This is a genomic window from Paenibacillus favisporus (assembly GCF_040545415.1).
Taxonomy (GTDB): domain Bacteria; phylum Bacillota; class Bacilli; order Paenibacillales; family Paenibacillaceae; genus Paenibacillus_AQ; species Paenibacillus_AQ favisporus.
The window spans coordinates 346,029-461,371 of sequence record NZ_JBEPLV010000007.1 but is presented as its reverse complement, the minus strand read 5'-3'; the positions used below and the strand labels follow the sequence as shown (position 1 = coordinate 461,371).

Below are 115,343 nucleotides of genomic sequence, written 5' to 3'. Positions count from 1 at the left end.
TAGTTACAGGATCGACGAAAGGGATCGGAAAGGCCATTGCTATCGAGCTGGCCAAAGAAGGCGTTCATGTACTCATTAACGGCCGAAACGATGCAGAGGTAGAACAAACGGTGAATGAAATCAAGGCGAACTTCCCGGCGACCTCTCCGCAGAAGGCGACGGCCGATCTTGTAGATAAAGGGCAAAGAGAAGCTTTATTTGACAAGTTCCCCGAGGTTGATATCTTGGTGAACAACATGGGAATCTATGAGATCATGCCATATGAGAACGTTGACGACGAAGTATGGGAAACCTACTTCCGCACGAATGTTCTTGCTGCCAATGGGCTGACCAAATTCTATCTGCCCAACATGCTGAAGCAGGATTATGGGCGGGTTCTCTTTATTGCGAGCGAGGAAGCGTTGATGCCTTCGGGACAAATGCCTCAGTATGCCGTGACCAAGTCGATGCTGTTATCTCTGTCGAAGAGCTTGTCCAAATTGACGAAAGGCACCGAAGTCACCATGAATACGATCATGCCGGGACCGACCCTCTCTGAAAATGTGCAGCAAATCATTGAGGGGATGTACGCTGACGAGGATTTGACCTTCTCGGAAAAAGAGAAAAGATTTATGGCGGCAGGCCTGCCCCAATCCGAAATTCAGCGGTTTATCCGGCCGTTTGAAATCGGCAGATTGGCTGCTTTTGTATGCAGCCCTTATGCATCTGCCTTCAAAGGCGCTCCGATCCGTATGGATGGGGGAATGGTGCCGACGATTTTTTAATCGATGCTGTTGTGAAAAAGAACCTTGGGCGGGAGCCCGAGGTTCTTTTGGTATTTCGCCGTAAAGAGCCATACAAGTTCCAAAATATGGTATGATGGGTCTGCCTTACGGCATCAAAGTTTAGCGCTGCCAGGATCAAATCCGTTCCAGACGATCGTCTGCTCCACCGGGAAGCGCGTGGTCGGCCTGGCTGGCTTGACGGCTTTCCCTATCGCGACGAGCAGGACCGGAATATAACGCGGCGGAACGTGAAACGCTTTGACGAATGCGTCGGCGTCGAAGCCGACCATCGGGCCGGAGTCCAGACCCATCGCTTTGGCGGCGAGCATCAGCTGCATGGCGGCCAGAGAAGCGTTGCGGATCGCTTCGTCACGCCGGTAGGGTGAGGAGGCGTCCACCGCATAGGCCTTATCGATTTGATCAAACAGGATTCGGGAAGAAGCATAGCCGGCGTAAGCATCTTCAGGCCCGTCTTCCATAACAGGTCCATAGACCGCTGCGGCATTCCGGTTAGCCTCGAGGTCGCCGAGTACGGCGACGGTCACGGATGCATCGACGACCTGCCGTTGGCCGTTCGCAGCGGGAAGGAGCTTGTGTTTGGCATCCATGTCGGTAAAGGCGACGAACTTCCAATGCTGCAGATTCCAGGACGAAGGAGCGCTGCCCGCAAGCTCCAGCAGCTGCTTGATTTCGTGCTCGCTGATACGGTGTGTGGGATCGAAATATCGCACGGAATGGCGCTCACGGATGACGGTGAGAAAATCGGATTGAACAGTTGATGACATGAACGGGTCAACTCCCTTAATCTATAGTCAGGATCTTGTTCGCGAACTTGCATCCTTTATACCGCCATGTTATGGCAACGGGCGGTCTGGAACAACCGCATTTTCAGCAAAGTGTATCGTAACAGTTGCGCCGTCTTCTATACATAACGCTATTAGAGTGAGGAAACAAAATGAAAAAATATTTGGATATCCTTGCCGATATCGAACGAAAAATCAGCGAAGGGCAGTTCGAGTCGGGTCAGAAGCTGCCTTCCGTCCGCAATGCGGCGAAGATGTATAGCTGCAGTGTCAGCACGGTTACACGGGCATACACGGAGCTTGAGAGCCGTCACATGATTTACTCAATCTCCCAAAGCGGCTACTATGTTGTGGAGAAACCCGGCAAAGGGCCCGACGCTGCGGATGGCGGGCAGATCGATTTCGCCTCGGCATCGCCCGATCCGTCGCTGTTTCCGTATTTGGATTTCCGGCACGCTTTGAACCAGGCCTTGGACACGTACCAGAGCCATCTGTTCACCTGCGGCGAAGCCGAAGGTCTGGAGAGGCTGCGTCATACGCTCGTTTCCCATTTCGCCGAAGACCAGGTGTTTGCCCGAGCGGAGAGGATCATCATCACGGCTGGTGCGAACCAAGCGCTCGAAATATTAGCAAAAATGCCGTTCCCGAATGGGAAGTCCATCATCTTGGTCGAACAGCCCAGTTACGACATCTATTTACGGTATCTTGAGGCGGAGGACATCCCGGTATGCGGTATTTCCCGGACGACCGCGGGGATTGATTTGCAGCAATTGGAGGAGAAGTTCAAACACGGCGGGATCAAATTCTTCTACACCATGCCCAGGTATCACTGCCCGCTAGGGACTTCATTCAGCCGGGAAGAAAGAAAGGCGATTGCCCGGCTGGCCGGCAAATACGACGTTTATGTTGTGGAGGACGATTACATGGCCGATCTGGGAGAAGAGCCGGGAACAGATCCCGTTTATGCCTACAGCGGCATGTCGCACGTCATTTATTTGAAAAGTTTCTCGAAAATCATATTCCCGGGGCTGCGGCTCGGGGCCGCCGTGCTGCCGGAGAAGCTGCTGAAGGCATTCTGCGAATACAAAAGATATGCCGACACATCGCAACTGTCCCAGGCAGCGCTTGAAGTGTATATCAAAAGCGGTATGTATGAGCGGCACAAGCGAAAGATACGCAGCCAATATGCTGACCGGATCCGCGAACTGAATAAGGCGGTTCTGCGGCATAACGGTTCAGGTCTGATCGATATCCCCACGGTGTCCTCGGGATTGTATGTTCCGTTCAAGCTGCCGAAAAAGGTCAATCTGGAACGCCTCGTTGAGCGGCTTGCCGCAAAGAAGATTCTCGTCGTATCGAGCAAGCGGTTTTATTTATCGGACTATAGGGAGCAGGAGAAGTTTTTAAGAATCAGCATTGCGAGGGCGCAGCCGGAACGGATTGAGGAGGGAGTCCGGGAGATCATTGGAGAAGTAAGCCGGGATCTCAAATGCCTGGTATGACGTTAAGAAGGAGTGCATTAAGACAGCATACGGCATTAAAAAGCAGCAGGGCCGCCGCACGGGCATCTGCTGCTTGATCGAGAGCCAAACCGTTCTACTTCCCTGCCCGCTCTGTTATTGCCCGATGGAAGGGGCATCCGGCCGGCGAGGTGTCGTCATCCCGCAGAAAATACTGCTTGTATTCAAGATTCCCCTGCGATCCGTAAGGCTTTAATTCCGGATGGGCCGGTGCGGTGTCGTATGCGGCAAGGCGTGCACGGATCCGGGGAGCGATCTCAGCCGCTTTTTCAGGATAGGCGTTCCACTGATCCAACACCCAGCGCGGCGTCAAAGCCAGCATGAAATAGGGGAAGCTTCGGCTCTGACGGGACGTATGTGCCGGGGTGCCGCAGTAGACGAAATACCGCTCGCCATCGTAACAGAACTCCCACAGCGCCTGCTCCGGGTCTTCCGGAATGTCCTCCGGCCACGGCGTACGATCTAAACGGCTGACCTGGTTCAGTAAGTTCCAGAATGCATCTTCATACGCCAGAACCTCTCTAACGTTCTCCTCCGCCTCGAAAAAAACAACCAAAGAGGAGTAATCCCCGAAAGACCGCGAAGCTCTGCCATACTCGGCAATGATCTCTGCGAGTTCCGGCCCTGCCGAACCATCCCAAGGACTGGGCGCAAAACCGAAACGGAGATGACCGAGCGCAAACGCCCGTGTGGCCGGAATGCAGGGGAACCGGGCTTCCCGGTCCGTCATCTTGGCCGCAAACCGTCGGCAGGCCTCTTTCTTCCAGGCTTCCAGAGGAAGCTCTTCATTTTCGATGTCCGTATACTGCAGCAAAAGCGGCATGAACAGCCCTCCTTTTACCTACAGCATACGCCCATGGGCAAAAGGGTGACTGTGCAGAAGCCCATGCTTTAGTCCTCTGCCCATCATATTGGTTCCGGTCATGGTTTGTTTTCGGGCCAAAATAAAGATTGAACGCCCTGCTGCAATCCAATTACAATGAAACTATCTTCCAGGCTAAAGGAACGATGCATAGATGACGACAACAACCTTGTGGAATCAAACGCTGCATCTGGTTTCTCATGCATATTTCGAGCGTAAGGAAAGGTTTGAAATGGATGTGGATTGTTACTCCGTCTGGGTGCTGTTTGCCGTGGAATCGGGCAAATTTTATTACCGGATCGGGGAGGAACGAGGGGAGGCGGGGGCCGGAGACCTGGTGTACTGCCCGCCGGGGTTCACCTTTGAACGGGAGATGGTGTCTCCGCTTGCGCTTCACTACATCGGCTTTGAAATGGTGGGGGAAGAGCGGACGGGGCCCGTCCCGCCGCTGCCGACGTTTTTGTCGCGCCCGCTTGACAACAAACGCCTCGTTTCCAATTTTTCCTATTTGCGAAAGCTGCATTTAGCGACAGAACCACGGCATGTGCTGCGCAAGGACATGATCATGAACGACATCTGGCAGCTCGCCTGCGAGGTGTGGGAAAGAGAGCATCTCCATGATGAGCAGCAGCTGCTGGCCGACTCGGACGATGTGCTGATGAACCGTGCGGCCGAATGGATCTACCAGAACGCGTACACCCCGTTCAGCATGAGGGAGCTGTCAGATTCGCTGAACCTCAGTCCCGTCCAGTTTACGCGCCGGTTCCGGAAGTCGTTCCGGATCGCTCCTTCGGACTTTGTCCGGTCTTTGCGCATCAGTAAAGTGGCCGAGCTGCTGCTGGATACCGATATGACGCTGGACCAGATTGCCACCTGCTGCGGATATGAGAACGGCCTGTATCTAAGCAGGGTGTTCTCCAAAAATATGGGCACGAGCCCATCCAGATACCGCGAACTGAACCGGCTGTAACCGGTCTCTGGTGTCCTTTGTGGGGAAGACAGAGCAAGGCGCCGGCGTCCGGGCGATTTCTTCGCATGCCGGTCATGACAGGCGCCCCGCTGTCCGCGTCCCGGTCTGCTAGCCCCCGGTCACTTCCAAATGCTTGATGCAGTCGTAGAGCGAATAGGTCCAGGCAGTGTCATTCAGAACGATGGTCGTCACGGAAGTGTTGCGCAGCTTGACGCCCGTCGACTCATCCTGCATCAGTTCTTTTAAGGTTTGCCCCAGAAAATAGCCGTGCGTGACGGCGAGAATTTTCTGTCCCGGAAATCTGGTAGCCATCTCTTCCACAAAGCTTCGGCCGCGGGCCCGCATCATCTCATCCGTTTCCTGCTCCATGTCCAGCTCGTGCCAACGGGGCCCCCAGCGCTGGACCCTTTCCGCTTCGGTCGTGTCGGCAATCTTGCCGCGGTCCATCTCGCGCAGGCGCACATCGTAGAAATCGACCGGCTTCTTGATTTCGGCCGCGATGATGTCGGCCGTCTCCCGGGCGCGCCGCAGGTCGCTGGAAATAAACAGATCCCACGGCTCCCCGGCCAGCCGCTTGGCCACCAGTGCAGCCTGCATTCTTCCGGTTTCGTTCAGCGGATTTTGCGTATGCCCCTGCGCCCTGTTCTCGATGTTATGATCGGTAATCCCATGCCTGACAAACGTAATTGATGTCACCGATTTGTCCTCCTAAGCTTTTCTCCGATTGTAATCCAGCCCTACCAGGAAAGAATCTGACGCTCACCGGTTTACACCGCTTGCCGCGGCTTCCAGAATGGAAGAGACCGGCACCGTTTCCCCTTTTACCGGAAAATACGGCTTTACGCCCCGGGTGTCTTGCGATTCTGGGAACCGGCTGTGCAGCGTAATAACGGTTTTCGGCGCAATGCTGCCGATCAGGCTGGCGAGCGCCTCGGGATGGGCGTGTCCGCCATTGGACAGGGAATGGCCGGTAATCGCGTAGGTGTTCAGAAACTTGGATACGGCAGCATGCTCGATTTTGACGCTGTAGTCCGATTGAATAAAATGCGATTGACCCTGCAGGCCTCCCAGCGTCTCCAATTCAATCATATGCGCAAGATCCGGAAATTTGAAGAAATATACGATCTCGTGCTTGCGCCCGGCCACTTCTTCCAAAGAGACGGCAGGGTACGGCACCTCAATGACTTCGGCCATGGTAGCATCGATGACTTGAACAGGGACGTCAAGTGCCGGATGTCCATGGAGCACCCGCACGCCTTCCCGGTTTGCCGTATGCCAGACGGCGGCAAGCGACGCCTCCATCACGATGCTTTTTCCTTGGTCTGCGGCGATCGCGATCATGTCGGCCATCCGCTCTAAATCCCGAGGCGACATCTGCAGATACACCAGCCCTTCCGCTTCGAGAAGAATCTCCGCGAACGAGGCAAGCAGCGCCTCCTCCGTGATCTGCAGCGGAACGGTGGAGGGGGCGGATGTAAGGCGCGTCCCTTCCGTAATGAGCACGTCGATCGGTTTGCTCTGGCACAGCCGGATGAAACGGTCGATCTTATCCGGATGCTTGCCCTGCCGGCGCCAGTCCCCCGTATACGCAATTCTATGGGTGCCGTCGTCGATGATGATGCCGGATGCTCCGGTCGCATTGTGATCCATCTCGACGACCTGCACCGTAAACTCACCGAAATCGACCACGGTCAGGTCGTCGCAGGTTGTTATCTTGGCCCCGGTATCCTTGCTGTGCCGGCCCGCCACCATGCCGCGGAACAAGGAATACGAATCATGGCTCATATATACGGGGAGATCCGGATGGGCAAAGGGAAGCAGCGCCATATGGTCCGTATGCATATGTCCAATATAGAGGTGAATCCGGTCGTAGTCCGGAAAATCCCGGTTTCCCCATACCCGCCGAACCGCGGCCCAATCCAGGCCTTCAATCTGCTGAGCATCGTACAGCTCCGGCAGCGGGGCGGTCATGCCGCCCAGCAAAAACTGGCGCAGCTCGCGCCCCGGCGTTGCATTCACCGGTTCAAACAGCGTTACTTGGGTCGGAAACAGCAGACTGCTGTGCTCGACGCCAAAGTCGAACAACAGCCCCTGTTTTCCTTTGCCGTACAGAACCTGCACGCCTCCTGATTTGCCTACTCCGCCAAAAAAAGTCAATTGTGCTTCCTGCAACGTGATCGCCTCCTGTGTGTATATCAGCTCACTACATCATAAACTTGTCGTCCCGCTTGCCTCGCCAACGTCTTCCAGCGAAAGGATGGCGCCATGCTCCCTGAGCTTTTTCCGGATGATCCGGACATCGACATCCTCCGGAGAGATTTGCTGCTTCGCAGCCAGAGCGGCGCCGATGCCCACACCTTCGCCGACGGCCATGCAGGTGGGCATGACCCGGGAAGAGCCGAAGACGACGGGGTCGACGCTGATGCAGCGGCCGCTGAGCATCAGCCGTTTCACGTCCTTGGCGATCGTCGCCCCGTATGTGATGCCGTAAGGGCCGGCCAGCGACCGGATAACGGTCGAGTCGCCTGAACCGCTGTGAATGTCGATAATATACGAGCCGAGCGCGATTGTGTCATCCGGAATGACGCCGTTCACGGCCGCCTCTTCGCGGATCATCTGCTTGCCCATGATCCGCCTCGTTTCACGGATGCCCAGAAACGGGGCAATCGAGGACAAGTAAATGTGCTCAAACCCTGTGATGTGCTCGCGCAGCATGTCGATCAGGGGAAGGATCTGCAGATGCGATTCGATCTCGCCGCGGCTTAGCTCCTCAACCTTTGTCCCATCAAAATTCAGGATGCGGATGCAGTTCAGGGCAATGTACCCCTCTCTGGGCAGATTGATATAGATGATCGTATCGCGGCTGATCGGGCATTTGCCTTCCTGCCTGAGCCTGGAAACCGTATTTTTCAAGCCGACGAACACGTGATTTTCGCTGGCCCGCAGAAACTCCGCCGTATAGCCGGGGCGGATCTTCATCGAAGATCCGTGCCGGAGCTCCTCCGGATGCTCCCCGAGGAAATCCATAAACCGTTCGAGATCAAAGCCGCCGACGGTAAACATCAGGGTAGGCGGCTGGGTTTCCCCGTTCGCGTACTGCCCTTTCTCAAACGAGGCGCCCGCCATATAAGCGACGTCGCCGTCCCCGGTCGCATCGATGAAGACATCGGCGAAGACCTCGATTTCCCGGCCTTTTCCTTTTAAGAGAACGGATTTCAGCTCACCATCCTCCACGTTTGTTCCGATGATTTCGCAGTGCAGCAGGGGCTGTACCCCATACTGTTTGATTTTTTCAAAAATGACGATTTTCATCAAGCTGGGATCGATGACCGTCGTCGAATTGTGCAGCGGGCATTCCCGGTGTCCGAAGGAACCGCCAAGCAGGGTCAAGCGGTCGACGATTTCCTGCGGAAGGCCGCGGGTAACCTGGCGTCCCTGGGCATCCAGGAAGGCCAGCAAAGGCAGTCCGATCGTCATGTTTCCGCCCAGGAAGCCCTGCCGATCCACGATCATGGTCTGCGCTCCCTCCCGTGCGGCTGCAATAGCTGCTCCGACGCCCCCGGCCCCGCCTCCAAGGACAAGCACTTGTGTTCTGATAACTTCGCGTGGCAACTGGCTTTCCATATAACCCCTACTTTCTCATTGAATCTTCGCGGATGAACACGGCCCTTTAAGCCATGCACCGCTTAAGAAGCGTGAATTGGTTTTCATTATACGAGGGGCGAAGATGCATGAACATGCAGTAATCCTTCATTGGGGATGCACTTTGTTTCAGGGATGGGAAGGAGAGGCGACAACATTCGGGATGCTTCTCCAAAACTTGACGTTCCGCCAACAAGGCCCTGACTTTGCTGAAACAAAATACATGTACAGTAAAAGAGCGTGCATGGACTCATCCGAGCGGAGGTTGCTAACATGTGGGTGAAAGCGATCCAACATGTTGTTCATGTCAAAACAAGCCTTGAGGAGGAATACGATCGTGAACATGCGTAACAAACGTGCAGGTTTCATGGCGGCCGTGTTAAGCGCCATCCTGCTGCTGGCGGGCTGTTCCGGGGGCGGCGATTCGAAGGGCGCGTCCGCGGGCTTTCATGAGACGGGGCTGCCGATTGTCGATAAGCCGATATCCCTGACCATTGCCGGTACTTACGATGAACGAACGGGAACGAATTGGAATGAGCTTGAGACGATTAAGGAAATCAACGAAGGGACAAATGTTCAGATTAAGTGGAACCTCAGCCCGGGCACCGATTGGGCGACAAAGCGCAACCTGATTATCGCCAGCGGCGATCTTCCCGACGTGCTGCTGGAGCTCAGCAGCTCGCAGGTCGTGACGGGAGGCGCAGACGGCATGTTTATTCCGCTGGAGAATCTCATCGAGAAATACGCGCCGAATTTGACGAATTTTCTGAACAAATACCCGGAAGTACGGCAGGCGATCACAGCTCCGGATGGTCATATTTACTCCCTGCCGATGGCCAACATGTCGGAGTATAAGCATGCCGACGGGAATACGCTGTGGATCAACAAGGAATGGTTGAAGAAGGCCGGCTTGGAAATGCCGAAGACGACGGAGGAGCTCACGAAGGCACTCGAGGCATTCAAAACGATGGACATGGACGGTGACGGCAATCCGAATAACGAAATTCCGCTGACCGGCGTCTTCGGCGATTCGCAGTATGGGTTCGGCTACCTGTTCGGATCCTTCAATACGATCGACGAAACTTTTATCGTGCAGGATGACAAGGTGGTATTCGTCAGAGCGACGGAGGAGTTCAAAAATACGGTCAAGTACCTGCACTCGCTGTATGAAAAAGGGCTGATCGATCCGGACAGCATGACGCAAAACTCCACTCAACTGATCGCCAAGGTATCCTCCGGCAAAAAGGCGTCTGTTGGAGCATTCTTCGCCTGGAGCGCCGACCAGATCACCAACGCGGACTACCGGTGGGATTACGGTTCGCCGATGATTCCGCTCGCCGGGCCGGACGGCTCGCAAATCACCCCGCGCAACAATCTGCAGATGACCCCGGGCATGTTCGTCATCACGAAAGTTAATCCGTACCCCGAGGCGACGATGAGATGGGTCGACCGGGCTTATGAGCCGGAGATGTCCATGAAGCTTCGCGAAGGCCCGAACCGTCTGAAGAAGCTGGCTGACGGCACGTATGACACCATCCCGAATCCGGACAACTATACGGCCGGCGAATGGAAGGTCAAAGAGACGCCTTACAATGACTTCGTCTACGGCTTCTCGCAGGAAATGCGCGACAAGCAGATTCTGCCGAAAGCGGAGCCCGGGCAGCTGGATCCCGATTTTGACGAGTGGTACGAAGCTCTGGTTCCGTACATGAAGCCTTGGGTGTACCCGAATATTATGTTCACGGACGCGCAGTACAAGAGCATCGAGCAGTATCAGACGGATATCAAAACGTACACGGACAAAATGGAAGCCCAATGGATCGCCAAAGGCGGCATCGACGAAGAGTGGAATACGTACCTGGAGACGCTGAACAAAATGGGGCTGAGCGATTATACGAAGGTGTACCAGGACGGTTATGATACGAATAAAGCGAACCTGGCCAAATAGAAAACTGCCCCCAACATCCGTTAGCGAGCTGGTTTCCGGCCCCGCGTAACGTAAAGGACGGTTGATAACGATGAACACCAAAATCGAAAGGACGGCGGTCGCACAGCTGGAGAAGCCCGCGAAACCGAAGGCTGCTTCGCTGTGGCAGCGGGTCATCCGCAACTGGCAGCTCTACGTTTTGCTGCTGCCGCTTTTGCTGCATTTCGCGATTTTTCAGTATGCGCCCATGTACGGTCTTCAGATCGCTTTTAAAAATTTTCGCGCCATTGACGGGATTTGGGGGAGCCCCTGGGTGGGGTTCGAGCATTTCGAGCGTTTCTTCCGGTCCTACCAATTCTGGAATACGCTCAAAAATACGCTGCTGATCAATCTGTACGACCTGGTCTTTGCCTTCCCAATCGCGGTCGTGTTCGCGCTCATGCTGAATCAGGTCGCCCGGCTCCGCTTCAAGAAATGGGTTCAGACCATTACTTACGCCCCGCACTTTATTTCGACCGTCGTACTGGTCGGCATGCTGTACATTTTCTTGAATCCGCGGACGGGGATGATCAACAACTGGATCGACCTCTTCGGCGGGGAACGGATCAATTTTTTTGGCGAAGCGGCCTGGTTCAAACCGATGTACGTCATCTCGGAGATTTGGCAAACGACGGGCTGGAGCGCGATTATCTATTTGGCCGCCCTGACGTCCGTCGATCCGCAGCTGCATGAAGCCGCGATTATGGACGGGGCCAATAAATTCCAGAGGGTGCGGCATATCGACGTGCCTACGATCATGCCTGTCATTATGATCATGCTCATTCTCAAAATGGGGCACTTTGCTTCCCTGGGCTTCTCGAAAGTGCTGCTGATGCAGAACTCCTTGAATATCGATTCATCGGAAGTGATTCAAACCTATGTGTACAAGACCGGCTTGGTCGGCGCGCAGTACAGCTACTCGGCGGCGATCGGCCTGTTCGACAACCTCATCAATTTCACCCTGCTGCTGACGATGAACCAGCTCGCCAAAAAATTGAAGCAGCAAAGCTTGTTCTAGGAGGGAGCGCTCATGGCTAAAACGGATGCATTCGACCATACCGCAAGGATTGCCCGTTCCCGCGCCGACAAAGTGTTTGACCTGTGCAACTATACGATATTGTCCGTTATTCTGCTGATCGTCCTGTATCCTTTGTATTTCATCGTCATTTCCTCGTTCAGCGAACCGACAGCCGTCAATTCCGGGAACGTCAGCCTTTGGCCCAAAGGGTTTACGCTGGAAGGCTACCGCATCATCCTGCAGAACCACGACGTATGGAGAGGTTATGCGAATACGTTCCTGTACACGGTGATGGACGTCGCTTTAAGCTTAGCGATCATGATCCCGGGCGGCTACGCCCTGTCGCGCAAGGAGCTGGACGGGCGGAATGTGTTCATGGTGCTGATCGTCTTTACGATGTTTTTCAGCGGGGGCATGATCCCGACCTATATGGTGGTCAAAAACTTGGGCATGGTCGACACGATCTGGGCGCTGTTTGTGCCCACAGCCGCATCGGCGTATTACGTCATCGTCGTGCGGACGTTTTTCCAAAACACGCTGCCGGAGGAAATGCTGGAATCGGCTAAGGTCGACGGCTGCTCAACCTTCCGCTTTTTCTTCAGCATGGTCATTCCGCTGTCGGCGCCCATCATTGCGGTCATGGCGCTGTTTACCGCGGTATCCCAGTGGAACTCCTTTTTCAGCGCGCTGATTTATCTGCACGACGCGGATCTGTATCCCCTGCAATTAATCCTGCGCAGCATCCTGATTTCGAGCCAGATGTCGGCCCACGGCTCTGACGCCGTTGTCGACCCGGAAACGATCGTGGAAGCCCAGCGGTACGCGGAACTCATCAAGTATGCTCTCATCATGGTCGCCAGCGTTCCGGTACTAGCACTCTATCCCTTCCTGCAGCGTTTCTTTGTGAAAGGGATGATGATCGGTTCGGTCAAAGGGTAAACATAACAACGAACTGCCGCGAAGTTGAGGAGCACCTCCAACGAGTAGCCGATGTCTAACCATTGGGGGTACCGTTCAAATGCGGCAGTTTTCGTGTTGGACGGGAAAAGATTAACGCGATCACGAGCGGGCTCTAGCTCTCCAACACCGCATGGGGGACCGGATTGCCTAACTTGTTATTTTCCAGAAATTGCTGAAGAAGGGAAATAAACGCCCGGGCCGCGTGGCTTAGGAATTTATCCTTATTCATAATGATGACGATCTGCCGGTATAAGGTCGGATTGACGATAGGGATTGCGGATATCGCACCGTCACGGTTCAGATCGATCAGCGATTTGGATAAGATGCTGACGCCGGCACCTGATTTAACCAAATTGAAGATGGTACTGATGGAATTAGTTTCGACGAAGGGGGTCATCTGTTTGCCGGTCATGCGGCAGGTCGCGTCCACTAGCTGGCGGCACTTGTGGTTCTCGGGAAGCAGGATCAGCGGCAGCCGGTCCACTTCGGTAAAGCTAATCTCTTTTCGCTGGGCAAGCTCATGGCTGGAGGAGACGGTTAAATAAAATTGTTCAAAGTATAAAGGGATTGTGTCCAGCCGGTCATCGTCGACGGGCAGAATGGTCACGGCCGCATCGAGTTCATTATTCAGTACCTTCTCCGTAACGTTTCCGGATTCAACGATTTTGACCGTAACGTTCGGATATTTCTGGTTGAAATCGACCAGAAGGGAGGACACCAAATGATTTAACTCCCCGGGGGGAGAGCCGATGGCGAGCGTTCCACGATTTCCGCTTTGCAGCTCGTTCATTTGGTCCTTTGCGCTTTGGAGTGCGTTGAAAATGACAGCCGTATGCGACTTCAGGATCTTCCCTGCCTCGGTCAACGCGATTTTCTTGCCGATTCGGTCAAAAAGAGGGGTGCCGATTTCGTCTTCAAGCGACTTGATCTGATGGCTCAGCGTAGGCTGGGTCACATTTAATTTATCTGCGGCCCGCGTGAAGTGAAGCTCCTCGCAAATCGCTTGGAAATATTCCAATTGCCGTATCTCCATGATTCGTTTCCTCCCGATGTGTAGGATGGCATGATGAGCGTATGAATGCTATGAGCGTCCAAATGATGTGGTTTATCTATTATTATTATAGAAATCATAACATTGATCTATCGTATACTGAATTTTACAATGAGGACATCAACAACACAATCCTTTTTTGCGAGGTGTATGACAATGTCCTTATCCATCGGTCATGTAAAAATCCCGGACAGCGCATTAGCCAGACAGGCTGCCGAGCTGCTTCGGGATCATGGGGATGATTTGCTGTGGAACCATTCTCATCGGGTGTATCTGTTTGGTGCCGTACAGGGGGAGCAGGCTGGAATAACGTATGATGCCGAGCTGCTGTATATTAGTGCTTTGTTCCATGACTTGGGATTAACCAAGCATTTCAGCAGTCCTGACAAGCGGTTTGAGGTTGACGGGGCCAATGCGGCAAGAAGGTTTTTGGAATCGCATCAGGTTCCGGAGGAGTCGATCCGGCGCGTCTGGGATGCCGTCGCCCTGCACACGACGATCGGCATTGCGCAGTATAAGGAGCCGGAAGTTGCGCTGATTTATTCAGGTGTCGGTTATGATGTCATGGGAGAAAATTTTGATGAGATCACGCCGGAGATTCGTGAACAAATTGTAAAGGCGTTCCCCCGGAATCAGTTTAAGAGCAAGATCCTGAACGCTTTTCTGGAAGGCTTCAAGCATAAGCCGGAAACGACATTCGGGAACATCAAATCGGATGTATGCGAGCGGCTGCTGCCAGGATACAAAAGCCCGAACTTCTGTGATTTGGTTCTTCACTCGCATTGGGACGAGTAAGAGGATACATTGTCTTTCTGAAAATAAACCGATGCCTTGCGGCATCGGTTTTTCATGCATTAGCCTTTTTCATTTTAATTGAAGGTTTACGCCAACAACTCAGATTTTATCGCGTTCTATGTATATATACTTCATTAGAATGGCGGGGAGGGATTCCAATCAAGAAGGTGCTCATTGGTTTATGTATCGTTACTTTTACGATGTTATCCGGATGTCTAAGTCATCCTTCCGTGATTCAATTTACTGGCGAAAGTAAAACCTGGTCTGCTAACTATACGATTACCAAACTGAATCGAGAAGACCATATCAGCCGGATCCAAATACGGTACAAAGGGAAAGACCCGGCTAACGTGGGGAGAGTGAAATATAAATACACGAGTACAGCGATGAACGGAAGCGGGGAACAAAAATTGTCAGGGAACAGAGACATCGTTACTGGATCTGGAGGCAATGGCGCTCTTCCGTTGGAGGATTCAACCATTCAGGTTACTGTCGAGTGGAAGGGCCACAAGGAAGAGATGGAGCTTTCGACCGGCGCTTCCCGTAAATAATAAGCCCCTATCCACAAGGGAAGGGGGCTGTTCCAGGGCGGAGAAACTTAAAGCTTCTTCCCTTTGCCGTGCAATATTTTCAATTCTCCGTTCTCATACCCGACCGAATAGCTCATCCGGTAACCTTGATAGACGGTGCCGCTCTTACGCCGCTCCTCGGCCGTAATATCAACGCTGACCAATGCGCCGTCGTCCTGCTCTTCAAGCGTCAGGGAGCCTAGCGTTATATCACCGGTATTCAGATATCCCGCCCGGAAATCCTCGTAACTGATCCCGCTTTGCCATTCGCTGCCAAGCAGGGAATACGCTGTGACGTAATCGCCGTTATTCAGGCTTTGATAGAAGTAAGCGACAATGTCCCGCTCGTCCGCGACCGTTCCGTCGCTGTCCGTACCGTACTCATCTCCGCCGTCCCCAGCCGGAAGCTCGGTCATCGGGGTCTTGGACCATTCCCTGGCCTGCTGAAGAATGCTGGAGATCGGAATGCTGAACCCGATTCCCGGTCCCTCGGACACAGCCGCCGAGTTGATACCCAGCACTTCACCCGTTTCTGCATTGACCAGCGGTCCGCCGCTGTTGCCGTGGGTAATCGGCGCAGAGATTTGGTACAGATTGCTGTAGGTGTACGGATCAATGTTGAAGCTGCGGCCGAGTCCGCTGATAATCCCCGTCGTTACCGTGTTTTCCAGACCCAAAGGGCTGCCGAGCGCGAGGATTTCGTCCCCGACCTCCGCCTTGTAGCCTTCGGCTACGGGAAGCGGGGCGAGTTTCTTAAGCTCAGGCACGCGAACGACCGCAACATCCGTATCGGTTCCGATCCCGATGACGGTTCCTTTATATTCTTCGTGATTCAGCGTCCGCACTGTTACCTGCTGTGACCCGGTTACGACATGGGCGTTGGTTAACAGGTCACCTTGATCGTTATACAGAAATCCGGAGCCGAGTCCGTCTCCGCTTTCGATCGTGACGACCCGTTTCTGGCTGTCCTCGATAATCTCCTTGCGCGTCTTTTTTTCTTTCGTCGCCGCCGCTGCAGTGGCTGCCTTGGCTGCCGTTTGCACCGCGAGCAGCGGCTGCCCACCAAGCTCGTTCTCGGCCGTCCTGTGAATGAAATACGTCCCGCCGCCACCCAAGCCGAGGATGATCAGGGAGGCAAGTGAGCTGATCCAAATGCCTTTACTCATATTCCGTGCCCCCTATTCCAAATACCAGGATGCGTTATCAACCGAGACTTCCGCTTGTTCGTAGACCCCATAGTAAGATGTCGAGAAGCTCCCTGATTCCCCTGGTTCCAGTCTGAACGGGGAAACGTTGGCATAAGCATCGCCTATGTAGGCACCGGAGGAGCTGCTGTATACATGGAGGTAAACGCTGACAGAATAGATCGGGCGGGTCGCGGTGTTCGTGACCGTCCCGGAAATGGTCAGATCGCCGTAATCGTCCAGCACGGCCGTAACGCCGGATACATCAACGGCGGCGGTCCGGTTGTTCAATTCTTCTTCGGCGGCCTTCTGCTGGGCCAGCTGAATACGCTTCGCTTCAGCCTCCTCAAACTCCCGCTTTGCTTCCGAAATCTGCTTCCGGTACGACGTCAGCTTCGGATTGTCGGCAGCGTAGGACAGCCCGTTGTCCACGGCTTCCAGCGCTCCGGCAAAATCCTTCTTCCGCAGCTTCTCTTCGGCTGACGAATAACTGATTCCGGCGATTTTGTTAATAATCTGCGCTTTGACGGCCGCCGCTTCCTGGCCGCTGAGGCCGCGGACGGTATCGAGCTTGTCAGCCAGCGCATCAACTGTGGTCAGCTTGTCCAGCTGGCCTTTGATGCGAAGCACCGTCAGCATGACCTGGTCCGCCGCCAGCGATTTCTGAAACGGCACGAACAGCGGCTCCTGCCGCTTGCCGATCATATCCGCGATTTGCTTCAGCGCTTTTTCCCCTGCATCCAGCTTCTTGGCTTTAAGCTGTGCTGAAGCGCCGTCGAGTTGATTCTTAAGCTGAGCGGCCTTGGCCGCAAGCTCCCGGTCCCGGATCAGTGCGGCAAAGCGCGGCCGTTGTTCTTCGGCCCGTCCCAGCAGCTGGACCGCCTCCGAATAACGTCCGGCCAACGCCTCTTTCTTGGCTTGCTGCTGAAGCGCCGTCACTTCCTGGTTTACGGACTGCTCATACTCGTAATAGAGCGTAAGACCTAGGGCAACCACTCCGGCAAGCAGAAAAGGGATGATCCACTGGAATACCCGGCCGCTTCCCCTCTTGGTGACGGCCGCCTGTGCCGGGCGCTGCTCATCTCCCGGCCTGCCTGACACAGCTTGAGGCAGCCGGATAGCCTCGGTGCCCGCGGCTACCTCAAGAACGGCCTGCCGTACTTCTTCCGTCAATAATCTTGCTCCGCACTTTCCGCATATTTTCTGTTCCGGAGCACACTTTGCCCCGCATTGATGACAATACACCCTGCTCCCCCTAGCGTTCTTGTATCGATCCGGCTGCGGTAATTGAAAGCCGGTTCCATCAAAATATCTAGGTCTTCAGCGAACCTTCTGGTTCCATAGACCTAGATTACTAGTTTTTACTATACCACAATATGGATTGATGCGAGAAGAGGATTTTAATAGCTTGGAGTCAGCCCATTTTTTAACGGCTGCCGGGTGTCCGATTGCTTTTTAAGCTGGACGGGATAAAAGCAATTCGCAAGAAATAACAACCTGATAGATATGCTACGATGACGTTAGTAAACAAGTGGGCTGATAGGATCCATTTTTGGGAAATTGGAGGTTGGATATCCATGACCAATCATTCGAGTAACAAGAGAATCGAGGTTACGATCGTATGCGAGAACGTGCCGGCAGGGATCCGGAAAGAAGATCACGACGTCGGTTTAAGGTCCACTTTAGAGAACCTGGCATTATATACGGAACAATAGTTCGTTTCGTTGAACGAGTCAAAATCGGTTTGTTAAAAAATTTATAGAAAAAAATCCATAAAAGATCGTGTATTTGTCGATTATGGTGAGCCGCATTCGTTGTATTGGTAGAGGACTAAATGATGCAAGGAGGCTTTGCCTTATGAGAACGGTGATTTCGAAAGACGGCACGAGCATTGCTTACGACAAGATTGGAAGCGGCCCGCCGCTCCTGCTGGTCGATGGCGCGCTGTGCAGCCGGGGGAATGGCCCGAGCAGTGCCTTGGCTGCTGCATTACAGCAGGATTTTACCGTGTATACCTATGACCGTAGAGGGCGTGGCGAAAGTGGAAATCATGCTATTTATGGAGTCGATCGCGAGATTGAGGACCTTTCTGCTGTGATAGAAGAAGCAGGAGAGGATGTATTTGTATACGGCGTATCCTCGGGGGCAGCGCTTGCCCTTGAAGCGGCAAATCAGCTTTCGTCGATAAAAAAACTGGCGTTATACGAAGCGCCTTTTATTACGGACGGTAGCCGTGAAGCTGTGCCGGATGAGTACGCTGCACAAATGGATGAACTGGTTCGAGCCAATCGCCGGGGTGCAGCAGTCAAGCTGTTTATGAGAAAAGGGGTCGGACTGCCGGCCCCGGTCGTGGCCATGATGCCGATGATGCCTGCCTGGTCCAAGCTTAAGTCGGTCGCCCATACGCTTCCTTATGACACCATACTGACGATCGGGCAGCAGAAAGGGAGTAAGGAGACGCTGAAAAAATGGTCGAGCGTCTCTGTCCCCACGCTTGTTGCCGTTGGCGGCAAGAGCCCGGAATGGATGCGCAATTCCATGAAGGAGCTTGCACAGGTTTTGCCGAATGCAACCCATCAAGTGCTTCCCGGTCAAACGCATATCGTGAAACCTGCCGCATTGGTCCCTGTATTGGTCGACTACTTGAAGGGATGAGAAAATATTGAGGAGGTTGCGATATGGTAACATTTACTGCCGAACTGCAGCTGCACGGAAAGACCGCAACAGGCATTGAGGTGCCGGAGGAAGTAGTCAGAAGCTTAGGCTCTGGAAAAAAGCCTGCGGTTCGTGTTACGATCCGGGGGTACGCGTACCGGACTACGATTGGAGTCATGGGCGGACGGTTTTTGATTCCGGTCAGCACGGAGCATCGGCAGAAAGCGAAGGTTGCCGCCGGCGACAAACTGGAGGTTCAGTTGGAGCTGGATACGGAACCGCGTGAACTAGCCGTGCCGGACGATTTCTTGTCCGCATTGTCGCATAACGGGGTGGCGAAGTCTGCTTTTGAGAGCATGTCTTATAGTAATCGACGGCGCCTTGTTCTGGGTATTGAGGATGCCAAGACACCCGAAACCAGACAGCGGCGAATAGAGAAAGCTTTAAACGAATTAAATAATTCCCAAAGTAAAAAGTGACTTAAGCAGCGGTAAAGGAGGAAATCATGCACTCTCGACACGATTATAAAGAATTGCGTCAAACCTTTGAGCAGGCGGCCGATCTGTACCAGCAGGCACGGCCGGAGTACCCGGAAGCTTTGCTGGACGATCTGGTTCAGGCGGCTGATTTGCATCCGGGGGATCGTCTGCTGGAAATCGGTTGTGCGACAGGAAAGGCGACCCTACCGTTAGCAAAACGTGGATTCAACATGACATGCGTGGAGCTTGGAGCGGATCTTGCGGAAGCAGCCCGCCGCAACCTCATCGGAATGGATGCCGAAATTATAACGGGGGGCTTCGAAGAGTGGCAGCCCGAGACCGGGAAAAGGTTCGATTTGGTATTTGCCGCCACCGCGTGGAACTGGATTGATCCGATGGTTCGGTATTCCAAGGCATGGCAGTTCCTGCGTCCCGGCGGACATTTGGCTTTTTGGAACGCCACTCACGTTTTTCCGGACGACGGGGATCCGTTCTTCCGTGAAATCCAAGACGTATACGATGAACTGGGCGAGGGCAAACCGAAAGACACCGACTGGCCAAGGCCGGGGGAACTGCAGGAGCAGCAAGAAGAGATCGGGCAAAGCGGCCTGTTCGAGGTCGTTCATGTTCGGCATTTCGACTGGGAACGCATCTATCATGCGGAAGAATACATTAACCTTCTGAAAACGTTCTCCGGCCATATTCTTATGGAGGAGCGGAAGCGTGAGAAGCTCTTCAGCGAAATACTGGTTCGCCTGAGCAGCCGTCCGGACTCGTCGGTCCGCCGCCATTGGGGCGCGGTTCTTCATGTCGCCCGACGTTTAGACTGAACGGAAAGATAAATCTAACAAACGGAATAATAGAAATGACAAAGCTCCGATCGGATACTGGGTTCAACAGGCCAATCGGAGCTTATTGTTTTTTTATTATGATTTTTCCTGGTCACAGCTGTTTGTTTTAAATCCGGATTCGCAAGGATCAGGTTTGAACTCCCCGAAAGCAGGACAGTTTGGTTATAGCCATTCAATACCTGAGGCGTATGGTAAAATTATCAAGTATGAATGCGAGCCGACGGAGGGAGCCCATGTGGAAATACAGGAAATTAAGTTTTGAGGACGCTGAACTCATTAACGGGATGAACCCATCTCAATATATTAAAAATGCATGGCGGGAAGTCGCCGGAAAACGGCAATTGGTCGAGATCAACTACCATGACAAGGATTGGCCGAACGGCTATGACTATCACTTGAGCCATTTAAGGGACACCATACGGTCTGGTGGTGAGGCCGTAGGAGCCTTTGATGGGGACAACAATCTCATAGGTTTTACTGCGGTCAATCGGGAGGTCTTTGGTGACAAGTACCGGTATGTATTATTGGATCAATTATTCATTACGCTGGAGCATAGAGGTAAAGGGATCGGTAAAAAACTGTTCGCGATCGCGGCTCATCAGGCGAGAGAGTGGGGAGCTGAGAAATTGTATATCTGCGCAGGTTCTGCCGAAGAGACGATTGCCTTTTATGGTGCAATGGGATGCCGGGAAGCGGCGGAGGTTAGCCGGAAGTTGCTGGAGAACGATCCAAGGGATGTACAGTTGGAGTTCGTTTTATAGTTTCCGAATACCCCCATAAGGAGCGTGCAAGCATGCATGAGAAATCGAGTATCTCTGAATTTCATAAATTGTGCCATGCGCTGAGGTTAGGCGAATTGCAATCGGCCCCTGTACCGGTTACCGGTGGGCTGCTTCACAAAATGTACGCGGTGGAAACTGCGACAGGCAAATATGCCGTAAAGGCATTAAATCCGCAGATTATGGCCAGACCAACTGCAGTGAACAACTACATCATGTCTGAGCGGATTGCGAATTGCGCGGCAAAATTCATTCCTGCGCTTCCCGCAAAGAAGTTTGACGGGGAGTCGCTGCAGCGATTAGAGGACAGGTATTATCTTGTTTTTGATTGGACCCGTGAGAACAGCCTGAAGCATGGTGAAATAGACACGACTCATTGCGAAAAAATGGGTGACGTTCTAGCAAAGCTGCATCGGATCGACTTTTCTGCTCTAGGCATCGAAACTCCGCGATTCTCCAATTCTGCTCTAACGGACTGGGGCTTTTATTTGGCGAAAGGAGAAGAAAACCATGCGGAGTGGACCGAACAGATGCTCGAAAGCATGGAACATTTACATCGATGGAATGCAGCTGCCATCGAATCGGTGAACGGGCTTTCTTCTGAATGGGTGATTACGCATGGGGACTTGGACCCGAAAAACGTACTGTGGTCAGGTCATGAACCCATACTGATTGACTGGGAATCCGCCGGTTATAAAAATCCGTCGCTGGACTTACTGGAAACCGCGGTTTATTGGTCCGAAAATGAGGCGGGTGAGATACAGAAGGAGAAATTTTCAGCCTTTATACAAGGATATAAAACAGCTCAGGGGCGCATTTCATCCGATTGGAGGCTGATTCTGGCTGGTGGGTTATTGTCCAAACTGGAATGGCTGGAATATAGTCTAAAACGGTCTTTGTGGATCGAATGTACGGATGAAGAAGAACAGAAGACCGGAACAGAGCAGGTCTCCATAACCATGGGTGCTATTAAGCATTATGCAGAATCCATCCCCAAGATGGAAGAATGGCTTGAATTGCAGAAGCTATAGAGAAGCACAGGATATGTTGATGCTGACTGGACAGCGGCTCGAGTTCGTTCCAATGGGCTTGCTGTCCAGTATTGGAGTCAAGTGATAAACGACATATACTGTTGTTTTACCTGGATGCTCCGAACTTTCCACCATGTTTCCGAACGGATCGATGACGGAGGTAATACCTCCAGATTGCAAGGCTTACGGACAGAAACAGGATCTGCATGAGGGTACGGGGGATCAGTTCGTCCTCAGGATGGGTATAGAGGCCGTTCAACGCTATGTATAGATTATTGGCAGCGAACATGACGATCAGCAAAAGCGACAGCCCGCCAGATGCCCAAAGGACAGTAGGGCACCACAGTAAACCTAGGGCTCCGGCCACTAAACACTGTTGTCAATGATGATAAGCGGCGATACATTGGGAATCCCAAGAAGCTGCATAATCAAAAGAATGAAAAGATTTATCAACGCGTTAACAAGGCAAATGCCGCACTCGGCGATTGCAGCTGCATTTCGCTGATGACGCAGGCAAGCATGATGGATTCCTGAAGGCGGCTTCGGCTGATATCCCCCAGATCAATAACCGTTGACCAGCCGAGGTCTTTCAACAGAGTCCTGACTTGCTCCTTGGACTCCAGGTTGTTGCCGGACATAAACATGACTGGTGAGCCTTCGCTAAAATGCGGGTGAACCATGATTTGATCGCTGACGATATTGAGCGTTTTAACGACAGAACTGTCAGGCAGCAGCTGTTGGACGATTTCCCCTGCAGATGTTTCGTTATGGAGCAAACGCGGCCCGCCGTCAAAGGATACGGCATTGCTGACGTCGATGACGGTTTTATTTTTAAAATTGGCAGGGTCGATGGATTCCAGTACGTATTTCAAACCGTCCCAGGGAAGGGCCAGAATCACCGTCTCTCCAAACCGGACGGCTTCGTCAAAAGTGACCACTCCGACCGAACTACCGATCTCCTTTTTCCAAGATGCGTGTTTCGGATGATCGGGTTCCCGGTTGCTCACGACAACGCGATGGCCCGACACCGCTAAACCTTTAGCTAACGCTTTACCTACATTTCCGGATCCCAAAATTCCGATTTTCATGTTCGATTCCCCCTCACGAGCCATTATAGAGCTGGGTCCATGACGGGAACAATAAGGCACTTTTTTGTATCCAGGCATGCGTACGCAGCTTGGTGTATAATGTTGGGAAAAAATAGGGAGGGAGTCCAATGCCTGTGCAGCTGAATGAGTGTCCGGTCGAGGTGGTCATATCCAGTCTAAGCGGGAGATGGAAGATACCGATATACCGGTATTTGTACAAAAACGACCAGCCCGTGCGTTACAGCGCATTGCAGCGCCATTTGCCGTCCATCTCCAAGAAGGTACTGACAGAACAGCTCCGCGAGCTGGAGCGTGACGGCATCATTGAACGGAAATCGTACCCGGAGCCCCGGCCCAGAGTGGAATATGCGCTGACTTCGGCGGGACGATCTATGATTGAATTTCTGGATCAGATCAGCGAGTGGGGACAGAAACATATGTATCTACAAAAGAAACTCTACAAAAGCGACCAGATATTTTAGTTGATAACTTGTATAGAATGATGCCGCCAAATACCAAGAAATCGCTATGCTAGTAGCAAAGCGATTTCTTGCGCATATATTACTAATAATCTTGGAGCCGCCGCTAGGTTGTTTAGGCCGACGCCAATTTTTCAATCACGATCGAAGCGCTAGTCACAGGCGTTCCGCCGCCTATGGTAGCCTGCAGTGTCAGAGCACCCATGTTATCGATGCGGTTCAAAGTCAAGGTGCCTCCCGCCGTTAACAGCGCGACGACCTGACCCTGATAAGGGTTGTTGCCTGCACTGGAGCCATAGTTGCTGCAAGGAACCAGCGTGGCAGGCAGCGGTCCGGCGGCATCCGGATCGAAGAACAGGCCGAATGCGCTGTTTCCGGGAGTCGGGAATACTTCCCAGCTGATGTTATAGAAGCCGGTTTCCAGGATATTGACGGTTGAAGGGCTGGTAAAGGAAGTGGCCGTTCCGATAATGTCAGAGTTATTAAAGGTGACGGCACCCCCTTGGCCACCGGGAGTGGGGGCAGCGGCTATGGTTTGATCGACCGTGCTGCACAGGAACGCAAACGAGGCGATGCCTCCGGCAGGACCAGCAGGGCCTTGCGGACCGGCAGGGCCTTGTGCTCCGGCAGGACCTTGTAATCCCGGAAGACCTTGTGCTCCAGGAAGACCTTGTGCTCCAGGGAGACCTTGAGGACCAGGGAGACCTTGAGGACCAGCAGGACCCTGCAGGCCTTGAGGACCGGCCGGAGCATTTACTTTAATTTTCGGGGGAGGACAGTTTACCTTTACGACTTTTTTAACAATGCGGTGTTTCTTGTTTCTATGATGGTGAACAATCAGTTTACCTTTACAGTGCTTTCTTGAACAGTGCAATGATATACACCTCCTGTCGATTTGTCTACAGAGTATGGGTTTGCTTCACATTTGGCATGGACTGATAACTATCATTTGCTAGACTAAAGGCTATATTTTGAGAAAACGGGCTCCTGCGGGATTTTCCTTGGGACAAGCGGTCTGCCTGCCAATACATAGGCATATAAATGATAGAGCGGGTTCCATAATCGATATTTTTGGAAGGTAATGCCATTCCATTATGCAAAAATGGAGAAAGATAGATAGTAAGGACCTTTAGTAAAGCAGCCGACTTCTCAGCAGTCGGCCGCTTTTTTTTATTTCTGAAATTTCATGGAAAAATTTGATGGTATCTGCTGTATTTGATTTCATGCTAAACTCAATCGGATTCAATATAGGATAGGGGAAGTTTAGGATGGAATGGTATTTAAAAGCATTGAAAAATTACGCGGGATTTCAGGGAAGGGCGTCCAAAAAAGAATATTGGATGTTTACGCTGTATGAAGGAGTGATCTACCTCGTGCTTTCCGTCGTCGAGGAAATCGTGGGGCTGTCTTACATATTATCCGCGATCTATTTTGCAGCTACCTTCTTGCCGTCTTTGGCGGTTGCATGCCGCAGACTCCACGATACGGGAAGAAGCGGTTGGTGGAACTTGATCGTCCTGATACCGATCGTAGGCATCATTATTTTTGTTGTGCAAACTTGTCAGGCAAGTCAGGAGACGGATAACCAATATGGCCCCCAGCCTGTGAAGTAATATTTGGGAAGGTCGGCGAGACATAAGGATAACATCACAAGAGGAAGGCTGCCGGCCGATTGAGCCGGGAGTCTTTTTTTGCTCGGCATTCTTCTTATAACTAAATCATGTGCAGCTTGGCGGAAAGGTTTGAATGGTCAGGTGCAGCAGACCGGAAGGATTGGGGAAAAGCTACTTGTTTGCATGGGGGTTGCATGGGCTTTGCCGCCCGGTTGGTCAATTTTGATATGCCGCCCATATCCCGCCGGATCACTCAAAAATGACACATTGTCCGCTTGTCCAAGCCGCTTGTCATCAGGCCGCAGGCACCTTGTTACCGGGGGTTAGGGGCAGCAGCTAAAATGACATATTTACGAGCACTGCTCCCTGGGCTATCGTAAAAATGTAAGCGTTAGCACACCTGACATACTGTGGTAACGATGGGTGGAGCAAAAACCATTTATCAGGAAGGGGTGATCCTATGCAGGAAACCAATACGGCGTTTGCCGGCCGCCCGGCGGCGGCCATGCCGACAAAGAGAAAAGGCAAAGGTTTATGGAAGCGCATCATTATGAACTGGGAGCTGTACCTGTTTATTGCGCCGGCCTTTTTGTACTTTCTTATTTTCTGTTACGGGCCGATGTACGGCATCCAGATCGCGTTCAAGAACTTCATTCCGACAAAAGGAATCACGGGAAGCCCGTGGGTCGGCTTCGACCACTTCGTCCGCTTCTTTCATTCCTACTACTTCTGGGACCTGCTCTGGAACACGCTGAGCATCAGCTTGTACTCGCTGGCCATCGGGTTTCCGATCCCGATCATTCTGGCGCTGGCCTTCAACGAAGTCCGAAACGGCTTCTTCAAGAAGCTGTCCCAGACGGTAACATACGCACCGCACTTTATTTCCATGGTCGTCATGGCGGGGATGATTATCACGTTCCTTTCGCCGTCGACGGGGATCGTCACCCACATGATCGAGGGGCTGGGCCTGAAAGCGCCGGACTTCCTTACCGACCCGCGCTGGTTTAAGACGATGTACGTCTTCTCGGACGTGTGGCAGAGCGCCGGCTGGGGCACGATCATCTATCTCGCCGCGCTCTCGGGCGTCGATCCGGGGCTGCATGAGGCGGCGATTATCGACGGGGCTTCGCGCTTCCAGCGCGTGCGGCACATCAACATCCCGGTGCTGATCCCGACGATGACCATCCTGCTCATCCTGAATATGGGCAGCCTGCTCGGGGTCGGTTTTGAGAAAATTCTGCTGCTGCAAAACCCGCTCAACATGAGCTCGTCGGACGTCATTTCCACCTTCGTCTACCGCTCGGGTCTGGTGGATGCGCAGTACAGCTTCTCGACCGCCATCGGCCTGTTCAACTCGGTCATCAATGCGGTATTGCTCATCGTCGTCAATCAGATCGTCCGCCGTACGAGCGAGAACAGTTTGTGGTAGAGAGGAGGGGCTTCGATGTTATCCGGAGTCAGAGAAACCCGGCGGGATAAAGTTTTTCTCGCCTTCAATTACCTGTATGTGTTTCTGGCGTTTCTAATCGTGTTCTACCCGCTGGTGTACATGGTCAGCGCCTCCATCAGCGACCCGAAAGCGGTCGGGTCCGGGGAGATGTGGCTGTGGCCGAAAGGCATTACATTTGACGGCTACAAGCGGGTGTTCGAGAACACAAGCATCTGGACGGGGTACGGCAACACGATTTTGTACACCGTGGTCGGGACCGCGATCAACCTGCTCGTGACGCTGCCGGCGGCGTATGCGCTGAGCCGCAAGGACTTTGTCGGCCGCAACTTCTTTATGGGTATGTTCATGGTCACGATGTTTTTCGGGGGCGGCCTGGTGCCGACGTACCTCCTGGTGAAGCAGCTGGGCATGGTCAACACGATGTGGGCGATCGTCATTCCGTCGGCCGCGTCGATATGGAACATCATCGTCTCGCGGACGTTCTTCCAGAGCTCGATTCCGAAGGAGCTGCAGGAAGCAGCGCAGATCGACGGGTGTACAAACATGCGGCTGTTCGTGAAGATCATCCTGCCGCTGTCGATGCCGATCATCGCGGTCATGGCCCTGTTCTACGGGGTGGGCAACTGGAACAGCTACTTCTCGGCGCTCATTTACCTGAACGACTCGGCGAAATACCCGCTGCAGCTGGTGCTGCGCCAGATTCTGGTGCTGCAGGAAATGGCCGCGCAGGGCGGAGGGGCGATTGACGCCTCCACGGCGGCCGCGATGAACAACAAGGCGGAAATCGCCGCCCTGGTGAAGTATGCGGTAATTATCGTTGCCACCATTCCGGTCATCGTCATTTATCCATTTCTCCAGCGTTACTTTGTGCAAGGTGTTATGATTGGTTCCGTAAAGGGCTGATCCTGCCTGCTTAGAATCGACATCAAGTCAAAAAGGGGAGTTTGTAAAACATGAAAAAGCTTCGCAAGGCGTCATCCATTCTGCTCTGCCTCACCGTATCCGCCAGCCTGCTGGCAGCCTGCGGTTCCAACGGCGACGGGGATTCCTCCTCGGCTGCCGGATCTGCGGCCGAAGGGGTTAAAAAAGAAGGCTTTCCGATCGTGGACAAGCCGCTCACGCTGAAAGTGATGTCCCAGGATGCGGGCGTGGCCGATTGGAACAAAATGCCCGTGCTGCAAGAGATGGAGAAATTGACGGGCATCCACCTGGAATACCAGCTTTCGCCGATCGACAGCTTTGAGACGAAAAAGAACCTCGTATTCGCGAGCGGCGACTTGCCGGATATATTCTATGCGGCGGATCTGAAACCGGCGGAGCAGGTGACCTACGGCAGTCAGGGCGTTCTGATCCCGCTCGAAAAATATATCGACGAAGGCTATGCGCCGAACATCAAGAAAATTTTCGACGAGCATCCGGATATCCGCAAGTCGTTTACGACGCCTGACGGGCATATCTACGCGCTCCCGAACATCGATCTGTCGGCGGTATGGTACCGCAGCCCGATGTGGTATAACGGCAAGTTCCTGAAGGCGCTGAACGTGACCGAGCTGCCGAAGACAACCGACGAGCTGTACACGCTGCTGAAACGCTTCAAGGACGAAGATCCGAACGGCAACGGCAAAAAGGACGAAATTCCGCTGACCTCGGTCAAGCTGGACGACCTGCGCATGTATTTCCTCGGCTTCTGGGGCATCTATGACGAAGTGATCTACGCCGACAAGGACGGAAAAGTGCACTATACGCCGCAAGAAGAGGGTTACAAGGGCTACCTGACCTTCATGAATAAACTGTGGAAGGAAGATCTTCTGGATCACGAGACGTTCTCGCAGACGCCGGATCAGAAGAAGGCCAAGGGGCAAAACAACCAGATCGGCGTGTTTAACGACTATTACCCTTACTTCACGCTGGGCGGCGAGCCAAGCTCGGACAACCCGCTCATGACGCCGGTCGCCAGCGAAATTCCGGGAACGCCGGTCTACGGCAAGCATCCGGGCATTTCGGCCAACGGCACGTTTGCGATTACGAGCAAAGACCCGAACCCGGAAGCGACGATGCGCTGGATCGACTACCAATACGGTTATGACGGAGCTACGCTGTTCAGTCAGGGACCGGAGAATACGCTGTGGAAATACAAAAACAAAGAAACCCATGAGAAAGAATGGCTGCCGGTACCGGGCGGCGGCGACCGTGAGGAATATCGCGGCACACTGACGCCGAACTACGGCATTCTTTCGCCGGGCATGAACTCTGCGGAATTGACCAAAGGACTGAAGAGCGACTTTGACCGCTTCATTGACAAAGAAAACGCAGAGAAGCTGACGCCGATCGGCAAAACGCCGTTCCCGAACGTCTATTTGACCAATGAAGAGCAGACGGAAGCAACGGCACTGTTGTCCGACCTGAACACCTATGTCCAGCAGATGGAAGCGAAGTTCGTGACCGGCCAGGAGCCGCTCTCGAACTGGGACAAATACGTCGCGCAAATCAAAAAAATGGGAGGCGACCGGATCGCCGAGCTGTACCAGGGCGCTTACGACCGCTGGAACTCGGGCAAGTAACCGGATCATCCGCACCATGCAAAAGCAAATAGCCAACATCGCCCTGCTGCGCAAGCGGCAGGGGAGTTGGCTATTGCTTTAAGAAGGAGCGGGAAGAGGCGCTGCCTCATTCCTCGTCCGGATCGGAAGAAGCGGGAGGCTGGCCGGTTTCGGAGAACAGCTTCCGGTACTGCCCCGGCGTGTAGCCGGTCTCCTTCTTGAACTTCCGCGTGAAGTTCGGGGTGTCCTGGTAGCCGACCCGCAGAATGATGTCCTTGAGCGGATCGCTGGTCGTCCGCAGCTGATGAATCACCTCTTCGAGGCGCTTCTGCCAGACGTACTGGATGAAGTTCAGCCCCATCTTTTCCTTGAACGACCGGCTGACGTGGGACGGCGAGATGTCGAATTCAAAAGCGACGCTCTCCAGACTCAGCGTATGGTCGGTGTAATGCCCGTCGATGTAAGCGACGATCCGGTCGATCATCGACTGCTCTTCCTTCTGGTTATTCCGCTCGACCTGGCTGCAGATCCGGGAAGCCAGGCTGAGCAGGCCGCGTTCGACTTCCTCGAGCGAGCTGCTGTACACCATGCCCGGAGGCACGTCCTGCAGCACGCTGTGAATACCGAGCTCGGATGCCGTCTTGAGGATCGTGTTGAGCAGGTCGAAGCAGACGCAGCGCATCAACATCGCCGATACCTCGGCCACCTGCAGGTCCTGCACCGACGAGGAGACAATTTGGGCGGCAACGTCGTAGCTGCCCTGCTTCAAGCTCTGGGACAGCTTCATCAGCGTGTTGTTCGGTACCCAGGCCGTATGGTCCGGCGTGTAGGACAGCTTCTCGAAATACGTGACGCTGCCTTGGCCGGTGGTCGCCCGCAGCTCGAAAGCCGAGCAGGCTTCGATGAAGGACTGGTTCAGCTGGTCCGGGCTCGGGTAGCTGGTGCCGACACCGATCATCGGAAAGACGTCGAAGGATTCGAGCAGACAGCCGCGGACCGCCTCGACGATCTGGTGCATCCGGTTGAACTCCTCGGCGCCTTCTTCCGGATCGTAGCAGATGATGAGCCCCAGCTGGTCCAGCTGCGGAAGCTCCACGCCATAGCCGAGAGCAGCCAGCTCAGGGAATTCGATCTGGGTCAGCAGCCGGATCATTTCGGTGCGGTCCTGCCGGTCGCTTTTCTCCTGCTCTGCCGGCTCCGACCCGATGACCATCACAAAGTACCGTGACCGGTCAAAATGAAGGTCGAACGCCTCCCGCAGCTCCGGCGACAGGCTCTGGGCGCTGCCGTACTTCAGCAGCATCGACAGGAAGTGGTTGCGGGCGAATGGCTCCTGCAAATCGATCCGCGAGCTGTATTCCTGCAGCGCGGTGCGGATCCGGTCCAGCTCGTTGCCGGACGGCGTCTTGCCGCTCTGCGGCCGCTTGGCCGGGGAGTTGGTGGAAGCAAACTCCACGAGCATCGAGATCGGCTGGTACTGCATGCGGGCAAGGAGCAGCGCGATGGCCGCGCCGACTAGGACGACAATGATGAACAGCATGATAATAAAGCTCCGCACGTGCAGAACGCTGCTGAAAAATTGCGAGCTCGGCATGGCGGTAACGTAGGTCCAGCCGTTATTGTCGGATTTGACCGAAACGATGGAATGCGCCTTGCCGTTAATGGTCCGTTCGTGAATGCCAGGGGACAGATTGATCAGCGACTTGGCCTCGCTTCCGGTGAGCGCTTCGCCTTGACGGTTGTCCACCAGAATGCGGCCTTCATTGTCGAGAATATACGTCAACCCCTGATAGCTGCCGAGAATGGAATCGATCAGGCTGGTAAGCTCGGATTCCCGGATCAAATACATCACCGTTCCGTGCGGCGTAGGACTGTTGGGCGTAATCGGAATCAGGTACGCGAGCATCGTTTCTTTTAAACCGGAAGCGTTGCTGACCGTATCGGCGGGACGCATCTCCGGATACTGGCCCTCATCGAGATCCTTGAACATCCGGCTCTTGTCCCAGCTCTGGAAGCTGAACTTTTTGGCGAATACATCAAGATTGTACAGGCCGTTGCTGGAATAGATTTTCTCATCTTTATGAAAATAGAGGAAAATTTCGCCGATGATCGAGCTGGTTGCCTTGTACTGATCCAATGCCTGAATGGCGTCTCCGCTCGTCAGCGGGTCATGGACCCGGTATTTCGTCAGTCTCTCGTCATAGGAGACACGGGAAGCGATTTCGCTGAGCTCCTTCATCCGCCCGTCAATGATCACTTTGGTCTGGGTCAGCTGATCCAGCCGGGAGTGCTCGATCTCGGACCGGAGGTTCGTCACAGCGTTTTCATAAATAAAGATCGTCATGAGGATCAAGGGAATCAACAAGATAAATAAATAGGACCAGATATATTTCAAAAACAGCTTGGACTTGAAGTAATTTTTCTTCAACAATTCTGCCTCCCGTTAACCGTAATGCGTCTGATCAAGTTCCATGATACCAATATTTCGGGCTTTTGGACATAGAGAGAAAAACGAACGAAGTCGAAATATGGAGAATTTTGTTGATAAGAAGGCGCGGTTTAGCGGCAGGCAGCTCAATCTATGATAAAAATCCGAATCAATGGAGGGTGTAAGATGAGCGAAATCAAGCAGGTCCAGGAAGAACAGGAGTCCGTCGTCGTGGAAGGCGTCCACAATTACAGCAGTGAAGAGCATTGGGTGAAACCCGAGGATCCGCTGCTGCTGGAGCGCCTGGAATGGTTCAAGGACCAGAAACTGGGCCTGATGATGCACTGGGGGCCTTATTCCCAGCTCGGATTGGTGGAATCCTGGGCGCTGAGCGACGTGGATGAGGAATGGTCCAGAAATGAAATCGACTGGGACATCGATGCGGAGGAACTGAAACGCGAGTATTTTGCCTTGAACAAAACGTTCAACCCGCTCCGTTTTCAGCCGGAGCTGTGGGCGGATCTCGCCGCCGAGAACGGCTTTAAATATTTAAACTTTACGACCAAGCACCATGACGGGTTCTGCATGTGGGATACTCAGACGACCGATTACCGTATCACCGGGCCGGACTGCCCGTTCCATACGCACAAATACGCGGATATCACCAAGCAGCTGTTTAACGCTTTCCGGGAAAAAGGGCTGGGCATCTCGGCCTACTTCTCCAAGGCGGACTGGCACACCCCGTATTACTGGGCTCCCGGGATGAAGCCGGGAACAACGACTTCCCGCGGGCCGACCTACGATCCGAAGGAATACCCGTGGCTGTGGGAGCAGTTCGTCCAGTTCACGCATGAACAGATCATGGAGCTCATGACGAATTACGGCCGGATCGACGTGCTGTGGCTGGATGCCGGCTGGGTCAACGACTATCGGGATCAGAACATCCGTCTCGGCGAAGTGGTTGAGCGGGCGCGGAAAATTCAGCCATGGCTGTTGTCGGCAGACCGCACGGTGGGAGGACCTTACGAAAACCTGATCACGCCGGAACAGACGCTGCCCGAACGCGCGCTGAGCGTGCCTTGGGAGAGCTGCATCACGATGGGGTCGGCCTTCTCCTTCCGTTATGAGGACGACTACAAGACGGTCCGCCAGCTGATCCATCTACTGGTTGAAATTGTTGCTAAGGGCGGCAATTTGGCGCTCAATGTGGGGCCGCAGCCGGACGGACGCATTTCCAAAACGGCCATCTCCCGTATCAAGGGCATGGGCGCGTGGCTGAAGGTTCACGGCGAAGCCATTTATGGCACGCGCATTTGCGAGCCGTATTCGGTCGGCCGGGCGCAGTTCACCCAAAAAGGCGACACGACCTATGCCTTTTACCTGTACCGGGACGAGCACGAAGAGGTTCCAGCGGAGCTGCATCTGCCGCTGCAGCAGTCGTTCAGCCGGATCGATCTCGTCGGCGGAGCGGACAACCTGGAATTCCGGCGCACGGATGACGGCGTTGCCATCCGCCTTCCGGAGAAGGAACGCGAAGGGCTGGCGCCGATCGCGCACGTGTTCCGTATCCGCTAAGACAGCGGGCATGCGCGGCATAAGAGTATAGATCCAAACACCGCCTATAAACAACCGAATACAACGCGAAAGGTGCGACCGATATGCAACCATGGTTTGAAAACGCAAAGCTGGGGATTTTTATCCACTACGGCATTTATGCCGTCGACGGAGTGGCTGAGTCCTGGTCCTTTTACAACGGACACATTCCCTATGAACAATACATGAAGCAGCTGGACGGATTTACGGCGTCGAAATTCGATGCCGAAGCGTGGGCCGACTTGATCGAAAAGTCCGGCGCCAAATATGCGGTGCTGACGACGAAGCACCATGACGGGGTAGCACTCTGGGATACGAAGTACAGCGATCTGAACGTCATTCAGAAAACGCCGGCCAAGCGGGATATCGTTAAGGAGTACGCGGAGGCCATCCAGAAGCGCGGGATCCATCTGGGCATGTATTATTCCTTGATCGACTGGTCTCATCCCGACTATCCGAGCGTCTATGAAGGGGGCAAGGTGCCGGAGGATTTGAGCACGGCCAACCGTTTCTCGAGCCCTCAGGACGGCGTGCAGGATGAAGAGCGCTGGCAGAAGTTCCTCGAGTTTAACAACAACCAGCTGCGGGAAATTTTGACGAATTACGGCAAGGTCGATCTGCTCTGGTTCGACGGGGACTGGGAGCGCAGCGCCGAGCAATGGAACCTGCCGGCCTTTAAGGAATATTTGCACACGCTGAATCCGGACATCATCATAAATTCCCGCCTGCAGGGCCACGGCGATTACAAAACGCCGGAGCAGGGCATTCCGATCACGAGACCGGAGGGGCCGTGGGAGTTCTGCACGACGATCAACACGTCCTGGGGCTACGTGCCGACGGATAACAAATACAAGTCGCTGAACCAGATTATCCGCATGTTCTGTGACTGCATATCGATGGGCGGCAACATGCTGCTCGATATCGGGCCGCGGGAAGACGGCACGATCGACAAGCGGCAGGAAGATATTTTGCTCGGATTGGGGGATTGGATCCGCACTCACGAAGAGGCTGTGTTCGGCACAGAGGAAGGCATCATGACCCGTTATTACCTCGGAGGCAGCACGGTGTCCAAGGACCGCAAGACGCTGTACCTGTTTGTCTATGACGATCCGAAGGAAAACGTCTGCCTCAAAGGGCTGTGCAACCCGATCAAAAAGATCACCGTGCTCCATTCGGGCAAAGAGCTCTCGCATGAAATTCACGGTGGGGTGCCGTGGTTCAACATTCCGGGAACGACATGGATTCACATGACCCCGGAGGACACCCATGAGCAGGTAACGGTACTGAAGCTGGAGTTCGACGAAGAGCTTGAAATGTACGGTGGATCCGGTGCCGTCGTGACCCATAACTGACGGATGGACCGGACGCTATAAGCGGACTAAGTGGACGAATCACGGGGAGGAACGCCTTGCACTTTTCACGGCGGGGCCTCCCCCTCTTTCGGGTAAACGGACAGGATTCGGGGGCCAAAGGTAATAATGGCTTAGCCGCATCGTCTTAGGATCAGCCCGGATCATATGACCATGTATACAAAAGGAGATCAAGAATGGAACAATTCAGATTGCCTCAAATCAACATGCCGCGGATGGAACTTCCGGCTTCCATTCAGAACGTGCTGACGGAAGCAGAAGAGAAGCTGGCGCACCGGCCTAAGCTGCTGCAGCTGTTCAAGAACTGTTTTCCGAACACACTGGAAACGACCACGAAGCTGATGGATGACGGAACCACCTTTGTCATTACCGGGGATATTCCCGCGTCCTGGCTCCGCGATTCCGTGGAGCAGGTCATGCATTACGTGCCTTTCGCCAAAGAGGATGCCGCGCTGCAGCGGATGATCGGCGGGCTGATCAAGCGGCACATTCAGTACATACATATCGATCCGTACGCGAACGCGTTTAACGAGTCGGCGAACGACTGGCACTGGAACAAGGCCGACGTGACCGATATGGGCCCTTGGGTGTGGGAGCGAAAGTTCGAGATCGACTCCCTGTGCTTCTCCATGCGGCTCGCCTATGCATACTGGAAGGAAACCGGGCTGACGGACATTTTCGACGCCGGATTCAAATCGGCGATGCGGATCATTTACGAGCTGTTCCGGACCGAGCAGCGTCATATGGAACAGTCGCCGTACCGTTTTATGCGTAATAACGGCATCCGGCAGGATACGCTGGCAAACGGAGGGCTCGGCATGCCGGTCAACTATACGGGCATGGTCTGGTCCGGCTTCCGCTCCAGCGACGATGCGTGCGACTTTCATTACAACATTCCGGGCAACATGTTCGCCGTGGTTGCGCTGCGCCACATGCAGGAGTTCGCCGAATGGGTGTTCCGTGATACGGGCTTCCTGCAGGAGCTGAAGGCGCTTGAGGAAGATATCCATCACGGCATCCAGCTCTACGGCATCTACCGCCATCCGGAATTCGGACCGATTTACGCGTACGAGACCGACGGGTTCGGCAACTACTGCCTGATGGACGACGCGGGTACTCCGGGTCTGCTGTCTATTCCTTATCTGGGCTACGTCACAGCCGATGATCCGATCTATCAAAACACGAGACGCTTTGCGCTGTCTAAAGCCAATCCGTTCTACTTCGAAGGCCGGGCGGCAAAGGGCATCGGCAGCCCGCATACGCCGGAAGGCTATGTGTGGCATATGGCTTTGTCCATGCAGGGACTGACAGCAGTCACGAAGGAAGAAAAGCTGGAGATGATCGCGACGCTGGAGGCGACGGACGCGGGAACGGGCTATATGCATGAGGGATTCCTTGCCGACGATCCAGCCGTATATACGAGATCGTGGTTTGCCTGGTCGAACAGCCTCTTCTCACAGCTGGTCTATCAAGCGATGAAAGAAGGGATTCTATGAGCAGGCCGGTCATCATTTTCTATGATTCGGCGTTTCCGGCGACATCGCTTCCACCAGCCGAGCAGCTTGAAGAGCTGCGGCAGATCGGTATAGTGGTCGGCGCCAAAGGTCTTGCCGAAGCGCTGCGTACTGCCGAGGAAGGATGCTTCGTGAACCTGCATGCGCCGTATTTTCCGAAAGACGCATGGGCGGACATTGCGGCGTTTCTAAGACGCGGCGGCGGGCTCGTCAGCGCCGGCGGGGCTCCGTTCCGCCGGCCGGTCCGGCTTGAGGATGGGGCATGGAAGGCGGAGGCGGAGCAGACCGCTTACCACCGGGAGCTGTACATTCATGAAATGCTGCATGTGGACGCCGAACCGGTAGCGAGCCTGCGAGCTTCAGAGCAGATCCCGCTTCTGGCCGGACAAGAGCAGCTGTTTGGCATCAGCGGCACGCTGAACCTGGTGCCGCACACGACCCGCAACGCCGATCTGCCGCACCAGATGGGCTCCGCGGGCACGATGAACACGCAGGTGCATGCGCTGCTGACAGGCGTATCCGCCGACGGCCGCGAGGTGGCCGCTCCGGTGGTGCTGTGGGAGAACTCGCGCGGTGATTTTGCCGGTTCACGCTGGCTGTTCGTGAACGTGCCGCTCACCTCCGCGTTCTGGAGTCAGGGCGGAGGAGAGGCGCTGGGTACCTGGGCAGAGTTTGCGTCGCGTCCGGTCACCGAGCTGTCGTTAAAGACCAATTACGCTGCCTATGAGCCGGGCGAGCACGCGGTCTTGACGCTGCAAACACAGCGGATCTTTCCGAAGCGGGCCGCGGTTCGCGATGCCGAGCGTTGGACGTTCGCCCTTACGGTAGAGGAGGACGAAGGGGACCGGAAGTGGGAGCACCAGTTTACGACGGGCGTTACGGGCGAGCTGGACTTCATCCGGATTTCCGTGCCGCTTGCGCTTCGCGCCGGGCTGTACCGGGTGGAATGCACTGCTACGTCGGAAGACGGCGAAGTACGGGTGCTGCGTCAAGGCTTCTGGGGGCATGACGCACAGCTGCTTCAGGAAGGAAGCCTCTTGACCCGCGGGCGGGACTATTTCGTCAAGGACGGCCGGCCGCTGCCGATTGTCGGCATGACGTATATGGCGTCCGATGTGGCCCGGAAGTTCCTGTTCCTTCCGAACAGCGACGTGTGGGACCGGGACATGGCCCAAATGGCGGCGGCCGGCATCAACTGGATCCGCACCGGGGTGTGGACCGCCTACCGCAATATCATGCAGGTCGACGGCCATGCCTCGGAGGAGGTGCTGCGGGCGATTGACGCCTTTATCCTGACGGCGAAGAAGCACGGACTTCACGTCACCTTCACCTTCTTTTCCTTCACGCCGGAGACGTGGGAAGGAGTGAATCCTTATCTGGATCCGCAGAGCGTGGAGGCCCAGAAGCGGTACGTCCGCTCCATCGTCTCCCGCCACCGTCACACGACGAATGTGGACTGGGACCTGATCAACGAGCCGTCGATGTTCGATCCGGCGCGTATTTTCTCGGCAGGGCCGCGCTCTTCGCATGATCGCTTTGAACGGGCGGCCTTTGCGGAGTGGCTGGAGCGGCGCCACGGCCAAATCGGGCAGCTGCAGGAGCGGTGGAATATGACGCCGGAGCAGCTGCCGAGCTTTGCGGCGGCCGCGATTCCGGAGCCGCAGGAGATCAACTTCGATGTGCAGGACATGCATTCAGGCAAGAAGGGGACACGCTGGCTGGATTACTGCTTGTTCTCGATGGACATGCACAACCGCTGGGCCCAGCAGCTGTATGACACGATCAAGGAGCTGTGTCCGGATCAGCTGGTCACTGTCGGCCAGGACGAGGCGCTCGGCTCGCAGCGTCCGTCGCCGTTTTTCTACCGCGAGGCAGCAGACTATACGACGGTGCATTCATGGTGGCAGAACGACGATCTTGTCTGGGACGGGATTTTTGCCAAGACGGCCGACAAGCCGAATGTCGTTCAGGAGACGGGGATCATGTACGTCGAGACGGCGGAAGGGCTGGCCAAGCGGAGCGAACGGGAGCTGCGCAGCATGCTGGAGCGAAAGTACGCTTATGCGTTCTCGACGGGCGGTGCGGGAGCGATCCACTGGATCTGGAACACGAACTTTTATATGGATAATGCAAACGAATCGCATATCGGTGCCCTGCGGGCCGACGGCACGGAGAAGCCGGAGGCGGACGTTTCGTACGAGTTCGGCCGGTTTATGGCCGGAATCCGCGACCTGTTCCGGGACCGTGAACTGGAGGATATCGCGGCGGTGTTCCCATACTCGAACGACTTCTCGAACCGGAAGTTTGCGAATGAGGCGACGCGCCTGATGACGCGCGTGCTGTCCTATCAGCTGAAGCTTCCGCTGCGGGCCGTGTCCGAATACGACCTGGAGCCGCTGGCGGAGCATCCGGCCAAGCTGATTTTGCTGCCAAGCCCGCACAATATCGAGGACGCGGCTTGGGCGAGGCTGCTTGAGATCGTCCGGAGCACGGGAGCGGTTCTGCTCGTGACCGGGCCGCTCTCGATCGACGCGTACTGGCGGCGGACAGAGCGGGCGGCGGAAATGCTAGGCACCACGGAGATCCGCAACGTACGGCGCGAGGAGACGCTGAGCCTTCAGGGTAAACGGCTGCCGGTCTCCTTCGGGAAGCGGCGCATCGCTGAGGTGAACAAAGAGGTGCTGGCGTCGGGCGACAGCCAGGCCGGATCGGGAACGCCTGCCGCCGACGCGGTGACCGAAATTCCGCTGGGCGCGGGCAGATTGATCTGGAGCCCGCTGCCGGTTGAGCTGAACGAACGGATTGACCCCACGGCCGAGCTGTACCGGTATGCGGTAGAGGCGGCCGGCTGCGCCAGCGGCCTGACTTGGCTGCAGGGCGGGGACAACCCGGGGCTTTACGGGCGCAGACTGCGGTTTTCCGAAGGCTTTTTATACATTTTCGTATCGGAATATGCGTGGAATACCCAGATTGAAGTGCAGGACGACGATACCGGAGCCGTCTATGCGTTCGAGCTGGAGCAGGAGCGGTCGGTGCTGTTTGCGGCCGATGCGGAAGGAAGAATACAGGCGGTGTACCGCCCGCACGAGGTACAGATTCAAGTCAAGGAAAGCTAGGAGGAAAAACATATGCCAAACCGCAAAACGGCTCATATCGTATCCCACACCCATTGGGACCGGGAATGGTATCTGCCCTATGAGAAACATCATGTCCGTCTGATAAAACTGATGGATGCGCTGCTGGACAAGCTGGATGAGGATCCGGAATACCGCAGCTTTTTCCTGGACGGCCAGACGATTATTCTGGAGGATTACCTGCAGGTCCGGCCGCAGCAGCAGGCGCGGCTTGAGAAGCATATTTCGGACGGCCGCATCCTGATCGGCCCCTGGTACATCCTGCAGGACGCGTTTCTGACGAGCAGCGAGGCCAATGTGCGCAACATGCTGATCGGGCACAAGGACGCCAAGCGCTACGGCCAGCCGGCCAAAATAGGCTACTTTCCCGACACCTTCGGGCTTGCCGGACAAACACCCCAGCTGATGCGGCAGTCCGGCATCCATAACGCCTTCTTCGGACGGGGCGTGAAGCCTACAGGCTTTAACAACACGGTCGCTGACGGCGATTACGAATCCTCCTTCTCCGAGCTGGAGTGGGAGGGGCCGGACGGCTCCAAGGTGCTCGGCATCCTGTTCGCCAACTGGTATTCGAACGGGAATGAGGTGCCTGCGGATCCGGGCGAGGCGAAAGAATACTGGCAGCGCAAGCTGGCGGACGCCGCCAAGTACGCTTCCACCGGGGAGCTGCTGTTCATGAACGGCTGTGACCACCAGCCGATCCAGCTCGATCTGCCGGAGGCGATCCGCACGGCGCGCGAACTGTTCCCGGATACGGACTTCGTCCATTCCAATTTCATCGATTATTTGGCTTCCCTCGAATCCTCGCTGGACCGTGAATTGTCCTCCGTCCGGGGCGAGCTGCGCAGCCAGCGGACGGACGGCTGGGGGACGCTCGTCAATACCGCTTCCTCCCGCGTCTACCTGAAGCAGCTGAATCAGCGTGGCCAGGCGATGCTCGAAAAGGTAGCCGAGCCGCTTGCAGCTTATGCCAGCCTGCTCGGTGCGGCATATCCGCATGATCTCCTGCAGTACGCCTGGAAGACGCTGATGCAGAACCATCCGCATGACAGCATCTGCGGCTGCAGCGTGGACGAAGTACACCGCGAGATGGTCACCCGCTTCGAGAAAAGCCGGCACGTCGCCGAAGCGGTTGCGGACGACAGCCTGCAGTCTATTGCGGAACACATCGACACTACCGGCTTTGCGGCGTTCGGGCCGGATGCTGTTCCGTTCACCGTCTTCAATACGACCGGCGGCAAGCGGACCGGCACGGTTAGCGTCGAAGTCGACGTGCTCCGCCATTATTTCCGGGAAGGCATTCCGTTCGGCGAAATGAAATCGCGGGTGAAGCAGCTCGAGCTGGCGGACCGGATCGTGGTGGACAGCGAGGGACGGGAGGTGGACTGCACGATCACCGACCTGGGACTGCAGTTCGGATACGATCTGCCTGACGACAAGTTCCGGCAGCCTTATTTTGCCCGAAAGGTCCGGGTGGAGCTGGAGGCGGCGGACGTTCCCGCGAACGGCTTCAGCACCTACGCGGTCGTCCGCTCGGCTTCCCAAGCCACCGCATCGTCGGAACGGGCCACACTTGTCACCGGGGACCGAACCATGGAAAACGAATACGTGTCGGTTAGCATTGAAAACGACGGATCAGTGACGCTGACGGACAAGGCGAGCGGCCAGATCTACTCTGGTTTGTGCGTTTACGAGGACAGCGGGGACATCGGCAATGAATACATGTACCGCCAGCCGGACGGGGAAACCCCGCTGACGACCCGGAATACTGCAGCCGAGATTACGATTCTGGCCGACAAGCCCTACGAGGCGTCCTTCCGGGTCGTTCATGCCTGGGACATCCCGAAGGGAGCGGAGGAGAAGCTTGCGCAGGAGCAGCAGGAGCTGGTATGGTTCACCGGCCGATCGTCCGGCCGCTCCAAGGAGACCGTCCGGATTGTCATCGAGACGACCTTGACGCTGGAGAAAGGATCACGCGGACTGAAGGTCTCCTCCCGCTTCAATAACCAAGCTAAGGATCACCGGCTGCGGATGCTGTTCCCGACCGGCCTTGCCAGCAGTGTTCACCAGGCGGATTCCATGTTCGAGGTCGTGACCCGCGGCAACGAGCCATCCGCCGAATGGACCAACCCGAGCTACTGCCACCATCAGCAGGCTTTTGCCAGCATCCAGGACGGGCGGACGGGACTTACGGTCGCGAACCTGGGCTTGAACGAATACGAGGTGCTGCAGGACGGACAGAACACGATTGCGGTGACGCTGCTGCGTTCCGTCGGCGAGCTGGGCGACTGGGGCGTATTCCCGACGCCGGAGGCGCAGTGCCTGGGCGAAGCCTATGCCGAGCTGATGATCATCCCGCACGGTCTTGCGAAACCTGAGGCTGCGTATAACGAAGCCTATCAGTTCCAGGTACCGTGGACGGGCGTACAGGTCGGCCTGCATGCGGGCAGCCTCCCGCCGGTTTATCAATGGTTCGGCTGGCAGGGAGAAGGAATAGCACAGTCCGCGGTGAAAAGAAGTGAAGAGACAGGAGACCTCATCCTCCGCTGGTACAATTTGACCTCGAGCGGCAGCGAGCTTGCCGTAACGCCGACATTTGCGTATCGCCAGGCATATCGAAGCATTATTCTGGAAGAGCGGCAGGATGCGGTGGAAGCGGTGCAGCCCGGAGAGGCGCTCCGCCTAGCGGCAGGGCCGGCCGAGATTGTGACGCTGGCCTTGGAGATTGCGGATACGGCAATATAGGTTAACGATCGATGCAGAACGAATAACGGAGGGAATCGCGATGAATCTAAGCGGAGTGCCGGAGCCTAGCATTGAATATGCTCCCAAACATTATATTTGCCGGCGGGCGCAAGGGCCGCTCGTCCTGGACGGACGCCTGGACAAGCCATTCTGGTCCGAAGCGCAGTGGACGGAGGATTTCGTCGATATCGAGGGCGATCTGCGCCCCAATCCGGCCAAGCAGACCCGGGTGAAAATGCTGTGGGACGACGAATATTTCTACTTCGGCGCGGAGCTGATCGAGGATCAGATCTGGGCTACGCTGACCGAGCGGGATTCGGTCATTTTCTACGACAACGATTTTGAAATCTTTATCGATCCCGATGGGGATACGCATCAATATTACGAGTTTGAAATCAATGCGCTGAATACGGTCTGGGACCTGCTGCTGGTACAGCCTTACCGCGACGGCGGGCCTCCGGTCAACGGCTGGGATATCGCCGGCCTGAAGACCGCGGTGCATATTGACGGCGAGCTGAACCGCCCGGATGCAGACAACCGCAAATGGAGCGTGGAAGTGGCGATCCCGTGGGCGAGCCTGAAGGAATGTGCGCCCGAGGGGCGCCGCCCGGCTACCGGCGAGTTCTGGCGCGTCAACTTCTCGCGGGTAGAGTGGCGGACGGAGGTGCAGGACGGCGAATACCGCAAGGTGCTGAACCCTGAGACCGGCAAGCCATATCCCGAGGACAACTGGGTATGGTCGCCGATGGGCATCATCAACATGCATTATCCGGAGCTCTGGGGGTACGTCGTATTCTCTGACGGAGAAGTGCCCCAGGATTTTGAGCTGCCAGAGGACGAGCGGATCAAGTGGGAGCTTCGCAAGCTCTATTACCGCGAGCGCAACCACTATGAGGCCCATGGGCGGTTTACGGCCGATTGGGAGCAGCTGAAGGGTGAAGATACCTGGACGATTCAACCGGAGATCGAAGTAACCCGCAGCCTGTTTCAGCTGACGGCGCCGTCCGCGGACGGACGAGCGGTGTACTGCATCCGTGAAGACGGAAAGCTGTGGAAGGAGGAAGCGAAATGACGACGCATACGACCGCATTCTCGCTGGATCAGGAGATGCTGCAGCGGATCGAGGAGAAATTTCAGGAGAAGATGGTACTGGCCGAATCACGGAAACAGGAGCTGTTCGGCGTGTTCGAGGAAGCTTTGACCGCCGAGGAAACATGGGCTTTGAAATATTTGTACGCGTACATGCCGGTCAACGACCTGGCGGATTACGACGGTGCGCTGTTTCTGAGCCACGTGCGCCGCACACTGGCAATCCGCAAGCAGGTGCCTTGGGGAGAGCGGGTACCGGATCACCTCTTCCTGCACTTCGTCCTCCCATACCGGGTGAATACTGAAAATATCGAGGATTCGCGCGGCATATTGTATAACGAACTGGCGGAGCGGACTGCGGGACTGTCCATGGCTGACGCGATCCTGGAAACGAACTACTGGTGCCACGAAAAGGCGACCTACGTCGGCAGCGATCTGCGGACGATTTCGCCCCTGACGATGATCCGCACAGCCCGTGGCCGCTGCGGGGAAGAGTCGACGCTCGCCGTGGCCGCACTGCGCAGCATCGGCATTCCTGCGCGCCAGGTCTATACCCCGCGCTGGGCGCACTGCGACGACAACCACGCCTGGGTGGAAGCGTGGGCCGACGGGCAGTGGTACTACATCGGCGCCTGCGAGCCGGAAGCCCGCCTGAACCAGGGCTGGTTCACTCCGCCGGCACGACGTGCGATGCTGATCAACACGAGAATCTATGCCGATTATCCGGGGCCTGAGGATATTACGCTGGCCGACGAATGGTTTACGGAGATCAATCTGCTGGAAAATTACGCGCCGACACAGACCATCCGCGTGACGGTAAAAGATGAGGCCGGCGTTCCGGTAGAGGGGGCCGAGGTGCGCTTCGAGCTGTACAACATGGCGGAGCTGTATCCGATCGCCACGCTTCCGACGGACGAGCGGGGCGAAGTCTCCTTCAAGACGGGCTTCGGCGACCTGGTCATCCGCGCCGTCAAGGACGGACGCTGGGGTGAGACCAAGATTTCGGTCCGGGACAGCGAGCGCTTTGAGCTGACCTTGGACTGCTCCGTTCAGCCGGAAGGAACGGCAGACTTTGATATGGTGCCGCCGCCCGAACGGGAAGGGGAAGCTGCGGATGCCGTCACGGAAGAGAAGCAGCAGCGCCACAACGCCCGGATCGAGGAAGGTACACGCATCCGGACCGCCTTCGAGGAAACTTTCCTCGGCGGGGACGATGCCGCCCGATTGGCGAAGGCGGCGGGGCTTCCGGCCGAGCGTGTCGAGGCGGTGCTGGGCAAGGCCCGGGGCAACGGCCGTGAAATCGCAGCTTTTCTGGAAGAGCGTTCCGGCGAATTCGGAGAGTGGCCGCTGCGGCTCCTGGAATCGCTGAACGACAAGGACCTGGCCGATACGTTCCGACCGGCGCTGGACGACCATCTGATCGGAGCGCTGGAGCGCCGCGGCGATTGGGATGAGGACCTCTTCATCCGGTATATTCTGTGCCCGCGCGTGCTGTTCGAAATGATCGTGCCGTACCGGAAGTTCTTCCAGGAAGCCTTTACGCCGGAGGAGACGGCCGCGTATCAGGCCGATCCGGCGCAGCTGGCCTGCCGCCTGGAGCAGGGCTTCGGTCTATGGCAGGACCTGCCGAACCTGCTTGGCAAAGGCAATCCGGTCGGTACCTATCGGCTGGGCAAGGGCGATCCGGTGTCGCTCGGCATCTTGTTCGTGGCCGCCAGCCGCAGCCTTGGCATCCCGGCCCGCCTGCACCCGAGCGAGCAGAAGCCGCAGTATTGGGAGGACGGCGGATGGAAAGACGCGCCGTTCACCCTGTATGCCACCGCCGAGGAGACCGGAAGCGCAGGCTGGGGCATGCTGCGCCTGCTGCGGGATGAGGCGGCCGGTCCGGATGCGCCTGCCGCATCCTACAGCGAGAACTTTACGTTCGCCCGGCTTGAAAACGGCGTATACAAAACGCTCGTGTACCCGTTTGGCCAAACCGACGTGTACGACGCGCCGTTTGAAGTGGAGCCGGGTGCCTACCGCCTGACAACGGGCATCCGCCTGAAGGACGGAACCGTACGGGTGCGCCTCAGCTACTTTACGGTGAGCGAAGGGGACACGACGGAGGTTCCGCTGACGTTCCGCGAAGCTGCCGAGGAGGTGCCGGTGCTGGGCACGCTGGATGGCGGCGGGGAAGTTGCGCGCTTCGACGGGACGGCTGCCGCGCTGGGTAGCTTGATCGGTTCCCAGGGGGCCATTACGGCCTGGATCGAGCCTGAGCGCGAGCCGACCAAGCACCTGCTGCGTGAGCTCGGGGAGCTGGCGGAGTCGTTTGACAAGCTGGCGCTGCCGATCGTCCTGATCATTGGAGATCGGGAGTGGACGGCATCCTTCGATCCGGCCGCTTATCCGAAACTGCCAGCGCAGGCGGCGTTTGTACGGGATTCTAGCTATGCTTCGCTGCCTGACCTGATTTCGTCTTCGGCCGCAAACGAAGCGGGCTACCCGCATCTGTTCGTACTGGACGGCCAGAATCAGATCCGGTACACGGCATCCGGCTATAAGATCGGCACGGGGAAAGAGGCGCTGCAGATTTTATCGGCGGTAACAAAGCAGGGGTAAGCCGGCAGAGCAAGCCGATCCAACAGAACAACCTAACATAACAACTCAACCGGGATCGAGATTCTGGTACAACCCAATAAGAAACGGAGTGTCTTAAGTATGTCGAAAAAATATATTGTGGCTGGGTACGCCGTGGACGCCGTGCTGCCGGAGATGACGCCGGAGGACCTGTCCAGGCTGACCCATCTGAACGTGGCGTTCGGCCATGTCCGGGATGACGAAATTACGACGGAGCATTTGAAGAACGGCGGGGCCATCCGGTCCATCAAGCGGGAGCATCCCGAGCTGACGCTGCTGCTGTCGGTCGGCGGCTGGAGTGCGGGCGGCTTCTCCGAAGCGGCCGCAACCGAAGAAGGAAGAGCACGGATGGCGGCATCTGCCGTGCGGGTGCTGAATGAGTACCCGTTTGACGGGATCGACCTGGACTGGGAGTATCCGTGCTACGGCGAGGCGGGTATCGCCGCCAGTCCGGATGACAAGCACAACTTTACGCTGCTGCTGGCGGCGATTCGGGAAGCGCTCGACGCCAAAGGCGCCGCAGACGGCCGTCACTACCTGCTGACGATCGCGGCGGGGGCGGACCAATATTACGTGGACGGCACGGAGATGGATCAGGTGCAGAAGTACCTCGATTTCGTGCAGCTGATGACTTATGACATGCGGGGCGGCTTCCAGGTGCTGACAGGCCATCATACGAACCTGTACACTGGAACGGGCGATTTGTTCCGCATCAGCACGGACGCTTCCGTGAACATCTTTGTCCGGGCAGGCGTGCCGCGGGAAAAAATCGTGATCGGAGCGGCGTTCTACTCCCGCATCTGGAACGAGGTCCCGGACCGCAACCGCGGACTGTACCAAATGGCGGGCACGACGGGCGGGTACGGCCCATCCTTTACGGAGCTGGCTGCCGATTACATCGATAAAAACGGCTATACACGCTACTGGGATGAGGAAGCCCGCGCGCCGTTCCTGTTTAACGGGTCGAGCCTGATCTCCTACGACGACGAGGAATCCATCCGGCATAAATGCGAGTATGTGAAGGAGCAGGGACTGGCCGGCATCATGTTCTGGGAATACAGCTGCGACCGGACGCACCGCCTGCTGGGCGCGATGCACGAAGGGCTGGGCCAAATAAAGGGAAGGTCCTAGCCGAAATTAGCCAAAACGAGCTGAATGAAAGTACAACGATTTGAACGGACGATGTTTCAAAACCACCGGTTTGTCTAATGCATCGAATTTCATGCATCCTTTCCTTGATCGAGGGGAAGGATGCATTTTTCTTTATTCATTGCCGGTTTCGTACAGGCATGCTTTCCATCGGGCTCGTTTCATACCCGTTTACTTCATGGCACGGCCGCTTGCATGGTTTGGTCCCGATGTTCAACGCATACTTGATCGAAGCCGCCCCAATTTGCCACAATGGAACAATGGAGGTGGATTGACATGGGAGAAAGAAAAGTCATTGACGCTTCGACCAAGCTGAACACGGTGGAGTCGATCCGGGCGGATCTCGGCCGTCTCGGCGTCCGGGAGGGTGACACTTTGCTGGTGCATTCCTCGCTATCCAAAATCGGCTGGGTGTGCGGTGATGCGGAAGCCGTCATTCTGGCGCTGCAGCAGGCGCTCGGCAGTGCCGGGACGCTGGTGATGCCGGCCCACAGCGGCCAGAATTCCGATCCTGCGGAATGGGCCAATCCGCCCGTACCATCCGCATGGCTGGAGGAAATTTACGCGCACATGCCGGCGTTTGACCCGGATTACACGGCGACCCGGGCGATGGGGAGAATCGCGGAGCAGTTCCGCTCGCTGCCGGGAACCCTCCGCTCGTACCATCCGCAGGTGTCGTTTGCAGCCAGGGGCCCGCTTGCGGCAGAAATTACAGGTGTACACGCGCTGACGCCGCAGTTCGGCCAGGATTCGCCGCTGGGGGCCCTGTACCGGCTGGATGCCAAGGTGCTGCTGCTTGGGGTCGGATACGACTCATGCACGACCTTTCATATGGCGGAGACGCAGATCGAGGAAATGCCGCGGAAAAGAATGGGGGCCGCCATTCTGGAGGACGGCATGAGAACGTGGAAATGGTTCGAAGACTATGCCTACGATTCCGACGACTTTGACCGGCTCGGGCAGGATTTTGAAGAGCAGGGACATGCCGATGTCGGTAAGGTAGGCATGGCGGAATGCCGGCTGCTGCCCGTCAGGGCGGCCGTGGATTATGCGGCTTCATGGTTAAAAAAGCACCGCTTCGCATAAGAAGCGGTGCCTTCTGCCTGTTGAGAAACTTCAACGGGCTTTTTTTAGAGATAAGAAAGTATAAGTTTCGGAGCTTCTGCTTCCTGATCTCGCAAGAAAAACTTCCTCTAGACGCGGTCTGTCTTCTTTGAAAGTACGTCGATAGACGTTTTTCTTATCATTCAGGAAATATGCAGCTTGATTTCATAAGGAGATTGGAGCTTCCCCTTATCCAGAAGTGAAGATGGGTTTCACTTCCGGGGGATTCATTTTTGCGGATTTCAGTTCGATAACGATGGCGACCCTCAAGTTAGAAACGTTTGGCAGCTTCCTTAGCCTGTGCAATCGCTTTTTCTTTTATAAAAGGAGCCCGCTCTAATACCGCCGTTCCTTCAACAAAAATAGCCTCAGATTCAATTCCATAGAACTGCAAAATCGTTTTCATATAGCTGTATCCCATTTCTATTGGAGCTAAAGGTCCCTCCGAATAAACGGAACCGCTGGCTTGAATGTGCAAGGCTTTCTTGCCGGGCAGCAGACCTATAGGGCCCTTTTCGGTATACTTGAACGTTTTGCCCGGAATGGAGGTCGCATCCGTGTAAGCTTTTAAAACCGGCGGGACTGTAAAATTCCACATCGGAGATACAAAAACGTACTTATCGGCTGCCATAAATTGATTAAGAATTTCCTCAAGACGGGCCACTTTTGATTTCTCGGCTATGGACAGCTGATCGAAAGACGAACCCGACCGAAGCTTTCCCCACCCCCTTAAAACATCAGCATCGATTTGCGGAATATTTTCTTTATACAGATCCAAATGAACAACTTCGTCGGTTGGATTGGCTTCACGGTACGCTCCAATAAATTGTTTGCCCACCGCAAGGCTATAAGATTCCTCCGGATTAAGGGGATGTGCAGTGATGTACAGTACAGTTGCCATGCTTCAAACTTCCCTTCTGTAATGATATTAAGAACACTTACAATCCTGATCATATAATACTAACTTACTTATAGTAAGTAGGCACAATAATGTGGTATAGTAACAAAAAAGGTACCGTAAACGGAGGTGGGCCTATGCAAAAGAACCCTGCCCAATGTCAATTCGTCGTTGCGCTGGATTCGATCGTCGGCAAATGGAAGCCGATTATCCTTTATCATTTGCTTCAAGGCAAGCCTTTGCGGTTCAATGAGCTCAGAAGATTGCTGCCCGATATCACGCAAAGGATGCTTACGCTCCATCTGCGCGAATTGGAGGAAGAGGAGATCGTTAAACGAGTCGTATATCCGCAGGTCCCGCCGAAAGTGGAATACTCCATCACGGAATACGGCAAGAGCCTGTCGCCGATTTTGGAATCGCTGCATCAATGGGGAGTAGCCCATGTCAAGCGAAAACAGCTCAAAATGAATAATCAAGAACAAACAGAAACGGACTAGCATAATTAACGCTAGTCCGTTTCATTCTGTTTCGAAACACATCATACAACGAGCGGTGATTGCGAAGCGTGTCTGGGACCGCGGCCTGGCGTCAGATCGAAGGAAGCCAAATAAGCTAACGCCAAAAAGGCACCGCTTCGCATGAGGAGCGGTGCCTTTTTGGGCTTGTCGTTACAGATCCGCTACCACGCGGAAACCGATGTTACCTGTAGAGCTGTCCGGCGTGTTGCCGCTGCGCGCAGCGACGCGGTACCGGTTGCAGTAGGATTGATGGCATAAGTACGATCCGCCCTTCATGAGGCGGGCGTTTCCCTGGGCGGGCCCTTCCGGACGGTCCGAAGATCCGCGCTGTGCAGGGTCGGACGTAAACCAGTCGCCGCACCATTCCCATACGTTGCCCGACATGTTGTACAGCCCGTATCCGTTCGGAAGATAGGCGTCAACGGGAGCGGTGCCGAGGTAGCCGTCGCTGGCATGGTTTTTGGTAGGGAATACGCCCTGCCAAATGTTGCAGCGGTGTTCGCCGCCGGGGCGCAGCACGTCGCCCCAAGGGTAACGCTTGCGCTCCAGGCCGCCGCGGGCCGCGGCTTCCCACTCCACTTCGTTGGGCAGCCGGACGCCGGCCCAGGCGCAGTAAGCGGCAGCGTCATTCCAGGAGACGTGGACCACGGGATGGTCCATCCGGTCACCGATGCCGCTGCCGGGGCCTTCCGGCTCCCGCCAGGTGGCGCCTTCGACGCCGAGCCACCATGGCGTCCGCTCCGGAGAGCCGACGATCTTCACCTGCTGGGGATCCGGGATCAGCAGCTGGAATACATATGACCAACTGAATTTCTCGGCTTCGGTGACGTAGCCGGTCGCCTGGACGAAAGCGGCGAACTCGGCGTTCGTGACGGCATAAGGCGATATGCGGAACGCAGGAATGTGCACCGGCCGTGCAGGCCCTTCGGCATCCGAGGCGAAGCCTTCCCCGTCATCGGTGCCGAGGATATAGGTACCCTCGGGGATGATCGGCCATTGGGAAGGATCGGGCCGAGCGGAATGTTCCGCCAGGCTCGGCTCTTGCTGGGCGACTGAGCTGTGGAGACGTTCGGCTGCAGAACCGGCGTGAGGCGGCGAATCTTCTTTGGGATCAGGCTGTGATGCCGCCGGTTTGTCCGATTCCGTGCCGGTCTCTGCCCTGCCGGATGCTTGAAGCTCCGGAAGGCTGCGTGCGGCCCCTGTTTCCCCTTCGTGAAAATCATTTGCTTCAAGCGCGTTTAAGTCTCCGGCAGCAGCCGTTCCGCAGGCGGGAGCCTGCAAAGCGGCTTCACGCCCGGCCGAACAGCAGCAGGAGGAGGTTTCGGCTTTTCCGGCATTTTCCGACGTTGGAACGGTGGAGGAGGTCTCTTGGGTCATTTTCGGTCCTTGCTCCTTTCCTGGTAGAAGGATGTTCGTTCGTTCTTTCATGTTGTATGTCCGTTCGGATTTAATCCGTGTCCACCCGCATAATGGCAACGGCTCAAGCCCGGCTGTCTTCATAGCTGGGCAGGCATCCGTGTGCCCTCTGGGAGGGCGGCGGCCGCAGCGGGCTCTGAGGGTCTCAACAGGCTTTGAGGGCAAAGCGGCCCCCAAAAAACGAGCTATGGGGGTGCGGCCGGCCCTGAAGGCTTCACGGCCGCAGCCGGCTCAGCAGGTCAACTGCTCCAGCATCAGGAGCGCCGCCCCGACGGCGATCGCTTCTTCGCCATAGCTGCCTTTGCTGAAAATGACCTGATATTTCGGGTAATGGTACGTTTTGCGGATGGCGGTCTGGGTCGCCGTATAGAAGAACAGGTTCGAATCCGTCATCAGCGGTCCGCCGAGAACGACCTTCTCGGGATACAAAATGTTCAGCAGATTGGCCAGGCCGATGCCGAAGTACGTTGCCGCCTGGGTCACGACTTCCGTGACCATCGGATCCATCTGCTTCAGCGCCTGCATGATGTGGCTGAAGCGGGCCGGCTCGCCCGGCTCCAGCATCTGCTGCAGCCGGCTGCTCCGGCCGATCCGCAGCCGGGAATTCACCTCGCGCTCGATCGCATGGACCGACGCGTAGGAATCGAGGCAGCCGTGGTTGCCTTTGGCGGTTCGGTAAGGGATGCCATCCGCCTGGATGATCATCTGCCCGAACGAGCCCTCCATATCGGCTGCACCATAGATCAGCTTGCTGTCCGACATCATGGACAGCCGCAGGCCCGTGCCGCCATGCACGTACAGCATGTGGCGGAAATCCTTGCCGCGGTTCGCCCATGCTTCGGCGACGATGGCGGCATTGGCGCCGTTGTCGAGCAGCACTGGAACGTGCAGCGCCTCCTCGATCAGGCGCACGATCTCGACATGCTGCCAGCCCGGCGCGGCAAACCACTCCGGCTCCTCGATGATGCCCGCCTCGCGGTCGAGCGGGCCGACGGCACCGATACCCATGCCGATGACTTGATCCAGCGGGATGCCGTGTGCGGCAATCCATTCCCGGGCCCGGCCGACAACCTCGCCGATGAGCCGGTCCGGTGTCATGTCCTCTGTCATGTCCCATTCGGCTGTTTCCAGCGTCTGCCCGGCTAAATCGAGCAAAATGAGGCGGGAGACGACGCGGGAGACATCCAGGCCAAACGCATAGCCGTACTCGCCCCGAACCTGGTACAGAATCGGACGCCGTCCCCCGGTCGAAGCGCCGAGGCCGCTCTCGCTAATGACGCCGATGGAGACAAGCTCGTCGAGAACGCGGGTCAGCGTACTGATCGTCAGCCCGCTTGACGCCAGCAGGTCGCTCTTGGAAATCTCCTGCTTGCGCCGGATATCATAGAACAGTTCCTTGGCTTTCGGTGAGGGAATGCGTTCTTTTACATTCCATCTCTCTTCCTTAAAATCTTGCATATCGTCGTTATCCTCACTATTCTGAACCGTTAAGGCCAGCGGCTGTTGCCCCACAATATGATCCGGCGGCAAACGCCGAAAGGGCTCTGCTGGCAATGGTTTTTCTACAATGATACGTACAGGCTGCTTCATGATTATCATACACACGGCCCCAGCAAGTGGCAACCGGACTGCACCTTCATCTGTGAGGTGTTATCCCCCCATTATACCGATCTTAATTTCTTTTTGAAATAAAGTAATCGGTGTAATCCGTTTTCATCGTTTTCCCATCGGGGTAATCTGCACGAAAAAACGAATAATTTCATTTACTTTTCATCACGTGAAGGGTTTAATAAGGGGGAACAGGCATTTTCAAGGATTCGCTCAGGGTTATCGATCATATCCGCTGGATTCAAGGAGGAGAGCCGATGAATAGGAACGAAGAGCAAGGCAGGCCCAACGTGCTGCTGATTACCGTGGACCAGATGCGATTCGACTGCCTCAGCATCGCCGGCCATCCCGTCGTGGAAACGCCGAATCTGGACGAGCTTGCCCGGACCGGCGTGAGGTTCAGCCGCGCCTATTCGGCCACCCCGACCTGCGTACCGGCGCGGGCGGCCATCTTTACGGGCCAGTCTCAGCGGACGCACGGACGCGTTGGATATCAGGACCGGGTACCGTGGAATTATCCGGTCACGCTGCCCGGGGAGCTGGCCAAAGCGGGATACCATACGCAGTGCATCGGTAAAATGCACGTATATCCCGCCCGAAACCTGATGGGCTTTCACAACGTGGTGCTGCATGACGGCTACCTGCATCACAACCGCAATTTTCACGGCATCGCGATGCAGGAGCATTACGATCAGGTGGACGATTACCTGCAGTGGCTCCGGGAAAGGGTGCCCGGCACCGATTTGATCGACACGGGCCTGGACTGCAACGCATCGACCGTCGCACGTCCGTGGCATCTGGACGAAATGAAGCATCCGACGAACTGGGTCGTGACCCAATCGATCGACTTTCTGCGCCGCAGAGACCCGGGCAAGCCGTTCTTTCTATGGATGTCCTTCGTCCGTCCGCATCCGCCGTTCGATCCGCCGCAGGCGTATCTGGACCTGTACGAAGATGCGGATATTCCGGATCCGCCGGTCGGTGACTGGGCGCAGGGGGATGACCCCGCCCTGGAAGGTTTGGCGCCGACAACGGGCAAGGGGCTCGTCCCCAAACGAAGGCTGCGCCGGGCGATGGCCGCTTATTATGCGCTGATTACCCATCTGGACCACCAAATCGGCCGGTTCCTGCAGGCGCTGAACGAGTACGGAGAGCTCCATAACACGGTGATCATGTTTACCTCGGATCATGGAGAGCTGCTTGGCGATCATCACTTGTTCCGGAAGGCGCTGCCCTATGAAGGAAGTGCCCACGTGCCGTTGATCGTGAACGACCCTGGCGGCAGGCTCCATCTCAAGCAGGGCACCGTGGCCGATGAGGTCGTGGAGCTGCGTGACATCATGCCGTCGCTGCTTGAAGCAGCCGGGGTTCAGATCCCGGAAAGCGTGGAAGGGGACAGCATTTGGAGGCTGGCAGCGGCCAGGAACGAAGCGGATACAGCATCGCCGGTATGGCGGAGCCATCTGCATGGGGAGCATGCCTACGGTCATCAATCTACCCAATGGGTCACGGACGGGACCGAGAAGTTCATCTGGTATCCGCAAACCGGCGAAGAGCAGTTTTTTAACCTGGCGGAAGACCCCATGGAGCTGCACAACGCCATTTCCGACGAAGCCTGCCGGGACCGGATCGAACATTGGCGTTCCATTCTCATCCGTGAGCTGGAAGGGCGAGAGGAAGGCTTTACGGACGGGGAGCGGCTTATCGCCGGCCGGAAGCAGGCGGCCGTACTGTCCCATATCCGCACTTGATGCGCAGCAGCGGATTCATTGAACTAACGATATTGCATTATCGATATATAACCGTAAATTAAGGAGATGATCCGAATGATAAAGCTTGACCGGGTTTGGGAAGACACAAGCGTCCTTCATATTCACCGCGAAGAGCCGAGATCCTATTACATTCCTTATGGCGACGCCGCTTCAGCGCGTTCCGGCAAGCGCTCGAGATCCCCTTTGTTCCAAACCTTGAATGGGGCCTGGAAATTCAGGTACCACGAAAGTGTCCAGGACGTGACGGATCCGTTTTATGAAGACGCTTTCGATGCCTCATCATGGGATGAGCTTGTCGTCCCGTCATGCTGGCAGACCGAAGGCTACGACCAGCTCCATTATACGAATGTCAATTATCCGATCCCGGTAGATCCGCCATATGTCCCGGATGCGAATCCGGCAGGGCTCTACGTCAGAGAGTTTACGGTGCGCGAAGACTGGACGGGCAAGCAGGTCTATACCATGTTCGAAGGGGTCAATTCCTGCTTCTACCTGTGGATCAACGGACAGTTCGCCGGATACAGCCAAGGCAGCCGGATTCCGGCCGAGTTTAACGTTTCCGGACTGATCCGGCCGGGTACGAACCGCATCGCCGTCATGGTCCTGAAATGGTGCGACGGCACTTATTTGGAAGACCAGGACCTATGGCGTTTCTCCGGGATTTTTCGGGATGTGTACCTGCTCGCCCGGGATGAGGCTCATGTCCGCGACGTATTTATCAAACAGGACATTTCGCCGGATCACTCCTCAGCGAAGCTTCTGTGTGAGCTGGAGACGACCGGCCCCCTGGATGCGCTGGCGCTGCTGCAGGATGCGGAAGGGACGACCGTCGCCAAAGGAGCTGTGCGGGCAGACGGGCGGAGCGTCATCACGCTGGACATCGAAAATCCGGTGCTGTGGAACGCGGAACAGCCATATCTGTATGAGCTGTTTGTGCAGGACGGAAGGGAAGTACTCCGTTTTCCGGTCGGATTCCGCCGGATTGACATCGTTGACAGCGTATTCCGGATCAACGGCCAAGCTGTCAAGCTGAAGGGTGTGAACCGTCACGACTCCCACCCGGATTTGGGACAGACGGTGCCGCTGAACCACATGATCCGGGACTTAAAGCTGATGAAGCGGCATAACGTCAATACGGTTCGGACCTCCCACTATCCGAACGATCCGCGGTTTTTGGAGCTGTGCGACCGGATGGGCTTCTACGTGGTCGACGAGGCCGATCTGGAGTGCCACGGGCTGGCCGTATCCGGCGATTTCCATCAGCTGACCCGCGATCCTGATTGGGAAAAGGCGTTTGTGGACCGGGCCATCCGGCTGGTGGAGCGCGACAAAAACCATCCCTCCGTCATCATCTGGTCCATGGGCAACGAATCGGGATACGGGCGCAATCATATCGCCATGGCCGAATGGACCCGTAGCCGGGATGCCAGCAGGCTTGTCCATTATGAAGGCGCCTCCCGGCGTTACCACGGCGATGCCGATACCGAGGCGCTCGACATCGAAAGCGAAATGTATCCGACGCTGGAATACGTGGAGAGCTACGGACAAAATCCGGATCACGCAAAGCCGTTGTTCCTGTGCGAATACAGCCATGCCATGGGCAACGGGCCCGGCGATCTGAAAGAGTATTGGGATTTGTTCTACGCGTACCCGAATTTGATGGGCGGCTGCGTGTGGGAATGGAATGACCACGGTATACGCACCAAGACGCCGGACGGGCGCGAATATTTTGGATACGGCGGGGACTTCGGGGACCATCCGAACGACGGCAACTTCTGTATCGACGGCCTCGTGTCGCCGGACCGGGTTCCGCATGCCGGACTGCTGGAGCTCAAGCAGGTCATTGCACCGGTTCGCATGGAAGCCGAGGATTTGTCCCGCGGCACGCTGATCATTACGAATCTTTACGACTTTTCGGACCTGTCGCATCTGACCTTCGACTGGACGCTGGAGCGCTGCGGAGAAATTGTGGAGCAGGGAAGCCTCGGGACGATCCAGGCGGGCCCGCAGGAGAGCGTGACGGTCATCATTCCGTTCCAAAAAGCTTTTCCCGACGGCCGCTGCTTCCTGACGCTCACCGCCTCGCTCTGTGAATCAACGGAATGGGCCGACCGGGGGGAGGAAATCGCGTTCGCCCAGTTTGAGATGGCGGCGGAGGATTCTGCAGTCCAGCCGGAGCAAGGGTGGCTGACGGCTCTGCGCGCACGTCCCGTGCACGTCGCGGAGGACGGGGCGCAGCTGATCGTGACGGGGATGGATTTCCGCCATGTGTTCGACCGGAACCTGGGAACCTTCGTCCGCATCTCCAAGCAGGGGGTGGATATGCTCGCAGCGCCGTTATCCTTTAGCATCTGGCGGGCGCCGACGGACAATGACCGCAATGTCCAGCGTCAATGGAAGGATGCGGGTTATCACCGGGCAGGCACGAAAGTATACCAGGTCCGGGTCAGCGAGCCGCAAGACGATGCGATCGAGATGACCGTGGATTTTTCGCTCGGCGGCTACATGAAGCATCCTGTCCTTCATGGACAGGCCGTATGGCGGGTGGACGGTTCCGGAGAAATCGCGCTGGCCACGAGTGTCAAGCTTCGGGAGGGGCTGCCGTTTCTGCCCCGCTTCGGGCTGAAGGCTGTCATGCCGGCCGGCACCGAGGAGGTTGAGTATTTCGGTCTGGGTCCGCATGCGAGCTATGTCGACAAGCGCCAAAGCGTACGGGTCGGCAAATACCTTCTTCGCGTCGACGACATGTTCGAGCCGTACATTATGCCGCAGGAGAACGGCTCCCGCTACGGGACGGAGTGGGCGACGGTGACAAGCGAACGGGGCATGGGGCTTGCTTTCCACGGAAATGCGCCGTTTTCGTTTAATGCCTCCCACTACTCACCGGAAGACCTGGAGGAAGCCGCCCACCTGCACCAGCTGGTCAAGCGGAAGGAGACAATCGTTCATCTTGACTACAAAATGAGCGGTGTCGGTTCCAATTCCTGCGGTCCAGAGCTGCTGGAGAAGTACCGGCTCGATGAGCGGGAAATCGAGTTTTCCATCCGGCTTCGTCCCGTTTTCAAAGAAGACGAATAAGAGGCAGAACATAACGAAACCCCCGGCTCCTACATGGAGCCAGGGGTTTTTGCATGGACGGGCGTTAATCGAACAAGTCCCCGAACACGTCAAGCACGCTTTTTTTCTTTTTCTTATGATGCGGGTAAGAGGAATGGCCATGCTTGTCATATTTGTCATAGGACTGCTGCTGCGGTGGATAGGGCTGGCCTGAAGGGTAGCTGTCCCTTGGCCTCTGGTTTCGGTCAGCATCTCCGTAATACCATTCATTATAGTCTCCGCGGACTTCACGCACGTCGGACATCAGCTTGTCCAACTCTCCGCGATCCAGCCACACGCCTTTGCATGTCGGGCAAATGTCGATCAGAATCCCGTCTTTCTCCACTTCCTTCATGCGGGAGTCTTCACATATCGGACACTTCATCTCGATTCCTCCTTGTCATGCCATATTTCTAATGTATACGGATAGGGAGCTGGATGGTTTCTTCTAAAATTTTTCAACCGCTCATCCGATCCTCGCTGCAAACCTTCTGCTTGACAAGAACTCATTATAAAAATATACTTACTTACAAAAAGTAATTAAATAAAAAGTTAGGGGAGTGCCGACATGCATCCTGAAATGAAGCTTGGACCGGTTAAAATTAAGATCAGCCGGATGGACCGTTCCATCGCCTTTTATACAGAAATTATCGGACTGGAAGTGTTGAAAAGAGAGGGGAGTACGGCGGAGCTGGGACCCAGAGGATCCGCAAGCCCGATTCTGATCCTCGAGGAGCTGGAGGACGCCGTCATCGTGCCGGAGCGTTCGCATGCGGGACTGTACCATTTTGCGATCCTGCTGCCGAGCCGGGAACATCTCGGAACAGTCGTCCGCCATTTCATCCAGACCGACACGCCGTTTGGCCAAGGGGACCACGCGGTCAGCGAAGCGATCTATTTGAGTGATCCGGATCAGAACGGGATCGAGGTCTATGCAGACCGTCCAAGAGATACGTGGCGCAAGGAGCCGAACGGGAATTACGTTATGGTCACCGAAGCGGTGGACCTTCGCGGCCTGCTGGAGCAGTCGGCCGGGCTGGAATGGCAGGGGCTGCCTGCGGGAACGGTGATCGGGCATGTTCACTTCCATGTCGGAAGCCTGCCCGAAGCGAAGCGTTTCTACTGCGATATACTGGGGTTTGACGTAGTCGGCGATTATGCGCGGATGCGCGCACTGTTCATCTCGGCCGGAGGTTACCATCACCATGTCGGCCTGAATATTTGGGCAGGCGCCGGGGCGCCGCCGGTACCGGCCAATGGCACCGGCATCGATTATATGACGATCGTGCTGCCGGGGGCGCGTGAGGTGGAGGAGCTCGTCCAGCAGGTCCGTGAAGCGGGAATGGCTGCGGAAGAGCAGGAAGAAGGCGCCTTTCTCGTCAGGGATCCGTGGAATATAGGGGTGCGGTTGACTTCGGCCGGTCGCGGCTGAGCACATTTTAAGTAACCGCTTTTTAATAAAAAGTCATGGCCTGCCGATCAAACCGTATTTCATAAACCGGGTCATTTCGCTCCGGAACTCGGAAAGGTTCTGCAGCAGTGCGCCCTGATTCATTTGGTCATGCTGGAGAATGGAGCAAATGCCGGCCGTCAGGCCCAGCTCCAATGTGAAAATTTCTTGGATCCCGTTCATGCTTCCTTCCTCGATCCGCCGCTTGATCTCCTTGATTTCGGCGCTTTGCCGGTACAAGGATTGGTCAAAGTACTGGGAAAGCTCGGGGTAACGCGAGGATTCGGCAAAAAGAATGCTGTACTGCTCATGGTTGCGCTCGATCATCGTGATCCGTTTATTCACGTAACGCTCGATCAGCTCTTCGTTTGTGCTCTGGCTCAAATCTGTGTGCGCCGTAGTTTCTTCATCGGGCTCGGCTGTAACAACGCACGCTTTGAGCAGTTCCATTTTACTGTTGAAATATTTATACATGGCCGCTTCGGAAATGCCGCAGGCTTTGGCGATTTCACTCGTCTTCGTGGCGTCATAGCCGGATGTAGAGAAAAGCGTCCTTGCCTGCTGGATGATCCGCTGCTTGGTCTGTTCGCCTTTGTTCATATCGATCTCCTTCAGTTTCGTGAAAAGGGTGTCCGTGTATTTAAAATTATAATAGAAGTGACAAAGAAGACCAGCATGTAAGCTGGTCTTTTTGTATGCCTGTTTAGACGATTATATCAGGTTAACTTTTTAAAAATCCAGGCTCTGCAAAGCTCGGATTCGGATATTTGTAGAAGCCCTCGCCGGCGGCGCGGCCGATCTTGCCTTTATCGAGGTATTCGGATTTCAGGAGATTCGCGATCTTTTCGAATTCCGGGTCGCCGGTCGCCTTGGCTTTGGCCAGGCCGATATTGTAGGCGGTGTTGATGCCCACCACGTCCAGAATGGCGAACGGTCCCATCGGAGCGCCGGTTGCCACCATCCATGTTTTGTCGATCGTTTCCGGGTCGGCCACTTCTTTGACCAGCAGCAGCTGAGCGGCTTCCAGCAGCGGGACCAGCAGGGAGTTCAGGATGTAGCCGGGCTGCTCCTTATGCAGCGGCAGGGCCACCATGCCGATCGCTTTGACGAATTCGATGACGTCGTTGAACACCGTCGTGTCCGTGCCGGGATGCTTCATGATTTCGCCGGTGTTGTTTTTCCAGATTTCATTGGCAAAATGGAGCGCCAAAAACTTCTCCGGCCGCCCGGTTGCTTCGGCGAACTGGCTCGGCAGCAGGGTGGAAGAGTTCGTGGCAAATACGGTCCGTTCCGGGGCCACCTTGCTCAGCTCCTGGTAAAATTCGGTTTTAATCTGCACCACTTCGGGGATCGCTTCGATCACCAGATCGGCTTGTGCAACCGCTTGGGCCAGGTCGCTGTTGAAGGAGAGGCGGCTAAGAGCCGCGGCAAGTTCTTCCTCCGAGGCGCCAAGATCGCTCTGATAATGAGGCATCAGATCGTGGATACGGCTTTTGGCCCGTTCCAGTGCCTCATCGTTAATGTCGTATACGGTGACTTCAAAGCCCTTGAAGGCGGTCTGAAAAGCAATTTGGCTGCCCAGCACGCCGCTGCCGGCAACTGTAATATGTTTGAAATTCATGATGCATTGCTCCTTTTCTTAGATGTGGTTATTGTCGTCTTCGGGTTATCCATTCATACGCAAAGCCCAAGGTGGAGAAGGCCCGCGTGGATTGCCGCCAAGATCGCCCGCCAGCCGATATAAGATATCCCAGCAGCAAACAAAATTTAAAAGTAAGTACTCACTAACTTATTTTCAAACCGATTATGCTCCTTTTTTCCTACCAAGTCAACAGCACAAATCAGGCAAAATTGTTCTTGCCTTTTTCACATGGCGGGGATACAATGTACCCATACAACTTGTACGTACATGTTCTGATAAATTGTGTATTACTATATATAAGTATGTACAAGTAAAAATATCAGTTTACGCACAGCAAGTGGACGAAACCGAAACATGGGAGGCTATAATCATGAAATTGAAACCGCATTCATTTTGGTTTGTAACCGGCAGCCAGCACTTATACGGACCCGAAACGCTGGAACAGGTAGCCGATCATTCCCGGATCATCGCAGAGCAGCTCGGACAGGATACAGCTGCGATTCCGTATCCGGTCGTTTTTAAACCGATCGTGAAGACGTCCGACGAGATTTACCAGCTGATCGTTGAGGCGAACAGTGACGAATCCTGTGCCGGCATTATTACGTGGATGCATACGTTCTCTCCGGCGAAAATGTGGATCCGCGGTCTGACGCAGCTCCAGAAGCCGCTGCTTCACCTGCATACGCAGTTTAACCGCGACATCCCGTGGGAAACGATCGACATGGACTTTATGAACCTTAACCAGGCTGCCCATGGCGACCGCGAGTACGGTCATATCGGAGCCAGACTGGGCATCGCCCGCAAGGTGGTCGTCGGCCACTGGGAAGACGGAGACGTGCGCCGCAGTATCGGCGGATGGATGCGCACGGCGGCAGCCTTCGCGGAGAGCCGCAGCCTGAAGGTAGCGCGCTTTGGCGACAACATGCGCGAAGTAGCCGTTACGGAAGGCGACAAGGTTGAAGCGCAAATTCAGTTCGGCTGGTCGGTCAACGGCTACGGCGTCGGTGATTTGGTCCAGGTGCTGAACGAAGTGCAGGACAGCGAAGTAGAGACGCTCCTGAAAGAGTATGCAGAACAGTACAGCATTACACAGGCGGGCTTGTCTGCCGGTCCGGTGCGCGACGCCATCGCCTATCAGGCGCGGATCGAAATCGCCATGCGCCGCTTCCTGGAGGAAGGCGGATTCGGGGCCTTCACGACGACGTTCGAAGATCTTCACGGACTCCGGCAGCTTCCGGGTCTTGCCGTGCAGCGGCTGATGGAATCCGGATACGGCTTCGGTGGCGAAGGCGACTGGAAGACGGCTGCACTGACCCGCGTCCTTAAGGTTCTTGCAAACAACAAGAGCACCTCGTTCATGGAGGATTACACATACCATTTCGAGCCAGGCAACCACATGATTCTCGGAGCGCACATGCTCGAGGTATGTCCGACGATCGCGGCCACGAAGCCGACGATTGAAGTGCATCCGCTCGGCATCGGCGGCAAAGAGGATCCGGCCCGCATCGTGTTCGACGGCCAGGACGGTCCGGCGGTCAACGCTTCCCTCGTCGACCTTGGACACCGCTTCCGCCTTCTGGTGAACGTCGTGGACGGCGTGAAGGTCGACAAGCCGATGCCGAAGCTTCCGGTGGCCCGCGTGCTGTGGAAGCCGCAGCCGTCGCTCCGCGAATCGGCTGAAGCCTGGATCCTGGCCGGCGGCGCGCATCACACGGTGCTGTCCTATGCCATGACGGCCGAGAACCTGACGGACTTCGCCGAAATGGCCGGCATCGAAGCCGTGGTCATCGATAAAGATACGTCCGTGCAGCGCCTGAAGAACGAGCTCCGCTGGAGCGAGGCGGCTTACCGCTTGAGATAACCGGACCGATGTCTGTGTTCACCCGGCCTTGTGTTACAATACTCAAAGAGAACGAAGCCTTCCGGGATGAATCGGCAGATCCAGCCCGCAAGGCCGAAATACAGAGCATGCCGCTGAGGTGAATGATGAATAACAGACGGATTCCCAAATATATTCTACTGAAGAACGAGCTGCTGTCCTGGTTTGAATCGGGCAAGCTGAAGCCCGGGCAGCAGGTTCCTTCTGAAAATGAAATTGCCGAACAGTTCGGCCTGAGCCGCCAGACGGTGCGCCAGACGTTCAGCGAGCTGGAGAAGGAAGGCTGGCTTGAACGGATCCAGGGCAAAGGCACCTTCGCCCGCTTTCCGGGACGCCGCGAGAGCGAGCTGGTCAAGACGATCGGCATTATGACGACTTATATATCGGATTACATCTTCCCGCACATCGTACGGGGTGCGGAAGCCGAGCTGCGGAGCAGAGGCTACCGGCTGCTGCTGTCCAGCACCGACAATAACAAGGACAAGGAAATGGAGAGCCTGAAGCTGATGACCAGCCAGCCGCTCAGCGGACTGATCATCGAACCGACGAAGAGCGCGGAGGGCAACCCGAACCTTGGCTACTATTTGGAGCTGCAGGAGAAGGGCATTCCTTACCTGATGATCAACGAGAAGTACCGGGAGCTCGAGTGCCCGCTGCTTCGGGTCGACGATGAGCTGGGCGGCTACAAGGCAGCCGACCATCTGCTGGCGAACGGGCATACCCGGATCGCCGGATTCTTCAAGCGGGACGACCTGCAGGGCGTCAACCGGTTGAAGGGCTTTCTGGCCGCCCACAAAGCGCGCGGCGTCGCCGTAGCCCCCAAGCGGGTCGTCACGTATACGACCGAGCAGAAGAACGACCTGCCGTTCCGGCAGGCGCTGCAGCTGCTGAGCGGAGCGGCGGAGGAACGGCCGACCGCATTCGTCTGCTACAACGACGAGCTGGCGGTCAGCCTGATGGGGGCCGCGCTGCAGCTCGGACTCCGAGTGCCGGAGGACGTGTCGTTCGTCGGCTTCGACGACTCGATGCTGGCCTCGGCTTCCGGAACGAAGCTGACGACGCTGACCCATCCCAAGACGGCCATGGGCCGGGATGCGGCCAGCCAGCTGATCGCGATGATCGAAGAGGGATTGGCTCCCGGAGATACCCTGTACGAACCCGAGCTGGTGGAGCGGGACTCGGTTGTAAACCTGAACGTTAACGTGTAAAAAGGCAGATGAAAGTCCGGTTATGCGGACTTTCATCATACAACTTGTACGTACAACTATAGTGGGAGAGGAAGTGTCTGCAATGCTGGAAGCACTGAAACAGCAGGTGCTGGAAGCGAATTTGGACCTGCCCAAACACGGGCTCGTCACGTTTACCTGGGGAAATGTCAGCGGCATCGACCGCGAGAGCGGGCTGTTCGTCATTAAGCCGAGCGGGGTGCCTTACGAAGAATTGAAGGCGGAGGACATGGTCGTTGTGGACCTGGAAGGCCGGGTGGTTGAAGGGAATTTGCGCCCGTCGTCCGATACGCCGACGCATATGGTGCTGTACCGCTCCTTCCCGGAAATCGGCGGCGTGGTGCATACCCACTCCCCGTGGGGTACAAGCTGGGCCCAGGCCGGGCGGGCGCTGCCTGCTTGCGGGACGACGCATGCCGACTATTTCTACGGTGAGATTCCGGTTACCCGACCGATGACGAAGGTGGAGATTGAAGGCGCTTACGAGCTGGAGACCGGCAACGTCATCGTGGAACGTTTTCACGAGCTGGGATTGGACCCGCTGGAGGTGCCGGGGATTCTCGTGCATGCGCATGCCCCGTTCGTCTGGGGCAAGGATGCGCATAATGCGGTGCACAATGCGGTTGTGCTCGAGGAAGTGGCCAAGATTACGGCCCGGATGCTTCAGCTGAACCCGGAGACGCCGCCGATGGACCAGAGCCTGCTGGACCGCCACTTTTTGCGGAAGCATGGCGTTAACGCCTACTACGGGCAGAAGTGATATCGCACAGCACTTATAAATTTTGAAAACGCGGAGGAATCCAAAATGGGGAAAAAGTATACCATCGGAGTGGATTATGGGACCCAGTCCGGACGTGCTGTACTGGTGGATTTGTCGAACGGCCATGAAATCGCCGACCATGTGACGCCGTATCCGCACCATGTCATCGACGAGCGGCTGCCCGGATCGGGCATCAAGCTGGAGTATGATTGGGCGCTGCAGCATCCGGACGATTACCTGGAGGTGCTGAGAACTTCCGTGCCGGCCGTCGTTCGTGAATCGGGAGTCAATCCCGAGGATATCATCGGCATCGGCATCGATTTTACCGCCTGTACGATGCTGCCTGTCGACGAGGCCGGCGAGCCTCTGTGCTTCCAGGCCGAGCTGGCGGACCAGCCGCACAGCTGGGTGAAGCTGTGGAAGCATCACGCGGCGCAGCCGGAAGCCGACAAGATCAACCGCATCGCCGAGGAGCGCGGTGAGGCGTTTCTGGCCCGGTACGGCGGCAAAATTTCGTCCGAGTGGATGATCGCTAAAATTTGGCAAATCCTGGACGAGGCGCCGGACATCTATGAGAAGACGAACATGTTTCTGGAAGCGACGGACTGGGTCATCTCGCAGATGACAGGCAACATCGTCCGCAACAGCTGTACGGCGGGCTATAAGGCGATTTGGCATAAGCGTGACGGCTATCCGTCGAAGGAATACTTCAAAGCGCTCGATCCGCGCCTGGAGCATCTGACCGATACGAAGCTGCGCGGCGAGGTCATTCCGCTCGGAAGCAATGCCGGAGGGCTGCAGCCGGCCATGGCGGAGATGATGGGCCTTAAGCCGGGCATCGCGGTGGCGGCAGGCAACGTGGACGCCCATGCGGCCGTGCCGGCGGTCGGCGTCGTGACGCCGGGCAAGCTCGTCATGGCGATGGGCACGTCGATCTGCCATATGGTGCTCGGCACGGAGGAAAAAGAAGTCGAAGGCATGTGCGGCGTCGTAGAGGACGGCATCATTCCGGGGCTCTTCGGATACGAAGCCGGTCAGTCGGCGGTCGGGGATATTTTTGAATGGTACGTGGAAGAATCCTTGCCTGCCTATGTGAAAGAAGCCGCGGCGAAGGAAGGGCTGAGTGTTCACCAATGGCTGGAAAGGGAAGCCTCTGCCTACAAACCGGGCCAATCGGGCCTGCTCGCGCTCGACTGGTGGAACGGCAACCGCTCTGTTCTGGTCGATACCGACCTGACGGGGATGATCCTTGGCATGACGCTGCTGACAAAGCCGCAGGAAGTATACCGTGCCCTGCTTGAAGCGACCGCCTTCGGCACCCGGAAAATCGTCGACGCGTTCCAGGAGAGCGGTGTCGATGTGGATGCGCTCTACGCCTGCGGCGGCCTGCCGCAGAAAAATCGCTTGCTGATGCAGATATACGCCGACGTGACCAAACGCGAAATTTTCGTGGCGGATTCCAAGCAGACGCCGGCGCTCGGCGCCGCGATTTTCGCCGCGGTGGCTGCAGGCAAGGAAGCCGGCGGCTACGACGATGTCGTGACGGCGGCGCAGCAAATGGCGCGCGTTAAGGAGGAGACGTTCAAGCCGATTCCGGAGAACGTTGAAGTATACGAGAAGCTGTATCAGGAATATAACCTGCTGCACGATTATTTTGGCCGCGGCGAGAACGATGTGATGAAGCGGCTGAAGAAGATCAAGCTGTCCACGGAAGCGGAGCTGAAGCCCGTCCGGTAATAATTTCGCGGAAGTTTTTCTTGCGAGATCCGGAAGCGGAGGCTCGAAACTTATACTATCTGATCTCATAACAAAGGACCGTCCTGTATTCAGGAACGGTCCTTGTTTAGACGTATGGCCTATTAGGTAACTGCAGCTGTCATTTAGGAAGAACGGATTTCCAGCACCTCGTATTTGATCAGCCCCATCGGTGCATCGACGGTCACGACGTCCCCGACCGTTTTACCGATCAGCTCTTTGCCCAGCGGGCTTTCATACGAGATTTTGTTCTGGTAGACATCAGCTTCCGCCGGACCAACCACGCGGTACTCGAGATCTTCCTTGAACTCGATGTCGTGCAGCTTCACGAACGAGCCGACACTGACAGCAGATGAGTCTGCCTTATCGGCAATGCGGGCTTTGGTCAGCATTTTCTCCAGCTGCAAAATGCGGGTCTCCATAAAAGCTTGGTCATCTTTGGCGGAGTGATATTCGCTGTTCTCCTTCAAGTCGCCGTAGCTGATCGCCAGCTTGATGCGTGCGGCCAGCTCTTTGCGCTTGACGGTCTTCAATTCCTCAAGCTCAGCCTCAAGTTGGGCAAGGCCTTCGGGGGTCAAAATAATTTCGTCATTGGACATAGTTCACAACTCCTCTTCATTACATTTTACACGATATCCATATTTCATGCGAAACATTCGGCGTTAGCGCGTAAATTGAAGAGGGGCAAGCTCAGTCGAGTATTAGTCTTCCTTAACATCATACAATACGCGGGCGAGCAGATCCTGGCTGTAGTTGCCGAAATTTTTGCCATAGATGGTCAGGCCGCGCTTGTTGACCGACTGCTCGGTGACCGAGAGGCGGAAGGTAAGCTCGCTCTTGTAATCCAGCTGAATTTGGTCCAGCGTCACGTCGGAAATCCGGCAGCCGTCGATGAAACTGCCATCGTTGTTGATGCGGATCAGCTTCAGCATGCCATATTGGTTCAGATGCGGCGGCCACCAATCCGGGTTAAACGTGCCGCGGGCATCCCCGAAGTCCCCCGGGCTGGTCCAGGAACCGATTTCGATCCCGTTTAAGTGAAAATAAATGTCCGACGGGTAGTTATCGTTATATCCCGGAGCTTCCGAGCTGAGCTCCATGGAAAATTGGATCTCGCGGAACGTCTGGTTCGGCTTCAAATAATTCGGAATCCGGTATTCCAGAAACCCTTCCGCCAGCCAAATGATCTCGGCGTCGATCCGCTGCGGATCCGCAAAATAGCGCGGGTCGTCAAAGTCGCCTACGATGCTGTCCTTGGTGGCCAAACCGCAGGTAGGTACCGCCTGATAGTTGCTGTAGTGGCCGACTTGAATTTCAACTTCATACAGGTTTTCGACGTCCCTGCTGCGCAGGTCAACCATCAGTTTGTCCTTATTCAAGTAACAGATCTTCTGAATGCCGTGTTTGCCGACGCTGGTATTGATCTCAATCAGACCGCTTTCTTCCAGCTTTTTGATGTGCATCGTAATCGCACCGTTGCTGAGGTTCAGCCGGGTGGCCAGGTCGTTCAGGTTCAGCGCCTGGTTTTTCGCGAGCAGTTCGAGAATTTGGATCCGGATTTCCGAGCTGAGGGCCTTGAAAATGTCGATCCCGCTCATCAGATTTTTAATATAGATCATGGAATTGAATACCTTCTTCCGATTGTAGAGGTGGTGTTCTTTTATTTTAAATAATTATAAACTAACTAAATCGTTAATGAAAGCATGCATTCCTTTTTTGTAGATATATACGAAATAGTCATAGCATATTCTACAAATCACAGAGGCATCTTTAGGTATTTTTAAAGTAAAACAAACTAGCATTTTCCTTGATTTTATAAGGTTTTTTAGAGTTTATACATCGCGCCGGACACAGAAAATTCATTTTAGTTTAAAAAAATATAAATAGATTTACATTTATTTATTTACAGCATACTTCATCTATGTTATTTTATACTTGTAAACGGATTCATTCAATTTATCTCAAATTATTTTATTATTTTCTAAAATGGAAGGTGATATCAGTGGCATCAGCAGCAAATAAGGCCAGGGTGGTCGTGGACAAGGCGTTTCGGATCGCCGAAGTGGATAAGCGCATCTACGGCTCGTTTATTGAGCATTTAGGCCGCGCCGTATACGGCGGCATATATGACCCGTCCCATCCCGAGACGGACAGCCTCGGTTTCCGGGAGGACGTAAAGCAGCTGGTCCAGGAGTTGGGCGTGCCCATTATCCGTTATCCCGGGGGCAATTTTGTGTCCGGCTACAATTGGGAAGATGGCGTCGGTCCGCGCGAGTCGCGTCCAAGAAGGCTGGAGCTGGCCTGGCGCACCGTCGAGCCGAACGAAGTCGGGACGAACGAGTTCATGGCATGGGCCAAGGAGATCGGCTCCGAAGTCATGATGGCGGTCAACCTGGGAACGCGGGGCGTGGATGCGGCAAGGAACCTGCTTGAGTACTGCAACCATCCAAGCGGAAGCTACTGGAGCGATTTGCGGCGCAGCCACGGCTATGATCAGCCCCATAAGGTCAAAACCTGGTGCCTCGGCAACGAAATGGACGGTCCTTGGCAGATCGGCCAGAAGACGCCGCAGGAGTACGGACGCCTGGCTTATGAGACCGGCAAGGCCATGAAGCTGGTGGATCCCGATATCGAGCTGGTATCATGCGGCAGCTCCAGTACGGGCATGCCGACCTTCCCGGAATGGGAAGCCATTACACTGGATCATACATATGACGTAGCCGACTTCGTATCCCTGCACCAGTACTACGGCAACCGGGACGGCGATTCGGCGAACTTCCTGGCGCGTACGATGGACATGGACCATTTTATTCGCACCGTCATTTCAACCTGCGACTACGTGAAGGCGAAGAAGCGGAGTAAGAAGACGATGTACCTGAGCTTCGACGAGTGGAACGTCTGGTACCATTCAAACGATGCGGATACGAAGATCGATCCCTGGACCGTCGGTCCGCCGCAGCTGGAGGATGTCTACAACTTTGAAGACGCGCTGCTGGTCGGCGGGATGCTCATCACCTTCCTGAAGCATGCCGATCGGGTGAAGATGGCCTGCCTTGCGCAGCTGGTCAACGTGATCGCACCGATCATGACCGAGACCGGAGGGCGCTCCTGGAAGCAGACGATTTTCTATCCATACCTGCACGCTTCACGTTACGGCCGCGGGGTATCCCTGCAACCGATCGTGGATTCGCCGAAATACGACGCCCAGGATTATACCGATGTGCCTTATTTGGAGACGGCGGTCGTATATAACGAAGAGGAAGAAGAGCTGACCATCTTTGCACTGAATCGCCATCTGGAGGAGGCGCTCGACGTGGAATGCGACGTCAGAGGCTTTGAAGGCTACCAGATTGCTGAGCATATCGTTCTGGAGAATGATGATTTGAAAGCGGTCAATACTGCGGCTGAAGAGAACGTTAAACCGCATTCGCACGGCAGTGCGGCATTGAAGGACGGGTTTGTGAGCACCCGCCTGTCCAAGGCATCCTGGAACGTGATCCGGCTGAAAAAAGCTTAATTAGGGCAGGTCCTTGCTACCCGGCTGGCAGGCGAGTTCCGGCATACCAGCCTTCATAACCCATTGGCATGGACGTAACCCATAACATCATAGACTCGCATGACTGCATCTGCCGATTCCTCTTTGACGTTTGGCAATGGAAAGATCGTGCCAAGAGGAACGGCAGATGTTTTTTGTGGGACGAAACGACCCGCAGGAGAGATGGCGGCATCTATCCAACATGGCCTTGATGTACATCAACATGTACGTACAAGTGAAAAGGGTTCGTGTGAAATTGCAAGCTTTCAAGTTTTTCAAATCAAAAGGAGTACGCTGAACAATAAAAAAATACGAGATATAGTATTCCATTTAGGGGGCGGAAGTTTTGAAGAAGAGCTTTGTTATTTCATTATTGATGATATTTGCGGCAAGCATGCTGTTGTCGGCATGCGGAAGCAGCAGCGAGAAGACGATTACGTTCTGGACGCCGCTGACGGGCGACGACGGAGCTTACATGGATGAGATCGTCAAAGAATACAACGCGACGAATCCCGACATCAAAGTGAAGCACGTCATCACTTCCGATATGTACACCAAGCTTTCTACCGTGCTGAACTCGGGCAAGGGCGTTCCGGATCTGGCCATTATCCATGCCGACCGCGTTCCCGGCTTCGCGAAGCAGGGCGTGCTGGAACCGATCGAAAGCGCGATCAAGGGGCAGCCGGAAATCAAGGAAGCGAATTACCTGCCGCAAGCCTGGTCCACAGGCAACATCGACGGCACCCAATATACGGTTCCGCTCGACATTCACAGCAACGTCATGTACTACAACAAAGATTTGCTGAAGAAGTATAACGCGGAATCCATTCTCGACGACAATATCGTGACCATCGACGAAATGCTGTCCCTGAAAGGCAAACTGGCTTCGGACGAATATGTCGTCAACGATGCGCTGCTGGGCTGGGTCATTCTGGCACAGGTTCAGGACCTGGGCGGAGACATCCAGGAAAACGGCAAGCCAGCCGTCAATACGCCGGTGATGAAGCAGGCTTTTGAAAATGTGAAAAAGATCGCCGACGCCGGCCTCATGACACCGTTCGGCGAAGACGGCTACTTGATGTTCCAGTCCGGCAAAGTGCTGTTCTCGACAGACGGAACTTGGAGCTCGACGGCCCACGCCAAGGTTGACGGCCTCAATTTCGGCGTAACCAACGTGTACTCGCCGACGACGGACAAGTTTACGAACCGCGCTTCCTCCCACTTGTTCACGATGTTCAAGAACGACAAGCGTTCGGATGAGAAAGAAGCGGGCATCGGCGCCTTCCTGGAATTCGTGCGCGAGCACTCCCTGGAATGGGCGAAAGCCGGACAAATCGTCGCAAGTAAGCAGGTGAACGAAAGTCCGGAGTACAAGCAGTTCATGCAGTCCTTCTTCACCTCGAATGAGCAGGAGACCAAATCGCTGTACATCTACACTTACGAATACTATCCGTACGTAGCCGAAGCCGTGGATACGTACTGTGCCGATATCGTCCGGGGCAATGTGGACTTGGACGAAACGCTGCAGACGATGCAGAAGTTCGTCGAGGATAAGATCGCAGAGAGCAGCAGTAAACAGGCGACCAAGTAGGCCTTTTGCTAAGCAGATAGAATGAACTAAAGAAATGAATGTTATAGGCCGTATGAGGGCCGTTTTAACAGGAGGTTCCATGCAAAAACTTTAGTTCAATCTATACAGAACGAAGGAAATAGTGTGCCGGACCGAAAGCGTCTGGCGCATTATTTCTCCAAAAGGAGAAATTACAAGGCTATGAATAAGAAATCATTTGCACCGTTTTTCTTTGTCGGCCCTCATCTGATTCTGTTTCTTATCTTCATTCTGATTCCAACGATTTACGGGATCTATGCTTCGTTTACGCAGTGGAACCTGATGAACGATCCGGTATGGATCGGCCTGGCCAACTATAAAACGATTTTGTTCGACAGCAGCTCGACCTTCCACACCCAATTTTTCAACGGCCTGAAAAATACACTGCTGTTCGTCGTGATCAGCGTACCGCTGCTCATCGTCATTCCTTTGCTGGTCGCCGTCGCGCTCGAGCACAAGCAGGTCAAGCTGAAAGGCGTCATTCAGTCGATCATCTATATTCCCGGCTTGATCTCCATTTCCGCGGCTGCTCTGATCTGGCTGCTTATTTTCAATAAACAGCTGGGCATTACCGGCAACGTATTCCATTCGCAGGTGGCCTGGGCGGCGACGCAGCCTTATGCGTGGATTATTATTTTCGTCATCACGGTATGGGGCGGCGTCGGCGGCAACATGATCATTTACCGTGCGTCCATTGCCGGCGTCTCTAAGGAACTATACGAGGCGGCGGAGATCGACGGAGCCGGTTCCGTGCGCAGATTTTTCAGCATTACCCTGCCATCCATCAATTTCCCGCTGATCTATACGTTCGTCATGACGACGGCAGGCGCGTTCAACGTGTTCGGCCAGCCGTTAATGATGACCGATGGGGGACCGAGACAGAGCACGCACGTCCTGATGATGTACATCCGCCAGCTGGCCTTCGGCCAAGGGGAATCGATTGCCGGCATGGCGTCGGCGATGGCCGTACTGCTCGGTTTGGTCATTCTGGTCATTTCGGCGCTGCAGTACTATGTCATGAATCGAAATACGAGATAGGCCGCTTAGGCAGAGGCTGGATTTAGGATACGAGAGGTAGGGTTAATCAAAATGTCCAAAAAAGTAAGTATCTCCAAATATATCGCTTACCTGTTCTTGATCGTGCTTTGCGTCATTTGGGTGATTCCGGTCGTGTTCGGAATTACGACTTCCTTCCGTTCGCAGACCGAGGTCGTGTCCTCGGGCTTTCGGCTGTTTCCGAAGGAATGGATATTTGAGAATTACGTCGCCATTCTGGAGAATACGTCCACGGCACCGATTTTGCGCTGGCTGTTCAATTCCGTCTTTATCGCGGTATCGCACACCCTGCTCGTCATCGTCATTATTTCGCTTACGGGTTACGGGTATTCCCGCATGAACTTCAAAGGGAGAGACACGCTGTTCTTCACGCTGCTGGGCATTTCGTTTTTTCCGGGCGTCGTCAACATCATCCCTTCCTATAAAATCATCGACGCCTTCGGCTGGGTGAACACTTCTTGGGCCATGATCATTCCCGGTCTCGCAGGTATGGGCAACATTTTTCTGGTCCGGCAGTTTATGAAAGGTATTCCGGGCGAGCTGGACGAATCGGCGCGTGTGGACGGCGCAGGGGATTTCCGCATTTATTTTTCGATCATCCTTCCGCTCATCAAGCCGGTGCTGATCGTGTGCGGCCTGTTTTCCTTCGTCGGATCGTGGAACGACTTCCTGTGGCCGGTTATCGTCTATACGGACGTGGATAAAATGCCGATTACAGCGGGCTTGCTGCTGCTTCAGGATATTTACGGCAACTACCGCATGATCGGGCAGCTGATGGGCTCGGCGATGCTGGCGATCATTCCGACGCTGCTTCTGTTCGCGTTCGCCCAGAAATATTTTATTCAGTCGATCAATTTGAACTCTGGCATTAAAGGATAATAGGAAGTTTTTATCAAAATAAAGAAGATCTAAATAAAAGTTGAAAATGAATGTTTAGGGCAAGTACGTAAAATGTTCCTACGATCATCTCTTGTTTTCGGATTTCTTGATTGGATTGAACCCGTGAAAGGGAGAAATCCGAAAGCCAAATATGAACGCTTCGCTTCTTCGGAATCATTTTACTCCCTTGCTTGCATCGTATTCTTTAGTTCAACCTATCTAGCATCTCGTGGGAGGATTCAGCTATGCATAACGTGATCGTCAATACGGATATTTCCAAAGGGAAAATCAATAAAAATATATACGGCCATTTTGCGGAGCATCTGGGCCGCTGCATTTATGAAGGGATTTGGGTCGGCGAGGATTCGCCGATTCCGAATACGAAGGGAATCCGCAACGACGTACTGGCTGCTCTTAAGAACATCAAGGTGCCGGTTCTGCGCTGGCCGGGGGGCTGCTTTGCCGATGAGTACCACTGGAAGGACGGCGTCGGTCCAAGGGAAGGCCGTAAACGGATGGTCAATACGCACTGGGGCGGAGTCGTCGAAAATAACCATTTCGGCACCCATGAATTTATGCTGCTCTGCGAGCTGCTGGAATGCGAGCCGTACATCTGCGGTAACGTCGGCAGCGGCACGGTTCAGGAGATGTCCGAGTGGGTCGAGTACATGACCTTTGACGGCGAATCGCCGATGGCCAACTGGCGCAAGGAGAACGGCAGAGAGCAGCCGTGGAAGCTGAAGTATTTTGGCGTCGGCAACGAAAACTGGGGCTGCGGAGGCAACATGCGTCCCGAATACTATGCTGATCTGTACCGCCGTTATCAGACGTACGTACGTAATTACGGCGACAATATAATTTACAAAATCGCCGGCGGCGCCAATGTGGACGATTATAACTGGACGGAAGTGCTGATGAAAAACGCCAGCTGGCTGATGGACGGTCTGAGCCTGCACTACTATACGATTCCGGGCGACTTCTGGCTGGGCAAAGGCTCGGCGCTCGATTTTGAAGAAGGCGAATGGTTTATCACCATGAAGAAGGCGCTGCATATGGACGAACTGATCACGAAGCACAGCACGATCATGGACAAATACGATCCGGAGAAGCGCGTCGGCATGATCATCGACGAGTGGGGCACCTGGTTTGACGTGGAGCCGGGCACAAATCCGGGATTTTTGTACCAGCAGAACTCGATCCGCGACGCGCTGGTGGCCGGCGTGCACTTTAACATTTTCCACAACCATGCGGACCGTGTCCAGATGACGAACATCGCGCAGACGGTGAACGTCCTTCAGGCGATGATTTTGACCGAAGGCGAGAAGATGATCCTGACGCCGACGTATCATGTGTTCGATATGTTCAAGGTCCATCAGGATGCGGAGGTGCTGGCCGTCGAGTCTGCGGTCGGAAGCTATGAAATGGGCGGCGAGGCACTGCCGCAGGTAACCGTGTCGGCTTCCAGGGATGCCGAAGGCAAGGTGCATGTCAGCCTGGTCAACATCGACCATGCCGGCGAAGCCGAAATCAGCTTGGACCTTCGCGGCCTTGCTGCCGAAAGCGTGCAGGCTTCCGGCACGATTCTGACGGCCGACCGGATGAACGCGCACAATACGTTCGAGCAGCCGGATGCCGTGGCACCAAAAGCGTTTGACGGCGCCAATGTTGAAGGCGGTCGTTTGAGCGTGAAGCTGCCGCCGATGTCCGTCGTTACGCTGGCCATTCATTAATCGAAGGTTGACTGCGTGCAGCGCCATTACAGTAACAGCAAATAGGGAGGGTGTGTTGTCATGGACCGTCAGGAAGGCTGCAAAGGGTGCAGCGAGAGCGTCCAGGTTTCGCCGGAAAAACTGCAGCGGCTCGTAGAGATCGCGACCCGCGGCAGGGAGACGGCATCCGAAGAGGTATACCGCCGGCGGATCGGGCAGTGCGAACAGTGTCCGGGGCTTCAATACGGAACGACCTGCCAATACTGCGGCTGTCTCGTTGAGGTGAAGACCCGGCTGCTGGAATCCGCTTGTCCTTATCCCTTTGCCCCGAAATGGAGCTAGAACTATTGATTTTGGCATGAAGACATAGACATAAAGGAGAGCCTGATATGGAGAGAAACGAAACTTACAACAACCCGGTCGTGGAGCAGCGCGCCGATCCATGGGTTTATAAGCATACGGATGGTTATTATTATTTCACGGCTTCTGTGCCGGAGTACGACCGGATCGAAATCCGACGTTCCAAGACATTGCAGGGTTTGGGTGAAGCCGAACCGGTTGTGGCATGGCGCAAATACGAGACCGGACCGCTCAGCGCGAACATCTGGGCGCCGGAGATTCATTTTATTCAGGGAAAATGGTACATCTACTTTGCGGCGGCGCGGACGACCGAGACCAATGACGGATTGTTCGACCACCGGATGTATGTCCTGGAGAACGACTCGGCCAATCCGCTGGAAGGAACCTGGACGGAGAAGGGAAAGATCCGCACCCAGTGGGAGTCCTTTGCGCTGGACGCGACCACCTTTGAGCATAACGGAGTGCTGTACTATGTTTGGGCCCAGAAAGACCCGGACATCGAGGGCAATTCAAATCTGTACATTTCGGAAATGAGCAATCCGTGGACGCTGCAGGGCAAGCAGGTTATGATCTCGACCCCGGAGTATCCGTGGGAAGTAATCGGCTTTAAAGTCAACGAAGGGGCAGCCGTACTGAAGCGGAATGGACGCATCTTCATCAGCTATTCGGCCAGCGCCACCGACCACAATTACTGCATGGGACTGCTGTATGCCGACGAATCGGCGGATCTGCTGGATCCGGCCTCCTGGGTGAAGTCGCCGGAACCGGTATTCGCCACCAACGAGGAGAACGGGCAGTATGGGCCGGGGCATAACAGCTTTACGGTATCTGAGGACGGGGAAGACGTCATCGTTTATCATGCCCGGAATTATAAAGAAATTACCGGCGATCCGCTGTACGATCCGAACCGGCATACGCGGATGCAGATCTTCGGCTGGAATGAGGATGGGACACCGAATTTCGGGGTTCCGGTGAAGGATGGAGAACGGTAATTTGTAATTGTACGTCAAACAAGATCTTGAGGAGTCTGCAGCTTGTCTGCAGGCTCCTTTAAGTTTTTAAGTTGAACTAACGAAAACGATGCTTGCAAGGGAGTAAAATGATTCCGAAGAAGCGAAGCGGTCCTAAGAGCTTTTCCAAAGGAAAGCTAACATCGGAAGCATATGCTTTGGCTTTCGGATTTCTACCTTGCAATGGTTCAATCCAATCAAGAAATCTGAAAACAAAAGTGATCGTAGGGACATTTTACGTACTTGCCCCATCATCCATTTCCATTTTTCAGATTATCCAACCGCTGCCGGTACTCATAATGAATGTACTCGATTGACGTTCTTCTTATTTACCCGGCCCCCCGGATGCAAAGTCCCTTCGCGCAGTGGTATGATATATTTATGAGAGCGGTTTAGCGAGAGAAGAGGGGGAGGAAGTTGAACAAAGATCGACTGGATATGATCGAGTACCAGATCGCCCTGCTGGTCCGGCTGACGACGGCGCTCAGCCCCAGATTCGGGAACCTGGACCGGTCGGAGTATCTTCTGCTCAGCGAGCTGGAGCACGCGGGCCCGCTGGCGATCAATGTGCTGGCAGAGCATCTGCTGCTGAACCTGTCCACGGCCAGCAGGCAAATCGCGGTGCTGGAATCCAAAGATTACGTCAAGAGGTATCCGGACACGAATAATGGCCGAATCAGCCTCATTGAAATTACGCCCGGCGGGCTGGATATTCTCCACAAAGTCCAGAAAGCCAGACATGATGCGTACGCGGACATCCTCAAGGAATGGAACGGTGATGGGCTGCAGCACTTGGAAGACAGCCTGACCCGGCTTAACCGGGATTTGAAACAACGGCATAAGTAGATCAGGAAAAAGCTGTGGATTTATCCAATAGCTTTTTCTCGCTGCCTGCGAAAATCCCGTTGCCAGCTGATCCGCATATGTTGTATAATACAACTTGCTATTTACAAGTTGTTCTGCATACGGACGTAATCATATACAAGACGAAAGGAGGAATCCGGATGAGTCAACTCATTAGCACTTCGATGTCGGAGAAAGAAAGGGTGGCCGTTCCGCAGTATTTGATCATATCGCTGCTGACGATTTTTGCGATCGGGCCCCAATACTTCAGCAATCTGGCTTATACCATCAACCAGGTGATCATTCAGAACGGGCTGGATATGAGCTCGAATGATCTGCAGCTGCCGTCCACGCTGTCGAACCTGGCTTTCGCGCTCGGAGTACCGTTTGGACCGGTGCTTGCCCGCAGATTCGGCCTCAAGGCGCACTATCTGACGATGGTGTTTATTTTTTTGTGCGGCTCGTTGATCAACGCCGTGTCCACCGATGTGGCCGCTTTGACGATCGGGAAGGTGATTCAGGGCCTCAGTGCCGGTACGCTGTTTCTGGCGATTTTGCCGGTGAGCCTCCGTTCATTTCCGAACAAGATCCGCAATACATTTCTGTTTATGGTCATCTCGGGCCTGTTTGGGGCAAGTGCCGTCGGAGCCTATTTCGGAGCCGTCTCCCTCAGCCTGGACGCTTGGCGCTGGCTGTACGTGCTGAACGTCGCCTCCGCCGTCCTTTGTCTGGCCGTCGGCTATTACGGCCTGCCGAGATCGGAGGAGCATCACGGCGAACACGAGCCATTGGATAAAACGGGAGTGTTTTTGTTTGTATTGACCATGATTTCGCTGGTGATTCCACTGTGCAATTTGATGCAAAAGGGGTTTACATCGTATGAAGTGTGGCCGTTTTTGGCCGTCGCCGTCATATTGGCGGTTCTGTTCGTCATCGTCGACCTCAGAGCCAAGACGCCGCTCGTTCCTTTCCGTACGCTGAAGGCGCCCAAGCCGATTTCGGGCACGATCATGGCGATCGCGTCCCATGCGGTGCTCATCTTTGCGATTGCGGGAATCACCGGCTTTTTGAAAAATAACGTCAGCTTGTCGCCAAGTTATTTGGCCCATTTTTTCATGTGGTTCTTCGTCGGTATTCTGATCACGGCTATTTTGAAAACCCTGCTGTACGACCGGCTCGGCGCCGGCGTCCTGGGTTTTATCGGATCGCTGGCCATTATTTATGTCTGCCTCAGCTGGCGGAACCTGGTGCCAACCGTAACGCTGCCTAAGCTTTACTTCCAGGCCGCCTGCCTTGGCGGCGGCGTCAGTATGGCTTTGGTCAGCGGAGCGCTCGGCACGGCCCTCGCGGGGGATATTCATAAAGCCTCCATGCGCTCCACGACGCTGCATACGATGCGGAATATCGTCGGCGCGGTGCTGTCTCCGCTGCTGGGCTGGTATTTGAGCCGTCAGAACACCATGAATTACGAGCAGATCCGCTCTCATCTGGGCGAGTTTGATGCCGAAACGAAGCTGGAGCTGGCACAGATGACCCGGAAGCTGATGGGATCGGGAATGACGGCGGCCCAGGCGCAGAGCACGGCTTCCTATGAGCTGATTGCTAATACAAAGCGGGCGGCCATCCTAGGAGCGTACCATCACTTGTTTACGATGATGCTGGTTCTCGCAGTCATTATATTGCTGGCGTCGATCGGAAAAATCGTGACAGGCAAAGGCATTTCGCTTGTGCAAAAGCCGAAAAAGCCGCTTGCCCTGCCGGGTCCCAAGGAAAGAGTAACGGCGGAATCCCATTCTTAAGATAAATTCAGAAAAAGAACGATATGGAGGAGAACAGGCAAGATGAACATTCGTTTAATCATCGGAAATGTTGTGGGCGTGCTGGTCGTGTTTATACTGATCGCAGCCGGCGCCTATGTTTATTACCAAAATGAAAACTACATCAAAACAAGCGACGCGGTCGTGTCCGCGGACATGATGCCCGTCGTATCCACATACAGCGGCGTACTGACCGACTGGCATGTCAAGACCGGATCGAACGTGACTGACAAGGACGTCGTCGGCACCGTATCCGACGGAACGAAGGCCGTACCGGTCAGCACCCGGATGAACGGTAAAATCATCAAGAGCGATGTGCGGAAGAACGAGCTGGTTCAGGCGGGACAGGTGCTCGCACAGGAAGCTGACTTGGATCATATGTACATCATCGCCAATATTAAGGAGAAGGACCTGAAGGATCTGAAGGTCGGCCAAAGCGTCGATATTAACGTGGACGGAGATTCGGGCAAAACGTTCAGCGGAACGGTCGACGAAATCGGCTATGCAACGACCTCGGTGTTCTCGGTGCTTCCGCAGCAAAGCTCAACCGGCAGCTACACCAAGGTCACCCAGAAGGTGCCTGTCAAAATTTCGATCAACCAGCCTTCGGATAAAGTGCTTCCCGGCATGAACGCCGAAGTGAAAATTTCTTTGTAATCTATATAAGGGGAATCATTTTACTTCCTTGCTTGCATCGTATTTCTTGGTTCAACTTATATATATTTCTATAAAGGGGTACCTCCCCGCCACGATGGATTGGCGGCTGGTGCCCTTTTGGCGTCTTCCGGCTTTCTGGACCACTCCCTGTGCCTTGATTTCGCGGTTATCATCTCCATGCTGGAAAAAGCGGCACCGAGCACAATCTGAATTTGCGGTGGAAGCCGCAAGGCAAAACGAGGTATGATAGAAGGAATGAATTACTCGCGGATTATCTGTTGAGGAAGAGGTATTCCAACTAAGTTAAGGTGTTGATGGTATGAAAAATTGTCTGGTCACCGGATACCGGGCGCATGAGCTGAACATCTTCGGCCAGAAGCATCCGGGCATTCCGTATATTAAGCAGGCGATCACGGCTAAACTGATTCCGCTCCTTGAAGAGGGACTGGAGTGGGTCATCACTCCGGGGCAGTACGGCGTGGACCTGTGGGGCATCGAGGCGGCTATTGCGCTGAAAGAGCAGTATCCAGAGCTCAAATGCTCGATCATATCGGCCTTTGCCAGCCCGGAAGAGAAGTGGAAGGAAGATAAGCAGGAGTATTACCGGCAAATCCTCAGAGAGATCGACTATTACGGTGTCGTCAGCAACCAGCCCTACAGCGGCCCGTGGCAGTTTGCGGCCAGGGATGATCTGCTGTTCCGGAAGACGGATGGCATCGTGCTCGTTTATGACGAGGATGCGGGCGAGGGCACCGGCAAGTTTTATAAGGAGAGAGCCTTGAAGAAGCAGCAGGAAGAGGGCTATGAGTATATCAACATCAGCTCTGAAGATATTCAGTCCATGGTGGGCGAGGCCGCTCATGACATGGATTCCGAAGTGGACAGCTTCTTTGGGGAATGAGACAATATAGTCATCGTGAGTATTCACAAAGACAGAACTGACAAGTTAGGAGAGGAAGCGAGAAGATGATACGATTCGGGGTAATCGGAACCAACTGGATTACGGAGCGGTTTCTGCAGGCTGCCGCGGAGAATGACCAGTTTCAGCTTGCCGCAGTATATTCCCGGACCCTGGAAAAGGGAGAGGCTTTTGCCGCGGAGCACGGATCTCCTCGGGTGTTCACGGATCTCGAGGCAATGCTATCGGACGGGGTTGTAGACGCGGTCTACATCGCCAGCCCGAACTCTTTTCACGCGGACCAGGCGATCCGGTGCATGAACCACGGCAAGCATGTGCTGTGCGAGAAGCCGATGGCTTCAAACAGCTTGGAACTGAAGCGGATGATCGAGGCGGCCCGCAGCAATGACGTGCTGCTCATGGAAGCGATGAAGTCCACGCTGATGCCGAATTTCAGAATCATGAAGGACAACCTGTACAAAATCGGCCAGATCCGGCGGTACTTTGCCAGCTACTGTCAATATTCCTCGCGCTATGACGCCTTTAAGGAGGGGACGGTGCTCAACGCCTTCAAACCCGAGTTTTCCAACGGTTCACTCATGGATTTGGGCATATACTGCATCTATCCGATGGTTTCGCTCTTTGGCCGGCCTGAATACGTGAAGGCGACAGGTATCATGTTGTCATCAGGTGTGGATGGGGAAGGCAGTATGGTGCTGCGCTATCCGGAAATGGACGCGGTTATTATGTATTCGAAAATATCCGACTCCTTCCTGCCCGCTGAGATTCAGGGTGAGAACGGAACGATGGTCATCGACCGGATCAACCAGCCTTATGAAGTGAAAATCCAGTACAGGGACGGCACGGTCGAAGACCTCACGCAGCTGCAGACCCATGAATCGATGTACTACGAGCTGGACGAGTTTATCCGGCTGATCGAACGCGGCAAACGCGACAGCAAGATCAATTCTTTGGAGAGCTCCCTCATCGTGGCGGAAATTATGGAGGATGCGAGACGCCAGATCGGTCTCAAGTATGCGGCAGACGTATGGTGATGTTTGATCCGAGCATTTTCGACAACCTGAAGGTGGCGGTGGAGAACCTGGTCTACGACCTGGACAACCTGGACGGTGCGGTTCGCGTCACCGGCCGTGACGACCGGATGGAAATGTCGGTCATGTCGAGGGAATTTGCCATTCGGTTCGTGCGAAGCGGGAACGAAGCGGTGACCGCGGAGATCGGTCTTGCCGCCTCGCTGGCCGATTTGGCCGCGGAGCTGCTGGAGCAGAAGGAGGCACAGCCAGGGTGCACGATCCGAATCCGCTTTTATATGGAAGTCGGTCCGCAGGGCGAGGAATGTGCTGTCATCCAGAGCCTGCTGGAACAGCGGTGGCCGGAGCAGTCGGTGTCGCAGACGCTCAGCTGGCGCTATGGCGATGAGGCGAAACGCTTGTCGAATACGGCGGAAATCCGGTTTGACCGGAAAATCGACGAGGAACAGATGGAGGATCTGCCGGGGCTGCTGGAGCATGTCGTCCGGACCCTTGACGAACTGACTGCCCTGCTGGACCCAAAAGGAAGATAAAGTGGTCATCATGGGCTATTCTCCCTCATCGCAGCCAACCCATAAAACATCCGGTATACGGACTTAGGCGTTGACCACCGGAGGATTGTTTGTGTGGATACAGCTGAAGGCGATTATAACAGAGAAGCATTTCGGGCAAATGGAGGAGATTTGATGCTCTCCGATTTCGAATTCGAATGTGATCTTTTATAATACATTGTTCGATGAAAATGCCTCCTGTCATCTGGCGCTGGGTCAAGCCTATCCGGTCAATCTTCAGAACGGCAAAGAAATGGATGCGAAGGAACTGCTGGACAAAGGCGCAAATCAGAGCCTGGTTCACGAGGACTTCATGATTGGCGCAGCCGATCATCCATTGACGGAATAACGCGGGATGGACGCAAAGAGGCAATCTTCCGTAACGGAAACTGGGCATTCTGACCATTCCACTTGCTCCTTACGCCTTTAGGCGAACAAGGAAACCGCCTTTTTGAGAAAGAGCGGTTTCTTTGCGTTCTGACTGGTACAATCTTAAGATGACCCTATTCTTGGGTCTTCGTCCATTCAGTCGTTTATTTCACGAAGAAAACCTGGAAAAGGAAAAAAGTTGGTCTATAAATTTCGCCATCATTTTGTCATAATGATCGTCAAAGAGGTTTCAAAATCGTCAATTTTGTTTATATCTCTTTATAAGCATGCTTATGCTTATTTTGGTATGTCAGGAGTCGGACTACAGATCCTTTAAAATATTACATGATGGAGAGAAGATATAAAAACCAGGCTGTACTACCATGGCAGGAGGCGCAAAATGAACAGAGTACAGAATGATGAGGAGTATTCTTATTTACAGCATGTGTACCAAAATGCTCCTTTTGGTGTTGCCGTGATTACTGTCCGGGGAGAATGGGTTCAAGCAAACCCGGCGCTCACCCGCATTCTGGGATATTCCTGGGAGGAACTTCAGACACAGCGTTTTGAGAGATTAATTTACCGCGAGGATCTGGAAACCAATTTGAGCCAGGTGAAGTCGCTTATTCAAAATTATCCCGAGCAGACTTCCGTCGAAATCGAAGGCCGCTACATCCGGAAGGATGAGAGAACCGTGTGGGCGGCCGTGCATATTTCCATTATGCCGGACGCGGAGGGAAATCCCGAATATTACATAGTCGTTTTGAACGATATTTCCCATACTAAGGCTGCCGAGCAGAAGCTGCAGGAAACCGTCGAGCGGTATACCTCCCTAAAAAGATATAACCACGACGCGATCATTTCACTCGATTTAAATGGAAATATTTTGAACGCCAATACCCGAGCCGAGCAGATGACCGGCTGCAAAGTCAGCGAGATGGCGGGCAGGAGCATTGCGCGCTTTATCGGGGAGCGGAACCTGCAGCGGGTGTTGAAGGAAGCGCTGAACAACCCGACCGTAGAGCAGGATATCAAGACGCTACGGCATAAGGACGGCCACATGGTGGAGGTCATCACGACGCTGGCACCCATCATCATCAACAACAAAAATGTGGGCTTCTATATCATTGCCAAGGATTTCACCGAGCAGCGGCAGCTCATTATGGCCAAGGAGCTGGCGGAAAGTACGAATAAAGCGAAAAGCGAGTTTCTGGCGATGATGAGCCATGAGATCCGGACGCCGATGAATGGTGTCATCGGAATGACGGATTTGCTGGAGACGACGACGGACCTCGACGATGAGCAGAAGGAATATATCGAAATTATCCGCAAGAGCGGTGAAACGCTGCTGGCCATCATCAACGATATTCTGGATTTTTCCAAGGTGGAAGCCGGTATGACGGAACTGCAGGAGGATATGTTCGATCTGAAACAGTGCATCCAGGAAACGTTCGATATGGTGTCCGCCAAGGCGAGCGCCAAACAGCTGGAGATGTCCTTTACTGTTGAGGACGACATTCCGGAGTTGCTCTTCGGGGATCCCAAGCGGATCAAGCAGGTTCTGATGAACCTCGTGGGCAACGCGGTGAAGTTTACGCTTCATGGAGGGATTACGGTCAGCGTCCGGAAGGTGTTCGAGGAGGACGAGCTGATTGATCTTGAATTCAAGGTATCTGATACGGGCATCGGCATTCCGGATAACAAGCTGGAAGCGATCTTCGAACCGTTCTCCCAGGTGGACAATTTCATGACCCGCAATTATGAAGGCACCGGTCTGGGGCTGGCCATCAGCAAGAAGCTCGTGAACGTCATGGGAGGCCATATATGGGTAGAGAAAAAGGAAGGGCCCGGAACGACCTTTGTGTTTACGGTCCTTCTCAAGAACCGGCAGGAGCCTGAGCATGCCAAGCGTTGCGAACAAAAGGAAACATCCGACACCGATCCGCTCAACATCCTGATTGCGGAGGACAATGAGATCAACCAGATCGTGCTCCGCAAAATGCTGGAGAAGCAGGGTCATGCGGTGACCGTCGTCACCAACGGCCACGATGTGCTGCGGAAAGCCGAGAATACGAAGTATGACATCATCTTCATGGACGTCCAAATGCCTGGCATGAACGGTCTGGAGACGACCCGCAAGCTTCGGGCGACCCTCCCGAAGGATAGCTGTCCGATGATCGTGGCGGTTACGGCCAACGCGCTGAAGGAGGACCGGGATATCTGCCTCGGGGCAGGGATGGACGAATACATCAGCAAGCCCGTCAAAAGCCAGCCTGTTCTTGCTGTATTGGAGCAGGTCAAGCGAAAGGTTGGCAGCCGGCGGTAACAGCAGGGCGAAGAGTGATCGCCAATCCTAAACGGCTTTTCGCGAAACCCAAAAAGACCGGCCACGGAGGAAGTCTCCATGGCCGGTCTTTTATAGATTTGCGCTTTATTTTAAATCGTAGGGAAGCTCGAAGGTCCACAGGTCCGTGCCGTTTTCCTTAGCATCCGGATTGGTGACGCCAAAGTCATTGTCGTTCACGATGACCAGCTTATGTCCGTTCACCAGCGAGATGCCTTCGATTTTCTCGTTCGGATAGTTGAATTCCACCGCATCGAGCACGGTCCGCTTCAGCGGCGTCATAATGCCGGCTTGGCGAAGCTCAGCCGGGCTCATCTGCTCTAGCGTTTTGCCGCTGGATCCCGCCTCGTCATACTTGCCGAGAATGTTGGTTGCATCGGTCAGGTTGATGGCATAAATCCGTTTGAGCTGGGCGGCATCGCCGGCATTTTTGTCGCGTTCGTCAATCAGCAGGGTGTTCTCATCGATGACGTTAAGATCAGAAATGACGATATCGGATTGCTTCAGGTCCTTGAACTGGCCAGCGTCTTCAGTAAGATAGGCATATTCGGCTACCGGCTTGAGAGTGGCCAGATCGATCTTCAAAATGCGGAGCGCCCGGGAATTATCGACGCTCTTGTCGGGATTCCGCAGCGGGCTCTGCATAGCCATGAACATCCACTTCCCGTCCGGCGTAATTCCGACCGCTTCTGCACCGCGGTTCTGGCGGCGGTCCAAATAAACGGCAGGCAGCGTATCCTTCAGCGGCAGCGCTGCCGTGTTCAGCTCGGAGCTGATCCCTTGGGGCGCCAGGCGCTGCACCAGCGTACCGTCGCGTTTTACCTGTACAAGGTACGGGCCGTACTCGTCGGAGATCCAGAACGTATCATCTTGTGGATTATAGGCAAGCCCTTCGACATCAAGTCCATAAGGATCGTAAGAGATGACTTTCTGGGCGGTCGTCTCATAAGGGACCTCGTCCCGGGATTTTAGGTTCGGCAGTCCTGTAATCTTGCTGCTGCCCGTCACGGGATCTGTGCCGTTGATTTTGAGCGGAATGGTCTCCAGGACGCTGATTTTCCCTTGATCCAGCTGGATTTTATAGATGGTCGGCGTATAGTTCGGCAGCGGGAACGTCCGGCGGGTCTCGCCGTTTACGTCGATTTCCCCGTTCGGGCCGCGGTCAGCCGTCGTATAGAAGACGTTATCCGGGTCGCCGGGGATATGCGCCAGCGAGGAGCCGATGCCAAATTTGATGCCCTCCGCCAGATCCGCATGATCCAATGTGTATTTACCGGTCAGCTTGGGCTTGTCCGTAAAAGAAGCCGTTTGGCGAACTTCGTCCCAGTCGACATACTTGCCGAGCAGGCTGCCGAGGTCGCGGATCGGAAAATACAGGTGATCCTGCTGCTCAACGGCAGGGACGGACGGTGTAAACGACTGTCCATTAACGGAATACTTCACATCGGCCGGTGCTGCCGATGCGCTCTGAAGCAGGGCTGTGCCCCCCACGGACAAGGCCGCGAGGGCGGAAATGAACCATTTTTTTGTCATAGTGATGAACCCCTTCCCGAAGGATATGTATAAACAGCTTGTCTGCTACAGTGTACGCTTGCAGTGTTAACGGATCATTATCGGAACGTCACCGCAGGGTAAAAGGGGTAAACCTCCGTTTTCACGCAGCTTGGAGGAGCCCGGTGGAATCGCCGGGTTAGAAATCGCGGTCCGTTTTTTGCTACAATAGTACACAGGACTTGAATAAGCATTCTTAAAGAGAGTGGGGAATGAGATATGAACGTATCGGAAGCGATCCGCTCCAGACGGAGCATCGGGAAAGTGACGCAGGAGGAAGTGCCTGCCGCTTCCATTGAACAAATCCTGGAGGCGGGCACCTGGGCGCCGAACCACCGGATGACCGAGCCATGGCGCTTCTTCGTCCTTCGGGGGGAAGGACGGGATCTGCTCGGCAACGCATTGGCGGAAGTCGCTGTGGAGCAGGCGGGCGGACCGGGATCCCCGGAAGCCGAAGCGGCGGCGGAATCGGCCCGGCAGAAGCCGATGCGTGCTCCGGTTGTCATCGCGGTGGCGGTCACGCCGAAGGATCACCCCAAGGTGATTGAACTGGAGGAGTACGGAGCGGTGTTCGCGGCGATCCAGAATATGCTGCTGGAAGCGCATGCCCTGGGTCTCGGAGCGATCTGGAGAACCGGCGAGCCGACATACCACGCCAAGATGAACGAACATTTCGGTCTTGGCCCGAACGACAAGGTACTCGGCTTTATTTATCTGGGCGTTCCGGCTGAAGGACAGGCGCCTCAAGGCAAACGCACGCCTTACCAGGACTTGACTGTCTGGGTGGACCGGGCGGATGCATTAAAGAAATAGAAGGTGGCTGAATAACGCGGCTGCTCTTATGCGGAAGAAGAGCCTGCGCGGCAAGCGCGGGCTTTTTTTTCGTGAAACGGGAAGGGAGAGCTGTCAAATGATGTTTATGGAATTTCACCGCTTTACTTGACAACAGGGCGTTGATTGTACAAAGCTAAGGGCAGAGAGGAGGCTTATGATGGATAAGCATTGGAAGGCGATGTGGATTTGGGGAGAGGGAGAGCCGAGCCCCCGGAATGAATGGAGATGCTTTCGCAATACCTTTGCCTATGAGGGGGACCCGGGACGGCCCGTATCGCTCAGCATCACCGCAGACTCGCGCTACGTTCTTTTTGTAAACGGTTACCTTGCCGGCAGAGGAACGACGCGCTCCTGGCCGAAGGAGCAGATGTATGATACATACAGCATCGGGCACCTGCTGCGTCCGGGGGCTGACAATACGATTGCGGTGCTTGTCCTTCATTTTGGACTGGCCAATTTCTATTATCTCGCCGGGCGCGGGGGACTGATCGCCCAGGTGGAGTCCGGTGACGAGGTGATCGCCGCCACAGACCGGACCTGGAGAACGTCCAAGCTGGCGGCCCAGGACAGCACTTCCCCGCGGATGTCTTGTCAGCAGGGATTTGCCGAAGTGTACGACGCCAGGCTGTGGGATGAGGCATGGAACCGGCCGGGATACGACGACGCCTCCTGGAGTGCCGCGTTGGAAATTGGCCCGGCAGGCACGCAGCCATGGACGCGGCTCATTCCAAGGGACATCCCGTTCCTGACGGAGGAGAAGAAGTACCCGTCCAAGGTGATGTCTTTGGCACGCGTCAAGGCACCAAGGTTCACGGCCGCCATCGACCTGCGGAACCAGATGGTGAAGGACAGCATCACGCACGCCAATCCGGTAGGCTTTACCGGCCTATTGGCTGCGGTACTGGTCATGGAAGAGGACGGCGAAGTAGCCATCAGCTTTCCGACCGGAACGCGGGCCGACGATCTGTACGTAGACGGCATCCGCTGCACTCCGGCGCATGTGGATCAGCCGGAAACATACTACACGCTGACCTTGGGCAGCGGGAGTCATCTGCTGCTGATGGACATTACGTCGGGCGACCATGGCTCGGTGTTCCACATCGGAGTGGACAGCGAGGCGGCGTTTACGCTGCGGGCTCCACTTCACGCGGCACGAAATGAGGAGGGCAATCCGTTTACGGCCGTCGGCCCCTTCGATGCGGTTGAGTATATCGATTACAAGGACGGCCGGGAGCTCCGCAGGGACCATCCGGACTATTTACGGCTGAAGACGATCCGGACCGAGCAGGAGCTTCAGGGCTATGAAGGCTGGATGCAGCCCGTGTCGAGACAGCTGTATTCGGCCGTGGATGTATTCGGGGCCAGCGTGTGGCGGACGCTGAGCGAAAAACACCGGGTGCCGCAGGAGCTGCAGTTTGCGGTGCTGCCGACGCAGAACTTCGCACAGCTCGAGCCGTTCCCCGATGGCGACTGCGAGATCGTGATTGATCTGGGCAAGGAGCGTTCCGGTTTTATTGGCCTCGAACTGGACGCGCCGGAAGGAACGGTCATTGATGCGTACGGGGTCGAATACATCAAGGACGATTACCGGCAGCATACGTACGGTCTCGAAAATACGTTCCGTTATATATGCCGGTCCGGCCGTCAGTCCTACCTGTCACCTGTCCGCCGCGGCTTCCGGTACTTGATTCTGACCATCCGCGAACAGCGTGGTCCGGTGAAGCTTCACGAAGTATACATCCGGCAGAGCACGTATCCCGCCGCCGAGATCGGCGCGTTCCGCTGCTCGGATGCCCGGCTGAACGATATTTGGGACATCAGCCGCCACACGACCCGGCTGTGCATGGAAGACACGTTCATCGACTGCCCTTCCTATGAGCAGGTGTTCTGGGTCGGGGACAGCCGCAATGAGGCGCTCGTCAATTATTATGTGTTCGGCGTGACCGACATCGTCAAACGCTGCCTGCGGCTGGTACCGGGATCGGCGGACATGACGCCGCTGTATGTGAACCAGGTGCCGAGCGCCTGGAACAGCGTGATCCCGAACTGGACCTTCTTCTGGGCCATCGCCTGCCGCGAATTTATTTCCCATACGAACGACACGGCGTTTGCGGCGGAAATCTGGCCGGCGGTTCAGCTGACCATGGAGGCCTACCTGGAACATCTGAACGGGGACGGACTGCTGGAGATGAAGGGCTGGAACTTCCTGGACTGGGCCCCGATCGATCAGCCGCGCGAAGGCATCGTAACCCATCAGAACCTGTTCTTGGCCAAGGCGCTGCGCGATGCGGCAGCCATTGCGGCAGCGGCCGGGCAGGAAGGGACCGCCGCCGCATATGAGGAAGCATCCAGTCGGCTGACGGAAGCCATTAACCGGCATCTGTGGTCCGATGAACGACACGCCTATCTGGACTGCATCCATGCGGACGGCCGCCGTTCCGATACCTTCAGCATGCAGACCCAGGTGGTCGCCTACCTGTGCGGGGCCGCTTCCGGCGGCAGAAAAGCGCTGATGGAAGCCTATTTGAAGTTTCCTCCCGCGGATTTCGTGCAGATTGGCAGCCCGTTCATGTCCTTCTTCTATTACGAGGCGCTGGAGGAGGCCGGCCAGTTCGAGCTGCTGCTTGCCGACATTCGGGCTCATTACGGGCAGATGATCGATAACGACGCCACCACCTGCTGGGAGATGTACCCGAACTTCAGCGAAAACCGGGCCAATCCGAACCAGCTCACCCGGAGCCATTGCCATGCCTGGTCCGCGGCCCCGGGATATTTTCTGGGCGAATGCATTCTCGGCGTAAAACGGCTGGAGGACGGATGGAGCAAGGTGGCGGTCGCTCCCCAGCCGTGCGGACTAACCTGGGCCAGCGGCATCGTTCCGCTGCCGGCCGGCGGCGAAATCCGCGTCCGCTGGAACGTTTCGGACAACCGGATGACGTTGCGCGTGGAGTCACCGGCCGATGTGGAAGTCGAGGTGCGTTTTCCGGAAGGAATGCAGGGTGAAGTTGAGCTCGTATAACGGAAAAGGATATCATTCAAGCGTTTATGGTGGAGACGTACCTTATACGGCAGATCTGTCGGTGAGGCAGGTCGTCCGTTCCCGGTACTTGGCTTGTACACGAAGGCTGCGGTTCAGCAGGGCTGTCCGCAGTCCTTTACTTTTTGTAACCTTTTTATACAGACAAGTTCTGTCAGGCATACATAGCAAACTTTGAAATCATGGGCGGACTTTCGTAAGCGCGAAAAGTAACAGTCATTGAATCTACCATGCTATGATATACTGATAATAGGTAGATTATGGATGTTCTGGAGGGAGTTATGGACAAACCTTTCGTTTTCATCGGCTCATCCAGGGAAGCCATTCCGATCGTGAATGCGGTGCATGAGGAACTGGAGCACTACGCGGTCGTGACTCCTTGGCATAGAGGAGTGTTTCACGCCAACCGTTATACGATGGAGGACTTGGAAGCCCAGATTCAGGGGAGCGATTTTGCGGTTTTTGTGTTCCACCCTGATGACGTGACGCTCGTGCGGGGTAAGTTATATTATACAGCCAGAGATAATACGGTGTTTGAGATGGGCTTGTTTTGGAGTAAACTGGGGAGAGAACGGGTATTTTTTCTCGTTCCGTCGCATATTCCTGAGCAGGAGGATGAAGAGGAGGAACGGATTGAAGGCTTTAAGACGCCTTCGGATCTGTTCGGCATGACCACGCTCACCTATCAGATGAACCCGCGCAACTGGAATGCGGCCGTGGGCGTCTCGTGCAGTAAAATCGGCAGCATGATCGAGCATTGGGGCAGCAAACAGAGCGATCCTTATGATCTGCTGCGCGAATCCGAAGAGGAGAGGGACAGGCTGCTGAAGATTATCGGCTTTTTTGAGGAATTGAATCATAAGCCTGCACTCGATACGGATATTTACAACCGGATCTGCCGGGCGCTGCGGCTGTCGTTTATTTCCACGCCGTATACGGTCAGCGGCACAGCACTTTTCAAAGCCGGGGACCGTACAATAAAGCAGGTCGGCAGCGACGGGGTTGGCGAAATCGGCTATGAATATTCTTTGGATGCCAATGTCAACCTGAGACCGGGAGAAGAACCGATCCATGTGGTGGACGTTCACGCCAGCGGAAATGTGACATTTAGTCAACGAAATCGCAAATCGGTTGTGAAGGAATATATCTTGTGTTATCCTTTAGCGAGAAGATACGTGTTCACGGTCCACCTGAGGGGTTCCGTCCAGGTCACGGAGCAGATTTTTGAGGAGATATGTTATCTCAATAAAGCGTTACTGGATTCAATTCATGATTTATTAGGAGGGGAATCGTCATGAGTCAACGACACAGACCCACATTTCGCAAATATGGTCTTAGGAGTACGGCGATCCTGCCTCTGAGCGGGCTGAAGAAAGTGGTAGCCCCGTCCGTTGACGGCCCAGACGAAACGTATACCGTTCTCTTCGAGAAGAAGGCGGAATACGGCAAACCCGTATACAAATAATGACGCTAGACCGCACTCCGTCAGGATGCGGTCTTTTTACATGATTGGGCGGGACTGGGTACTCCGGGCGGCGTCAACCGTCTGATTCCATGTCGCGTACCCCTTGCCTAATTAGAAGTCCGGCTCATGTTTTCGCGTGGAATGTCGAGTTATTCATATTGAAAACGAAGTGCCGGGCACTTGGATGCCGCGCCAGCCGCTGACATCGCACTGGCCATATTCGTTGTGACCCACAGCCACCACCGTGCCGTCCGATTTCAGGCCGACGGTATGCGTACAACCCGCCGCGACGGCTACCATATCGCGCCAGCCGCTGACATCGCACTGGCCATATTCATTATGACCCGCGGCCGTCACCGTACCGTCCGATTTGAGGCCGACGGTATGATAACTGCCCGCCGCAATCGCCACCATTCCGCTCCAGCCGCTAACATCGCATTGGCCATGCTTGTTCAGGCCCACAGCCGCCACTGTACCATCCGATTGAAGTCCGACGGTATGAAGGTAACCCGCGGCTGCCGCGACGATGCCGCTCCAGCTGCTAACATTGCATTGGCCATACCGATGATTACCCACGGCCGTCACCGTGCCGTCCAATTGAAGACCCACGGTATGCCAGTCACCCGCCGCGACCGCAGCTATATCACGCCAGCCGCCGACGTCGCATTGGCCTTCATGGTTTCGGCCCACGGCTACTACGGTGCCATCCGATCGCAGGCCGACGGTACGTCGCCAACCTGCCGCGACCGCTGCAATATCGCGCCAACCGTTTACGTTGCATTGGCCATGCTTATTCCAACCCGCCGCGACCACCGTACCGTCCGACTTCAGACCGACGGTATGGGCATTGCCTGTGTTCGCCGCCATATGAACATTACCGGCCGCAACCGCCACCAGATCACGCCAGCCGCTTACATCACATTGGCCGTATTTATTATCGCCTGCAGTCGTTACTGTGCCGTCAGATTTCAGACCAACGGTATGACGAGGACCCGCCGCTATGGGATTCCTGGGCCATCGTTTTACCTTTAACGCCGCAGCTTTTGATGTAACGCAATCCATGTTTTACCTCCTTGAAAACAAGACTTAGGAAAGATTTATTTTTATAGCAGGACGTACGCCATAACCGCTTATGCTGTTATTCCCGTAGCTGCGAATACTGCAGCCTGTCCCTACAAAATATGCGCGTGAAGGCTTGTTACCTTGGGTTCGCAGCCACCACCAGGAGCAGCCGGCTTCTTCGCCGTCCTTGAGGATATAGTTATCTTTGTTCGATTTGTCATATACATACAAGCTGCATCCATCGGGCTTTTTCGTCTTGGCAAAATCGGTTCCTACCGCACGCCTCACATCCTTGCCGTGAACCTCGGATAAGTTCTCTAACTCGGCAACGCTAAGAAGAAAGACCTTGTCCTCCGTATCCGGGCAGCCTTCTCCGTTGTCCGTACAATGAGCCGTCTTGATGAATTGCTTTTCGGCGCCGCTAAATGCGGTGTTATAGAATTCATCGTTCAGCCACTCGCGCAAATCGCAGTCACGCCAAGTCCTTTCCGTGGATTCACGCCACCCCATATCCGCGCTCTTGCCGTGATACCTCTTGCAGTCCAAAATATACTCGCTCAAAACAAACAGCTCGTTTCCTGAATGATGAAGAACACGCCATTGTATTGCCAGTTCTTGACCGTCTGCAGATTGCGGATACGTGCCGAACGTAATGAATTCGCCGGGCTTTACGTTCCGGTATGTCACAGCTGAATGATCCTTTTCCAAGAAGTTTTCCTCCCCCGCTTTTCATTTCAACTACGATCATATAACATTCATGCAAGATTTCATTTGAAATACCAGGAATCCTTGTGCGGAGGATCGTTGTCCCCTATAATATTGGTGCTGTACTTTATGGTTTGACTTTAAGGTAGATGCCTTAAGATAGATAACGAAAGGACTTGGCAGCCATGACTTTACCGATCATTGATATCGGCGTTAACCTGATGAATTCATCGTTCGACCGGGACCGGGAGGAGGTGTTGGCCCGGGCCGCTGAGGCGGGCGTAGAGCAGCTGATCATAACCGGAACGTCCGTGGAGAGCAGCGAGGAGGCGGCGCACTACGCAAAGTCGTATCCCGGCAGGATGTTCTCGACAGCAGGCGTTCATCCGCATGACGCCAAGGACTGCGGACCGGATACGGCGGAGCGGCTGAGGCGGCTGGCCGGGCTGCCTGAGGTGGTGGCGATCGGCGAATGCGGGCTGGACTACAACCGGGATTTTTCCCCACGCGACGTGCAGCGCCGCTGGTTTGAGGAGCAGCTGCGTCTGGCGGAAGAGCTGGACATGCCGCTGTTTCTGCATGAACGGGATGCAAATGCCGATTTTGCCGCGATGCTGAAAGACCACCCGGCATTGATTCGGCGCGCGGTCGTGCATTGTTTTACGGGCAGCGCAGAAGAGCTATACACCTACCTTGAGATGGGGCTGCACATCGGCATCACCGGCTGGATTTGCGACGAGCGGCGGGGCGGGCATTTGCGTGAGCTTGTCCGGGACATTCCGCTGGACCGCCTGATGATCGAGACCGATGCGCCTTATCTGACACCGCGTGATCTGCGGCCGAAGCCGAAGGGCGGACGGAACGAGCCCGCTTTCCTGGCGCACATTCTCGGGGTCATCGCCGACTGCAGAGGGGAAGAGCCTGCGGCGCTGGCTGCGGCTACGGTAAGGACGACCCGGCGCTTTTTCGGAATTTAAGAGGCGGCATAACGCCGCTCCAACTCTGGACATCCCAGGTCAGTCGCAGCGGGCAGCCGATCAGGCTGCCCTTTTTTAAGAGATAAGAAAGTATAAGTTTCGGAGCTTCTGCTTCCTGATCTCGCAAGAAAAACTTCCTCTAGACGCGGTCTGTCTTCTTTGAAAGTACGTCGATAGACGTTTTTCTTATTACGGCAGATGGCACAACACGCTATAGATGCACTTCCGGCGTTCATGTATAATGTAAAGCGTCACGATGCGACATCTTTTTCTATTTTTAGACTCAAGGTGGATATAACGTTGAAATATTTGATCCAAAAAGGTTTTACGCTCCGGTTTACGATCAGCCTGCTTGTCATTATTGCGATCCTGCTTACGATGCTGACCAGCATCACTTCAGCCGTTCAAGTCAACCGCGCCTCCTTAATTGGCAATTATCTTCAGAATAACGAGCAGTATGCCAAAAAGCTGGCTTCCAATACGAACGAGCTTCTCGTTACGATGCAGCAAAATATCAATGCGATTGCCAAAATATCCGGGCGGAGCCAGGAGATGGACGCCCAGCTCTTTGACGATCTGTTTCAGGAGAATACGCAGTATTTCAACTCTATAGTCGTTGCGGACGCCAACCGCATCGTCAGGGCGCTCAGTCCGCATACGATCGGCATTGAAGTCGGGGATCAGCTGACCTCGGCCCAGAGCAAAATGGCGGTCTCCTTGAAAGCGCCTTTTATTTCGAACCCCTACCGGGCGACGACAGGGAGGTACATTATCCTCATTTCGGCACCAATCGTCGATGCATCCGGCGCTTATCAAGGGTTTGTCGGCGGAACCATTTATCTCGAAGATAAAAACGTGCTCAGCACGATGCTGAAGGAGCACTTTTTCGGCAACGGGTCTTACGTTTACGTGGTGGAAAAGAACGGGGCCATCATTTTTCATCCGGACAAGCAGCGAATCGGCAAATCGGTCATCAGCAATCCGGTCGTGAAGAACGTCCTGATGAAAAAAAGCGGATCGCAGCGGGTGACGAACTCCGAAGGGGGCCAATTCTTTGCGGGTTACGCTTATGAACCGAGCAGCTCCTGGGGGATTATTTCCCAGACGCCGACGTCGGTCATTGTCAAGCCGCTTCATGATTTGATCAAAAGGGTGCTTCTCGCCTCCCTTCCGTTCCTGCTGCTGATCCTCATTTTGGGATGGTGGGTGGCCAGCCGGATCGCCAAACCGCTCAATACGCTGGCGCAATTTTCTGACCAGGCCACGCTCGGCTCGGCACGCCCGCAGAACGTTCCCGATATTAAATCGGCTTATTATGAGGTCAGGCTGCTGTCGCAAAGCGTCAAAATCGCGTTCCAGCACTTGAATCAGGATTTGACCCAGCTTCGGAACGAGGCGGGCGTCGACGAGCTGACCGGGCTGGCCAACCGGAGGACGCTGGATACGGTGCTGCAGCAGTGGACCGAGTACCATATGCCCTTTGCGGTCATTTTAATAGACATTGACCATTTCAAGGGAGTCAACGATACCTATGGGCATGTGCTCGGCGATCAGGTGCTGAAGCACTTGGCCCAGCTGATGCGAAACGTTTCCTTGGAAGGGGATTTGTGTTTCCGCTATGGGGGCGAGGAATTCGGGATTCTGGTGCAGCGCAGCGGGCCGAGGGAAGCCGGCGTGGTGGCCGAACGCTTAAGAAAAGAGATGGAGAGAACCGCGAACCCGATCGGAGTGCCGGTGACGATCTCGGCTGGCGTAGCGGCATATCCCGAGCATGGCCGCTCACCGCGCGATTTGATCCTGAAAGCGGACGAGGCGCTGTATCGCTCCAAGACGGGCGGGCGCAACCGCGTCACGCTGTCGGGGGAAGCAGAGGTTAGGCGGGCACAAACTGGGAGATAGCGAAATAAGTTTCATCTTTTTGGAAATTGGGAATTGTGTCCGCCGCGCTGTTGTGTTAACATGGGGATACTTATAATGATCGGAGGGTTCGAATAAGATATGTACTACATCAAATTCCGTTTTTTCACTTTGTGCCGCTAACTGAATAGTGCTCAAAGGCTCTGCCCCTGTGCGGAGCGAACGGGATTGGTCTGCATATCTTTTGGAACCCGATATATACATGCCGAGTGTGCTCATTATTTGAGTTATGCCGGGTGTATGAGAGGGAGGGCGATCCGCCCTCTTTTTGCTGTCTTCAGGCAGCCGTACAGCGTTCCTCATGCAATAACATAAAACCAGCCTGATTGGAGAATGCTTAGGACACCTTAAGCTTGACGGGCAGCTGTCATCGAGCAAGGGGGTTCTTCTTTTCCAGCGCTGACATATCCGTTCGCTTTAAACCACAGGGTACAGCCTGCGGTTTTTTCGTTCATCGAACAATTCAAGCTAATTCGGAGGTAAAATATATGGAACCCATTCAACAAAAAGCGATACTGGTCGGCGTGAACCTGAACAACCAGCCCGATTTCGAATACTCCATGGAGGAGCTCGGCAATTTGGCCGAGGCCTGCGAGGTGGAGGTCGTCGGGCAGCTGACGCAAAATATGGAGCGCGTCAACAAATCCCATTACATCGGTACCGGGAAAGTCGAGGAGCTGGGCGGCTTATTCCGGGGACTCGAGGCGAATCTGATCATTTTTAACGACGAGCTCTCGCCGTCGCAGCTCCGCAACCTGGAAGCGGATCTGGAGTGCAAGGTGATCGACCGGACGATTCTGATTTTGGACATTTTCGAAAAAAGGGCCAAAACGCGGGAAGCCCAGCTTCAGGTGGAAGTTGCTCAGCTGCAGTATATGCTGCCGCGCCTCGTGGGCCTGCGCGAGTCCCTCGGACGGCAGGGCGGCGGCGTCGGCATGCACAACCGCGGCTCAGGCGAAACCCGGCTGGAGCTGGACCGCCGCCGGATCGAGGAGAAGATCAGCGCCTTGAACAAGGAGCTGGAATCGCTGGTGTTTCAGCGGCAGACGCAGCGGAAGCAGCGGAAGAAAAACGAGCTTCCGGTCGTGTCGCTGGTCGGCTACACCAATGCGGGCAAATCGACGATCATGAATGCCATGCTGGAGGCCTATTCTGCGGCCGGACCGACCGGTGAGAAGGCGGTATTCGAGAAGGATATGCTGTTCGCCACGCTGGAAACGTCTGTGCGGAGCATACAGCTGGAGGATCATAAATCCTTTCTGCTCACCGACACGGTCGGGTTTGTCAGCAAGCTGCCCCATCATCTCGTCAAGGCGTTCCGGTCGACGCTGGAGGAAGTGTCCGAGGCGGATCTGCTCATCCATGTCGTGGATTACTCGAACCCGAAGTATGAGCAGCTGATCCGAATTACGGAGAACACGCTGAAGGACATCGGCGTTACGGACATTCCCACCATCTTTGCTTATAACAAATGCGATCTGGCGGGCGTGGACATTCCAGAGGTCAAGGAGAAAAGCGTCTATCTTGCAGCCAAGCCGAGAATCGGTATGACCGAGCTGGTGGATCTGATCCGCAGCTCCGTGTTCAAGGATTACGTCACCTGCGAAATGCTGATCCCGTATGACCGCGGCCAGGTGGTTTCGTATTTGAATGAGCATGCCAGCATCCACGCAACCGAGTATGAAAATGAAGGTACACGGCTCTCGCTGGAATGCCGGCTTCAGGACTTTGAGAAATATCGCGAATACGTTATAGAATAATGCTGAATTAAACGTGTATCGACGTACGTTCGCCAGAGACAGAAAGCGTTGGTTCAGCTCCGCTGAAAATTTATGAATTCTATCATCTACAAAAAACCTGCCGATTCACGACCATCTGGTGTCGTGACCGGCAGGTTTTTTGCTGCCTATCCATCGGATGGCTGACCGCCATGGCTGAACGCTTCAACCGTTTGTAAGATTTTTAACCGTGAACCATATTTCTGCATATTGGAACAGGCTAACGCCATATGATTTCTGCGTATGATGAAGCCGAGGTTTTTTGCTTGATCCAACCGATAACTTGAATCATAGGAGGTTAGTCCATTGGAAATCCCAATCACAGGTTTGCTGTTTCATTCTGAAGGTTCCGGTTCCGAGCATCATCACAGCCTGCTTATTACTTCGTGGGATGGAAGGCCGGTCAGAGTCCATGTTCATCCGATTTCAGGTGATACCTCGTTTGACGTGGGACACTATCATCACTACGCCGGAACAACGGAACCCGCCCCCAGCGGCGTTCCCCATGTCCACCGTTATCATGTGGAAACATCTTTTAATGATCAGCATGTTCATTATATTCAAGGGACGACGGGACCGGCCATTCCTTTGCCGGGAGGCGGGCATTATCACGATTTTGCGGGTTATACCACCGTTAACGGCAGAATCCCGCACTCGCATCGGTACGGAGGCAGAACAGGGAACGAGGAGGAGGATTAAGCCGATCCGTTATATTTTCACGATCTTCCACAGGCTCCCGGTTCCAGGAGTCGGGTTATGCTTACCCATCAGGCCAAAATCGACAAGGTACAGCTCATTTCCTTCGGCATTAAATTTGACATCAATGGGCCGGATCGGCCCTTGTTTCGTGGATTCGCCAAGCCGATTGTTCAGAAAGTTGGAAATTTGCCCGGTATCCAGGTTGACTTTAACCACTTTGAATCCAGGAAGTTCCTCGGTTTTTTCAAAACCGGATTCCCCAAACTGGGCGACATACAGCTCCCCTGGACTGCCGAAATCAGCGTTTGCACAAATATCAAATTTCATGGAAGCGCTATGCGGCTGCAGACGGGCCAGCGGTTGCGCGGCAAGCGGAGGATGGTTGCGGATAAGAAAGGCAGGCTTTGCTTGTTCCGCGGCATGAAAGTGGGGGAGGGTTACGGGCAAACCGCTAAACAGCTCCGGAAATCCGTACCATCCTCCTGGGGTGACTTCCCAAATCTTATCCCAATCCAGTCTAATTTGCCGGCTCCCCCGCGGATCCGCGCCATGGTCCGTTACGATCAGTTTCCCGTTCATTGGGGAAAATCTTAAACCGAACGTATTCCGGAAGCCGTCTGCGACGATCTGTAGGTGGCTTCCGTCAGGATTACAGCGGTAAATGACACCGTTAGCCAACAATCGGCCTTGTACGATGTCACCCTCTTTGCTCGGAACGCCAAAGGCATGGTATGCCCCCGTTACTGCTGCCCCTGGTTGATCGGATAGCGGATCCCGGGTAATAAAATTGGTGCCGATCAATTCCAAGTCTCTGGCCGGCACATCGTGAAATTGCGGGTGGTGCTTCAGGATCAGCATGTTGTCCAGCCCTACAACAGCCGAATTCGTGGCGGTACCAACAGAAAAGTACAGTTTGCCGTCAGGGCCGAACAGAATGTCTCCGGTAAAATGGTCCCCGCATGTGCGCAGCCCGCTGACAATCGTTTGCCTAGTACCGTCAGGCGATACTCGAATAATTTCCCCGCATCCGTCTGCCGGCTTTTCCCCTAAATTTCCTGCAGCCACATACAAATCCCCATTGTGCCAGGCGATGCCTGTCACAGGACCTCCGAATCCTGAAGCGATTTCGTTAAAGGAACCATCCGTTTCCAGGCGTAGCACGCGGCCAATTCCGGGTTCAGTCCCGTACGCAAATCCGGCTTCGGCAACATAGATTGCTCCTTGCGGGTCAAATGTCATAACGGTCGGGAACGTGAGTCCTGTGGCGATCCGCGTTAACCGGTACCCCTTTTCCAATATGTAATCAGGCTTTTGCGTTTCGTGTTGGGGTTTGAAAAGCTGACCAAAAGTCGCTTTTAATTCCGTAAGCGTATTGACCTGCGCTAGCTGAGACTTCATCAAGTCTTCAATGCCCAATGGATACGAGGAAACCGGCAAAAAGTAATCGTGATAGCTGATGTACTCCTGTAATAATTCATACTCCCGCTGATGGAGTTCTTTAATACAGTCCAGAAGCGGATTATACCTTATATTCACCGTTGCAGACGGACTGGATATCCCAAGTGAAGCAGCGAGCTTCCTCAATGCATCCAATTGCTGTTCCTGCTTGTTCAGCAAATCGTTTAGCGGTGCCTTCAGTTTGGGAAATGGATTATTCTCTTGAAGATGCCGGTACAGAAAATAATTGACCCATTCCCAGTGATACTGCTTTTGAACCATTCCCTGCGGCACATATTCGTTCATTTGATACACTCCTCCTCGATCCTCCAAAAGGAAAGTGGTGTCCAGGATGTCGCTAGATTTCCAGACTAAGGCTTGTAATGTATATTCCGTTCCTGATTTCAATAGAAGGGTCATGATTGAATGAAAAAACGGGTCATTTCCCGGAAAATATTTGTCGGACGGCGGCCTATTTTGCAGCAGGCCTCGTCAAGGGCAAATACTAAAAAACAGCGGTGGACTAGGACTGGAAGTGCAGTCTTAGATTGCCGCTGTTTCTGTTTTCAGCAGGGGTGAACCATTGAACCGCAAAAAAACCCCCGTTAAACCGAGTTTGTTTTTGCTGAATGTACGCCATTTCTTATTCTTCAAGCACCTGTATTTTCGGCAAAGTATTCTTATTAACAAATTACCTTGACAGCCATAGTAGTATATCGTATCATGCAGATATGGAGGTGATTACATGAAAGACAACAAAATCACATCCGACCTGCTGCGAGGCCATACAGACACGATGATTTTACGACTTTTATCCGAAGCCGACCGCTACGGTTATGAAATTGTCAAGCTGATTGTCGAGCGTTCGGGCGGTGAGTATGAATTAAAGGAAGCCACGATGTACTCCAGCGTACGGCGGCTTGAAGGTGACGGTAATATCGAGTGGTATTGGGGCGGTGAAACGCAGGGCGGACGGCGCAAGTATTTTCGGATGACCGAGAAGGGCAAGGCAACTTATGAACGCAATAAACGCAACTGGAGGTACGCCAAGCGCGTGCTTGAAAACTTAGTATAAGGAGAGATGATGGGATGAACGAGAAATTGACGAACTATCTGAACGAGGTTTTTGCTGCATACGAAGGGGTGAGAAGCGTCAGCGAATTAAAGGCCGACCTGCACTCCGATCTGCAGGAGCGGTTCCGTGAGCTGAAAGCCGAGGGCAAGGACGACGAAACGGCTTTGGAGATGACCATCGACAGTATCGGGGACATTGAGCAAACCGTACTGGAGGTGGCAAACCTTTCCCGTTCGCTGGAGCGGCAGGTGCTGACCAACCTCAGCGCGAGCAACTTGGCCGAAAGCGACTTTGCGGGCGTTACCGCACATAAGGGGAAATTCACATCAAGCACGCTCCGAGGCTCCGACTTCACGAATGCGGACTTGACCGGCAGTTCATTTAAGAGCAGCGATGTGAAGGATGCCCGTTTCGACGGCGCAAACCTGACCGACTGCAACCTGACCACCCTGGACCTTGCCAATGCAAGCTTTAACCAATCCACTCTTGTACGAACGAACTTCAGCAAGTCGTGGCTGGCCGGAGCCACATTCACAGGCGTCCATCTGACCGACGTTAACCTGACGATGACCGCTCTCACAAAAACCGTCTTTGAGAATTGTGTATTCGACGGGGTGGACTTCACATCTTCCGATCTGACAGGGCAGCGTTTCGACGGTCAAATCTTCATTGGCGTCAAGTTCGACAGAGCCGGGTTGAAAGAAGTTTCGTTCAAGGGCGCTACGCTCAAAAATGTGTCTTTTCAAGGGTCGTTGTTGTCCAAGAAATATTACCGCGCCATTAAAACGATCTGCTTTGACGGGGCAACGATGGATAAGTTGACCTTTGCCGCACTCAAGGGCATGGATGCCGATTTATCAAAAGTTACGGTGATCTGAAAAGGAGGAGAAGATATGCCAAACAAGTCGATTCAAGTCAAAGGACTGCAAAAATCCTACAAGCAGCAGCAAGTTCTAAAAGGTGTGGATTTTGAGGTGGATCAGGGAAGCATTTTCGCCCTGCTTGGCTCCAACGGGGCGGGTAAGACGACAACCGTAAAAATCCTTACCACGCTGCTTAAGCCTGACGGCGGAACCGCCACCGTCAACGGATTCGATGTCGCCTCAAAGCCCGACCATGTACGGCAGTCGATCAGTTTGACCGGTCAGTTTGCCGCCGTGGACGAAAATTTGACCGGGCAGGAAAATCTCATTATGATCGCCAAGCTGCGGCATCTTGCAGCTCCGCGTGTGGTCGCCCGCGATCTGCTTATGCACTTCGGCTTAACGGATGCCGCGAACCGGAGAGTATCTGCTTATTCGGGAGGGATGCGCCGCAGGCTCGACCTCGCCATGAGCCTGATCGGAAAACCGCAGATCATTTTCCTTGATGAGCCGACGACCGGGCTTGATCCCGAGGCGCGCATCGAGGTATGGAAGATCGTCAAGGAGCTGTCGGGCGGCGGCACGACCGTATTCCTGACCACGCAGTACCTGGAGGAAGCCGAACAGCTTGCCGATCGAATCGCCATTCTGCATGAGGGCAAGATTATCGCGGGCGGCACGCTCGCGGAGCTGAAAAAGCTGTTCCCGCCTGCAAAGGTGGAGTACGTTGAAAAACAGCCTTCATTGGAAGACATATTTCTTGCCATCGTTGGCAAAAAGGAGGAAAAGTAAATGGAAGCGGTAAAGAAGCATTACTTCAGCGATATGGGTGTGATGCTGGGACGTTCCATGCGCCATATTTTCCGCAGCTGGGACACCATCATCACGGTCACGATCATGCCGATCGCATTTATGCTGCTGTTCGTTTACGTGTTCGGAGGCGCCATTCAAACCGGCACGGATAACTATGTAAATTATTTGCTGCCAGGCATTTTGCTGATTGCCATTGCAAGCGGAATTTCTTATACGGCTTATCGCCTGTTCATCGATGTGCAGCGGGGTATATTCGAGCGGTTCCACTCCATGCCGATTGCCCGTTCCACCATGCTGTGGGGACATGTGATCAGCTCGCTGGTGTCCAATGCCATATCGGTGGTCGTTATCATACTCGTTGCGCTCTTAATGGGCTTTCGTTCGCCGGCAGGGCTGCTGCCATGGCTTGCTGTAGCCGGCATACTGATGCTGTTTACACTGGCGTTAACGTGGGTCGCGGCGATTGCCGGGTTGTCCGCCAAATCCGTAGATGGCGCAAGCGCCTTTTCCTACCCGATTATCTTCCTGCCGTTTATCAGCTCCGCGTTTGTGCCGACCGATTCGATGCCCCGGGTCGTTCGCGCCTTTGCCGACAACCAGCCGGTGACCTCGATTGTGGAAGCGATCCGTTCGCTGCTGTCAGGTCAGCCTGTGGGCAATGATATCTGGGTCGCTCTTGCATGGTGCGTCGGAATCATGCTCGTGGCATATGTTTTTGCAATGAGGGCGTATAAGAAACGGGTGTGATATCCGTAAACCCTCGCTTATCTCAAGCTGCTGCCTACCTCCCGGCTTTGTTTGTCCCCGCCCTATTTGGGGTAAAAAGTGTAAATAAACAAAAGCTGCCGTTCTAGACGGATAATGCACCATGATCAGGGAATATTAGGCAGTGGACATGAAGACAGCGGGGTGAATGTGCAATGAAGGAAATACCGGAGCAGCACGTTAAGCTGCATGGGTTTAACAACCTGACGAAGTCGCTCAGCTTTAATATGTACGATATCTGCTATACGCGGACCAAAGAAGAGCGCGAGGCTTACCTGGAATACATCGATGAGCAGTATAATGCGGAGCGTCTGACGACGATTCTGAAGACGGTGTCGGATATTATCGGGGCTCACGTGCTGAATATAGCCAAACAGGATTACGTGCCGCAGGGGGCGAGCGTGACGATTCTCGTCTCCGAAGGGCCGGTGGTGGAGGTTCCGCAGGAATCCTATTCCGAATCGCCCGGACCGCTGCCGGACTCAGTCGTCATGGCCTTGGATAAAAGCCATATTACGGTTCATACGTATCCGGAGTTCCATCCGGACGAGGGCATCAGCACCTTCCGGGCCGATATCGACGTATCGACCTGCGGGGAGATTTCGCCGCTGAAGGCGCTGAACTATCTCATTCATTCTTTTGACACGGATATTATGACCATCGACTACCGGGTTCGCGGATTTACGCGCGATATTAACGGCCATAAGCTGTTCATCGACCACGATATCAATTCGATCCAGAACTATATCCCGGATGAGGTGAAGGATATGTACGACATGATCGACGTGAACGTGTATCAGGAGCATATCTTTCATACGAAATGCAAGCTGCGGGAATTTGACCTGGACAATTACTTGTTCGGCTATACGAAGGATACGCTGAGCGAGAGCGAGCAGGAAGAAATCACGGAGCGGATTACACTGGAAATGGACGAGATTTATTACGGCAAAAACTTGGTGTGAGGCAGAAGAACCTGGTGCGGAAGTGATGAAGTTAAATTCGATAAGGCGATGAAGTCATGAAAGAGAATAAAAGCCTAACTACACTGGCAATAAGGCGCTGTGCTCACATATAGGGGTACGGCGCTTTTATTTTGCTGGCGGCAGTTATTTCAAAATGCTGATCAAGATGGAGATCACCGCAAACAGGGCGATACCGGACATAAAAAAGTAGCCGAAGTACCGGATCGGGGCGGGGAGCTGGTCCATATTGACCTTTTTGGGCGGGCCGCCGCCTTCGATGGTTTGTATGTTTCTGAGCTGCTCATCAACATAACTTTCATGATCAAGGGTCGCAGCGGTTTCGCTCGCGGGCTGCGTTTCGTGAACTGCGGGCTTTCCTTGCGGACTGGCGGAACGGGTTCGGTTGGGGTCCATGGGGGTCAGCTCCTTTTTTGTTTAAAATTACATTTAATTTCCATTATTGTAACATACGGGAGATGGAAAAGCATCTTCAGCCGGATCGTAAAAAAAGACTGAATCTGTGGGAAAGCCACGTGGATCCAGTCTTTTTTAGTAAAAGAGTGCCCGTTGAGAAATTCATGATTGGTCACAAGGGAGCATCTCGTTGCCGCGATGCGGATTAAACCTTTTATGGCTGAGATGTGCCAGACTCGGCGCCTGCCGGATCGGGCTTGCTTGGCTCGGATGAGTCAGGATCAGCGCTTCCTGGATTGGACGTGTCTGAATCGGACGAACCTGAGGCGGTATCACCCGAAACGGCCGGGTCCGGATTAGACGGTTCAGGATCCGTGCTGCCCGGAACGGAACCCGGATCGGTCGAATCCGACTCGGCTGGACCGGTCTCTTCGCTTATGCTGTTAACCGGTTTGGGGACGTAAGGTTTGACGACCAGAAGGGAGGCGGCAGCTGTCTGTCCGTTATATTCGGCCTTAATACTCGTCAGGCCCGGTGCCAGCCCGATAATATTACCCTCTTCGTCAATTGATGCGATCTCAGGGTTTTCGATTGAAAACCGGGTCTCTTTGGTCACCGGAAGGACGGTGCCATCCGGTTTTTTCAACAAAGCGACGATATCAATCATGTCGTTTACCGTTACGGAATACTCGCTGTCATCCAGGAAAAATTCACCTTCGCCGGGCTGCTCGCCTTGAGATACGAGCTTAAACTTCGTGAGCTGAAGATAAGCGGAGGACTCGATACTGTTTAAATATACAAACCCGCCGTCTTGAAGAAGGGCTGCATGATTGAAATTTCCCGTATACCCGGGGATCTCCTGGCGAAGGACATCCACGGTTTTCCCTTCGGCGTTAAGCTTCAGGATCACATGGTCATCGCTCGTTTGATCCTTGCCGAAGACCAGATAACCATCGTCTACCCGGTTCATTTGCAAGAACGAAATATCGTCCAATTCCCGCGAGGAATCGGTTAATCTCAGGTTCCACAGCGTATTTCCGGAACGGTCGATTTCCCAGAGGCCTTCGGCATTCAGCATAATATAGCCCTTCCCGTCGGCCGAGGGCATGATCTGCTTGTAATCCAGCCTCCCCCAGTCCGAAGTCTCTTTCATACGTTTGGATATCAGTTTTCCGGAAGCATTATATTTGACCAACAAAGGATAGTATGTAGAGGAATCATAGTATCTGCCTACCACCCAAAAACCGCCGTCCGAAGTCTCGGCAGCAGCGTTGAAAACTTGACCATCCCTAAAATCGATCGGTCCGCCCCCGCTGTAACGAAATGTATGGTCCCATCGCAGATTGCCGTCTTTGTCCGTTTCGAAGACGTAGGCAGGAGCCGTATCGGAGCGGTTATAGGTGGAGGACGTCACGATAAAACCGCCGTCGCTCGTTTCTTGGACGCTGTTGACCGGATTTTCGAAGACGGTGCTGTAGGCCCGGCTCCATTCCACTTGTCCCGTGGATGACAACTTAAGGAGGTATGCGCGATATAGAGGCCCGCCATCGGAACGGTCATCAAGGCCTGCACCAATGATATATCCTCCGTCCCGGGTCTGTTGAATGTCGTACCCGTGATACGCTTCCGTGACGTAATGTTCGTCGAAAAAGTCCGTCTCCCACTCGGTGCCGCCGCTTGCATCCGTTTTGATCACATGAAGACTGGTGGGACCAAAGGTACGGCTCGTGAGGTCGCTGAGCATGACAAAGCCGCCATCGGCCGTCGGTGCCACATGATCCGGCGTATTGTAGTTCGCGGGATCCCCGTACAATTGGGTCCATTCCGCTTCTAGCTGAGAAGAGCTCATGCCCGCATAACTTGTAGCCGTCTGGCTCCCCCATAGACAAATTCCTGTCACCAAAGCCATCAACATCATCGCCGGTTTGCGCAAGGCTGTCGTCAATCTGCAACACTCCTTTAGCATTGGTAATATCATCAAATTCTATTGTGCGTTAGGAGCTGGCGGCCCAACAGGTGCGCTGTAACCATTCTGCATATGAGGTTTGTCTTATTTTCAAGTTAGCCGGCAACAGCTGCATCGGAAGTTCAAAATCTACCTTGGAAACAGAAAATAGCTGCAAAAATGCAGCTATTGTGGCCATTCTTACCTGTTATTCAGCGATCCTGTTTAGATGATTTTTCTCCGTACCCATCCCGAAATAAGATCCGTCAGGATGACCAGGACGATGATCCCCAGCAAAATGATGCCCACCCGGTTCCAGTTGCGCACCTGCAGCGCGAAAATCAGCGGGGTGCCGATGCCTCCGGCACCGACCAGACCGAGGGTCGTGGCGGAGCGGATGTTAATCTCGAACCGGTACAGTGAGTAGGAAAGGAACTGCGGGATGACCTGCGGCAGCACCGCATACCGAAGCACCTGCAGCCGGTTCGCACCGGACGCGATCAGGGCCTCCTGCGGCCCGCGGTCGATGCTCTCGATCGTCTCCGAATAGAGCTTGCCCAGCATGCCGACGGAATGGATGCCCAGGGCCAGAACGCCCGCAAAAGAGCCGGGACCGACGGCCTTGATAAACAGGATCGCCACGATGATCTCCGGGAACACCCGGATGACGCTCAGAACCAGCTTGCCGGTGCCGGACAGCGCAAGTCCGCGGCTCATATTGCTGGAAGCCCAGAAGGCGAACGGAATGCAGACGACGGCAGCGACGACGGTGCCGAGGACGGAGATGACGAGCGTATCGAGCAGCCCGCGCAGCAGATCCTCTCCGTCCGGAATATACACAAAAGACCAATCCGGATGCAGGAAGCCGGTCAGGATGGACTTGGAGACGGTGCCCGCCGTCCCTTGAATCCCTTCAAAGTGCATCCCCTGTATGGACCACCAGTAGACGGCAATCACCACCAGCGTGACCAGTCCGAAACGGATGCGTGAGCGAAGTGCCGAGCCGGCTGACACCGGCGTGCCGGACGGCGGCAAAGATGTGTTACGGTTCATAATAATCTCCTCCGAATCAGCGCGCTGCCGTAATCGATGATCAGAACGATGACGAGGGTCAGCAGAATGATGATGCAGGCGCGGTCATACCGGAACAAGCCGAGGGAGCGGTCGAGCAGGAGGCCGATACCGCCCGCCCCGACAAGCCCGAGCACGGCGGCTGCGCGCACGTTCACCTCAAACGTATACAGCAGGTACGACATAAAATAGGGCAGGGCCTGCGGGATGACGGAATACCGGATGATCTGCAGCCGGTTTCCGCCGACGGCTGACATCGCCTCCAGCGGCCCCGGGTCGATCGCTTCGATCGCCTCGAACGTCAGCTTGGCGATAATGCCGAAGGAGAAAAAGACGAGCGCAAGCATCCCTGCAAACGGGCCGATGCCGAACACGGCGACGAATATGGCCGCGAACAGCAGGTCCGGAATGGTGCGGACGAGGTTCAGCACCATCCGTACCGGCAGCGAGACGAAGCGGCTGACGCGCAGGTTGGACGCGGACAGCAGCGCTACCGGAATCGCCAGCAGCCCGCCGAGGGAGGTGCCGAGCACGGCGATCTGCACGGTTTCCATCATCGGGGCCCATATCGTGGGCAGGTAGCTCCAATCCGGCGGGAACATTTCCGCCAGGAGGCCGCCCATCTGCGGCAGGCCGGTGATGAGCTGGTAAGGGGTGACCTCGGTGCGGATGGAGCAGGCGATGAGGATTGCGATCAGGACGATCCACCCCGCGTACCGCTTGTATTTCGGCGGCGGCGCGATCCCGGGCAGCGAGGCTGGCTGCAGCGGCCCTGCCTGAGGCGCCGCCTTCATGACACGCCTCCCAGCAGCTCGTCTTTGAGGACCGGCCGCCCATAAATTCCGGCCAGCACCTCGTCTGTTGCCTCCTCCGGGGTACCGTCGAAAACGACCTCGCCGGCGCGCAGCCCGATGATCCGGGTCGCATACTCCCGGGCCAGGTCGATAAAATGAAGGTTGATCACGGTCGTAATGTTCATCTCGCGATTGATCCTCTTCAGGTCGTCCATGACCTGGCGGGTAGTAAGCGGGTCCAGCGAGGCGACGGGCTCGTCCGCGAGAATGACCCGGGCCTCCTGCGCGAGCGCGCGGGCGATCGAGACGCGCTGCTGCTGGCCGCCGGACAGCTGGTCGGCGCGGACGTAGGCTTTTTCACGGATGTTGACGCGGTTCAGAGCCTCGAGCGCGATGGCGACATCCGGCTTCGGGAACCAGCCCAGCATCGTCCGCAACGTCGAATGGTAGCCGACCCGCCCGGACAGCACGTTGCTGAGCACGTTCTGGCGCTTGATCAGGTTGAAGTTCTGGAATACCATGCCGATGTCGCGGCGGATCAGCCGAAGCTGACGGCCGGCCGCGCGGGTGACGGACTGTCCGCCGACGCGGATTTCCCCGGAGGAAATTTCGTTCAGCCGGTTAATGCTGCGCAAAAAGGTGGACTTGCCCGCGCCGGACAGGCCGACGATGACGACAAGCTCTCCTTCCTTGATGGTCAGATTAATGTCGCGAAGCCCGACCGTTCCGTTGGGGTACACTTTGGAGACGTGATCGAATTCAATCATGAGATTCCAACTTTCTGTCGTATTTTCAGATAAAACGGGAAAACAACACCGCCATGAAGCCATTGGACGGTGCTGCCCGGTTCATTGTATCTACATTGAAATGCTTGAATTTACTTGATTTCCTGCCCGACGGCTTCGGCGTATTCGCGAACCGGATCGAAGTTTTTGTCATCGCCTTTCGCATAGCCGACATGCGTGTAAATGTCTTTGATGATTTGTGCGCCTTCCGCATCGTTCGTAATGTCGATGAACGCTTGGCTGATTTTATCTCTCCAGCTTTGGTCCATGTCGTTGCGCACGCTGACCGTATCGTTGGGGATTTTGGCCGTATAGTGAAGGACGCGGGTCTTTTCGAAGACGTCCGGAACGTCCTTTTTCACCGTGTTGCGCGCATCCTGGAATACCGCGACAGCATCAACCTGACCGTTCAGGAGCGCCATAATGGCGGCATCATGCCCTTTGATCGTCACGCCCTGGACATCCTTGTCCGGGTCGATGCCTTCCTTCTTCAGCTCAGCCGCAGGAAACACGTAGCCGGCGGAGGAAGTGACGTCCTGCCATCCGATCTTTTTGCCTTTCAAGTCCTGAAGGCTTTGGATCGGCGAATCCTTTTTCACAACGATCATCGCTTTGTAGAAGTCGACCTTGTCCGTGGTGTCTTCACCGGTATCGTCTTTAATGCCGTAGCGCTGCGCCTGAAGCAGCAGGTCGGCGGCTTTCTTTTTGTCGTGGGCCAGCACGTAAGCGTTCGGCGGGAGGAAGCCGACGTCCACCTGCTTGGAAGCCATCGCTTCCACGATCGTGTTATAGTCCGGGGAAACCGTGACATGAACCGGAATGCCGAGACGATCGCCGAGGAGCTTTTCCAGCGGCTTCGTTTTGGCCTCCAGGGTGTCGACGTTTTGGGATGGAACGAACTGCACGTTCAGTTCTTTGGGCACATAAGCCGTAGCAGTCGCTTCCGCCGTACCCGAGGCCGATGAGGCGGCCGTGCTGCCCGAGTCGCTGCCGCTGGTTTTAGACCCGCATGCCGCTAAACTGGCAGCCAGGGCCAAGGTCATGCTGATGGATAATACTTTTTTAAACATGGATGATCCCCTCTCCACTTGATTCATCTATTTGGCCAGAAGCGGGTTTAACCCCGTCTGACAGGAAAGAGCTTATCACACGTTTCAGGGGACAAGGGTTAACGGAGAAGATGTCTTTTGTAAACGAATGTAAAAATTTAGTACTTCGGAACGGAGGGTCCGGCGTTTTTCTAAGGCGAAAGGTCTACTTCCAATAAGTAGAAACAAGTCCGAGAGGGCGTTTACGTGGAATTAATGTTTTTCCGTTATACTGGAAAACAGGAAGTGCCGGCTTGTTTCAAGCCGGTCGGGAGGAGAGGAGACATCGATGAATATAGTGAACGGGATGATCCCCGATAACAATACAACGGTCAACCTGCGGATTCTGTCGACGACGGACGTGCATGCCTGCCTGATGGATTACGATTATTACCGGGATCAACCGGATCCCTCCATCGGGCTGGTGCGGACAGCCGCCTTGATTGCAAGCGCGCGGGATGAGGTGCCGAACACGCTGCTCGTGGATAATGGAGACTTGATTCAGGGAACGCCGCTTGGAACGTATGCCGCTAAAAAATATGCCGCTAAGAAGCAAGGGAAAGGGCCGTACGTTCACCCCGCAATCCGGGTCATGAATGCGATGGGTTATGACGCCGCAACTTTGGGCAACCATGAATTCAACTATGGACTCGACATGCTGGACGACGTCATTGCCGGAGCGGATTTTCCCTATGTCAACGCGAACGTGTATTTCGATGAAGGCCTGGGCCTTGAGCCTGAGGAATGCGGCCGGAACAGGTATAAGCCGTATGTCATTTTGGATAAAAGATGCCTGGACGATGCCGGGCAGGCCCATGATATCCGGATCGGGCTCATCGGCTTCGTGCCGCCGCAAATCATGGACTGGGACCAGGCGAACCTTGAAGGCCGGGTGAAGGTGAAGGACATCCTGCTGTCGGCGCTGGAATGGGTTCCGAAGATGAAGGAGGAAGGCGCGGATCTGGTCGTGGCGCTGGCTCATACGGGCTTCGACGGCAAGGTGGCGCTGACGGACGGCAATGCCGAGAACGCGGTATATCCGCTCAGTTTGGTGCCTGGCATTGATGCGCTGACCTTTTCCCATACGCATCATGTATTTCCTGCGGATAGGCATCTGCTGGATGCTTCCTTTAAGGATGAGAGCGGTGAACTCCTGCCGGACATCAATCTGAAAAAAGGTACGATTCACGGCATTCCGGCCGTACAGGCCGGGTTCGGCGGGGGGCATTTGGGCGTGATCGACCTGTCGCTTCAATTTCGGCAGGGGAGATGGCAGGTCGTGCAGGGGACATCAATGGTCCGCCGTTTGGAAAAAGAGGAGAATGCGGAACGTGGCACGCCGCTTCGGGACACAGGGATCGCCGAGCTCCTCCGGCAGGACCATGAGGCGACCGTCGCCTATGCCAATGAGCCGATCGGTACCATTCACGCTCCGCTGCACAGCTATTTTTCCTTGGTGCAGGATGACGCCTCTGTTCAGCTCGTCAACCATGCCCAGACGTGGTACGCCCGGCAGATGATTGCAGCTTCCATGCCGGAGCTGCAGCAGCTGCCGGTATTGTCTGTGGGCTCGCCGTTTAAAGCGGGGCGCAACGGTCCCAAGGAATATGCGGATATTCCGGCCGGGCCGATTGCGATTAAAAGCGCGACGGAGCTGTATTTGTATGACAATACGATCAAAGGGGTGCGGATTTCCGGCCGGGCCGTCAAGGAGTGGCTGGAAATGACCGCGGGAGCGTACAATCGCATCGATCCGCTGTCCTCGGAGGAACAGCCGCTGCTTAACCCGCAGTTTTCCGTGTTTAATTTCGACGTGATCAGCGGCATCACGTACGAGGTCGACGTAACGCAGCCGGCCAAATATAAGCTGGACGGCAGCCTGAACGACCCGGATGCCAGCAGGATCGTTCATCTGTGTTACGAAGGGGCTCCCCTGGATCCGGATCAGGAGTTCATCGTGATTTCGAGCAACTACCGGGTCTTTGGCGGCGGCAATTTTCCCGGGATCCGGGAGATGGAGCTGGTCATCGATTCCGAGGATGAATGCCGGCAGGTGCTGATTGACTACATTACGGCATGCGGCGAAATTCCGGCTGAGGCGAAGCCGAACTGGCGCTTCACACCGGTGGAAGGCCCGGTGAACGTCACATTTACGACATCGCCTGACGCGGTGAAATATGCCGGAGATTACCCGCACATCCGATATACCGGGCGGCAGAACGATCAAGGCTTCGGCATTTTCAGCCTGGATCTGGGGCGGCAGTCGCCGGAGCGGGAGACGGAGGCACGGAATGCGGGAAAGATTGGTTTAAAGGGATAAATCCCCTGACGATCCGGAATGCCCAATATATAATGATAGGATAACCGGCATTCAAGGAGGGAATCGTACATGGCAGCTCATTCCATTCAGCAGCCTGCCGTTATCGTAATTACCGGCATTATGGCGAGCGGCAAATCGACGGTAGCGCAGCTGCTCGCCGAGCGGCTCGACAAGTCCGTGCATCTTCGCGGCGACCTGTTTCGGAGAATGATCGTGAACGACCGGAAGGAGGTCGAGCCGGACGCTTCCGAAGAGGAGCTGGGCCAGCTGCTGCTTCGGTACCGGCTTGCCGCGCAGGCGGCGGATACGTACGCCGGGTCCGGGTTTACGGTCGTGGTGCAGGACGTCATCGTCGGCCGGGTGCTGGAAGATTTTTTGTCCTTCCTGCAGAGCCGTCCGGTATATTTGGTGGTGCTGTGTCCCAGCTCTGAGGAAGTGGAGCGGCGAGAAGCGCAGCGGGCCAAAAAGGGCTACGGGGCCTGGACGGTGGACGCCTTAAACCGCGTGCTGCATGATGAAACGCCCCGGCTCGGTTTGTGGCTGGATTCCTCCAGCTTGACGCCGGGGGAGACGGTGGACAAGATCATGTCCGGCATAGCAGAAGCCAAGATTCGTTAAATAACGGCAGGGTATGACATCGCTATTGAGGGGAGAGTCCCAGGCATAAGCCTAAAGGTCTCTCTTTTTTTGCGCCAAAATGAGGACTGCGGCACTGCCCGCCCTTCCGCTTCCTCATATAAAATCCAAGGTAGGGAAGGGTTTCCTTAACAACTACGGTGCATTTGCACAGCTGTCCCATATTTTACATAATCCGCAACAAACCATAATAAAGGGATGTTAACCTGAGGAAGCCGCAATCATAATTGCCGGAATGTAAAGGAGGAGTTCGCAAGATGGACAACCCGTATTTCGTCCGCAGGAAAAAGCTCACAGGTCTATTTCTGGCATGGCTGCTGCTGCTGTCCGCCGCCTTGGGATACATGCCCGCACAGGCTGCGGCTGCGGTTCCGCTCACGGTGGCCGAAGCTCTTGCCAAAAACAACAGTGGAGAAACCGCGACCGTTGAAGGCTACATCGTCGGTGAGATGTACAATTCCAAACCGATTTATTCGGGCTTTCAGGACGATTTTAACGTGTTGATTGCCGATACACCCGGGGAGAAGACACAGAGCAACATGATCGATGTCCAGATCTCGGCTTCCTACCGCTCCCAGTACGGACTGAAGACGAACCCCGACAACGTGGGGAAAAAACTGACCGTTACCGGGCAATTGGCCGCGTACAGCGGCATGGCCGGAATCAAAAGCCCGACAGCGATGTCCCTGGACGGGGAGTCCGGAGAAAATCCCGGCGGAGGCACGCCGAACCCGGCGGATCCGGGCAGCGAAAATATCGGCGTTCCGACAACGCTGCCGGATGGCACGGGGAAAAAGGTGCTGTTCGACGAAACGCACGGTCAGACGGCCGGAGCTTCGGACTGGGTCATTGACGGCGCATTTTCGGACTTTGCCGACGGGCTGAGGGAAGCGGGCTTCCAAGTGGATGCGCTGCAAAGAACGCTGCCGATGGACTCACACGCTTTTGACACGCCGGCCATTACGCTGAGCAAGCTGAAGCAATACGACGTTTTTATTATCGGCGAAGCGAACATCCCGTTTAAGGCGTCCGAGCAGGCTGCCATGCTGACGTATGTCAAGGAAGGCGGCAGTATATTTTTCATCTCCGACCACTACAATTCCGACCGGAACCTGAACCGCTGGGATTCCTCGGAAGTGATGAACGGCTACCGGCGCGGAGCATTTGGTAATCCGACCAAGGGCATGTCCACCGCCGAAGCGGCATCGGGCGCGATGCAGGACGTGACCAGCACGGACTGGCTTGGCCAGAACTTCGGCGTGCGTTTCCGCTTCAATTCGGTTGGGGACGTTACCAAAACCGACGCGGTGAAATATGATCAGTCTTTCGGTATTACCGCAGGCGTTAATGATGTAGAGATGCACAGCGGCTCCACGCTGACGATTCTGGATCCGACCCGTGTCAAGGGCGTTGTCTACCTCCCGGAAAATGTGCCGGGCTGGGGCAATGCCGTAGAAAACAGCGACAAGGCGAACTTCCCGAACGGAGGCGTCTATAAAAACGGTGGCATCGCCGAAGGACCGTTCGCTGCCATTTCCAAGCTGGAAAAAGGAAAAGCTGCATTCATCGGCGACTCCTCGCCGGTCGAGGACCCCACGCCGGGATATGTCCGCGAGGACAACGGCGGCAAGAAAACGACTTATGACGGCTTCAAGGGGGAAGCCCAGGACGCCGTCTTCCTCGTCCAGACGGTAAAATGGCTGGCGGTTCATGAAGATTACGCAACATTCGAAAATCAGGGCATTACGCTTGATGCGCCGACGCCGCTGCTCGGCAAGCTGGAAGAACCGGCCACATCGGCCGAAATTCCGGGAACCGAGCCGT

General features: G+C 55.0%; 95 protein-coding genes and 1 pseudogene (2 of these 96 cut by a window edge). 67 read left to right on the top strand and 29 right to left on the bottom strand.

Annotation, left to right across the window (positions count from 1 at the left end):
- Positions 1–764: the 3' portion of an SDR family NAD(P)-dependent oxidoreductase gene (locus ABID47_RS28365; RefSeq protein ID WP_354501903.1), read on the top strand. 31 nt of this gene lie to the left of the window's left edge; the window shows 764 of its 795 coding nt (coding positions 32–795); its start codon lies off the left edge, out of view; the stop codon is at positions 762–764.
- Between the two features lie 113 nt (positions 765–877).
- Here the strand turns inward: ABID47_RS28365 and ABID47_RS28360 are convergent, their stop codons facing one another.
- Entirely contained in the window at positions 878–1,549 is a 672-nt protein-coding gene (locus tag ABID47_RS28360; RefSeq protein WP_354501900.1) for a nitroreductase family protein, read from the bottom strand.
- A 170-nt stretch (positions 1,550–1,719) separates the two neighbouring features.
- Here ABID47_RS28360 and ABID47_RS28355 point away from each other — a divergent pair, with 170 nt between their 5' ends.
- Entirely contained in the window at positions 1,720–3,069 is a 1,350-nt protein-coding gene (locus tag ABID47_RS28355) for an aminotransferase-like domain-containing protein (protein ID WP_354501897.1), read from the top strand.
- A 94-nt stretch (positions 3,070–3,163) separates the two neighbouring features.
- Here the strand turns inward: ABID47_RS28355 and ABID47_RS28350 are convergent, their stop codons facing one another.
- Positions 3,164–3,910, bottom strand: a complete 747-nt coding sequence (locus ABID47_RS28350) for a YqcI/YcgG family protein (protein WP_354501894.1) — start codon at positions 3,908–3,910, stop codon at positions 3,164–3,166.
- Positions 3,911–4,103: 193 nt separating this feature from the next.
- Here ABID47_RS28350 and ABID47_RS28345 point away from each other — a divergent pair, with 193 nt between their 5' ends.
- Positions 4,104–4,919 carry an AraC family transcriptional regulator gene (locus ABID47_RS28345; protein WP_354501891.1) on the top strand — a complete coding sequence of 272 codons (816 nt, stop codon included), beginning with the start codon at positions 4,104–4,106 and terminating at the stop codon, positions 4,917–4,919.
- Positions 4,920–5,027: 108 nt separating this feature from the next.
- On the opposite strand, the gene ABID47_RS28340 is transcribed toward ABID47_RS28345, so the two are convergent.
- The 3 genes from ABID47_RS28340 to ABID47_RS28330 all read right to left on the bottom strand — a co-directional run bounded on the left by ABID47_RS28340 (position 5,028) and on the right by ABID47_RS28330 (position 8,543).
- Complete coding sequence (locus ABID47_RS28340; RefSeq protein ID WP_354501888.1) at positions 5,028–5,615, bottom strand: histidine phosphatase family protein; 588 nt, start codon at positions 5,613–5,615, stop codon at positions 5,028–5,030.
- 63 nt (positions 5,616–5,678) lie between these two features.
- Positions 5,679–7,091 carry an MBL fold metallo-hydrolase gene (locus ABID47_RS28335; RefSeq protein ID WP_354501885.1) on the bottom strand — a complete coding sequence of 471 codons (1,413 nt, stop codon included), beginning with the start codon at positions 7,089–7,091 and terminating at the stop codon, positions 5,679–5,681.
- 36 nt (positions 7,092–7,127) lie between these two features.
- Positions 7,128–8,543 (bottom strand): FAD-dependent oxidoreductase, encoded by a 1,416-nt coding sequence (locus tag ABID47_RS28330; protein ID WP_354501882.1) that lies wholly within the window; start codon positions 8,541–8,543, stop codon positions 7,128–7,130.
- A 361-nt stretch (positions 8,544–8,904) separates the two neighbouring features.
- Between ABID47_RS28330 and ABID47_RS28325 the strand changes: the two genes are divergently transcribed.
- The 3 genes from ABID47_RS28325 to ABID47_RS28315 all read left to right on the top strand — a co-directional run bounded on the left by ABID47_RS28325 (position 8,905) and on the right by ABID47_RS28315 (position 12,484).
- Positions 8,905–10,509, top strand: a complete 1,605-nt coding sequence (locus ABID47_RS28325) for an extracellular solute-binding protein (protein ID WP_354501977.1) — start codon at positions 8,905–8,907, stop codon at positions 10,507–10,509.
- A gap of 70 nt (positions 10,510–10,579) precedes the next feature.
- A complete protein-coding gene (locus ABID47_RS28320; RefSeq protein ID WP_354501879.1) occupies positions 10,580–11,545 on the top strand; it encodes an ABC transporter permease in 966 nt (321 codons plus the stop codon).
- Positions 11,546–11,557: 12 nt separating this feature from the next.
- Entirely contained in the window at positions 11,558–12,484 is a 927-nt protein-coding gene (locus ABID47_RS28315) for a carbohydrate ABC transporter permease (RefSeq protein ID WP_354501876.1), read from the top strand.
- Positions 12,485–12,617: 133 nt separating this feature from the next.
- Here the strand turns inward: ABID47_RS28315 and ABID47_RS28310 are convergent, their stop codons facing one another.
- Positions 12,618–13,538 carry a LysR family transcriptional regulator gene (locus ABID47_RS28310; protein ID WP_354501873.1) on the bottom strand — a complete coding sequence of 307 codons (921 nt, stop codon included), beginning with the start codon at positions 13,536–13,538 and terminating at the stop codon, positions 12,618–12,620.
- A 174-nt stretch (positions 13,539–13,712) separates the two neighbouring features.
- Here ABID47_RS28310 and ABID47_RS28305 point away from each other — a divergent pair, with 174 nt between their 5' ends.
- Positions 13,713–14,351, top strand: a complete 639-nt coding sequence (locus ABID47_RS28305; RefSeq protein ID WP_354501870.1) for an HD domain-containing protein — start codon at positions 13,713–13,715, stop codon at positions 14,349–14,351.
- Between the two features lie 230 nt (positions 14,352–14,581).
- Positions 14,582–14,902: a hypothetical protein gene (locus ABID47_RS28300; RefSeq protein WP_354501867.1), complete on the top strand. Its 321-nt coding sequence runs from the start codon at positions 14,582–14,584 to the stop codon at positions 14,900–14,902.
- 47 nt (positions 14,903–14,949) lie between these two features.
- Here the strand turns inward: ABID47_RS28300 and ABID47_RS28295 are convergent, their stop codons facing one another.
- Together ABID47_RS28295 and ABID47_RS28290 are read right to left on the bottom strand one after the other, a co-directional pair.
- Positions 14,950–16,086, bottom strand: a complete 1,137-nt coding sequence (locus ABID47_RS28295) for a S1C family serine protease (RefSeq protein WP_354501864.1) — start codon at positions 16,084–16,086, stop codon at positions 14,950–14,952.
- Positions 16,087–16,098: 12 nt separating this feature from the next.
- Entirely contained in the window at positions 16,099–17,277 is a 1,179-nt protein-coding gene (locus tag ABID47_RS28290) for an FxLYD domain-containing protein (RefSeq protein ID WP_354501861.1), read from the bottom strand.
- Between the two features lie 404 nt (positions 17,278–17,681).
- Between ABID47_RS28290 and ABID47_RS28285 the strand changes: the two genes are divergently transcribed.
- From ABID47_RS28285 to ABID47_RS28260, 6 genes are all read left to right on the top strand, one after another.
- The gene (locus ABID47_RS28285; RefSeq protein ID WP_354501858.1) at positions 17,682–17,819 is read left to right on the top strand and encodes an SRPBCC family protein; all 138 of its coding nucleotides are present in this window, start codon (positions 17,682–17,684) and stop codon (positions 17,817–17,819) included.
- Between the two features lie 142 nt (positions 17,820–17,961).
- Positions 17,962–18,759, top strand: a complete 798-nt coding sequence (locus ABID47_RS28280; protein ID WP_354501855.1) for an alpha/beta fold hydrolase — start codon at positions 17,962–17,964, stop codon at positions 18,757–18,759.
- Between the two features lie 23 nt (positions 18,760–18,782).
- The gene (locus tag ABID47_RS28275; RefSeq protein ID WP_354501852.1) at positions 18,783–19,238 is read left to right on the top strand and encodes a YdeI/OmpD-associated family protein; all 456 of its coding nucleotides are present in this window, start codon (positions 18,783–18,785) and stop codon (positions 19,236–19,238) included.
- Positions 19,239–19,264: 26 nt separating this feature from the next.
- Complete coding sequence (locus ABID47_RS28270; protein ID WP_354501849.1) at positions 19,265–20,068, top strand: class I SAM-dependent methyltransferase; 804 nt, start codon at positions 19,265–19,267, stop codon at positions 20,066–20,068.
- Positions 20,069–20,322: 254 nt separating this feature from the next.
- Positions 20,323–20,850, top strand: a complete 528-nt coding sequence (locus ABID47_RS28265) for a GNAT family N-acetyltransferase (RefSeq protein ID WP_354501846.1) — start codon at positions 20,323–20,325, stop codon at positions 20,848–20,850.
- Between the two features lie 32 nt (positions 20,851–20,882).
- Complete coding sequence (locus tag ABID47_RS28260; protein ID WP_354501844.1) at positions 20,883–21,899, top strand: phosphotransferase; 1,017 nt, start codon at positions 20,883–20,885, stop codon at positions 21,897–21,899.
- Positions 21,900–22,348: 449 nt separating this feature from the next.
- Here the strand turns inward: ABID47_RS28260 and ABID47_RS28255 are convergent, their stop codons facing one another.
- Entirely contained in the window at positions 22,349–22,987 is a 639-nt protein-coding gene (locus tag ABID47_RS28255) for an NADPH-dependent F420 reductase (RefSeq protein WP_354501841.1), read from the bottom strand.
- A 128-nt stretch (positions 22,988–23,115) separates the two neighbouring features.
- Here ABID47_RS28255 and ABID47_RS28250 point away from each other — a divergent pair, with 128 nt between their 5' ends.
- Positions 23,116–23,469: a winged helix-turn-helix transcriptional regulator gene (locus tag ABID47_RS28250; protein ID WP_354501838.1), complete on the top strand. Its 354-nt coding sequence runs from the start codon at positions 23,116–23,118 to the stop codon at positions 23,467–23,469.
- 112 nt (positions 23,470–23,581) lie between these two features.
- Here the strand turns inward: ABID47_RS28250 and ABID47_RS28245 are convergent, their stop codons facing one another.
- Positions 23,582–24,340 carry a collagen-like protein gene (locus ABID47_RS28245; RefSeq protein WP_354501835.1) on the bottom strand — a complete coding sequence of 253 codons (759 nt, stop codon included), beginning with the start codon at positions 24,338–24,340 and terminating at the stop codon, positions 23,582–23,584.
- 394 nt (positions 24,341–24,734) lie between these two features.
- Between ABID47_RS28245 and ABID47_RS28240 the strand changes: the two genes are divergently transcribed.
- The 4 genes from ABID47_RS28240 (at position 24,735) to ABID47_RS28225 (ending at position 29,090) form a co-directional block, all read left to right on the top strand.
- Positions 24,735–25,079 carry a DUF805 domain-containing protein gene (locus ABID47_RS28240; RefSeq protein ID WP_354501832.1) on the top strand — a complete coding sequence of 115 codons (345 nt, stop codon included), beginning with the start codon at positions 24,735–24,737 and terminating at the stop codon, positions 25,077–25,079.
- A 460-nt stretch (positions 25,080–25,539) separates the two neighbouring features.
- On the top strand, positions 25,540–26,508 hold the full coding sequence (locus ABID47_RS28235; protein ID WP_145950258.1) for an ABC transporter permease: 969 nt from the start codon (positions 25,540–25,542) through the stop codon (positions 26,506–26,508).
- A 15-nt stretch (positions 26,509–26,523) separates the two neighbouring features.
- Positions 26,524–27,432 (top strand): carbohydrate ABC transporter permease, encoded by a 909-nt coding sequence (locus ABID47_RS28230; RefSeq protein WP_354501828.1) that lies wholly within the window; start codon positions 26,524–26,526, stop codon positions 27,430–27,432.
- A gap of 50 nt (positions 27,433–27,482) precedes the next feature.
- The gene (locus tag ABID47_RS28225) at positions 27,483–29,090 is read left to right on the top strand and encodes a type 2 periplasmic-binding domain-containing protein (protein ID WP_354501825.1); all 1,608 of its coding nucleotides are present in this window, start codon (positions 27,483–27,485) and stop codon (positions 29,088–29,090) included.
- A gap of 106 nt (positions 29,091–29,196) precedes the next feature.
- On the opposite strand, the gene ABID47_RS28220 is transcribed toward ABID47_RS28225, so the two are convergent.
- Entirely contained in the window at positions 29,197–31,497 is a 2,301-nt protein-coding gene (locus ABID47_RS28220; protein WP_354501822.1) for a helix-turn-helix domain-containing protein, read from the bottom strand.
- 186 nt (positions 31,498–31,683) lie between these two features.
- Here ABID47_RS28220 and ABID47_RS28215 point away from each other — a divergent pair, with 186 nt between their 5' ends.
- The 9 genes from ABID47_RS28215 to ABID47_RS28175 all read left to right on the top strand — a co-directional run bounded on the left by ABID47_RS28215 (position 31,684) and on the right by ABID47_RS28175 (position 47,799).
- Positions 31,684–33,072: an alpha-L-fucosidase gene (locus ABID47_RS28215; RefSeq protein WP_354501819.1), complete on the top strand. Its 1,389-nt coding sequence runs from the start codon at positions 31,684–31,686 to the stop codon at positions 33,070–33,072.
- Between the two features lie 83 nt (positions 33,073–33,155).
- A complete protein-coding gene (locus ABID47_RS28210) occupies positions 33,156–34,442 on the top strand; it encodes an alpha-L-fucosidase (protein WP_116233977.1) in 1,287 nt (428 codons plus the stop codon).
- A gap of 194 nt (positions 34,443–34,636) precedes the next feature.
- Entirely contained in the window at positions 34,637–35,956 is a 1,320-nt protein-coding gene (locus ABID47_RS28205; protein WP_354501815.1) for a glycoside hydrolase family 125 protein, read from the top strand.
- On the top strand, positions 35,953–39,090 hold the full coding sequence (locus ABID47_RS28200; protein WP_354501812.1) for a beta-galactosidase: 3,138 nt from the start codon (positions 35,953–35,955) through the stop codon (positions 39,088–39,090). The genes ABID47_RS28205 and ABID47_RS28200 overlap by 4 nt, the downstream gene beginning before the upstream one ends.
- A gap of 12 nt (positions 39,091–39,102) precedes the next feature.
- On the top strand, positions 39,103–41,853 hold the full coding sequence (locus ABID47_RS28195) for an alpha-mannosidase (RefSeq protein ID WP_354501809.1): 2,751 nt from the start codon (positions 39,103–39,105) through the stop codon (positions 41,851–41,853).
- Positions 41,854–41,893: 40 nt separating this feature from the next.
- Positions 41,894–42,925: a carbohydrate-binding family 9-like protein gene (locus ABID47_RS28190; RefSeq protein ID WP_354501806.1), complete on the top strand. Its 1,032-nt coding sequence runs from the start codon at positions 41,894–41,896 to the stop codon at positions 42,923–42,925.
- Complete coding sequence (locus tag ABID47_RS28185) at positions 42,922–45,546, top strand: transglutaminase domain-containing protein (RefSeq protein WP_354501803.1); 2,625 nt, start codon at positions 42,922–42,924, stop codon at positions 45,544–45,546. The genes ABID47_RS28190 and ABID47_RS28185 overlap by 4 nt, the downstream gene beginning before the upstream one ends.
- Before the next feature lie 99 nt (positions 45,547–45,645).
- Positions 45,646–46,695 (top strand): glycoside hydrolase family 18 protein, encoded by a 1,050-nt coding sequence (locus ABID47_RS28180; protein WP_354501800.1) that lies wholly within the window; start codon positions 45,646–45,648, stop codon positions 46,693–46,695.
- 294 nt (positions 46,696–46,989) lie between these two features.
- Positions 46,990–47,799 (top strand): AAC(3) family N-acetyltransferase, encoded by an 810-nt coding sequence (locus tag ABID47_RS28175; RefSeq protein ID WP_354501797.1) that lies wholly within the window; start codon positions 46,990–46,992, stop codon positions 47,797–47,799.
- A 289-nt stretch (positions 47,800–48,088) separates the two neighbouring features.
- Here ABID47_RS28175 and ABID47_RS28170 read toward each other — a convergent pair whose 3' ends face one another.
- Positions 48,089–48,718, bottom strand: a complete 630-nt coding sequence (locus tag ABID47_RS28170) for an NAD(P)H-dependent oxidoreductase (protein WP_354501794.1) — start codon at positions 48,716–48,718, stop codon at positions 48,089–48,091.
- Positions 48,719–48,852: 134 nt separating this feature from the next.
- Between ABID47_RS28170 and ABID47_RS28165 the strand changes: the two genes are divergently transcribed.
- A complete protein-coding gene (locus ABID47_RS28165) occupies positions 48,853–49,212 on the top strand; it encodes a winged helix-turn-helix transcriptional regulator (protein ID WP_076173545.1) in 360 nt (119 codons plus the stop codon).
- A 171-nt stretch (positions 49,213–49,383) separates the two neighbouring features.
- Here the strand turns inward: ABID47_RS28165 and ABID47_RS28160 are convergent, their stop codons facing one another.
- Together ABID47_RS28160 and ABID47_RS28155 are read right to left on the bottom strand one after the other, a co-directional pair.
- Positions 49,384–50,610, bottom strand: a complete 1,227-nt coding sequence (locus ABID47_RS28160; protein ID WP_354501791.1) for a formylglycine-generating enzyme family protein — start codon at positions 50,608–50,610, stop codon at positions 49,384–49,386.
- Between the two features lie 270 nt (positions 50,611–50,880).
- The gene (locus ABID47_RS28155; protein WP_354501788.1) at positions 50,881–52,107 is read right to left on the bottom strand and encodes an ROK family protein; all 1,227 of its coding nucleotides are present in this window, start codon (positions 52,105–52,107) and stop codon (positions 50,881–50,883) included.
- Between the two features lie 407 nt (positions 52,108–52,514).
- Here ABID47_RS28155 and ABID47_RS28150 point away from each other — a divergent pair, with 407 nt between their 5' ends.
- Entirely contained in the window at positions 52,515–54,008 is a 1,494-nt protein-coding gene (locus ABID47_RS28150) for an arylsulfatase (RefSeq protein WP_354501785.1), read from the top strand.
- Between the two features lie 75 nt (positions 54,009–54,083).
- Complete coding sequence (locus ABID47_RS28145) at positions 54,084–57,107, top strand: glycoside hydrolase family 2 TIM barrel-domain containing protein (RefSeq protein ID WP_354501782.1); 3,024 nt, start codon at positions 54,084–54,086, stop codon at positions 57,105–57,107.
- Positions 57,108–57,171: 64 nt separating this feature from the next.
- Here ABID47_RS28145 and ABID47_RS28140 read toward each other — a convergent pair whose 3' ends face one another.
- Positions 57,172–57,510 (bottom strand): TFIIB-type zinc ribbon-containing protein, encoded by a 339-nt coding sequence (locus ABID47_RS28140; protein WP_076173548.1) that lies wholly within the window; start codon positions 57,508–57,510, stop codon positions 57,172–57,174.
- Between the two features lie 183 nt (positions 57,511–57,693).
- On the opposite strand from ABID47_RS28140, the gene ABID47_RS28135 reads away from it, so the two are divergent.
- On the top strand, positions 57,694–58,557 hold the full coding sequence (locus tag ABID47_RS28135) for a VOC family protein (protein ID WP_116233991.1): 864 nt from the start codon (positions 57,694–57,696) through the stop codon (positions 58,555–58,557).
- A 33-nt stretch (positions 58,558–58,590) separates the two neighbouring features.
- On the opposite strand, the gene ABID47_RS28130 is transcribed toward ABID47_RS28135, so the two are convergent.
- Together ABID47_RS28130 and ABID47_RS28125 are read right to left on the bottom strand one after the other, a co-directional pair.
- Complete coding sequence (locus tag ABID47_RS28130) at positions 58,591–59,175, bottom strand: TetR/AcrR family transcriptional regulator (protein ID WP_105444968.1); 585 nt, start codon at positions 59,173–59,175, stop codon at positions 58,591–58,593.
- Positions 59,176–59,296: 121 nt separating this feature from the next.
- On the bottom strand, positions 59,297–60,196 hold the full coding sequence (locus ABID47_RS28125) for a 3-hydroxyacyl-CoA dehydrogenase (RefSeq protein WP_354501777.1): 900 nt from the start codon (positions 60,194–60,196) through the stop codon (positions 59,297–59,299).
- Positions 60,197–60,587: 391 nt separating this feature from the next.
- Between ABID47_RS28125 and araA the strand changes: the two genes are divergently transcribed.
- The 4 genes from araA (at position 60,588) to ABID47_RS28105 (ending at position 65,819) form a co-directional block, all read left to right on the top strand.
- On the top strand, positions 60,588–62,078 hold the full coding sequence (gene araA / locus ABID47_RS28120; protein WP_105444970.1) for an L-arabinose isomerase: 1,491 nt from the start codon (positions 60,588–60,590) through the stop codon (positions 62,076–62,078).
- Positions 62,079–62,203: 125 nt separating this feature from the next.
- Positions 62,204–63,304 carry a GntR family transcriptional regulator gene (locus ABID47_RS28115; protein ID WP_181909246.1) on the top strand — a complete coding sequence of 367 codons (1,101 nt, stop codon included), beginning with the start codon at positions 62,204–62,206 and terminating at the stop codon, positions 63,302–63,304.
- Positions 63,305–63,386: 82 nt separating this feature from the next.
- Positions 63,387–64,082, top strand: coding sequence for an L-ribulose-5-phosphate 4-epimerase (araD, locus tag ABID47_RS28110; protein WP_105444971.1), 696 nt, complete (start codon positions 63,387–63,389; stop codon positions 64,080–64,082).
- 45 nt (positions 64,083–64,127) lie between these two features.
- On the top strand, positions 64,128–65,819 hold the full coding sequence (locus ABID47_RS28105) for a ribulokinase (RefSeq protein ID WP_116233996.1): 1,692 nt from the start codon (positions 64,128–64,130) through the stop codon (positions 65,817–65,819).
- A 143-nt stretch (positions 65,820–65,962) separates the two neighbouring features.
- Here ABID47_RS28105 and greA read toward each other — a convergent pair whose 3' ends face one another.
- Both greA and ABID47_RS28095 read right to left on the bottom strand, forming a co-directional pair.
- Positions 65,963–66,436 carry a transcription elongation factor GreA gene (greA, locus tag ABID47_RS28100; protein ID WP_076173555.1) on the bottom strand — a complete coding sequence of 158 codons (474 nt, stop codon included), beginning with the start codon at positions 66,434–66,436 and terminating at the stop codon, positions 65,963–65,965.
- Between the two features lie 102 nt (positions 66,437–66,538).
- Entirely contained in the window at positions 66,539–67,456 is a 918-nt protein-coding gene (locus ABID47_RS28095; protein WP_076173556.1) for an ArsR/SmtB family transcription factor, read from the bottom strand.
- A 302-nt stretch (positions 67,457–67,758) separates the two neighbouring features.
- Here ABID47_RS28095 and arfA point away from each other — a divergent pair, with 302 nt between their 5' ends.
- The 15 genes and pseudogenes from arfA to ABID47_RS28020 all read left to right on the top strand — a co-directional run bounded on the left by arfA (position 67,759) and on the right by ABID47_RS28020 (position 84,508).
- On the top strand, positions 67,759–69,354 hold the full coding sequence (gene arfA / locus ABID47_RS28090; RefSeq protein ID WP_354501772.1) for an arabinosylfuranosidase ArfA: 1,596 nt from the start codon (positions 67,759–67,761) through the stop codon (positions 69,352–69,354).
- A gap of 394 nt (positions 69,355–69,748) precedes the next feature.
- Positions 69,749–70,963: an extracellular solute-binding protein gene (locus ABID47_RS28085; protein ID WP_435530681.1), complete on the top strand. Its 1,215-nt coding sequence runs from the start codon at positions 69,749–69,751 to the stop codon at positions 70,961–70,963.
- Between the two features lie 180 nt (positions 70,964–71,143).
- Positions 71,144–72,019: a carbohydrate ABC transporter permease gene (locus ABID47_RS28080; protein ID WP_116233998.1), complete on the top strand. Its 876-nt coding sequence runs from the start codon at positions 71,144–71,146 to the stop codon at positions 72,017–72,019.
- A 51-nt stretch (positions 72,020–72,070) separates the two neighbouring features.
- Entirely contained in the window at positions 72,071–72,916 is an 846-nt protein-coding gene (locus tag ABID47_RS28075) for a carbohydrate ABC transporter permease (RefSeq protein WP_089548563.1), read from the top strand.
- Positions 72,917–73,161: 245 nt separating this feature from the next.
- Positions 73,162–74,646: an alpha-N-arabinofuranosidase gene (locus ABID47_RS28070; RefSeq protein ID WP_354501766.1), complete on the top strand. Its 1,485-nt coding sequence runs from the start codon at positions 73,162–73,164 to the stop codon at positions 74,644–74,646.
- Between the two features lie 60 nt (positions 74,647–74,706).
- Positions 74,707–74,967, top strand: a complete 261-nt coding sequence (locus ABID47_RS28065; RefSeq protein ID WP_105444976.1) for a DUF6171 family protein — start codon at positions 74,707–74,709, stop codon at positions 74,965–74,967.
- A 47-nt stretch (positions 74,968–75,014) separates the two neighbouring features.
- Positions 75,015–75,977: a glycoside hydrolase family 43 protein gene (locus tag ABID47_RS28060; protein ID WP_354501763.1), complete on the top strand. Its 963-nt coding sequence runs from the start codon at positions 75,015–75,017 to the stop codon at positions 75,975–75,977.
- 435 nt (positions 75,978–76,412) lie between these two features.
- Positions 76,413–76,841, top strand: a complete 429-nt coding sequence (locus ABID47_RS28055) for a MarR family winged helix-turn-helix transcriptional regulator (RefSeq protein WP_240913402.1) — start codon at positions 76,413–76,415, stop codon at positions 76,839–76,841.
- A gap of 158 nt (positions 76,842–76,999) precedes the next feature.
- A complete protein-coding gene (locus ABID47_RS28050; protein WP_354501760.1) occupies positions 77,000–78,637 on the top strand; it encodes an MFS transporter in 1,638 nt (545 codons plus the stop codon).
- Between the two features lie 42 nt (positions 78,638–78,679).
- A complete protein-coding gene (locus ABID47_RS28045) occupies positions 78,680–79,312 on the top strand; it encodes an HlyD family secretion protein (protein WP_354501757.1) in 633 nt (210 codons plus the stop codon).
- Between the two features lie 319 nt (positions 79,313–79,631).
- The gene (locus ABID47_RS28040) at positions 79,632–80,213 is read left to right on the top strand and encodes an SLOG family protein (protein WP_076173566.1); all 582 of its coding nucleotides are present in this window, start codon (positions 79,632–79,634) and stop codon (positions 80,211–80,213) included.
- A gap of 65 nt (positions 80,214–80,278) precedes the next feature.
- Positions 80,279–81,265 (top strand): Gfo/Idh/MocA family protein, encoded by a 987-nt coding sequence (locus ABID47_RS28035; protein ID WP_105444979.1) that lies wholly within the window; start codon positions 80,279–80,281, stop codon positions 81,263–81,265.
- Positions 81,265–81,795, top strand: coding sequence for a hypothetical protein (locus ABID47_RS28030; RefSeq protein WP_354501754.1), 531 nt, complete (start codon positions 81,265–81,267; stop codon positions 81,793–81,795). Before ABID47_RS28035 ends, ABID47_RS28030 begins: the two co-directional genes overlap by 1 nt.
- Before the next feature lie 157 nt (positions 81,796–81,952).
- Positions 81,953–82,215: pseudogene (locus tag ABID47_RS28025) on the top strand (aminopeptidase); the annotation flags it as partial.
- Positions 82,216–82,582: 367 nt separating this feature from the next.
- On the top strand, positions 82,583–84,508 hold the full coding sequence (locus ABID47_RS28020; protein ID WP_116234004.1) for a PAS domain S-box protein: 1,926 nt from the start codon (positions 82,583–82,585) through the stop codon (positions 84,506–84,508).
- Between the two features lie 105 nt (positions 84,509–84,613).
- Here ABID47_RS28020 and ABID47_RS28015 read toward each other — a convergent pair whose 3' ends face one another.
- Positions 84,614–86,059 carry an esterase-like activity of phytase family protein gene (locus tag ABID47_RS28015; protein WP_354501751.1) on the bottom strand — a complete coding sequence of 482 codons (1,446 nt, stop codon included), beginning with the start codon at positions 86,057–86,059 and terminating at the stop codon, positions 84,614–84,616.
- Between the two features lie 237 nt (positions 86,060–86,296).
- Here ABID47_RS28015 and ABID47_RS28010 point away from each other — a divergent pair, with 237 nt between their 5' ends.
- The 4 genes from ABID47_RS28010 (at position 86,297) to ABID47_RS27995 (ending at position 91,413) form a co-directional block, all read left to right on the top strand.
- Positions 86,297–86,890 carry a nitroreductase family protein gene (locus tag ABID47_RS28010; protein WP_105444983.1) on the top strand — a complete coding sequence of 198 codons (594 nt, stop codon included), beginning with the start codon at positions 86,297–86,299 and terminating at the stop codon, positions 86,888–86,890.
- Between the two features lie 178 nt (positions 86,891–87,068).
- Complete coding sequence (locus ABID47_RS28005; RefSeq protein ID WP_354501748.1) at positions 87,069–89,930, top strand: family 78 glycoside hydrolase catalytic domain; 2,862 nt, start codon at positions 87,069–87,071, stop codon at positions 89,928–89,930.
- A gap of 299 nt (positions 89,931–90,229) precedes the next feature.
- Positions 90,230–91,246 carry a nucleotide-binding protein gene (locus ABID47_RS28000; RefSeq protein ID WP_354501746.1) on the top strand — a complete coding sequence of 339 codons (1,017 nt, stop codon included), beginning with the start codon at positions 90,230–90,232 and terminating at the stop codon, positions 91,244–91,246.
- A complete protein-coding gene (locus ABID47_RS27995; RefSeq protein WP_163881768.1) occupies positions 91,243–91,413 on the top strand; it encodes a hypothetical protein in 171 nt (56 codons plus the stop codon). Before ABID47_RS28000 ends, ABID47_RS27995 begins: the two co-directional genes overlap by 4 nt.
- Before the next feature lie 153 nt (positions 91,414–91,566).
- Here ABID47_RS27995 and ABID47_RS27990 read toward each other — a convergent pair whose 3' ends face one another.
- Together ABID47_RS27990 and ABID47_RS27985 are read right to left on the bottom strand one after the other, a co-directional pair.
- Positions 91,567–92,475: an RCC1 domain-containing protein gene (locus ABID47_RS27990; RefSeq protein ID WP_354501743.1), complete on the bottom strand. Its 909-nt coding sequence runs from the start codon at positions 92,473–92,475 to the stop codon at positions 91,567–91,569.
- Positions 92,476–92,499: 24 nt separating this feature from the next.
- Complete coding sequence (locus ABID47_RS27985) at positions 92,500–93,183, bottom strand: DUF6273 domain-containing protein (RefSeq protein WP_354501740.1); 684 nt, start codon at positions 93,181–93,183, stop codon at positions 92,500–92,502.
- A 182-nt stretch (positions 93,184–93,365) separates the two neighbouring features.
- Between ABID47_RS27985 and ABID47_RS27980 the strand changes: the two genes are divergently transcribed.
- The 4 genes from ABID47_RS27980 (at position 93,366) to ABID47_RS27965 (ending at position 98,551) form a co-directional block, all read left to right on the top strand.
- Entirely contained in the window at positions 93,366–94,157 is a 792-nt protein-coding gene (locus ABID47_RS27980) for a TatD family hydrolase (protein WP_354501737.1), read from the top strand.
- A gap of 300 nt (positions 94,158–94,457) precedes the next feature.
- The gene (locus ABID47_RS27975) at positions 94,458–96,056 is read left to right on the top strand and encodes a sensor domain-containing diguanylate cyclase (RefSeq protein WP_354501734.1); all 1,599 of its coding nucleotides are present in this window, start codon (positions 94,458–94,460) and stop codon (positions 96,054–96,056) included.
- 506 nt (positions 96,057–96,562) lie between these two features.
- Entirely contained in the window at positions 96,563–97,834 is a 1,272-nt protein-coding gene (hflX, locus tag ABID47_RS27970) for a GTPase HflX (RefSeq protein WP_105444990.1), read from the top strand.
- 324 nt (positions 97,835–98,158) lie between these two features.
- Positions 98,159–98,551: a YmaF family protein gene (locus ABID47_RS27965; RefSeq protein WP_105444991.1), complete on the top strand. Its 393-nt coding sequence runs from the start codon at positions 98,159–98,161 to the stop codon at positions 98,549–98,551.
- Between the two features lie 9 nt (positions 98,552–98,560).
- Here the strand turns inward: ABID47_RS27965 and ABID47_RS27960 are convergent, their stop codons facing one another.
- Positions 98,561–100,294 (bottom strand): PQQ-dependent sugar dehydrogenase, encoded by a 1,734-nt coding sequence (locus ABID47_RS27960; RefSeq protein WP_354501729.1) that lies wholly within the window; start codon positions 100,292–100,294, stop codon positions 98,561–98,563.
- Positions 100,295–100,733: 439 nt separating this feature from the next.
- On the opposite strand from ABID47_RS27960, the gene ABID47_RS27955 reads away from it, so the two are divergent.
- The 5 genes from ABID47_RS27955 to speD all read left to right on the top strand — a co-directional run bounded on the left by ABID47_RS27955 (position 100,734) and on the right by speD (position 104,466).
- Positions 100,734–101,063 (top strand): PadR family transcriptional regulator, encoded by a 330-nt coding sequence (locus ABID47_RS27955; protein ID WP_354501726.1) that lies wholly within the window; start codon positions 100,734–100,736, stop codon positions 101,061–101,063.
- A 14-nt stretch (positions 101,064–101,077) separates the two neighbouring features.
- Complete coding sequence (locus ABID47_RS27950) at positions 101,078–101,941, top strand: pentapeptide repeat-containing protein (RefSeq protein WP_105444994.1); 864 nt, start codon at positions 101,078–101,080, stop codon at positions 101,939–101,941.
- 15 nt (positions 101,942–101,956) lie between these two features.
- On the top strand, positions 101,957–102,718 hold the full coding sequence (locus ABID47_RS27945; RefSeq protein ID WP_354501722.1) for an ABC transporter ATP-binding protein: 762 nt from the start codon (positions 101,957–101,959) through the stop codon (positions 102,716–102,718).
- Positions 102,719–103,486: an ABC transporter permease gene (locus ABID47_RS27940; RefSeq protein ID WP_116234019.1), complete on the top strand. Its 768-nt coding sequence runs from the start codon at positions 102,719–102,721 to the stop codon at positions 103,484–103,486.
- A 173-nt stretch (positions 103,487–103,659) separates the two neighbouring features.
- Positions 103,660–104,466, top strand: coding sequence for an adenosylmethionine decarboxylase (speD, locus tag ABID47_RS27935; RefSeq protein WP_354501719.1), 807 nt, complete (start codon positions 103,660–103,662; stop codon positions 104,464–104,466).
- A 144-nt stretch (positions 104,467–104,610) separates the two neighbouring features.
- Here speD and ABID47_RS27930 read toward each other — a convergent pair whose 3' ends face one another.
- The 6 genes from ABID47_RS27930 to ABID47_RS27905 form a co-directional block, all read right to left on the bottom strand.
- Positions 104,611–104,880, bottom strand: coding sequence for a hypothetical protein (locus ABID47_RS27930; protein WP_354501717.1), 270 nt, complete (start codon positions 104,878–104,880; stop codon positions 104,611–104,613).
- Positions 104,881–105,094: 214 nt separating this feature from the next.
- Positions 105,095–106,825, bottom strand: a complete 1,731-nt coding sequence (locus ABID47_RS27925) for a hypothetical protein (protein WP_354501714.1) — start codon at positions 106,823–106,825, stop codon at positions 105,095–105,097.
- A 225-nt stretch (positions 106,826–107,050) separates the two neighbouring features.
- Positions 107,051–107,878, bottom strand: a complete 828-nt coding sequence (gene phnE / locus ABID47_RS27920; protein ID WP_251678948.1) for a phosphonate ABC transporter, permease protein PhnE — start codon at positions 107,876–107,878, stop codon at positions 107,051–107,053.
- Entirely contained in the window at positions 107,875–108,690 is an 816-nt protein-coding gene (gene phnE, locus ABID47_RS27915; protein ID WP_354501711.1) for a phosphonate ABC transporter, permease protein PhnE, read from the bottom strand. Before phnE (ABID47_RS27915) ends, phnE (ABID47_RS27920) begins: the two co-directional genes overlap by 4 nt.
- Complete coding sequence (phnC, locus tag ABID47_RS27910) at positions 108,687–109,457, bottom strand: phosphonate ABC transporter ATP-binding protein (protein WP_354501708.1); 771 nt, start codon at positions 109,455–109,457, stop codon at positions 108,687–108,689. Before phnC ends, phnE (ABID47_RS27915) begins: the two co-directional genes overlap by 4 nt.
- A gap of 110 nt (positions 109,458–109,567) precedes the next feature.
- Positions 109,568–110,545 carry a phosphate/phosphite/phosphonate ABC transporter substrate-binding protein gene (locus ABID47_RS27905; RefSeq protein ID WP_354501705.1) on the bottom strand — a complete coding sequence of 326 codons (978 nt, stop codon included), beginning with the start codon at positions 110,543–110,545 and terminating at the stop codon, positions 109,568–109,570.
- A gap of 307 nt (positions 110,546–110,852) precedes the next feature.
- Here ABID47_RS27905 and ABID47_RS27900 point away from each other — a divergent pair, with 307 nt between their 5' ends.
- The 3 genes from ABID47_RS27900 to ABID47_RS27890 all read left to right on the top strand — a co-directional run.
- The gene (locus ABID47_RS27900) at positions 110,853–112,883 is read left to right on the top strand and encodes a bifunctional 2',3'-cyclic-nucleotide 2'-phosphodiesterase/3'-nucleotidase (protein ID WP_354501702.1); all 2,031 of its coding nucleotides are present in this window, start codon (positions 110,853–110,855) and stop codon (positions 112,881–112,883) included.
- A gap of 69 nt (positions 112,884–112,952) precedes the next feature.
- Complete coding sequence (locus ABID47_RS27895) at positions 112,953–113,501, top strand: AAA family ATPase (RefSeq protein WP_354501699.1); 549 nt, start codon at positions 112,953–112,955, stop codon at positions 113,499–113,501.
- A 275-nt stretch (positions 113,502–113,776) separates the two neighbouring features.
- A protein-coding gene (locus ABID47_RS27890) for a DUF6359 domain-containing protein (protein ID WP_354501696.1) crosses the window boundary here: on the top strand, positions 113,777–115,343 show its 5' end (the start). It continues 2,081 nt past the right edge of the window; only the first 1,567 of its 3,648 coding nucleotides appear in the window; its start codon is at positions 113,777–113,779; the stop codon falls past the right edge of the window.

Excerpts from the sequence above, each read along its gene's own strand:
- ABID47_RS28360 (WP_354501900.1), bottom strand. The coding sequence starts at position 1,549 with ATGTCATCAACTGTTCAATCCGATTTTCTCACCGTCATCCGTGAGCGC.
- ABID47_RS28355 (WP_354501897.1), top strand. The coding sequence starts at position 1,720 with ATGAAAAAATATTTGGATATCCTTGCCGATATCGAACGAAAAATCAGC.
- ABID47_RS28350 (WP_354501894.1), bottom strand. The coding sequence starts at position 3,910 with ATGCCGCTTTTGCTGCAGTATACGGACATCGAAAATGAAGAGCTTCCT.
- ABID47_RS28345 (WP_354501891.1), top strand. The coding sequence starts at position 4,104 with ATGACGACAACAACCTTGTGGAATCAAACGCTGCATCTGGTTTCTCAT.
- ABID47_RS28330 (WP_354501882.1), bottom strand. The coding sequence starts at position 8,543 with ATGGAAAGCCAGTTGCCACGCGAAGTTATCAGAACACAAGTGCTTGTC.
- ABID47_RS28325 (WP_354501977.1), top strand. The coding sequence starts at position 8,905 with ATGCGTAACAAACGTGCAGGTTTCATGGCGGCCGTGTTAAGCGCCATC.
- ABID47_RS28320 (WP_354501879.1), top strand. The coding sequence starts at position 10,580 with ATGAACACCAAAATCGAAAGGACGGCGGTCGCACAGCTGGAGAAGCCC.
- ABID47_RS28315 (WP_354501876.1), top strand. The coding sequence starts at position 11,558 with ATGGCTAAAACGGATGCATTCGACCATACCGCAAGGATTGCCCGTTCC.
- ABID47_RS28310 (WP_354501873.1), bottom strand. The coding sequence starts at position 13,538 with ATGGAGATACGGCAATTGGAATATTTCCAAGCGATTTGCGAGGAGCTT.
- ABID47_RS28305 (WP_354501870.1), top strand. The coding sequence starts at position 13,713 with ATGTCCTTATCCATCGGTCATGTAAAAATCCCGGACAGCGCATTAGCC.
- ABID47_RS28295 (WP_354501864.1), bottom strand. The coding sequence starts at position 16,086 with ATGAGTAAAGGCATTTGGATCAGCTCACTTGCCTCCCTGATCATCCTC.
- ABID47_RS28285 (WP_354501858.1), top strand. The coding sequence starts at position 17,682 with ATGACCAATCATTCGAGTAACAAGAGAATCGAGGTTACGATCGTATGC.
- ABID47_RS28280 (WP_354501855.1), top strand. The coding sequence starts at position 17,962 with ATGAGAACGGTGATTTCGAAAGACGGCACGAGCATTGCTTACGACAAG.
- ABID47_RS28275 (WP_354501852.1), top strand. The coding sequence starts at position 18,783 with ATGGTAACATTTACTGCCGAACTGCAGCTGCACGGAAAGACCGCAACA.
- ABID47_RS28270 (WP_354501849.1), top strand. The coding sequence starts at position 19,265 with ATGCACTCTCGACACGATTATAAAGAATTGCGTCAAACCTTTGAGCAG.
- ABID47_RS28265 (WP_354501846.1), top strand. The coding sequence starts at position 20,323 with ATGTGGAAATACAGGAAATTAAGTTTTGAGGACGCTGAACTCATTAAC.
- ABID47_RS28260 (WP_354501844.1), top strand. The coding sequence starts at position 20,883 with ATGCATGAGAAATCGAGTATCTCTGAATTTCATAAATTGTGCCATGCG.
- ABID47_RS28255 (WP_354501841.1), bottom strand. The coding sequence starts at position 22,987 with ATGAAAATCGGAATTTTGGGATCCGGAAATGTAGGTAAAGCGTTAGCT.
- ABID47_RS28250 (WP_354501838.1), top strand. The coding sequence starts at position 23,116 with ATGCCTGTGCAGCTGAATGAGTGTCCGGTCGAGGTGGTCATATCCAGT.
- ABID47_RS28240 (WP_354501832.1), top strand. The coding sequence starts at position 24,735 with ATGGAATGGTATTTAAAAGCATTGAAAAATTACGCGGGATTTCAGGGA.
- ABID47_RS28235 (WP_145950258.1), top strand. The coding sequence starts at position 25,540 with ATGCAGGAAACCAATACGGCGTTTGCCGGCCGCCCGGCGGCGGCCATG.
- ABID47_RS28230 (WP_354501828.1), top strand. The coding sequence starts at position 26,524 with ATGTTATCCGGAGTCAGAGAAACCCGGCGGGATAAAGTTTTTCTCGCC.
- ABID47_RS28225 (WP_354501825.1), top strand. The coding sequence starts at position 27,483 with ATGAAAAAGCTTCGCAAGGCGTCATCCATTCTGCTCTGCCTCACCGTA.
- ABID47_RS28215 (WP_354501819.1), top strand. The coding sequence starts at position 31,684 with ATGAGCGAAATCAAGCAGGTCCAGGAAGAACAGGAGTCCGTCGTCGTG.
- ABID47_RS28210 (WP_116233977.1), top strand. The coding sequence starts at position 33,156 with ATGCAACCATGGTTTGAAAACGCAAAGCTGGGGATTTTTATCCACTAC.
- ABID47_RS28205 (WP_354501815.1), top strand. The coding sequence starts at position 34,637 with ATGGAACAATTCAGATTGCCTCAAATCAACATGCCGCGGATGGAACTT.
- ABID47_RS28200 (WP_354501812.1), top strand. The coding sequence starts at position 35,953 with ATGAGCAGGCCGGTCATCATTTTCTATGATTCGGCGTTTCCGGCGACA.
- ABID47_RS28195 (WP_354501809.1), top strand. The coding sequence starts at position 39,103 with ATGCCAAACCGCAAAACGGCTCATATCGTATCCCACACCCATTGGGAC.
- ABID47_RS28190 (WP_354501806.1), top strand. The coding sequence starts at position 41,894 with ATGAATCTAAGCGGAGTGCCGGAGCCTAGCATTGAATATGCTCCCAAA.
- ABID47_RS28185 (WP_354501803.1), top strand. The coding sequence starts at position 42,922 with ATGACGACGCATACGACCGCATTCTCGCTGGATCAGGAGATGCTGCAG.
- ABID47_RS28180 (WP_354501800.1), top strand. The coding sequence starts at position 45,646 with ATGTCGAAAAAATATATTGTGGCTGGGTACGCCGTGGACGCCGTGCTG.
- ABID47_RS28175 (WP_354501797.1), top strand. The coding sequence starts at position 46,990 with ATGGGAGAAAGAAAAGTCATTGACGCTTCGACCAAGCTGAACACGGTG.
- ABID47_RS28170 (WP_354501794.1), bottom strand. The coding sequence starts at position 48,718 with ATGGCAACTGTACTGTACATCACTGCACATCCCCTTAATCCGGAGGAA.
- ABID47_RS28165 (WP_076173545.1), top strand. The coding sequence starts at position 48,853 with ATGCAAAAGAACCCTGCCCAATGTCAATTCGTCGTTGCGCTGGATTCG.
- ABID47_RS28160 (WP_354501791.1), bottom strand. The coding sequence starts at position 50,610 with ATGACCCAAGAGACCTCCTCCACCGTTCCAACGTCGGAAAATGCCGGA.
- ABID47_RS28155 (WP_354501788.1), bottom strand. The coding sequence starts at position 52,107 with ATGCAAGATTTTAAGGAAGAGAGATGGAATGTAAAAGAACGCATTCCC.
- ABID47_RS28150 (WP_354501785.1), top strand. The coding sequence starts at position 52,515 with ATGAATAGGAACGAAGAGCAAGGCAGGCCCAACGTGCTGCTGATTACC.
- ABID47_RS28145 (WP_354501782.1), top strand. The coding sequence starts at position 54,084 with ATGATAAAGCTTGACCGGGTTTGGGAAGACACAAGCGTCCTTCATATT.
- ABID47_RS28140 (WP_076173548.1), bottom strand. The coding sequence starts at position 57,510 with ATGAAGTGTCCGATATGTGAAGACTCCCGCATGAAGGAAGTGGAGAAA.
- ABID47_RS28135 (WP_116233991.1), top strand. The coding sequence starts at position 57,694 with ATGCATCCTGAAATGAAGCTTGGACCGGTTAAAATTAAGATCAGCCGG.
- ABID47_RS28130 (WP_105444968.1), bottom strand. The coding sequence starts at position 59,175 with ATGAACAAAGGCGAACAGACCAAGCAGCGGATCATCCAGCAGGCAAGG.
- ABID47_RS28125 (WP_354501777.1), bottom strand. The coding sequence starts at position 60,196 with ATGAATTTCAAACATATTACAGTTGCCGGCAGCGGCGTGCTGGGCAGC.
- araA (WP_105444970.1), top strand. The coding sequence starts at position 60,588 with ATGAAATTGAAACCGCATTCATTTTGGTTTGTAACCGGCAGCCAGCAC.
- ABID47_RS28115 (WP_181909246.1), top strand. The coding sequence starts at position 62,204 with ATGAATAACAGACGGATTCCCAAATATATTCTACTGAAGAACGAGCTG.
- araD (WP_105444971.1), top strand. The coding sequence starts at position 63,387 with ATGCTGGAAGCACTGAAACAGCAGGTGCTGGAAGCGAATTTGGACCTG.
- ABID47_RS28105 (WP_116233996.1), top strand. The coding sequence starts at position 64,128 with ATGGGGAAAAAGTATACCATCGGAGTGGATTATGGGACCCAGTCCGGA.
- greA (WP_076173555.1), bottom strand. The coding sequence starts at position 66,436 with ATGTCCAATGACGAAATTATTTTGACCCCCGAAGGCCTTGCCCAACTT.
- ABID47_RS28095 (WP_076173556.1), bottom strand. The coding sequence starts at position 67,456 with ATGATCTATATTAAAAATCTGATGAGCGGGATCGACATTTTCAAGGCC.
- arfA (WP_354501772.1), top strand. The coding sequence starts at position 67,759 with ATGTTATTTTATACTTGTAAACGGATTCATTCAATTTATCTCAAATTA.
- ABID47_RS28085 (WP_435530681.1), top strand. The coding sequence starts at position 69,749 with ATGATATTTGCGGCAAGCATGCTGTTGTCGGCATGCGGAAGCAGCAGC.
- ABID47_RS28080 (WP_116233998.1), top strand. The coding sequence starts at position 71,144 with ATGAATAAGAAATCATTTGCACCGTTTTTCTTTGTCGGCCCTCATCTG.
- ABID47_RS28075 (WP_089548563.1), top strand. The coding sequence starts at position 72,071 with ATGTCCAAAAAAGTAAGTATCTCCAAATATATCGCTTACCTGTTCTTG.
- ABID47_RS28070 (WP_354501766.1), top strand. The coding sequence starts at position 73,162 with ATGCATAACGTGATCGTCAATACGGATATTTCCAAAGGGAAAATCAAT.
- ABID47_RS28065 (WP_105444976.1), top strand. The coding sequence starts at position 74,707 with ATGGACCGTCAGGAAGGCTGCAAAGGGTGCAGCGAGAGCGTCCAGGTT.
- ABID47_RS28060 (WP_354501763.1), top strand. The coding sequence starts at position 75,015 with ATGGAGAGAAACGAAACTTACAACAACCCGGTCGTGGAGCAGCGCGCC.
- ABID47_RS28050 (WP_354501760.1), top strand. The coding sequence starts at position 77,000 with ATGAGTCAACTCATTAGCACTTCGATGTCGGAGAAAGAAAGGGTGGCC.
- ABID47_RS28045 (WP_354501757.1), top strand. The coding sequence starts at position 78,680 with ATGAACATTCGTTTAATCATCGGAAATGTTGTGGGCGTGCTGGTCGTG.
- ABID47_RS28040 (WP_076173566.1), top strand. The coding sequence starts at position 79,632 with ATGAAAAATTGTCTGGTCACCGGATACCGGGCGCATGAGCTGAACATC.
- ABID47_RS28035 (WP_105444979.1), top strand. The coding sequence starts at position 80,279 with ATGATACGATTCGGGGTAATCGGAACCAACTGGATTACGGAGCGGTTT.
- ABID47_RS28030 (WP_354501754.1), top strand. The coding sequence starts at position 81,265 with ATGTTTGATCCGAGCATTTTCGACAACCTGAAGGTGGCGGTGGAGAAC.
- ABID47_RS28020 (WP_116234004.1), top strand. The coding sequence starts at position 82,583 with ATGAACAGAGTACAGAATGATGAGGAGTATTCTTATTTACAGCATGTG.
- ABID47_RS28015 (WP_354501751.1), bottom strand. The coding sequence starts at position 86,059 with ATGACAAAAAAATGGTTCATTTCCGCCCTCGCGGCCTTGTCCGTGGGG.
- ABID47_RS28010 (WP_105444983.1), top strand. The coding sequence starts at position 86,297 with ATGAACGTATCGGAAGCGATCCGCTCCAGACGGAGCATCGGGAAAGTG.
- ABID47_RS28005 (WP_354501748.1), top strand. The coding sequence starts at position 87,069 with ATGGATAAGCATTGGAAGGCGATGTGGATTTGGGGAGAGGGAGAGCCG.
- ABID47_RS28000 (WP_354501746.1), top strand. The coding sequence starts at position 90,230 with ATGGACAAACCTTTCGTTTTCATCGGCTCATCCAGGGAAGCCATTCCG.
- ABID47_RS27995 (WP_163881768.1), top strand. The coding sequence starts at position 91,243 with ATGAGTCAACGACACAGACCCACATTTCGCAAATATGGTCTTAGGAGT.
- ABID47_RS27990 (WP_354501743.1), bottom strand. The coding sequence starts at position 92,475 with ATGGATTGCGTTACATCAAAAGCTGCGGCGTTAAAGGTAAAACGATGG.
- ABID47_RS27980 (WP_354501737.1), top strand. The coding sequence starts at position 93,366 with ATGACTTTACCGATCATTGATATCGGCGTTAACCTGATGAATTCATCG.
- hflX (WP_105444990.1), top strand. The coding sequence starts at position 96,563 with ATGGAACCCATTCAACAAAAAGCGATACTGGTCGGCGTGAACCTGAAC.
- ABID47_RS27960 (WP_354501729.1), bottom strand. The coding sequence starts at position 100,294 with ATGAACGAATATGTGCCGCAGGGAATGGTTCAAAAGCAGTATCACTGG.
- ABID47_RS27955 (WP_354501726.1), top strand. The coding sequence starts at position 100,734 with ATGAAAGACAACAAAATCACATCCGACCTGCTGCGAGGCCATACAGAC.
- ABID47_RS27950 (WP_105444994.1), top strand. The coding sequence starts at position 101,078 with ATGAACGAGAAATTGACGAACTATCTGAACGAGGTTTTTGCTGCATAC.
- ABID47_RS27945 (WP_354501722.1), top strand. The coding sequence starts at position 101,957 with ATGCCAAACAAGTCGATTCAAGTCAAAGGACTGCAAAAATCCTACAAG.
- ABID47_RS27940 (WP_116234019.1), top strand. The coding sequence starts at position 102,719 with ATGGAAGCGGTAAAGAAGCATTACTTCAGCGATATGGGTGTGATGCTG.
- speD (WP_354501719.1), top strand. The coding sequence starts at position 103,660 with ATGAAGGAAATACCGGAGCAGCACGTTAAGCTGCATGGGTTTAACAAC.
- ABID47_RS27930 (WP_354501717.1), bottom strand. The coding sequence starts at position 104,880 with ATGGACCCCAACCGAACCCGTTCCGCCAGTCCGCAAGGAAAGCCCGCA.
- phnE (WP_251678948.1), bottom strand. The coding sequence starts at position 107,878 with ATGAACCGTAACACATCTTTGCCGCCGTCCGGCACGCCGGTGTCAGCC.
- phnE (WP_354501711.1), bottom strand. The coding sequence starts at position 108,690 with ATGAAGGCGGCGCCTCAGGCAGGGCCGCTGCAGCCAGCCTCGCTGCCC.
- phnC (WP_354501708.1), bottom strand. The coding sequence starts at position 109,457 with ATGATTGAATTCGATCACGTCTCCAAAGTGTACCCCAACGGAACGGTC.
- ABID47_RS27905 (WP_354501705.1), bottom strand. The coding sequence starts at position 110,545 with ATGTTTAAAAAAGTATTATCCATCAGCATGACCTTGGCCCTGGCTGCC.
- ABID47_RS27900 (WP_354501702.1), top strand. The coding sequence starts at position 110,853 with ATGAATATAGTGAACGGGATGATCCCCGATAACAATACAACGGTCAAC.
- ABID47_RS27895 (WP_354501699.1), top strand. The coding sequence starts at position 112,953 with ATGGCAGCTCATTCCATTCAGCAGCCTGCCGTTATCGTAATTACCGGC.